The sequence below is a fragment of the Natrinema salifodinae genome, assembly GCF_900110455.1.
Lineage (GTDB): Archaea > Halobacteriota > Halobacteria > Halobacteriales > Natrialbaceae > Natrinema > Natrinema salifodinae.
The window spans coordinates 109,579-221,814 of the sequence record NZ_FOIS01000004.1 but is presented as its reverse complement, the minus strand read 5'-3'; the positions used below and the strand labels follow the sequence as shown (position 1 = coordinate 221,814).

Sequence of the window (112,236 nt, the reverse complement as noted above, 5' to 3'; positions counted from 1 at the left end):
GGTCTCCAGTTCGACTTCGCCACCCTTGCTCGCGATCGCTTGTACCCGCTCTAACTCCGACCACGGCTGGGAGAGGATCGCCGCGGACGCGCTGCCCAGGGTGTAGATCTCCCGATCCTCGCCCGGTCCCTCGACTTCCTCGAGGGCCAGGCCGGAGTGGTCGCGGATCTCGTGGAGATAGCGCGATTCGTGTCGCGGCTTCGCGACCGTCGAGTCCGCGCGCTCGTACGTACAGAAGTAGAGGTAGTCCTCGGCCGCCCGTGCGCCGACGGCCAGTTTGCGACGCGCGCGCTCGTTGTGGTAGCGCTCGAAGGGGTCGCCCACGGAGTCGGAATCGGCGTCGCCAGTCGTCGCGTAGGTCTCTCGCACGTCGGCGTCGCTCGGCCGCGTCACCGCGGGGTACGTCGCCATCCGCTCGATCCAGGCCGCCGGGAACAGCGGCGAGAGCGACTCGTCGCCGGGATACTCGCCGTCGACGACGTTCAGGAGAAAGACGGCCTTCCGCGTCTCGTCTTTCAGCAGCGCCACGTCGCCGACGGTGACGCCGCCTTCCGCGACGTCGACGGCCGCGGTGTGGGCGTAGGGCGCGTCGTAGGTGATCGCCCGCTCGAGCATGCCGAGGAACTGCGGCCACTCCCGCGCGAGGAAGTCCTGCTCGTCGACGAACTCGGCGATCGAGAGCAGCCGCGAGATGTTCCGGAACTGCTCGCGAGCGTCGATATCGCGTCCGTCGCTCGCGATTCGCTCTTTGAGGTTCGTCGTGACGATCCACCGGTTGAGGCTCTTCGCGATCGACGTCGGCTCGACGCAGGCCCGAATCAACTCGTCGTCGACGTCCGGCACTCGCGACCGCAACAGCGCGAGGGCCTCCTCCCGCCCGTCGATGTGATACTGCGCGAGCGCGTGCAGTTCACGGACGGCCAGATCCTGCTCCAACCCGTTGACGCCGGCGGACGCGGTGGGGATACCGGAGTGCTGGAGCACGCGCCGGACGCGAGGCATCGGATCGCCGACGCTCCGCAGTACGACGGTGAAATCGTCGTACTCCCAGTCGTGGCGCTGTCGCAGGTACTCGATCTCGTTGGCGACCTCCTGGACCTGCTGATCGAGCGTCTCCGCGGCGATCAGCCTGGCGGTCGACTCGCCGGTAGCGTCGTCGTTCACGGTCCCCGTAGCCAGATATTCAGCGAAGGGGGCGCCGGCCATCTCCGCGTCCGGGTCGGGGATCGAGACGTCGGCGTCGACCGTCGGACCTGATTTCGGGGCTGCCTCCGACCGCGATATCGCGCCCGCTTCCGGGTTCGCGTGATCGATCACGGTCATGTCGCCGGCGAACCGCCGGACGTCCCCGGCCTCTTTCTTCACCCGCTCGATGCTGGCGTTCGCCTCGCCGACGCAGATCAGCGGGACGTCTCGCGTCAGTCTCGCCAGGTACTCCCGCTCGACTGCGGAGTACTCCTCGAACTCGACGGCGAGGACGGCGTCGAACTCCCGTTCGATCCGCTCGCGGACGCCGCCTTCCTCGAGTGCATCGATCGCCTGGGGGATCGTATCGGCCTGTTCCGCGAGACCTCGCTCGGCCAGTTTCGCGTGGAACGCGTCGTTGACCGACGCGAGTTCGTCGATCAGGTGATCGTACTCGCCTCGTTCGCCGTCGCCGGCGTCGTCGACGTCGAACCCGCCCTGCCAGGTCGCGTCGAGGAGCAGTTGCCCGACGTCGCGGCCGAACGAGTCCTGCGCGCTCGCGCGCTCGAAGTAGTCGGACCAGTTGTAGCCGTCGAGGACGGTCGCGAGGAATTCGATCCGCTGTTCGTAGGTGAGCCGCATCAGCCCCGGCCGCGCTTCGTCGAGGACCGTCGCGGCGTGTCGCGCGATCGACTTCACGTTCGGCCTGGCCCGGAGTCCGACGGCGTCGCGGAGGGCCGCGGTGAATTCGGGGACGCCGGTGGGCAGGCGCTTCAAGACGAGAATATTCCGCGGGTCACCGTCGACGTCGTCGAGATTCAGGACGGCGTCGTAGATCGGACGGATTCGGGACGGCAGTGACCGCCCGTCGAAGGGGAGGACGTGGAGCGTGCCGTCGAGCGGTGTGTCCTGCGAGTACATATTGTGACGTTCGTGAGTGTCCTGTAAACTGGCGCGAGGCACTTTCTTATAAGTTGTGACGAGCGATCGACCCCGGCGAAAAACAGCCGCGGCGATACCACACCGTCCGCTCGCCCGTGTACTCCGGATGAAACGTGTGAATCGAAGCGAAGAGCGACACGCACCCGTCGCTCACGGATACGTTCGCCGTAGGATGCGCGGTCCGGGATTTGAACCCGGGCTAGCTGCGTGGGAGGCAGCTGTCCTACCGCTGGACCAACCGCGCTCTGCACTGGGAGTTTACGTTCTACTAATTTAAACTCTCCGCCTTCCGGAGAGACGCTATCCCATGCGGTTGAGAGCGTTTTGTCGATTTTCTACGGAGACCTGATCGTACTGCATGGTGGTCTACGTTCTTGTGTCGGAGTTGGGCTTGAGCGGCCGTTACGTCTTCTTCTCGAGTCATGTAGATTCCTACGCTGTGCCTGATTGTGCACCAACTCATTTTGCGTCCTTCTACGGAGATTCCTTCGTCATCGCATAGCTTGTGTCGGAGCTTGCGGAGAGATGACGAGTTGTATGGATTTCTGCAACGGGTTAGCCATAGCAGTGGATAGTAGCGCGATTTCTTTATTCAGAATCACACCTGAAACTGAATCGGGTAGTTCGGTCACTACACGTGCGAACTAATCGGATGCCGTATCACGACAGTAGTCTTTTTGCCAGCAGCCCGTTATCGCCAATATGGTTCATAATCTCGACGACGTTGACCGGGGTATTCTCCACGCTCTCCAGGGGAACGCACGGGAGGCGACTGCCGCAGACATGGGCGACATGGTCGGGACCTCAGCCAGCACAGTCCGAAACCGTATCGACTACCTTGAGGAGAACGTGATTCGTGGCTACCATCCTGAACTCAATTACGAGGCGGCTGGGTTCGACCTCCACCTGTTCATCGTGTGTCGAGCGCCAACTGCAAAACGAACCGAGTTGGCGAAGGAGGCGTTAGAACTGTCCGGCGTGATCAACGTCCGCGAACTGACAACCGGCTCCCACAACATCCACATCGAGGCGATGGCCGTCGATACCGACGCAGCTGATGAGACCCGCGCGGGAATCGAGAACCTCGATGATCTCGAAATCGTCTCCACACAGATCATCAATGACCTCCACGTCCAACCGTTCAACCACTTCGGTGCAGACGTGGTCGAGGATTGACCGCCCGATACAAACACCTCCACATATACTGTGGAATGAACAGATATACTCGATCAAAGTACAATACTCCGTAGCGTTAACCCGCTTCATCGACAAGGGAGGGTAGTGGAGTCAACACTGGTCGGAACCGAGATTGTCGAGCAGATCACTGCGTGTGAAGGCGTTGACCCGGTCGACCTCGACGTTCGACTGTACGACAGAATCGACCTGGATGCACTCGAAGCCCTCACGACCGGCACTAGCAATCAGCAGCTACAGGCAAACCTCCGTGTAGAGTTTACGTACCACGGGTACGTAGTCACCGTCGACGGGAGCGGGAGGATTATCATCGACGAGCAGCCACCGGAGCGAAAACGGACGAGTCATCGATGAAAGAGTTAGTAGACGACTGATCGAGCGTAACTGTGGACTGTGGATTCTCCCACTTCTCGACTGTACGCTGCTTAATCCCGAGCGCTTGAAGGTGTAGCTTCCGCAGTATCCTTCCCCATAGGGGCCCACATAGTATATATGACTGGGCATTCCCCAAAAGCGGGTGTGGCGGAGCGCGGTGACCCGGACGAGCAATCGTTCGACGTAGTTTTCGACCTCCTCGCCAATCAGCGCCGTCGATACGTTCTCCGCTGCCTGCAAAAGTTCGAAGACCGGATAGCTTTGACTGATGTGGCGGACGAAATAGCGAGATGGGAGAACGAAACCAACCACATGGACATTTCGGAGGAGGAAGTTGAGCGCGTCGCTACGTCGCTATACCACGTACACATTCCGAAACTGGCAGACGCAGACGTTGTCGAGTATGACCAAGAGCAAAATGTAGTTGCGCTGTCGAAGAACGCCGAACAACTGGAACCATTTCTGGTGTCCGTCACAGAATAATCATTTATTCGACGGAGGAGATAACTCATGAAACAAAACACCAATGAAGACAAGCGAGATGATGCAGTGCGAGGCACATACACTCCGGACCAGGATCGGACATTAACCGAGGCAGTCCTCGATGCCATCGAGAAATGCAAGGGGTCGGACTTACTACGGACTGACTTCGCCCTCTACGAGGATATTAACCCGGATGCCATCAATAATCTCTTTCGCCACGATGCAAATCCGCGGACGAGAGTGGCGTTTATGACTGACGATGTGCGGGTTGAACTCTGGGGGGACGGAGGGGTTGAGATTAGAGTGGAAAACCGGACAATCGAATAGATAGTCAGGAAGAGAGGAGGGTTTGAGTGATGGATATTTCATCTATACTGACCGCGAGTTTCACGAGCTACTCTGAATAAAGAAACCGCATTACCAACTACTGATAGCGCGTCAGTGTCATCGGACTTCTCGTATTGCTCACGCTCTTCCAACCAATCGGAGAGCGTTCGGGGAGTCTCCCCAGTGAGTCCGGCCGCCAATTTTCAGTATTATTAGAAGACACATCTTTGGCCACTGTCTAGATAAGGAGAACAGCAAGACGTGGGGACGATGAAGGCGTGACGAAATCTGTGACACTATGTCTACGTCCTAACATAACCGAGTTGCAATTCGTGCAGACGATCAGCACTTATTACGGATCGTTCGTGGTAGCGAGGCGTGCAGCGACCACGTGTCCGGGTTGGGGTAGTGGCCGATCCTTCAGCCCGTGCAGGCTGAGACGCGCAGTTCGATTCTCGCACCCGGACCTCTCCGCTCTCGTTCTCACGACTTCCACCGATGGTCACCGACCGTCGCCAGGCGTCGGATTCCCCGCGGCCGGAAACTGAACGTCCGGTCACATTTTTCCGGAGTGGGGAGCCTATTAGGCCACGCCGTCCGTACCGTCGCCCATGATCGACCTTCGCTTCTCGGAGGCGGAACTGGAACGGCGGCGCGAACACATTACCGACTTCATTCGGGACCGGGTCAACGCCGCGGGGGCCGACGGGGCCGTCCTCGGCCTGTCGGGCGGGATCGACAGCACGCTGACAGCTCACCTCTCCGTCGAGGCACTCGGGGCCGAAAACGTCCACGGCCTCGTGCTCCCGGCCCACGTCAGCAGCGAGGGGAACATGAGCGACGCCGAACGGGTCGCTCAGGATCTCGAGATCACCTACGACGTGATCGAAATCGAGCCGATCGTCGACTCGCTGCTGTCGGCCTACCCCGAGGCCGAGGGCGACCGCGAGGCGGTCGGCAACGCTCGCGCCCGCGCCCGAGCGGTTTTGAACTACCTCGTCGCAAACCACGAAAACCGCCTGGTCCTCGGGACCGGCAACCGCAGCGAGGCCGCCGTGGGCTACTTCACCAAGTACGGTGACGGCGCCGTCGACTGTCACCCGATCGGGAACCTCTACAAGGGGCAGGTCCGCCAACTCGCTCGCCACGTCGGCGTCCCCGAGGAACTGGCTGCTAAGACCGCGACGGCGGAATTATGGGCCGACCAGACCGACGAGAAGGAGATGGGCGTCAGCTACGAGACCCTCGACGCGATCCTCGCGACGCACGTCGACGGGCCGCTGTCAGTCGCCGCGACCTGCCGGTTGCTCGACGTCGAGGCGGAGGCGGTCGAGAAGGTCCGCCGGATGTACGAGCGCAGCGAGCACAAGCGCACCGCGCCGCCGGCACCGGAGCCGCTGGACTGATGCTCCGGCTCTCGTTCGCGCTCGCGCTCACCCGCTACTGTCCCGCGCTCACTGCTCGCGATCGTCGGCCCGCCACTCGTCCTCCAGAAGGCTGTACCAGTAGGTGTCCTGGTACTCGCCGTCGATGAACTCGGCGTCGCGGTGCACGCCCTCCTGCGCGAACCCGACCGTCTCGAGGAGCCGCTGTGACGGCTCGTTGCACTCGAACACGCGGGCCGCGATCCGGTGGAAGCCGAGTTGGTCGAAGCCGTACGCGACGATCCGCTCGACCGCGTCGGTCCCGTACCCCTGACGGTGCTGCTCCGGCGCGACCCAGTAGCCCAACTCCGCCTTCCGCGTCTCCCACTCGATCGTGTGGAAGCCGATCGTCCCGACGGGCGCCCCGTCGGCGGCGATCAGCAGCGTCACCGTCTCGTCGTCGCAGACCACGTTCTCGAAGAAGTCCCGTTCCTGCTCGCGGTTGGCTGGCCTGGTCCGGCCGATATGCCGCCATATCCGCGGATCGTTGATCCGCGCCTGCAGGAACTCGAGGTCCTCCTCCTCGATCGGTCGGAGCGTGATGCGATCGCCCTCCAGAAACACCGGGCCTGGCATACCCACTCGATACGTGTCACGGAGTATATTATTTCTGGAAAACGTCTCTCGGAACGCGGTTCGAACGGTGCGTGCTGCGTCACCGCTCACTCGAATACGCGTCGATGTCGTCGGCGTGAGCGGCGACCAGATCGGCGAACGCGGCGGCCTCGCGTCGCTCCTGGGTCGCGCGCTCGCGGTCGTCTCGGATGCGGCGCTTCAGAACGGCGAGCGTATCGCTCGCGTTCGCAGCGATCTCCGCGGCGACCGTGCGGGGGTCGTCCGCGATGCGGGAGAGCAGTCCCATCCGCAGCGCCTCCTCGGCATCGACCGTCCGGCCCGAGAGCGCGAATTCAAGGGCGTCGCCCTCGCCCAGCACGCGCGGCAACCGGACGGTGCCGCCCCAAGCGCCGAACAGGCCGAACCTGACGCCCGGTTCGCCGTAGGTCGAGTCCGGCGTCCCGACCCGCACGTCGCAGGCTAAGGCGAGTTCCAGCCCGCCGCCGCGTGCGGGGCCGTCGATCCCCGCGACGACGACCGCGGGCGCGTCCTCGATCGTCCGGGCGACACGCTGGCCCAGGCGCGCGAAGTCGGCCGCCTGGTCGCGCTCGCCGTCCAGCGCCGAGACCGCGTTCAGATCGGCACCGGCGCAGAACGCCTGGCCGCGTCCCTGCAGGTAGATCACCGGTTCGTCGGCGGCGTCGATCGCCGTCTCGAGGGCTTCGAGCCCGTCGGGGGTGAGCGCGTTGCGCGCTTCGGGGCGATCGATCGTGACAATTCTGACCGACCCGTCGGTCTCGACGTCGATCATGGCCGCAGTCGACCGGGCGTTTCCAAAGGTCTTTGCCTCCGCTCTCGTAACCCCCCGCTAATGGAGAAGGCCGACAGCTGTCGGCGTGCCGCCGCCGAGGCCGTCGCGGACGTCGAACCACCGCAGCTACACGACTACATCGAGTCGGTCCTCGATCGCGCGTCGATGGTCCCCGCCGCACTCACCCTCGAGAGCGCCGCGGCGATGGCGTCCGAGGGACGCGTCATCGATGACGGACAGTGGCTCGACGGCGAACCGGATGCCGACCGAGCCCTGCTGCACGACGACCACGGCGTCGAGTCCGTCGAGTCCGAACCCGACGGCGTCGTCACCCACGCGGCCGGCGTTCAGCTCATCTACGAGGGGCTGCGCCTGACGCGCGCGCTCGCACACGACGAGCCCTGGACTGTGACCGATGCTGACGCCGATGCCGATACCGATCCCGACGCGGGCGACGGTGACCTCGCGATCTTGGCTGCCGACATTCTGGTCGCCCGCGGGTTCTACCTGCTGGCGCGGACCGACGCCGCCGGCAAGGCGGTTCGAACCGTCCGGTCGTTCGGTCGAAATCAGACCAGCCGAACCGATCTCGCCGCGGGTGAGGGTGCAGACGCCGACGTGAGCACCGCCGATCCCGAACCGGTCGACGCCACCCTCGAGCGCGACGTGCTCGAACTCGCGGTCCTCACCGGCGCCGTCGCCGTCGGCGAGACCCCCTCGCCGCGACTGCTCTCGATCGCCGAACAGCTCGCCGACGACGCCGGTCCCTCGTTCCCGCCGGCAGAGGAGTGTCTCGCCGACCTCGAACGGTCGTTGCCGGACCACTCGCTCGAGGACCACACGACCGATCGGGCGACGTCGGCGACGGACCCCTGACCGACGGTCGACACTGCAAGACGGCACCGCGATACACCGACGCACGGGCCGTTCGAATCGAAACCCATAAAGTCGATACCCGACAACGAAAGGATGCACGCGCCTGGGTAGCTTAGCGGTAAAGCGCGTCCTTGGTAAGGACGAGAGCCCGGGTTCAAATCCCGGCCTAGGCTTGCGCCTGCGGCGCAGACTGTAATTCGTAGATAGCGCCTCTTACATTTAGTATTTATCCCGATTAGCAACGGGAATCCTACCCGTCTCACAGAGGATTTTGCCGGTGGATTGACGCCGTCAAGGACACCCGCACCCGCGGTCACCGTACGTCGTGCGTCGGTTTTGGAGAATTACGGTTCCAAACAGGTTATCATCGAGAACGGCGGCCACCGGTTAGAACACTAAACTTTCGACCGGCGCGGGCACAATCGTTACTTCGCCAGAAAATTTCTCGGGAATATCGCCTCGCGCATCATTGTCAATAAGTGAACAAAAATTATTTGCGACTGGATTGCGTTTACTCTTGTGAGCAGGTTCTTCGCTGGCGTCTCTTTCCGAGCGGCGCGTATGCGGTAAAGTCCGTTTTGAAAAGGGTTTTGCGCGAGATCCCTATCCAGTTGGAGAACTAAAAAATTAATAATGAGTGCTACAGCAACCCAGAGCGGCGGCTATGACCCGAAAGGCCAGAGCGGTAACTATGCCCCAGACGGAATGGACTTTGTTGACTGTTCTAACTTCAAAAAGAACCGCTGGAAATACGTCGGAGAGACTCAGCCAGAACCGGAGTCCGATATTACAGATGTAGATACACAGAATGCGACGATAATTAGGTATGATGACATTGTAGACCTTGACGAGCGAAAAAAGTTCAAACTGTTGTCGGAATATAATACTGGACTCCGGAACAGAAAATGGACTAATCAAGGCTACACAACAGATCTACTGAATAGACACCTAATTTGGGCCCTTATAGGACAATTGGGTTTGAATCCACGTTATCAACAGGAAGCGGTAGGCCTGTTTCTCAGTCTTAACCTAGGGAAGTTCGGTGTGAATGCTGGTATTGTCGCATACTGTACGTGCGCAGTTGTCATTCACAGGGCAAAGGAAAGCGAAAGAAAGTGCCACCCATCAGTCAAGGATATGGATCCTGAATTTGAGAGAATTGCTGAGTGCGAAGGATACCGCGAGAAAGACCTCATCAGCATCTACAACAAGATATCTCAAGCAACGGAGAAGTATCAAGGGTGATATCCTCCCCCTCCCCACCCCTATATAAACCCCATATCATTCTACTCTAATGAGAGAACAGAGAGAGTGTGAATACGCTCACGTTCCCAGTATGCGGGTAACAGCACGGTTCACAACGGGAAGAACAGTACCGGATGAGGTCGCCACAGTTACCAGTAACGGTCAACCGACTTTCCCCGCAGCGGGCAACCGTAGCGAGTCAGGGCCGGAAGCGGGGGTTCCCGATGTTCACAGTACGCTTTTAACGTGCTGTATCAGACTAGGCGGGACACGGGTATCCAATTTGTATGGTCCATCATCGGTTTTACGCTTGACTCCAGATTTCATGATTCTCGATAGCATCAATATAACAAACAGAAAGCATGGATGGTGGTAACCGGTTGAAATAGCCTCAGCGTTAACAATGGCTAGTTTCATTTCATCCGCACTCGTTGACGTCTTTAAGAATGAGCCAACGCGAAGGACAGTTGCGGGCAATCGTGTTAATCACAATCGTCGCTGCGTCAGCGAGTATCGTGGGGAGTGTACTGTTCCTTGCAAGTACAAGTCTCGGGGTAATCGGAGTACTTGCGACTCTCGCTTTCGGACTGTTCGGTGTTTATACTCATTATTTCGAGCTCCCCGAAGAAATATCCGAGACAGTACATGAGGTAGAGCTTGATGAATCACAAACTGCTGGGACACGACCAGCGTCCGGCGAAAAGGGCTTCGACCTCGACGTAGACGATGGCGTGCTTTCCCAACTCCCGCCGAAACGTGTGGTACAGGTGATTTACAATTCTCCGAACTGGCATCCAGATGGGCACGGTGGGTACTCGATTTTTTGGAGATCCCGACTCCGGCGACTCTTTCACTCTGAAGTATTCTCGAGCAAAACATTCGAACTATCCCTCCTCGGGTTAACGATGGGTAGTCTCGTACTCTTGTACTTCGTCTTCCTCTCGTTCTTCCCCGATAATATGACGATGGCATTCATTGAGCCGCTAACTGAAGTCTACCCCTCCAATCAACCCATTGAGCAGACACAGTTAGTGGTAGGCGTGAGTATCGCCATCGCGACCATCGGAATCGCGTATTTTGAAATTAAATCGGATTCGACGTGCCCCGTGTGTCGAAGCCCGTTTGCTCTAGAATCGAAGAAGCAGTTCTTCAAACCCGAGAACCGCGATGTCGTCACCGTCACCCAAAATGGGGATTCGGAGAGAAAAGAAGTCACCTACGGTGTTCATATTCTCCACTGCAAGAGTTGCGGTTCGTGGCACGTCCCCACCAAACGCTGGGAGCGGAGCCTTGAGTCACAAGGATTGTAGCCACCCTGATCGGTAGCGCAGTCCTTCTCATGCAAAGGATGGCGGTTTGTCCTTATTGGGTCAGATATTCTTCAGCCATCGATTTGTGCTTCTCTATATCTTCCTCGGGATATTCAAGATAGTTCGAATTAGACTTGCACCATTTATAATATTCGCTGAGTTCATCATAAAGTTCACTGCCAAGAGCATCAGCATCTTCATCGATATAACGAAACCACCTATGCCATGGAGTTTCTATCGGGTCGTCATCTCCCGGCGCAAATGCACGAGCAGATTTATCTACGTATATCCCGAAAGGTGGTGCATTAGGTTCATTTTCTACGGCTTGAATCATCGGAAGTCCAAGCAGAATAGATTCAATGTAATCTGAATTTCCGACAAATTCTCTGTTCAATTCTTCCGGTATATTCTTTCCGTGTAGGATCGGGCCGAATGATAATGATGCACGAGGTATGTACATATATTCCGTATTCGCATTTTCGATGTTATCTTTTGCAATTTTTGAAAATATATCTCCAAGAGTATTCAACATATCCCATTTATTTTCGGACGTCAGGTAGACTCCATCCATTATCGGATAATGTGTCATTGTCTCCCTATCCAGAGCGTCATCAATTGCAACGTGCAAATTCAGTATCGTAATAGCCGATGTTTCAAGAGAACGAGACATTGTTCCTCGAACCGCCATCAAATCTAACCAGCAAACATATTCCTCTGTAATCCCAGAAAGTTGCTCAGAATCAGTATACACTCTTGGAACGTCCACATCATCTAACATACGAAAATATGATAACCACAGTGAATTAAACCTTGTCAAATATCTCGAATGAATCCTCGTCTTCTCTCGGCTTTTTCCGCCGTGGAACCTTTGTCATAGTGTTTATCGAGCACCTTTCCGCTCATATTCACACGCTCGCCGGTCACATCCTTCGGTTGGCCCGCGTTCCGGGCGGCGGTCACATACCCACGACGTAGAGCATGCGGACTAACGCTACCCGGACACTTACACGAGGCATTCCACGACATTGCCTCGCAGGTATCCGGCTCACGATCAAACGGGCACTCGCCGCCGTTGTAGTAGCAGGGACGAGTCGCAGTGTAGACGTAGCGTTGAATCGTTGTTTCTACTACACGACCGCTCTTAGACGTGAGAAGCGGTTTTCGTCCCTGCTTGTCGGTCACGGTTTCTCTATTTCTTTCCACGTAGTCACGGATGACCTCTGCCGTCTCGGACGTAATCAGCACGTCTCGCGCGCTCTTCTCTTTGTTCTTCAGCGGCGTTCCTGACGTTGGCCGGTGACGGAGTTCGAGGGCGGGCCGTCCCTCATCAAAGTCTTCTAAATCGAGTGCTCGAAGCCCGCTCATCCGCATACCCGTCTTCCAGAGGATTAGCAGAGTGACGTGGCGGTTGCTCGCGTACTCGAACTTACCGAGGAAACCCAGCACGTCCGATGCCTCTTCCCGGGTCAGGAGGTCGTCACAAATCTCGTCGTCTTCGCTCACAGAGGGAATCCGAACCATATCGGCCATGCCCCGAGGGACAGCTTGGATGTGTTCGCAGAACTCGATGAACTGCTTGAGTGTCATCATGTCCTGCCGGGCCGTGATGACCTTCACGTTCGACAGACGGTGTTCCTTGTACCGCTGGATAACCTCGCTGTCGAGGTTGTTGAGGTCCGTGATACCCTGCTCGTCCAGCCAGTCACAGAACTGCCGAGTCGTCGTCCGGTAGTTCTTGAGCGTCTTCTTGGTGACGCCGGGCTTCTTGTCGTTGAGGTAGCGGTTCTTCGCGTCGTGCGGCGGTGTCGGTTTCAGGCTCATAGTCGCTCGGGTACAGCCCGCTAAACCGACAGGCGGTACAGCCGGTTCCGGAGGGTGCGGGGCCTTGTGCCCCGAATCGCCCGACGGAGAGAGCCCGGGTTCAAATCCCGGCCTAGGCTTCTCCCGTTTCGTTCTTTCTGTGATTCCCGATTCAAGTCGCTAGTTCTGTAGAGATATTCGTCACGCTGACCAGGCCGGCCTATCGCTCGACCCGGACAAGCGAATAGTCGTGACTCTCGGTCTCGTCGCCGCTGTCCCGTCAGAAAGTAGTCCTCAAGTGCGGCTGCAACTGCAGGCTGGTCGTTCTTCCACGTCGCGGCGGTGCGTTGCTGTGGTGACTCGATGCCGATCTGTACTTCCTGCAACGACCCCGTTTCGTACGATTTCGCGCACGCACACGGAGACGGCGACACCGTCGACTGGTGTCCGCGGTGTCGGAATCGCTGAGCGGTTCGATGGCGCGGAGACTGAGAAATCGGATCCGAACGGCGAGCGGCGGTTGCGGTGGCGTTACTTATCAGTCAGCAGCCGCCGCAGGATGTCACCGTAGGCGGGCCTGGTGATCAACACGCCGATGAAGACGCCCAGGATGGTGATGATGGCGAAGCCCTGGAGGTCGCCCAGGCTCAACACCGCGAGCGGCGAGAGCGCGACGACGGTCGTCGCCGCCGCGGCGCCGATGACCCAGAACGCCTTGCGGAACCGCGACTGGAAGACCCGCTCAGAGCTGACGTCGCCCTCGTCCATCACCTCGTCGGCGATGATCACCAGGTCGTCGACCCCGGTCCCCACGACGGCGATGAACCCGGCGACGTGGGAGAGATCCAGCGGCATGCGTATCAGCGCGGCGAAGCCGAGGAGGATGACGACCTCAGAGAGCGCCGTGACGATCATCGGCAGGGCGACGCGGGTGTCCGTGTACCGCGAGTAGACGACGCCGCTAACGGTGACCACCGAGAGCAGTCCGATCAGCAGCGAGTACTCCTTGAACTGCGTCGCGTGGGCCGGCTCGATCGAGTAGACCTGCTCGTTGTCGAAGTCAAGCGGCGCGCGTAGGCTGCCGGCGCGGAGGTTGACCGAGAGCGACTGAGCGTCCTGTTGATTCTGTGCGCCCATCTGGAAGGTCGGGTTAGTCTCCCAGCTGCCGTCTCGCATGGAGGAGGCCAGGCTCTCGCCCATGCTGTGGGCGGCGACGGGCTCGTCGTCGACGACGGTTACCAGGCAGTACTGATTGGCATCGTGGTCGAAGTTGACGGTTTCACCGTCGCCGCCGAGGGAACACCGGCCGACGCCCTCGTTGGGATCGGTAAAGCCGAGCTCGTTCATCTGCTGTTGGAACTCGGATGCGTGATCCTCGCGCACCTGCACGGGGACGACGTAGCCGCCGTTGCGGTCGTCCTGCTGGGCCGGATCGACGTTGGCGATGTTCTCGTTCTCCAGTACCGTATCGTTCGTGTGGTTACCGCTCTCGTTCGGGTAGTAGGCCTGGACCTCGACCTGACCGCGCTCGGAGAGGAGGGTGCGCAGTTCGCCGGGGCCCATGTTGGGCACTTCGACGACGATGTAATAGTCGTCGTCCAGCGTCGCGGACTGGTAGGCCGTCCCGCCGGAGAGGCCCGCTTCGTTGATCTTCGTCTGGATCGTCGTGAGCATCTCATCGCGGGTCTCCTGAGTGACGCCCTCGCGAATGTCGTCCTCGGAGGCGTCGACGTCGGCTGACTGTAACGCGGCGGCGAACTCTTCCTCTGTCACGTCCTCGGTGAACACTTCGGCCGTGACGGTCCCGTCGTCGTGGACGTCGACGCTGGCGTCGGCCGGATCGAGGTCGAGTTCCGCTTGCAGCGTCGACTCGATCTCGCTGAGTCGGTCCTGATCGACTTGCCCGTTGTCGCTGACCGCGTCGGAGGCGATGTCTTCGGCGGTCATGCCGACGACGGGGGCCCTGATCCGCGTTCCGCCTTCGAGCCCGAGGCCGAACTCGAGGTTGGTGGGGCCGGTATCGACGGTCTCGTCGCTCGCCAGGCTGTCGTCGGCCATGATGCCGCCGGGGATGAACAGCGCGACGACCGCGAAGGCGACGAACGCGACGAGCAGGAGCACTCGCCAATTCGATTTGATCGCAGCGATCGGATTCATGAGCGGATCCCCTCGAACTTGTACCAGCGAAGCAAGCTCAGATTCAGCATGTAGGTGTTCAACAGGTCGGTTGCCAGGCCGACGAACAGGATGATCCCGATCGAGGCCAGCAGGTCGATGCCCAACAGGAACGCGGCGACGCCCATCACGAGCATCGCAGCCATCGACGTCACCGTCATCGTGATGCCGGTGCGCATCGCGCGGTGCGTGCTCTCGTAGAAGTCACCGCTGCGACGCAGGATGTGGTTGTTCAACAGGATGTCGGAGTCGACCGAGTACCCGATGAGCATCAGCAGGCCGGCGACCGTCCCCAGCGACAGGGGAATTCCGGCCAGGCGCATGAACGCCAGCGGGATCATCAGGTCGGAAAACGCCGAGATGACGATCGCGATCGACGGGACGAACGTCCGAAAGAGCAGGAAGGCGATCGCGCTCATGCCGATGAACGCCACGACGAGTCCCATCAGGGCCGTCTGCTGGCTCTGTTGGCCGAAACTCGCCGACGTCGACGAGACCGATTGGACGATCTCGGCGTCGCCGTCCTGGTCTAAGTTCGCTTCGGCCTGGTCGCTCAGCGCTTGCGAGTCGGTCGAGGAGAACTGGACGATGTACTGGTTGCTACCGCCAGTGCCGGTCACCGACTCGGGCTGTTCGTCGAACGCCGCCGAAATCTGGCCCTCCGACGTCGTCGTCTGGACGGTCAGTTCCGTCCCTCCGGCGAAATCCATTCCCAACGGGACCGGCGTCCCGTATGCGAGAAACGAACCGCTGAGGACGAGCAGTGCCACCGCAAGAACCACGAGCGGAACCGCCGCGAGTTGGCGGTTACTGTACCGGGTATAATCGATCTCCGGTACCTCGAAATACGCCATATACTCGACCACTCGTAGGCGCCCGAAGTAAGCCTTCTCACTTCGGGACGTGTGTCCGCGCCGGCGCGCGACTAGCGATCGGGTTCGCGGCCGTTCGCGATCGCGATTCGGGCGTCTCGCAGTTGCCCGCTCAGTCCGGCAGGTATCGAACGCTCAGCACGCCGCTGTCGGCCGATCGGCGGACCTCCACGCGGACCGCTTCGAGCCTGGCCGCCCGCGCGATCGTCTCTTCGTCCTCGAGGACGTCCTCGGCGGCTGCTTCGACCTCGTCGTCCGGCACGCGGAACACGTGGATCTCGCCGGTGCCCGCTCGCTCCTCCTGCACCAGGTCGCCGACCTCGGCGTCGGCCGCCAGGTCCGTCGCGTGCTGGGTCGGCTCGAGGTCGCTGTCGACGAGGTCGATCGAGCGCCGCTCCGCGACGTCGATCACCTGCCAGGCGACCTCCAGGGGCGGTTCGGGGGCGACGGTCGCCTCGAGGACGTCGTGGACCTCGAGGCCGGGGTTCGAGGCGAGGGTGTGAATCTGTGCGGTCTCGACGTCGCGGACGACCGCCGACTCCGATTCGGCGTGCGTGACGACGAAGGTGCCCGTCTTTTCGGTCATGGGCGGTCGTAGACGGCGAGCGAATTTCGGGGTTTCGGCTTCCGTTCGTCTCCGCCGACACCGTCGATTTCGACGGACCGGATACGGGCCCCGTTCGATGCCGTAAAATGGATCCGTCGAGGCACGTGGTGGCCGGCTTCCCATCTGTTCCCGACGCTAACTGGATGACGGAACGCCTTTACCGCAGGCGGTTGCGGCCTCCCGTATGCACGTCGACATCGGGAACGCGCTCGCGTCCGTCGCCTCGCCAGGCGTCTCGCGGGAGTCCCTCGAACGGCTGGACGACCAGGTCGCGGACGCCCACGAGCGCATCGAGCGCGGCATGGCGAACGCGGACCACGGCTACGAGTCGCTGAACCTGCCACAGCGGACGGATCCCGACGAAATCCGCGCCGCGGTTGAACCGGTCGCCGACGCCGAGGCCCTGCTCACCGTCGGTATCGGCGGGAGTTCGCTGGGCGCGGCAACGATCGCGAACGCGCTCGATTCGGACACCGAGACGGTCTTCCTCGACAACGTCGACCCCGAGTGGGTCACGGCCCACCTCGATCGACTGCCGCTCGAGAACACGGCGATCAACGTGGTCTCGCGGTCGGGAACGACGGCGGAGACGCTGGCGAACTTCCTGATCGTCCGCGAGGCCTTCGAGTCGGCCGGCGTCGACTGGACCGAGCGGACGATCGTCACGACCGGCGAGTCCGGTCCGCTGCGCGACCTCGCGACCCGCCACGACCTGCCGTCGCTGAAGGTCCCCGACGGCGTCCCCGGTCGCTTCTCGGCGCTGTCGGCAGTCGGCCTGGTTGCCGCGGCCGTCTGCGGGCACGACCTCGAGGCGCTGCTCGAGGGTGCCGCCGCTGAGGCCGAGACGCTGACGGGCTCGCTGTTCGAGTGTCCGGCCTACGCCTACGGCGCGACGACCTACGCGTTGGATCAGCGCGGCGCGGGCACGAACGCCGTGATGCCCTACGCGGAGTCGCTCGAGACCTCCGCGGAGTGGTTCGCCCAGCTGTGGGCCGAGAGCCTGGGGAAAGACGACCTCGGACAGACGCCGGCCCGGGCGCTCGGCGTCACGGACCAGCACTCCCAACTCCAGCTGTACCGCGCCGGGCCGCGGGATAAGCTCGTCACCTTCGTCACGCCGCGGGAGGGGCCCGACCGGCCGATTCCGGAAACCGACGTCGAGGACCTGGCGTACTTGGGCGACGCGACGCTGGGCGAACTGCTCGACGCGGAGTTCGAGGCGACCGAGGCCAGCTTGGCCGCCGCCAGGCGACCGAACGTCCGCGTCGAAATCGAGCGCGTCGACGAGTACGAACTCGGCGGGCTGCTGTACGGCATGGAGGCCGCCTGCGTGCTCGCGGGCGAACTCTACGGCGTGAACACGTTCGAGCAGCCGGCCGTCGAGTGGGCCAAGAAGGCGACCCGCGGCCTGCTCGGCGGCGGCGAGTTCGAGGAGGCCGAGGCCGTCGCCGAGAAGACGGAGCTTCGGGTCGAACGGTAACGGTCTCACTGACTGGCAAGAGTGCAGTTCATCTCCCCCGTCGACTCCGTTCTCCCCCGACACGTCGTCTGATTGCGGTGCGCCTATGGGTCCTCGCACGAACGTCTACGTATGACCGAGACTGCACGGGCCGACGATACCGGCCCGGTCGCGTCCGACGCGGTCCCCGGGATCGGGACCGCCCTCTCGGCGGTCACGATGGCCGCTATGCTCGTCCCCGTCCGCCGCGGCGTCGACGATCCCGTCGTCTGGGCGGGTGTCGCTTTCGCCGTCGTCGCCGTCGCCGCCTTCCTGGGCCGTCGTCACGGCGGCCTCGGACGCCGCGTCGCCGCACCGATCGCCGCCGGCTCGAGCGTCGCGGTCCTGTTGCTCGCCGGCTACGCGCTGAACCAGGGCGTCACGGCGGCCGCCGCGCTTCCGGCGGTCACCCGCTCGGTCCCGCTCGTCTTCGTCGCGTTCGTCACGGCGGGGATCACCGCCGGTATCGGTGTCGCTGACTTCTTCGCCATCGGCCCGTCCGGACTCAAACGGCGCACGTCTCAGACGTTGATCCTCTCGCTCGTCGGCACGGTCGGGCTCGTCGCCGCCCAAATCGCGACGCTCGTGCTCGCGATCCCGGTCTTCGCCGTGGTCGGCGAGGGGTCGCTGTCGCTGGTCCAGAGCGTCGTCCTCAGTCAGACGGGCATGGCGCTGGGGACGATCGTCGTCGCGGGCGGCTATCTCGCCGTCACCGACCGCGGACTCTCCTTCATCGATCTCCGACGGCCGTCCCTGCGAGATCTCGGCTGGACCGTCGGCGGTTTGGTCGTTCTCTTCGGGGCGCTGTTTGCGATCTCGACGATCATGCAGTCGACCGGCGTCGAGAGCGCGGATCACTCGACGACCCAGCAAGCTCAGGAGAACCCCGAGATGCTGCTGGCGCTGATCCCGCTCGCGATCCTGATCATCGGGCCGTTCGAGGAACTGCTCTACCGGAACGTGATCCAGAAGTCCCTCTACGAAACGTTCTCGCGGCCCGGTGCCGTCGCCGTGGCGAGCGTCATCTTCGCGGCCGTCCACACCCTCGCGTACGGCACGGCCGGCATCGGCGCCGTGATCGCCAGCCTCGGGACGATCTACGGGCTGTCGATCGTGCTCGGAACGATCTACGAGCGGACCGATAACCTTCTGGTGCCGGCGCTGATCCACGGCACGTACAACGCGCTCCTCTTTACGAGCCTCTATTTCACCTACGGATAACGATCGAGTCGCGTCGACGATTCGTCGCCGGCGCGGGGCGGGTTACGACGGGTTCTTCCGGGCCAGATTCGAGCCGCAGATCGGGCACCGATCCTTCTCTTCGTCGAACTCGCGGCCACAGCCCTGACACTGGAACAGCCAGTGACGCTGTTCGTCGATCCCCTCCCGTGCGATCACTTCGACGCCGACGTTGAGCTTCTCGGCGACGTTTTGCATGGCGTAGTCGTCGGTCACGAGGGCGGCGTCGAGTTCGAAACTCGCCGCGATGAGCCGAACGTCGGTCTCCGAGAGCACCTCGAGATCGCCGGATTCCCGGGCCGCGCGCTGGACCTTCTCGGTGGTGTCGTCGTTGGGAATGTGGATGTGCATCCCGGAGCCTTCCATCGCGTCGTAGCGATAGGCGCTCTCGTCCTCGAGTTCCTCGCGGACGAGCGGGATGGTCGCCGTCTGTTCGGTCGTATGGAAGTCGTGGATAAAAGCCGAAGAGTCGAGAACGTACATACCGTTAGCGCTGGACGACGATGTAGTCTTTCACCGCTTGAACGCGGTTGACGGGAACGAGAAAGCGGCCGGCGTCGTCGACGGAGAGGTCGACTGCGCGACGCGACACTTCCTCGTCGGGCTCGATAACCAGATCGTGGAGTTTGCCGGATTTGAGATCCATGGTAATGTTGTAGAGCAGTCCAAGCTCGGTTCCGTCCGACCCCATGACGGACTTCCCCGAGAGGTTTTCAGCGAGTATATCGCTCATGCATACCCGTACTTACTAATCGGTATTAAAAACCACGGGGAACGCGCACGCGTGCGTCAACGAGCCGCCCAAAACCGGCGAGGCGGCGCTCGATCGGGAGTGATACGATCACAATACGTGGCGGTTAAATAATGGCGGTCGCGTCGGGAACCGACGCACCAGGCGGCCGTCCGCGACCGGGCGCCGCCGCTGCGATCGCCGCGGTCGCCGGAACGTCGATGACGATGGGTTTAACTACGGCGCTACGGACGATTTAGGTAAGACCTTCTCGGGTGGTTCATCATGTCGGACACGGACACGCGCGACCCCACATCTCTCAGAACGCCGATCGTCGCCGTCCTCGGACACGTCGATCACGGCAAGACAAGTCTCCTCGATAAGATCCGCGGCTCCGCGGTCATCGAGGGCGAAGCAGGCGCGATCACCCAGCACATCGGCGCCACCGCCGTGCCGCTGGACATCATCTCGTCGATCGCGGGCGACCTCGTCGATCCCGAGGACTTCGACCTCCCCGGACTCCTCTTCATCGACACGCCAGGCCACCACTCCTTTACCACGCTGCGATCCCGTGGGGGCGCACTGGCCGACATCGCCATCCTCGTCGTCGACGTCAACGACGGGTTCCAGCCCCAGACGCTGGAGGCGCTCGACATCCTCAAGCGCTCCCAGACGCCGTTCATCGTCGCGGCGAACAAGATCGACACCGTGCCGGGCTGGAACGCCAACGAGGACGAGCCGATCAACGACACCTACGAGTCCCAGTCCGAGCGGGTGCGCCAGCGACTCGACGAGGAACTCTACGAGATCATCGGCAACCTTTCGGACGAGGGCTTTTCTGCGGACCTCTACTGGCGGGTCCAGAACTTCCAGCGCAACATCGGCGTCGTCCCCGTTTCGGCGATGACCGGCGAGGGGGTTCCGGACCTCCTGACGGTCATGATGGGGCTCTCTCAGCGGTACATGAAAGAGGAGATGGAGATCGACGTCGCCGGACCAGGCGTCGGGACCGTCCTCGAAGTCAAAGAGGAGAAAGGCTTCGGGACGACGGTCGACACGGTCCTCTACGACGGGACGATCCGCGCGGACGATAAAATCGTCGTCGGCGGCCAGAACGAACCCATCGTCACCGACGTGCGCGCCCTGCTCCAGCCCCGTCCGCTCGCGGAAATCAGGACGGAGAGCCGGTTCGAAAAGGTCGACGAGGTCGGCGCGGCGGCCGGGATCAAGATCGCCGCGCCCGACTTAGCGGACGCGATGGCCGGCGCGCCGGTCCGGGTCGTCCGCGACCGCGACCTCGACGAGGTCATCGAGGAAGTCCAGGCCGAACTCGCCGATATCGCAGTCGACACCGCCGAGGAAGGCGTCGTCGTCAAGGCCGACACGCTGGGCAGCCTCGAGGCGATGGCCGACGCCTTGGGCGAGGCGGAGGTACCGATCGTCCGCGCGGAGGTCGGCGACGTCGCGCCGCGGGACGTCTCGGTCGCCTCGACGGCCGACGACCCGAAGCAGAAGGCCATCCTCGGGTTCAACGTCGACACCTTGGACGACGCCGAGCAGCGCGCGGAGATCGAGGACGTGACGATCTTCACCGACGAGGTCATCTACCAGCTCATTGAGGGGTACGAGGAGTACGTCGAGGAGATCGAGCAGGCCCAGCAGGACACTATCCTCGAGAACATCTCCCGGCCCGCCCGCTTTCGTATCCTGCCGGACCACACGTTCCGCCAGAACGACCCCGCGGTCGTCGGCGTCGAGGTCAACTCGGGCACCCTGCGGAACAACACGAACGTCGTGAAGTTCGAGGGCAACGAGCCCGAACGCGTCGGTCAGGTCAAGGGTATCCAGGAGCAAGGCGAGGACATCGACGAGGCACGATCGGGCAACCGCGTCTCGGTCGCGATCGACGGCCCGACCGTCGGCCGTCAGATCGAGGAGGACGACGAGCTCTGGGCAGAGATCCCCGAGAAACACGCGAAGATCCTCGAGCAGGAACTGGCCAGCGAGATCCCCGGCGACGAACTCGAGGCGCTAAACATGTACCTCGACAAGCAGCGCAGCCGGGACCCGTTCTGGGGCAAGTAGTCGCCGATCGACGATCGGTCGCGATTCTCGGACGTCAGTTTCTGCCGCCGCGCGACGCCGTCAGCCGGCGGCTTCTCGATTCGCACTCACACCCCGCCGTCGAGGTCGGCGAACGCGTTCGATCCCCGCGAGAACCGCCTCGGGATCGTCGATCGCCGCCCGATCACAGCGGATATCGAACCACCGACACCGGCAACCGAACCGCCGGCGTCCGAGGACGAGTTCGTCGTCGGTCAGCCGGACGTCTTCGATCGCGCCCCAGGGAACGATCGTCGTCCGGACCAGGCGGTCGACGACCAGGCCGGCCTCGTGGGCGCGGAGTTCGGGCGGGTTCCACCGGTCGCTCGGATCGAACTCGCCCCAGCGGCCCCACTCGAACCGAGCCGAGAGGAGCATGAACAGGCCGTAGAGCGCCCAGACCAGGCCCCGCGCGTTCCCGGACCAGGCGACGAGGACCCCGGCAGCGATCGTGACGACCATGAACGCCGTAAAGAGCCGGCCGCCGGCCCCGAAGTCGGGGCGGTGATACGGCCAGGACGCGGCGGGGTCGTCGGCGGTGAGCGCCGCGACGTACCGAGTGCGGGTCATGCGCTCGAGCCCGAACGCCGCGACGCCGGTCAGGACGACCAGAACGAGCGTCCCGACGACGAACCGGGTAGTGGCCGTGGTCGGGGTGACCGCGGGGACGAGCAGCAACGCCGCGAAGGCCGCCGGCGGAACGTAGCAGGCCAGGCGAGTCCGGCGCCGGCGGCCGATCCGTTCGGGAAGCCCGCGGGTCCGCTTCGCGAGAACGTGGCCGACGATCGCCACGATCGTCACCGTGCTCGGGAGGACGCCGAGCAGCGTCGCGGTACTCGCCCCGGTCAGGAGACCGGCGGCCGCCGCGATTCCGGTGGCAACGAGCCCGAGGTAGAACCCGAAACCGGCCTGGAAGCCGATGTCGGTTTCGCCGACGTCGAGGGGGACGCGTCGATCGTGCGATGCCACGATGGTCGATACTTCGTTCTCGAGATATAAAATAAATCGGGTGGTGTTGCTCCGGAAACACTCGGCTCCGTCGAGATGCGGAAACCGCTCGTTACCCGTGTAAGCATTAACACGATGGTCGTGGTGACTCCGGGTATGCTTGTACAACTCCGCCAGTACAAACACGAGGAAGTTCAGTTCGACGACAACAGGACGACGGGAGAGTCCCAGACCGAAGACACGGTCAACCCGGACGCGGAGGATTACTTCGGCGAGGACATGGAGGACCTCGACGCCGAGACGTGGGATACCGTCGAACACGAGGGCGACCCGATCCAGCGGCGCTCGGTCACGATCGACGGCGTCACCGCCGTCTCAGTCCCGAAGGAACCGACCGACGAGGACGACCCCGACCTCCCCGGGCGGACGATCCAGTTGCGGATGGGCGGCGGCATCGAGTATCTCCCGCAGGCCGAGATTGTCGAAGTCCAGGATCTGGAAGTCGAAGAGGACGCCGAAGGGAAGGTATCCAAGGAGGACGAGCCCCAGGGGAAGGCGACGATGGACGAAGAGCCCTAGGCCGTATATATCCGTCCGCCGGCCGCGGTTCACGGGACAGCACGGCCACCGTCGGCGACGACGAGCGGCGCCGCACCCGCGAATGACAACGCCTGTCGGAGGCGATACGGTCCCGAAATCGTTTTCAATCGGTCGCGCGCACACTCGGTATGCCGACGGAATCGGACACTCATTATGACCCCTCGCTGGGGAACAAGTTCATCTTCGTCACCGGCGGCGTCATGTCGGGACTCGGCAAGGGGATCACGGCCGCGAGCACCGGCCGGCTCCTGAAAAACGCCGGGTTCGACGTCACCGCGGTAAAGATCGACCCGTATCTGAACGTCGACGCGGGGACGATGAATCCCTACCAGCACGGGGAGGTCTACGTCCTCCAAGACGGCGGCGAGGTCGACCTCGACCTGGGGAACTACGAGCGGTTCCTCGACGTGGACATGACCTCGGACCACAACATCACGACGGGCAAGACCTACCAGCACGTCATCGAGAAGGAACGGGCCGGCGACTACCTCGGGAAGACGGTTCAGATCATCCCCCACATTACCGACGACATCAAGCGGCGGATCCGCGAGGCCGCCGAGGGGACCGACGTCTGTATCGTCGAAGTCGGCGGCACCGTCGGCGACATCGAGGGGATGCCCTACCTCGAGGCCCTGCGGCAGTTCGCCCACGAGGAACCCGAGGAGAACGTCCTGTTCACTCACGTCACCCTCGTCCCCTACTCGAAGAACGGCGAGCAGAAGACGAAGCCGACCCAACACTCCGTCAAGGAGGTCCGCTCGATCGGCCTCCAGCCCGACATCATCGTCGGCCGCTGCGAGGACCGCCTCGACCCCGAGACCAAGGAGAAGATCGCGCTGTTCTGTGACATTCCCACCGAGGCGGTGTTCTCCAACCCCGACGTCGAGGACGTCTACCACGTCCCGTTGATGGTCGAGGAGGAAGGTCTCGATCAGTACGTCTTAGAGCACTTCGGCTTGGCCGACCAGGCGCTGCCGGAGGGCGAGCGCGCCAACGAGTGGCGCGAAATCGTCACCACCGAAAAGGACGGCGAGATCGACATCGCGCTGGTCGGCAAGTACGACCTGGAGGACGCCTACATGTCGATCCACGAGTCGCTGAAACACGCTGGCTTCGAGTTGGGGGTCGACGTCAACGCCCACTGGGTGGCCGCCGACGACCTCAGCGACGGCCACGACGGGGAACTGGCGGACGTCGACGGGGTCATCGTTCCGGGCGGCTTCGGGATGCGCGGCTCCGAGGGCAAGATCCGCGCGGTCCAGTACGCCCGCGAGAACGACGTCCCCTTCCTCGGACTCTGTCTCGGCTTCCAGATGGCCGTCGTCGAGTACGCCCGGAACGTGCTCGGGTTCGAGGGCGCTCACTCGGCGGAGATGGACGAGGAGACGCCCCATCCCGTCATCGACATCCTGCCCGAGCAGTACGAGGTCGAGGACATGGGCGGCACGATGCGTCTGGGCGAGCACACGACCGTCATCGAGCCCGAGACGCTGGCCTACGATCTCTACGGCGACACGTCCTGCTCCGAACGGCACCGCCACCGCTACGAGGTCAATCCCGAGTACTTCGACCACTTCGAGGACGAGCCGCTGGTCTTCTCCGGCACCGCGGGCAACCGAATGGAGATCCTCGAACTCGAGAACCACCCGTTCTTCTTCGGGACGCAGTTCCACCCCGAGTACACGTCCCGACCGGGCCAGCCGAGCCCGCCGTTCCTCGGCCTGGTCGAGTCCGTCGTCGAGCAGACTGGTATCGGAGCCGACAGCGAGTCCGCCGAGACGGACGCGGACACCGACACCGACGCGGAAACAGAGGTAACCCACTAATGGTAGACACCGAGACGTTCGTTCCGGACGCGATTGCAGAGATCGACGAGGAGATCGGCGACGAAAACGCCGTCATCGCCCTCTCGGGCGGTGTTGACTCTTCCGTCGCGGCCGCCTTAGCCTACGAGGCCATCGGCGACCGGCTCACCCCGGTCTACGTCGACACCGGCCTGATGCGCAAGGGCGAGACCGACCAGATCCGCGAGACCTTCGACTACATGGAGTCGCTGCGGATCGTCGACGCGAAAGACCGCTTCCTCGAGGCGCTCGAAGGCGTCACCGACCCCGAAGAGAAACGCGAGATCATCGGCGAGCAGTTCATCCGCGAGTTCGAGCGCGAAGCGACGGACGCGGACGCCGACTACCTCGTCCAGGGGACGATCTACCCCGACCGCATCGAGAGCGAGGGCGGGATCAAGTCCCACCACAACGTCGGCGGGCTCCCCGATGTCGTCGACTTCGAGGGGATCGTCGAACCCGTCCGCGACCTCTACAAGGACGAGGTCCGCGAGGTCGCCCGGCACCTCGGTCTCGAGGAGATCGTCGCCGAGCGGATGCCGTTCCCCGGACCCGGGCTCGCGGTGCGGGTGATCGGCGAGGTTACGGCGGAGAAACTCGAGGTCGCCCGCGAGGCCAACCACGTCGTCGAGGAGGAACTCGAGGAGTACGAGCCCTGGCAAGCGCTCGCAGCCGTGATCGGCAAGGCCACGGGCGTCAAAGGCGACAACCGGGTCCACGGCTGGGTCGTCTCCGTGCGCTCAGTCGAGTCCCGCGACGGGATGACCGCCCGGGCCCAGGAGATCGACTGGGAGACCCTCCAGCGCATCCAGTCGCGCATCACGGGCACCAACGAGAACGTCGCTCGCGTCGTCTACGACGTGACCCACAAGCCGCCCGCGACCATCGAATACGAATGAGCACGAGTACGACCACGACTGCGATCGTCGCCGGTCCCGACGAGGACGGCATCGGCGAGGCGCTCGAGAACGAGGGCGTCGACGTCGCGCGAGTCAACGGCGTCGTCTCCCGTCCGCAACTCGAGGAGGCCGGCATCGTCGCGGCCGACCTGTACGTGCTGACCGACGTCGGCCAGGCGACGACGATTCCGATCGTCTGTGACCTAAACGACGACGTCCGGTCCGTCATCTACGCCCGGGACTCCGTCCCCGAGTTCGTCAAGGGCCAACTCGACCTCGCGATCGACCCCGAACTGATGGACGCGAGCCTCGTCGCCGACGAACTGGTCGACTAACCCGCGACGCGATCGCTTTTCCGACCGCGGGCCGACTTGACGAGTGATTACTCGGATTGGATACCGATCGATCGAAACCGGTTCCGGGACCGTCTGTATTACTATATGTGATAGCTAATAGCCACACGTCCTAATTGAACTTTCTCGCATCCGATTTACCCGGAATAAATTCGTGTTGAATTCGTCGGAATTCGGCGTAAGGCTGGTATACCATCACACCCGTTCAAGTGGCATCAGCCGATAGTAGCAAGTGGAGGTCGACGGGCAGATCCCACCGATGGCACCCACCACCTGTTCCCGCGACTTCCAGCAACCCCACCACAGCACCCTTCCCCCACCATTGCCAACCGAGCCTCGCTGACGCGGGCCCGCCCCACCCGGCTCGCGTCACGCACCCTGCGATTCTGGCACCGGAACGCGGCACTGTCGCCGCGTTCCGGGATGGACCCCTACCCCTTACCCCTACCCATTCACGTTCCATACTACGGCAGCCGCGGCGACGAGCCGTGCTCGCCGTCAGCGCCCAGTACCTAGTACTCAGCCGATAGTTACTTCTCCCGCAAGCGCTTCAACACCGGAATCTCCTCGAGTCGCTCGTCCGTGAGCAGTTCCCAGTCGATCCCCTCGGGCTGCGCGCTCTCCTCGGGCCGCAGTACGCGTTCGGGGGTGACGACCAGGTCCATCGCGACGTCGTGGGGTCCGATCGCGACCGGTTCGTCGCCGCCGATCACCTGCCGCTCGTGGACCGTCGTCGCGACCGGCGTCGACCCGTCGACCAGGCCGAGCTCTCTGAGCACGGCGTACTCGAGGTCGCTGTAGCCCTCACCCTTTCCGATCCGCCCGCCGTCGTCCGTGACGGCGACGCTGCCGGAGACGATGAGATCGACCGACTCGACCTGGTCCGGGCCGACTTGCTCGCCGTGTTTCGACGACCCGGAGACGGTCGTCGCCGCGTCGTAGTCGTCGAGTTCGTCGGGGTCGAGCTTCAGGAAACACTTCTCGTCGCGGAGCCGCGGAACGGCCATGTAAACCGTCTTTCCCTCGCGTAACGCCGCCCGCCGAACGGGCAACTGCGGCGCGTCGGGGTTGGCCTTGATCGCCGTCGCCGCCTCCCACTCTGGCTGGTCGGCCAGGCGGTCGGCGGCCGCGTCGGCCCCGGCGAAGTTCGGGATGCGGCCGTGGGGCGGAAACGGGAACCTGGCCGCGCCGCTCTCCTCGAGGTCGTCCCAGATCCGCTCGCGGATCGATTCCTTGGCGACCGGATCGCTGCCGTCGCTCTGGCTGGATTCGACGGCCTCGTTGCTCGCGCCGTCTTCGTCGGCTGGCACGTCACTCGCCTCCGTTCGCCGCGTCGGCGTCGGCTCGGTCGCCGTCCTCGTCGGTCTCGTCGGCGGGCTCCGGTTCGACGTCACGCGCACGCTCGACGAGTTCGGGCGCTTCCGGCAGGATGATCTCCTCGAGCGCGAGTTCGGCCGCGTCGGCGTCCCCGGGAAGACAGAAGACCGTCGTGCCGTCGGCGACGCCGGCGAGCGTCCGCGCGCCGACGACTCGCGTGCCGACCGCTTCGTAACCCAGATGGGTGAACAGTTCGCTGAACGCGGTCAGCTCCTTTCCGAGCAGCGGCTCGACGGCTTCGATCGTGATGTCGTCGGGTTCGACGCCCGTCGCCCCCGCGGTGATCACGACGTCGACGTCGGCGCGGTCGACCAGACGCGAAACGATCGACTGGACCTTGTCGTGGTCCGGGCCGACGTGCTCCCGGACCGTGATCTCGCCGTCGGTCTCCTCGAAGGCCGCGGTGATGGCCTCGCCGGCCGCGTCGGTATCGAGGGACCGATCCGTGGCGATCGTGACGACGCCCGTACAGAGCGTCCCGCTGCGGGAGGCGGGCGCCTCGGTTGCGTTTGCGTTCGCGTCCGCATCCGTGGTTGCGTCCGCATCCGTCTCGTTCATACCTCGTCTTGGGGACCGGCGGATAAAAGCCGCCGGAGATGTGGCGCGGGACCGCGGGTTACCTAACCATTATCACTGACGTTTCCGTTTGCTCTCCGTACATGCAGGCAGTCCAAATCACCGAGCACGGCGACACGGACGTCATCGAGTACGGCGAGTACCCCGACCCCGAGGTCGGCCGGGACGAGGTCCTCGTCGACGTGAAGGCGGCCGCGCTCAACCACCTGGACATCTGGACCCGCCGCGGGATGCCGGGGCTGGATCTCGAGATGCCCCACATTCCGGGTAGCGACGGGGCCGGCATCGTCGAGGAAGTCGGCGCGGGCGTCACCCGATTCGAGGCGGGCGACCGCGTCGCGCTCTCGGCCGGCGTCGGCGACCTGCGGATGGACGACCCGACGCTCGATCCCCGATTCCACATCATCGGCGAGCACGTCCCGGGCATCCACGCCGAGTACGCCGCGATCTCCGAAGACCACCTGATTCCCGTCCCCGAGGACGTCGACTGGACGGTCGCCGGCTCGAGCTGTCTCGTCTTCCAGACCGCCTGGCGGATGCTGATCGAGCGCGCCGAACTCGAGGCCGGCGAGAAAGTGCTCGTGCTCGGGGCCAGCGGCGGCGTCGGCCACGCTGCGCTCCAGATCGCAGATCACGCGGGCGCGGAGGTGTACGCGACCGGCAGCACGGAGGAGAAGCTCCGGTACGCCGAGGACCGCGGCGCCGACTACGTCTGCAACTACGAGGAGCAGGACTTCGCGGACTGGGTTCGCGACGAGACCGGCGGCCGCGGCGTCGACGTCGTCGTCGAGCACGTCGGCGCGCCTACCTGGCAGGACTCGCTGAAGAGCCTCACCAAGGGTGGCCGCCTGGTCACCTGCGGCGGGACCGGCGGGGGCAACCCCGAGACGGATATCCCGCGGATTTTCTGGAACCAACTCGAGATCATCGGCTCGACGATGGCGACGCCCGACCAGGTCGACGACGTGATGGAACTCGTCTGGGACGGCACCTTCGAGCCGGCGATCCGCGAGGAGTTGCCGATGAGCGAGACCCCGCGGGCGCACGAGATCATCGAGAACCGGGAAGGGTTCGGGAAGGTCGTCGTGCGGCCCGACAGCGAACTCTAACCGGCGGGTGGGAGCGCCGTTCTCGCACTCCGATCGGCTCTGATGACCTCGCGGGCGCCGCGGTCGCGAGAACCGTGAGGGCTTTCACCACGCGCTCGCAACGGTCGCACGTGACCTCGAGCGACGACGGCGGCTACGTCCACGACCCAGCGGCGTTCGACGCCGATGCCGACGCGGACGACGAACAGCGGGCCGACTCGGCGGCCGCGTCCGCGGGCCGGGGCGACGGCGACCTGAACGCGCCCCATCCCGCGACCGTCGACCGCGAGTTCGACTGGCGCGGTTGGTCCCTCGTCGGCGTCATCGTCTTCGCCTTCCTCGTCGCGCCGGCGACGATCATCCTGTTCCCGCCAGGCGCGGAGGGCTATCGCTTCGCGCTCCTCATTTTACCGCTGGCGCCCGCCGCCCTGCTCGCGATTACGGCCGTCTGGGCGACGACGCGGCCCTGACGCGCCGACCGATTAGCTGCCGCGGTTTGCACTGTCGGGGACGGCGACGGGCGAAAAATCGAAATTCGAACGCTGAACGCCGCTCCGCTTAGACCTCGCGCACGTCTTCGAGTCGACCGAGCACGGTCGCGCCGGGGTCGACGTCCCGGTCCGGCGTCTCCTCACGGTCGACGTACGTCGCCAGCGCATCGTAGAGTCGGTCGGCCTGGCGGTCGGTGAGTCGTTCCGTGTCCCCGTCGGCCTCGACGGTCTCGAGTACCTCGACCGTCCACTCGGGCGGGGCCTCGTCGGCGTCGAGGGCCTCGTCGAGGCGGTTCGCGAGGACGTAGTGGACGACCCATTGCTCGTCTCGGGAGAGCGTGACTTCGTACGTCTCGGTTTTCGGTGGTGAGGAGGTCATTTCGTCACACGGGACCGGTTTCGTTGGTCCTCGAACAACGTTACGAACACCTCGGTAATAAGCCTTGTTACCGAATGGCATAGTTGCCGGCGACAACGGGTTTGCGAATGGTTCGATCGCTGATCAAAAGCTACTAACAGAATCGCATCCTGTCAGTAGACAGGAGTCGACGCCGATGGACTTTACGACGGTCTCCGAACGGCTCGCGACCGGGCAGCTCGGGCGGTCCGTCTCGCGGCTCGTTCCCGCGACGCCGATCTGGGAGCGCGAGTGGGACGTCTGCTGCGTGCTCGACGGCTGCCGGCTCGATCTCATGCGCGAGACGGCCGCGGCCGGCCACCGGACGCTGCCCGACCCCGAAGCCGTGGGCTCGCTGTGGTCCGTCGGCTCGCAGTCGGCCGAGTGGATGGATCGGACTTTCGCGCCCCGCTATCGAGAGGAAATGGCCCGGACCGCCTACGTGACCGGCAACCCCTTCTCCTCGCAGTCTTGCGAGCACATCCTCGTGACCTCCGACGAGGTCCTTCCGCTTTCGGCCGACGACTTCGGTGTCTTTCACGAGGCCTGGCGCGACGAGTGGGTCGACGACGACATCTCGACGATCCCGCCGGATTCCCTGACCGACGCCGCGATTGCGATCTGGCGGCGCCGCGAGGAGCTGGGCGTCGACCGCGTCCTAATCCACTACATGCAACCCCACGCGCCCTTCCGGTCGCGCGCGGAGTGGTTCTTCGGCTCGGCCGACATCGAACACTGGGGCCAGTTCAATCCCGATGACGGCGACGGGGACGAGGCGACCGCGGTCGATGGGGAAACGGAGGACGACGCCCTCGACCTCGCGGACCTCACGCCCGAGGAACGCGAGGCCCTCGAAGCGTTCGCCGACGCCGACGACGACGGCGCGGACTCGATGAACGACCCCTGGCTGCGGGTCCGCGACGGTAACCTCTCCTTTGACGCGGTCTGGGCGGCCTACCGGGACAACCTCGAGTGGGCCCTCGACGATCTCACGCGCCTGCTCGCGAACTGCGACGGTCGAGTCGCGCTGACCAGCGACCACGGCAACGGGCTCGGCGAGTTCGGCGTCTGGTCGCACCCGCCCGGAACCCCGGTCCCCGCCGTGCGACGGGTGCCGTGGGTCGTCCGCGAGGGAACCGATCGGGGAACCTGCGAGCCCGGACTCCCCGATGCGATTCGCCGGCGCGACGCCGACCGTGACGGCGACGGCGACGATATCGAATCGCGCCTCGAAGCGCTGGGGTACCGGTGACGGGACCCGGAACGGAACCGGGGCCGGTACCGGAGACCCTCCGAGACGCGATCTACGCCGTCCGGACGGCGCGGCTGCGGCTCGAGCGCCGCCGCCTCGACTACGGCCGGGAAACCCGCGAGCGGGCCGCCCGCCTGGCGAACGTCCTCCCGGCTTCGGTGGACGAACTCCGCGCGTACGAACGCGAGTACGACGACCTCGCCTGGTTCCACGAGTCCTACGCCGACCGCGTCGCCGAGATCCACGAGGCCGGCGTCGCCGCTGACACGACCCACTGGCGCGACGGCGTCACGCTCTACGTCGTCTGTCGCGCGCTCGACGTCGACACCGTCGTCGAGACCGGCGTGCTGTTCGGCTCGTTCGACGCGCACGTTCTGGCGGCGATGGAGCAAAACGGCGGCGGAACGCTGCACGCGGTGGACCTGCCCGGCGGGCCGCCGGGGCCGTTCGAGTACGGCCACCTGATTCCGGATCGCTGTCGCGACCGCTGGCGGCTTCATCGAGGGGACGCACGGGAGGTGCTGCCGGCCCTGCTCGAGCGCGTCGGTTCGCTCGAGTTGTTCTTACACGACTCGGACCACCGGCTGCCCCACATGCGCTTCGAGTACGAGACGGCGCGTTCGAACCTCGAGCCCGGCGGGGTCCTCGCGAGTCACGACGTGCGGCTCTCGAGGCTGTTCGATCGATTTACCGACGCGAACGGACTCCGGTCGTGCGTGGTCTGCGATACGGGGATCGCGCGGCGGCCGCGACACTGACCGTCTCGAATCCATCGAGGGCAGCGGAGAACCGATCGCGACGCTCGCGGCTGCCGGGGCGCACCTCACGACTGGCTCTGCAAGCCGAAAGAGAGTGTGAGGGCGGTGTCGGTTAGGAAGTGGTCGGGGTATCGTTCCAGCCGGGGTCGTGACCGGTGCGGTCGATACGGTCGAACCGACACGCTGGGCAGAAGTCAGGGGTGATCGATTCGCCTCGAGGGACGTACACCGCGCCGTCGCACTCCACGCACGCGTCCGCAACGACGGTTACGCAGTCCGCGCAGACGTTGAAGTCGTCAACCGTGAGGTCGCGCAGCGGTTCGAGTTGTTTATCCAGTTCGTACTCGTCGATGACCGACTGACAGCTGTGGCACGGTTTCATGGCGATGCGTATGTACCATGTGAACTCATCACTAAATATCTGTCTCCGGTAACTGTCAGGACCGCGGCAACTAGCGCTCGACGCTCCGCCGTGAATCGGCTGCCCTACCTCGACGGCTCACTTCCGGCAGGGGGTCGTGGTACTGCAACTCTCGGAAGGGTTATTCGGGTCCGGCGACTCCGTTCGTTCGTAATGGCAAACGGTAAGGTTGACTTCTTCAACGACACGGGCGGCTACGGTTTTATTTCGACTGACGCGGACGAGGTAGACGACGACGAGGACGTGTTCTTCCACATGGAAGACGTCGGCGGCCCCGATCTCGAGGAAGGGCAGGAAGTCGAGTTCGACATCGAATCATCCCCGAAGGGACCCCGCGCGACGAACGTCGTTCGTCAGTAATCGCGTCTTCTACCGTCGTTCACAGCGATAGGTGACAAGTCCGTTCTTTTGGAGTTACGCGCCGTAGCCGGGGCTCTCCGTCGGCCGAGACTGATAGCGGTCGCTTCGAACCGGGAGTCCCCGGATCGAGTATCCGTCAGCCGCTCCGGCGATCCTCTCGAGCGGCCGGCTCCGGTCCCTCATCGACCGCGCTGCCCTGGAGGTCACAGAGGGCTGCAAGGCGTTCGGCGCGCTGGATGAGCAGCGCGCGCCCGGCACCCGTGAGGCGGTAGGTCGTGGTTCGGCCGGGGTGTCCACCGCGCGTCGCAACGAGGCCGCGGGCGACGAGCGCGCGCAGGGCTGGCTCGAGCCGGGCGCGGCTGACCGTCGGATACCGGCGCTCGAGCGTCGCGATGAGCCCCGCGGGAGACCGCGGGCGGTCGTCGCGCTCGCACCGGGCGACGGCCTCGAGACAGCCCCGTTGGAACCCGGTGAGGTCGACCCACGCGCGCCGGCCGTCGGTTATCGGGTCGTCCGGGGGCGATGCGTCTGCTCGAGCGGGAGGTTCAAGGTCCCGCGAATCGTCGTCGTGCATGGCTTGTGTACCTGCTTACGCGAGCCACAGCGGCCTCGGTGTCACATCACCGAACCGCATTTTCGATCTCGTCTTCACAGACAGTCGAATCTCCGTGACGCTCGCGCTACTAGACCACTACTTAGTCCATCGACATAAATTCTCTCACTAGACGTTGAGCTATCTCTCAATTAAAATTGAGCGAGCTCTGGTGCATCGACAGGCGTATTCCTCCGTTTTCAGACTGCACGAGCATGCGCCGACCCGGCGACTGGATGCAGATGCCAACCGACGAGCGAATTCTCGAGGCACTGCAATCGTCGGGGATGATCCTGTCGCCGGCCGTGATCGCGAAAAACATCGATCGTAGCCGTGAGGAAGTCACTCGACGGCTCACTGTACTCGTTGAGTATGAATTTGTCACTCGAGTCGAACGGGGATATTACGAGATCAACGAGGCTGGCGAACAGTATCTCGCCGGGGAGTTGGATGCCGACGATCTCGAGCCAAACGAGAATTGATCACTGAATGCGCCGCTGGTATCGTGGATGACGAAATTCGATCCCGCGCTGCTCGAGTTTTTCGAGGAGCAGGGAATAGCGATGCCGCCAGCGGTGGTCCCGTACAATACCGGGGGGATTTCTCATCCGAAACTGATCAGAAGATACTTAATTATATCCAATCACAATATATCATGAATAGGCGACGGTATCTCGCTACAAGCGGATTGATGACTATACCCTTAGCTGGGTGTACCACGGTGGGAGGTGAGACACCACTCACCGCCGATGACGTGATCGAAGACGATGGGAGTGTCATACTGCCGTTTAGCGAGAACGGCGAGAATGTATTGCGAGTTCAGTTCCAAAAACAGTTCACTGATGACGGGAAACGCGAGTACTATCCATTCTTTATCGCTTCGTGGCAGCCAGATGGCATTCGACTCGACTCACTTCGACTCAAATTCCGCTCTCCGCCATACACTGCTGGCTTCTCCCCAGCCGGGATCTCTCTTCGGGAAGAGGCCCACGCATACAAAGCGACGCTCTCTCAGGACGGTGACGACCCATCGACGACCATCTTGGACATGGCCGACACTACTGACATCGGCCGCGGAAGCGTGAGGATGGATCTTCTTCTTGCTGTAGATCACGAACAGGATCCTCAAGAACTGTGGATTGGAACCGAGGCCACCCTTTCGGATGACGGTTTTTGGGGAACTGATTATAGTGCGACTGGAAACTTTACTGTCGAGTTTCCCTGAGGAGCTACAGAGATGGATCTCACCTTCTGACCGGATGGCACATACACACCCTGTACTTATCGTTCGGTCATAGTCTGCTCTCTTCTCTCCTAAGCAGACTCGACAACACTCGTTATCGAGGTCCCATCCTCTCCTACTGTTGGGATAGCGCCGTTGTACCGTCTCGAATCGCCCAGTCTGACTTTTCGCTAGCACGGCGCGCAGAGCGCGCGCCGCGCAATTGCCCTGCCCCCTTAGGGGCACAAGCGTGAATTTGACCGCACTCAGTCTTCTAACCCTCGTTACCCTCTATTCGTATCCTTTCTAGCGAACCTGAACGCTCGCCCCGATCAAGTCATTCGCCTAGCGGATCAGTAAACAGATCCGCGGCCCCCGACATCCCCGACAACGCATCAGCAGCAAGCACCGCGGCCCCGCCGGTCCACGTCGGCCGCTTGCCCGGCCAGAACGCCTCGTCCTCGAACTGGTAGCCCGTCCAGAAGACGCCGTCATCGTCGGTCCACTGGAACAGCCACTCGTAGATCTCACGCGCACGCGCTTGCCGCCCCACCGCGGCCAGCGAAACCACGAGTTCGCAGGACTCGGCGACGGTCACCCACGGCTCGTCCGCGACGCAGCGACAGCCCAGCCCGTCCTCGAGGAAGCGATCCATCCCGTCCTCGAGCCGGTCCCGCGCCGGGTCGCCGGTCACCACGCCACAGAGGACGGGATAGAACCAGTCCATCGCGTACCGCGATTTGCTCTCCCAGGTGCGATCGAACCGGTCCGGTCGCGAGCGAAGCGCCTCGCCCAGGCGGGTGCGAGCCTCGAGCCACCGGTCGCGGGCGTCCTCGCGGCCGAGTTCGCCGGCGATCGCCGCGCCGCAGGCCAGGCTCTTGTACAGCGAGGAACAGCCGGCGACGAGCGCGTCCTCGTAGACCGACCCGTCCGCGCCGACGCTCCAGTAGATCTCGCCGGTCGGCGCCTGGTGGCGGCGGGCGAACGCGAGGGCGTCGCGGACGGTCGGCCACAGCTCCGCGAGGAAGTCGCGGTCGCCGGTACAGCGGTAGTGGTGATACGCGCCGACGGCGACGTAGGCGCTGCGGTGGGTTTCCTTCCGCGGTTCGTCGCCGTCGTGGGCGCCCTCATCGCCTTCGGGATCGCCGTAGGTGGCCCACAGCGCCCCGTCGTCGTGCTGTGCGTCGGCGACCCAGCGGTACGCGCGGCGGGCGGCCTCGTCGCGGCCGGCGACCGACAGGGCCATCGCGCTTTCGACGTGGTCCCAGGGGTCGGCCGGGCCGTCGGGGTACCAGGGGATCAACCCGTCGGCGCGCTGGACGCGCTCGACGTACTCGACCGCCGGTCCGAGCCCCCAGTCGGCGAGCGACGGCGACGCCGGCGATCGGTCGCGGCCGTCGCTCACGCCCGCCCCTCCAGTCGGAAGTAGTAGACGACGCTCTTGCCGACGAGGGGATCGAGTGCCCGTTCGAGCAGCCGCACCGGCCGCGGCGACTCCATGACGTCCCACTCGAGGAACCGGTCGTAGGCCCGCAGCGGCAGCGGCGCCTCGTCCCGCTGGTCGCGGTCCCACCAGAGACACTTCAGCCACCAGTAGGGCACGTGCAGGGCATGGGCGAAGTGGCCGTCGACCCGCCGGAAGCCCCGCCGCTCGATAGCGGCTCGCAGTTCCTCGCGGTCGAAGATGCGGACGTGGCCGCCCTCCACCTCGTGGTACTCGTCGGACAGCGCCCAGCAGATCCGTTCGGGGCCCGCTCTCGGGACGCTCACCGCGAGCGTTCCGCCAGGCGCGCAGACTCGCCGGAGTTCGTCCAGCGCCGACTCGTAGTCGGGCAGGTGCTCCAGCACCTCGGTACAGCAGACGACGTCGAAGGCGCCGTCCGCGAAGGGGAGCCGGAGCGCGTCCCCCGCACAGAAGGTGACCGGCACGTCGGACTCGCCGGCAACGTACTCGTCGTAGTCCGCCCGCGCAGCGGCCAGGTTCGCCGGGTCGAGGTCGACGCCGACGACCTCCGCGACGGTCTCGAGGGCGGCGGCGTGGACGTGCCGGCCCTCGCCGCAGCCGACGTCGAGCACGCGCGTCTCCGGGGACGGCGCGATGCGGTCGAAGTCGATCGTCTCCATCCTCAGGCCTCCCGCTGCTGGCGCTGCGCCCGGCCCCGCCGCTCGATGGCGGTCCGATACGCTTGGACCGTCTCGCGGGCGGCCCGTTCCCAGTCGAACTCCGCGACGATCCGCTCCCGTCCCCGTTCGCCGAGCCGGCGCCGGCGCTCGTCGTCGCCGAGCAGGTCGCGGACGGCTTCGGCCATCGCGTCGGCGTCGCCTGGCTCGACGAGGACGCCGGCGTCGCCGACCACTTCGGGGAGGGCCCCGCCGGTGGTCGCGACGACCGGGACGCCACAAGCCAGGGCCTCGCCCGCGGGGAGCCCGAAGCCTTCGTAGAGCGACGGGACGACGGCGACGTCGGCGGTCCCGTAGAGTTCGACCATCCGCTCGTCGCTGATCCCGCTGTGAGTTTCGATCGCGTCTCCGATGCCCAACTCCGAGATCAGTCGGTCGCAGTCGCCGCCCTCGTCGAACTCGCCGACGACGACCAGTTCGGCGTCGACGGACTCGCGGACCGCGGCGAAGGCCTCGAGCAGATAGCGCGCCCCCTTCAGCGGGACGTCGGCGCTGACGGTCGTCATCACGCGCGGGCGGTCGCGATCGGGGCCTCGGTCGCGGTCGACGGGCGCGAACAGGTCCGTGTCGATGCCGTTGTGGACGACCCGGATCGCGTCGGGGTCGGCTCCGAAGTCGGTCACGGTCCGTCGTTTGGCCGATTCGGAGACGGTGAGGACGTCCGGGAGATCCCGGACCACCCTCCGTTGCATCCGGAGGAATCGATACCACCGGCGGATCAGCAGTCGCTCGCCCCGACTATCGGCCGCGTCGAGGGCCGCGTCGCGGTCGACGGTGATCGGATGGTGGACTGTCGCCACGACCGGGTGTCCCCGTTCGCGGAGCGTCTGCAGCCCGTAACACAGCGACTGGTTGTCGTGGATCACGTCGTAGTCGGACTCGTGCTCCTCGAAGTAGTCGACCACGCGGCGACCGAAGGCGTACGGATCCGGAAAGCCGCCGGTGAGGGCGCTCAGCCACTCGTAGAGAGCGAGCGGATCGCGCAGATACGACGGCTCGAACTGCCCCAGCCGATCGAGTTCGTCCACGATGTTCTCGCCGGGCAACTTCACCAGGCGGACGTCGTCGTCGAGGTCGGGATAGGGCTTGCCCGAGATGACGTCGACGGAGTGACCGAGGTCGGTCAGCGCCCGACTGAGGTGCGTTACGTAGACGCCCTGTCCGCCGGAGTAGGGGTTCGATCGGTAGCTCAGCAGACAGATATCGAGCGACCCGTCGGCGTCCCGCGCCGCGTCGGGCGACGGCTCCGACGCCGTCGTCCCCGCGGCGGTCGACCCCGCTGCCGACGCGGACGACGTGAGAATACTCCCCCGAAGAAGCCGTCTAAGCGTGCCAGTGACCATCGCAGTCTATCCGCCATGTGTCGACACTGGCTAATAAACCCCCCGTTCGTGTAGTGTTTCCGGACAGTGTTCGGTTCCGAGGGGCGGACACCGTCGCCGCTGTTCGCGGGTCGATACCAGCCGGTTCCCTCCGCACCGATCGGTCACGGGCGGGTGTGACGTCGGTCCAAAATCAGTTTCCGCGCCGAGTAGTCGTACCGGGTGTTCGGCGTCCGATACGTTTGCGGCCCGCCGGACGTTCGGCGTGGATCGGCGGCCGCTAGCGGACGTCTCGGCGCATGGCGATCTCGAACCACGGGCAGAGCCGGAGCTGCCGGTACCACTCCGGGTTCGAGTGGAGCCGCTCGTAGGGGACCCACATCAAGCCGGCGACCTCCTCTTCGTTGGGATCGAGACTGCGGTCCGACAGCGTCAGCTTGAGGACGGCACAGACCTCGTGCTCGACGCCCGCGTTCTCGAAGTAACGTTTGTACTCGAAGCGGTCGGTCAGCTGCAGGTCATCGTACTGGTCGGGCGTGATGCCCAGTTCTTCCTCGAGCCGTTCGCGGGTCGCCTCCTCTTGACTCTGGCCTTCGACGGGGTGGGAGGCGACGGTGCCGTCCCAGTGGGTTCCCCACAGGCGCTTGTCGGGCGCTCGCTGGGCGAGCAGGATGTTGCCGTCGCCATCGAAGACGAGTGAGGTGAATGCGCGGTGGCGAATTCCGTCGCCGGTGTGGGCGTCGAGTCGGTTGACCAACTCGAGTTCGTTGTCGTCGGCGTCGACGGCGATCACGTCCTGTCGGGCGTTCTCGTGTTGCTGGTCCTCTTGCGGCGTGCTCATACAAGCCCAATTACGGTGGCTCTTGAAACCAGTATCGTCTCATCGCGGTCGTTTCGAATCGTCCTCGGGACTATCGGGATCACGCGAACGGCCACACGTCCCCGCCGTCGCCGTCCGGATCCGGCCGATAGGCGTCGCCGACGACGAGCCTGAGCGCACTCGGCTTCGTCTCGAGTTCGATGGTCTCGGTCTCGAGCATTTCGCCGTCGAGGCTGTACTCCACGGAGTCCCGGCGGCTCTCGATCGCGAGCGACGGCGCCCGCCGGCGGACGATGTGATCGCTCTCGCGGCCGAACAGACCCTCAAGCGCCGCGTCGCTGAGTAAGTTCCTCGTCGGCGCGTCCTCGACGATCGTGACCTCGAACAGGCCGTCCTCGACCGCGGCCTGGGCCGTCCGCGCGCCGGTGAACCGCCGGCAGTTCCCGACGAGGACGAACAGCGCCTGGCCCTCCCAGGCCCTGGCCCGCTCTCCGTTCGGCCCCGCGGCCGTCTCCACCCGCAGCGGGAGCGCGTCGAACTCGCCGAGCGCGTCGACGGTCTCCTTGACGTACGCGAGCACGCCCAACTCTTCCTTGCTCGCCGAGGACGTCTCGCTGCTCGCTTCGGCTGTGACGCCGCCGACGCAAGAGTTGACGAAGACCCGGTCGTTCGCGAGCCCGAGATCGATCTCCCGTCGCCGACCCTCCTCGACGACCGCGAACGCGTGTTCGATCCCCTCGATCCCGATGTTCGTCGCGAAGTTGTTCCCCGTTCCGGCGGGGACGACGGCGACGGTCGTCGTCTCGAGCGCGTCCGCGGCCGCGACCCCGTTGACGACCTCGTTGAGCGTGCCGTCGCCCCCGGCCGCCGCGACCAGGTCGGCTTCGGGCGCGGCCTGGCGGGCCAGGCGCATCGCGTCGCCGGCGTCCTCGGTCCGGCGAATCTCGAACCCGTGCTCGCCGGCGAGTTCGACGACGTCGTCGACGTGATCTTGGCTGCCGCTGACGGGATTGAGGACGAGCACGCGGTTACCGTCGGCCGTCCGCTCCTCGTTCGGACCGTCCGATTCCATACGCGCAGTAGATGCCGGCCGCAGGCAAAAGGACCTGCCCGGCGTCTGCCCCACTATGAGAACGTACGCCGTCGACCTCCATACGCACACGCGATTCTTCCACGGGCGGCGATCGCTGGGAGACCGGTTCGACCCACTCGGTGTCCGGCTGCTCGTCGCGGCGGCCAGGCGGCGCGGACTCGATGGCATCGCGACGACCAACCACGACTACTACACTCCCTTCGATCCGGCCGTCCACGTCGAGACGCTACCCGGAATCGAGATCACGACCGATCGAGGCCACGTCCTCGTCGTCGGTCCCGATCCGCCCGCGGAGACAGAGCCCGAAGCGCTCTCGCCCGGCGAAGCCGTCGAATTGGCTCACGACCACGATTGCGCCGCGATCGTCGCCCATCCGTTTCGCAACAGCACGGTGCGGGAACTCGAAGACGTCCCCTTCGACGCGATCGAAGTCAACGGCAAACACCCGCGATCGCGCCCGCTCGTCACCAAGTTAGCCGATAAGCGCGACCTCCCGATGGTCGGGGGCAGCGACGCTCACTACCCGTTCGAGGTGGGGCGAGCGTACACGGTCGTCGAGGCCGAGCGGCTCACGCCCGAAGCGCTGGTCGACGCGATTCGCGACGATCGCGTCAGCGCCCGCGTCTCCGGATCGTCGTTCGACCGGCTCCTCCGTCGCGGGTATCGCTCGGTCCACCGCCGCAAGCGCGTGATCGACGCCATCGAACGGCCGACGCCTGGCGTCGGAACGCCGCCTGGCGAGGACGAGACGACGGACGCCGGCGGCGAGGTCGAGGTCGGCGAGCGAATGAAGGCGGAGGATGAGGATGGGACCGATGCCGAGGCCGGAACCGAACTGCCCTCGGACACCGATTAGCCCAGTTCTTCGTCGAGGATCAGCCGCGTCTTCGTGCTCACGACCTCCTCCTGATCGCGGGCCTTCGTGATGAGGTCGTTGACCCCGCGCGTGTCCGCGGCGTCGACGACGAGTACGACGTCCTGCTCGCCGGAAACCATCCAGACGAAATCGACCTCGTCCCACTCGGCGATCCGCTCGGAGACGGCCTTGGTGTCGACCTCGACCGCGACGCTGAGCTCGATCATCGCCTGGACGTTGCCGGTCCGGGTCGAGATCGTAAAGCGTTCGATGACGTCGTCGTCCATCATCCGCTCGACGCGGTTTCGTACGGTCCCCTCGCTCGTCCCTACCTCGTCGGCGATCTCGGTGTACGGCGTCCGGGCGTCTCGTCGGAGAATATCGAGTATCTGTCGGTCCAGGTCGTCCATTGAGATGCGTGACTACGGGTGACCGGCACTTACCGATTACGAAATTCGTAACTGAGCTTCGAAGGCAACACTTATGACGGGCCATCCGATACGTAGATCGTAATGACGGAAGCCTACGTCGCACTGGAGGACGGCCGCGTACTCGAGGGACGCGGTCGCGCTCCGGGAACGGCTCGCGGTGAACTCGTCTTCACAACAGCGTATACGGGCTACGAGGAGAGCCTGACCGACCCCTCCTACGAAGAGCAGGTGCTGACCTTCTCGTACCCGCTGATCGGAAACTACGGCGTCCGCGAGGAGCGGTTCGAGGACGACCGAGTTCACCCGCGGGCCGCGATCGCCAAGGAATTCACCGCTGACGTCGCCGAGTGGCTCGAATCGGAGGGCGTCCCGGCGATCGACCACCTCGACACGCGCGAGGTCGTCACCGAGATCCGCGACGGCGGCGCTATGAAGTGCGGCATCGCCGTCGGCGAGGACGTCACCGAGGAAGACGCGATTGCCGAACTCGAGCAGTGCGAGGCGATGAGCGAGCACACCGAGATCGGCGCCCAGGTCAGCGTCGACGAACACGAGGTCTACGGCGCCGACAACGAGGGGGTCGACGTCGCCCTCGTCGACTGCGGCGCGAAGGGGTCGATCGTCGACTCGCTACTCGCCCGCGACGCGACGGTCCACGTGCTGCCCCACGACGCTGCCGTCGCGGACGTCGAGTCCCTCGACCCGGACGTCCTGTTCATCTCGAACGGCCCCGGCGACCCGGTCAACTACGAGGAAGCGATCGCGCTCGTCGAGGCGTTCGTCGAGGACACGCCCGTCGCCGGCATCTGTCTCGGCCAACAGATCGTCGCCGAGGCACTTGGCGGCACCACCGAGAAGATGGACTTCGGCCACCGCGGCGTCAACCAGCCCGTCCTCGACCTCGAGACCGGCCAGGTCGTCATGACGACCCAGAACCACGGCTACACGGTCGCCGATCCGGGTGAACACCTCGAGGTCACCCAGATCAACGTCAACGACGACACGCCGGAAGGGATCGACGGCATCGAATACGACGTCATCACCCGCCAGTACCACCCCGAGGCCAACCCCGGCCCGGAGGACACCCTCGACTTCTTCGACGACGTGCTCGCGATGGCTTCCGAGCGAGCCGACGCCCGAGCGGTCCCCGCCGACGACTGAAATCCAGTCGGCTCCCGACCGCTGATTCGGTTTCCGTTTGTTCCGAACCGAGACGATCGCCGGAGCGGCGCATCTCCGCGGCGATCGCGCGGCTTAGCAGTTTCCGAGTCAGACTTCTGCGACGGCGATCGCCCTTACCGATCGCCAGGCGAGTCCGATCGCTCCAGCGCCGCGGCCCGCTCGCGGATCGCGTCGTCGTCGATCGCATCGAGCAACAGTTCGTCGTCGAGGGCCGCCGCCAGGCGACGCGTTCCCGCGTCGGCGCGTCGGGCCGCGGTCTCGGGATCGAGATAGTCGGCGTCGCGCTCGGCGGCGTAGGCCTCGGCGAGCCGGCGAATCTCGGTCGCATCGCGGTCGGCGGGCGCGTCGGCCTCGAAGCGTTCGACCCACCGCTCGGGGTCGGCCCACTCGTCCCGCCGATCGGCAGCGTCGCGCCGCCAGTCGTAGCGGCTCGCGAACCGTCCCCAGTACCCCTCGTCCCGACGCCGGTCCCGGAGCAGCGCGCGAGCGACCGTGGCCCCGTGGCCGGCCGCGACGATCGCCTGGTCGCCGCAGCCGGCCAGCGGCCCGGCGACGTAGAGCCCGTCGACCGGCGTTCGGCCCTCGGCGTCGGGATAGTCGCGGTCGAACCGCTCGACCGGTTCGTCGCCGGACTCCTCGGTAACGAACAGCGCGTCGTCGGTATCGAGCCCGCGGAGGTACTCCCCGTCGTACTTCGTCGCGGCGATCACGAATCGGGCCGTGATCGGCTCGCCTTCCTGTGGTTCGACGCGGAAGCCGCTGCCGGCGCCGTCGAGCGCCGTCACCGATTCGACGAAATCGTCCCGGAGCCGACAGCCCGCCTGGTCGGCGTGGTCCCGCGCCAGTTCGAGGAAGGTCTCGACGTCGATCCCGCGGGGGAAGCCGAGGTAGTTCTCGAGGGAGACGCAGCGCCGCAGCGAGGAGGGGCCGCGGTCGAAGACGACCGTTTCGAGGCCGTCCCTGGCGGTGAAGACGCCGGCGGAACAGCCGGCCGGCCCGCCGCCGACGATGGCAACGTCGGCGTCGAATTTGCGGCCGCCAGCGGCGTCGGACTCGGCGTCGCTCCCGTCTCGCTCGTTGGCGTCGGCCGGCATACGTCACGCTCCGGTAACGATGTCCGCGACGCGCTGGCGGTCGAATAGCTGTTCGCCCTCGGGAATTTCGGGGTAGGACGCGCCGGACTCGTAGCCAGGCCACTCGCCGAACTGCTCGGGATAGAGCTGTTTGGCCGTCATCTCGAGCTGGAAGAGGTTCATGATCGGCCCCTGGTAGCGCATGCCGCTGGCGACGACCCGATCGTTCCGCACGGCCGCTAACTCGCTGCCCGCGGCGTGGTTCTCGAGTCGCTCGCGGACGCCTTCGACGTCGTAGTTCGACGTGATTCCCCAGAGATGGAGGATGACGTCGGGATCGGCGTCGAGCATCGTCTCGTAGTCGACTTCGCCCCAATCGCCGGACCACTCCACGTCGGCGAGGGCGTCGTGAGCGCCGAGCGGGCGCGTCTCCGCCTGCCAGAAGCCAGACGTGTTGAGGTGGTAGGCGTAGAACACGCCGTCGCCCAGCGTGACCCGGGCGACTGTCGGCCGCTCGTCTCCGGAGGGCAGGTTCGATTCGATGTGCGAGCGCAGGTCCTCGTAGACCGCGGCGAGGTCCTCGTACCGCTGCGCTTCCCGGAAGACGGCCGCGACCGTCTCGAAGAGCTCCCAGAGCGTGTAGTACTCATAGCTGTCGGCGTACGCCTCGGCCGGTTCGCTCTGGACGCCGCTGTGGTAGCTCCCGATCCACGGGCCGACCGTCTCGGCGATCTCCTCGACGTCCGACTGCGCCCAGTCGTCCTGGGTCGTCAGCACGTACGACGGATCGAGGAAGTGGACGTCGCTCTCGTAATTATAGAGCTCTTCTTTCGTCACGCCGTCTTCGAGGGGGTTCTCGAGCCCCGCCCAGTCGAAGGACACGCCCTCGAGTCGGTCGTAGAACTTGTTCATCGTCGATCCCGACATCTCGGGCGCGAACAGTGTGGTGACCGCGTCGCCGTGCCCGAGCGCGACCGCCATGTCCGCGTACTGCGTGAACGTGACGAAGGCGTCCTCGGGAACCCCGTCGAACTCGACCTCCCCCATCGGTGCCATCGTCACCGTGTAGGAGTCCTCGTCCCCCGATCCTCCGCTTCCGTCGCCGGTGATACACCCCGCGAGCGCCGCGCTCCCGGCCGCGATCCCCGTCGCGACGAACGCGCGTCGGCTTCGATCGAACTGCCGCGTCGTTCCCATGTAATTTAGGCTCACCTAACAATCTAAAAGTCGTTCGATTTTAGGTGGGCCGAAACCCGGTCCGACGCGGCGTCGAAAACCGATCGAGGGCGGCGGGACGGCCGGTTACCCGTCGAACGAGTAGGTCACGGTCACGTCGGCGTTCACGCTGACGGGGTCGGCCTCGATCTCCGTCGGCGGTGCCGCCGCGTCCTCCGCCGCGTCGGCACCGGTGTACGCCTCTCGAACCGGATGGACCTGCACGTCGCCGGTCGTGACGTTCGTCGTCCCCGCGAGGTCGACGCCGCGGTTGTCGGCGATGTGCGCCGCCTCGTCGTCCGCGTTCGCCAGGGCCGCGTCGATCGCGTCCTTCCGGAGGGCCGCGCGCGTCTCCTCCTGGAGCGAGAAGTTCACCCTCCCCACGTTGTCAGCGCCGGCCGCGATCGCCGCGTCGATGACCTCGCCGACGCGGTCGACGTCGCTCAGCGTCACCTCGAAGGAGTGCGATCCCTCGAATCCCTCCGCCTCTCGAGCGCGGGTCGGGTGGACCCGGTATCGGCCCTCTTCGACGTTCTCCTCGGGGACTCCCAACTCGTCGAACGTTTCGCGGAGTTCGTCGGCCCCGGTCGCCAGCTCGTCGGTCACCGCCTCGGCGCTCTCGCCGGTCGCCTCGACGCCGATATCGACGACCGCCCGATCCGGCTCCGCGTCGACCTGGCCGCCGGCGCTGACCGTAATCTCGCCGCTATCTGTGCTCTCGTTGCCGTCCGATTCCGCGCCCGGGTCGTCGCCGTCGCTACTGAGCGGGCTGCCGGTACAGCCGGCCATCGTCGCCGCGAGTCCGACCCCCGAGGCCGCGAGGAACTGTCGTCGATCCATGTCCGTGGGCATCTCCATACCGACGGACCGCACGGAACGGAAAAGAACCTCCCCCAAACTCAAACGCCGCTTTGACCTTCCATTCGCCCGCGACCGAAGACGAGCGCGTCGGCCGCCGTCCATCGCTCCCCGCCTGGCGAACTGCATCGCGGCGAACACGCCGAGACAGGGCCCAAATGCTCGACGGCGAACCCGGATTGCGGGCCGGCCGCTCGATCGGACTCGGCGGCGGCGAGTCCGCTGCCGAGGTCACGGACGCGGTGGGTTCGGTGGTGAGAGCGGTGGTTTCGAACGTCCCGACCGCCGTCGAACGGCCGGCTGTCCGCCGGGAGTCGCGCGAAGTTCGGAGTCTCGGGCGTCTTGGGAACGGGGGTGCGAGGATGGCAGGACGCCCCCGCGGGTCGAACTCGCGCGGTTAGTCGCGTTGGAGGGTCCCCGGCGGGACGGAACAGCCGCAGGGCCTGGCGGTTCCCTCGACGGGACCGGTCGCGATGAGTAGCGTGACGGGCGCGCCACAGACCGGACACGTCGGCAGCGACGGCGTCTCGAAGTCGTCGGTTTCGACGTCGTTACGCATCGCGACCTCCAGCCGCCGCTCGGGCGACTCTCTCCGACGGGGCGATCGCTGGTCGTGGCGGGCGATACGTCAGTCGTGCGGGACGTTTATATCCCGGTAGAATGTACGCAATCATGGCTTTCGAATCCCGTTGCGGGGATTGGAAGCCAGGTCTCGGGTGGTTCCAGCACCCGGGGCGTTTCGACGAGCCCCCTACTCTCGTATTCGGAGACCGGCTTCCGGTTGGGTTGTTGACCTATGGTGACTTATAACTACTGCTAACGGAGGGAACGAAAGGTCCCGCGAGAAACGCAGCGGGATGCCGCACCGTGCTACTGACGGTCGTTCGGGAAATCGCCGAGTCGCTGCGAGATGCACGGCGCGTCTCTGTCGCGGTCGGTCGTTCCGGATCAGGTGACCACTCCTTCAAGTACAGCGAGATCATAAATTCAACACGAACGCTATCTGGAATAGTTTAATTGCTCTCCTCGTCGTATACTCACCGTGAATACGAGAGCGACCGTATTGACGATCCTCGGCGTCGTCGTATCGTTTCTCGGGATCTTATGGACCGTTCAAGGTCTCGGAATCGTCCAGATAGATCCCGTTCTGTGCGCCACAGAGTGCGAACCGATCACCGGGAGATCGGCACAGTGGGCGCTCACGGGTGTGATAACGCTGTTCGCGGGGGTCGTCATCGTTCGAACGGGGTTGTACCGAATGAATCGATGATCGTTCCTCCCGGAATCCTCACTGCCGTTCACTAACGGTTTTGATAATCCATCCGCCGCCGATACCGGTCCGCTAAACGGAGCGGAGAAACGCCATCGCGGCATCCACCTTTTCTCGACCGAAAAGCCGCTCGCTCCGCTCCTGCTCACGGGCGCGTTACGCCCGTTCGCGTTCCCGCGGTTCTCGCTCACGACGTTCGCTCCGAACCGCGCATCGCTCGCGGTCCTAATCGTGTCTGAACGAGCGCTGACCCGTAAACGCCATCGCTATCCCGTGCTCGTCCGCCGCCTCGATCACGTCCTCGTCGTTGACCGAGCCGCCAGGCTGGATGACTGCCTCGATGCCGGCCTCGGCGGCCTCCTCGATGCCGTCCGGGAACGGGAAGAACGCGTCCGAGGCCATGACCGCGCCCTCGGCGTCTTTCCCCTCGGCGTGCTCGTCTGCCTTCATCGCCGCCAGGCGGACCGCGTCGACGCGGGAGACCTGTCCCATGCCGATGCCGACCGTCTCGGTGCCGTCCGCAAAGAGGATCCCGTTTGACTTGACGTGCTTGAGGGTCTGCCAGGCGAAGACCATCGTCTCGAGTTCCTCGTCGGTGGGCTCGCGCTCGGTGACGATCTCCAGGTCGTCGGCCGAGACCGCCTGGCGGTCGCGCTCTTGGACCAGGCGGCCGCCGACGAGCGGTTTCTCCGTAAACCGCTCGGTACGATCGCCGAGTTCGCCCACGTCGAGCACCCGCAGGTTCTCCTTCTCGAAGAGCACTTCGAGCGCGTCGTCGGTGTAGCCCGGCGCGACGACGACCTCCTTGAACGAGTCGATGATCTGTTCTGCGGTGGCGGCGTCGCACTCCCGATTGAGCGCGACGATGCCGCCGAAGGCGCTCATCGGGTCCGTCGAGAGGGCCTTCTCGTAGGCCTCGGCGAGCGAATCCGCCGTGGCGCAGCCCGCCGGATTGGTGTGCTTGATGACCGCCGCCGCGGGCTCGTCGAACTCCTTGATCAGGTTCAGCGCGCCGTCGGCGTCGTTGTAGTTGTTGTACGACAGCGCCTTCGCGCCCTCGTTGAGCTGGTCGGCGTGGACGACGCTGGCCTCGTCGCAGGTGTAGTCGGCGTAAACCGCCGCGTTCTGGTGGGGGTTCTCCCCGTAGCGGAGCGTATCGGCCCGATCGCTCGAGGTGAGCCGGCGCGCGGGCAGCCCCTCGGCGTCAGGGACGGTCGGCGCGTCGGCCTCGACGGTGACCTCACCGGCCTCGCGGTCCACGTCGACCGCGCCCTCGGCGAACCACTTCACGGCGCGGGGGTACGCGCGGAACTCGCCCTCGTAGAGGACGCGCTCCTTCAGGGACTCCTCGTCGTCGCCCTCGTAGACGGGGATCGGCTCCTGGGTGACGATCGGACCGGCGTCGACCTCGCTCTCGACGACCGCGCCGTCCTCGTCGGTCGCGTCCGTGACGACGTGGACCGTACAGCCCGTCACCGAGACGCCGGCGTCGAGCGCGTCGCCCCAGGCGTCCATCCCGGGGAACGACGGCAGCAGGGCGGGGTGGACGTTCAGCGTCGTCGGCGCTTCGTCGAGGAACGCGTCCGAGAGGATCCGCATGTAGCCGTCCAGGCAGACCAGGTCGAACTCGTAGTCGGCCAGCGCCTCGACGACCGCCGCCTCGTGCTCGCGGCGGCTCATGTCGTCCTCGACGGAGACGACTTCGGTCGGAATATCGCGCTCGGCCGCGCCCTCGAGCACCGGCGCGTCCGGGTCGGTCGTCAGGACGACGGCGAACTCGGCCCCGCCAGGCCGTCGGTCGGCGATGTTCAACAGGTTGCGCCCTCGGTTGCCGGCCATCCCGGCGATTCGCGTCATGATTGAACCCGCGCCCGCGAGCGGCAAAGTGGTTGCGGTCTTGATCCCCGATGTATGCACACCTGTGTATTATTACGGCCATATTCGCCACCCATCACGCGGAGGTATGCACACTCGTGGCCTCTCGCGGGTCGCGGTTTCGATACGCTTTTGCGACGGGCCGGACCAACGGCCAGTATGACGGAGACCGACGCCCTGTACGCCGTCTCGCCGCTGGACGGCCGGTACGACGGCCGGACCGCACCGCTGTCGCCGTACGCGAGCGAGGCCGCGCTCATGCGCGCCCGCGTCCGCGTCGAAGTCGAGTACCTGATCGCGCTCGCCGACCTGGCGGCGACGCCGCTGGAACTCGACCTCGAGGAGCGCAAACGGTTGCGGGCCCTCTACGAGGGCTTCGCCGCGGAGGACGCCCGCCTGATCAAGAAACTCGAGTCCGAGGGCCACGCCGGATTCGAGGCGACGAACCACGACGTCAAGGCCGTCGAGTACTTCGTCCGCCACCGGCTGCCCGAGGACAGCGACGCCTCGGCCTGGATCCACTTCGGGCTGACCAGTGAGGACGTGAACAACCTCGCCCATCGGCTGCTCGTCAGCGACGCGGTCGACGAGGTGCTCCTGCCGGAACTGTACGACGTTCGCGACACCCTCGCCGACATGGCCCGCGAGTACCGCGACCTCCCGATGCTCGCGCGCACCCACGGCCAGCCCGCCACGCCGACCACCTTCGGCAAGGAACTGGCCGTCTACGCCTCCCGGCTGGGTCGCGCTACCGGCCGCATCCGCCAGGCGACCGACGACCTGCGGGGCAAACTCGGCGGCGCGTCCGGCACCTACGCCGCCCACCGGGCGGCCTACCCCGACGTCGACTGGCAGGCCTTCGCCGAGGAGTTCGTCACGGGGCTCGGCCTCGAGTTCGAGCCGCTGACGACGCAGGTCAACCCCTGCGACGACCTCGCGGCGCTGTTCGACGCCTTCCGCGGGGCCAACGACGTCCTGCTCGACCTCGATCTGGACGTGTGGCTCTACGTCTCCGACCGCTACCTCGGCCAGGAAGCCGTCGAGGGCGAGACGGGCTCGTCGACGATGCCCCACAAGGTCAACCCGATCGACTTCGAGAACAGCGAGGGCAACCTCTCGAAGGCCAACTCGGACCTGACCTTCCTCGCGGACTACGTCACGACCTCCCGGCTCCAGCGGGACCTCTCGGACTCGACGGTCAAGCGCAACATTGGCACCGCCCTCGCCCACTGCCTGATCGGCTACACGAAGACCGCCGCGGGGCTTTCGAAGGTCGTCCCCAACGAGCAGGTCATGCGCGACGACCTCGAGTCGACCCCCGAGATCATCGGCGAGGCCGTCCAGACCATCCTCCGACGCGAGGGCCAGGCGGACGCCTACGAGCGCGTCAAGGCGATCTCCCGCGGGAAGGACGTCGCCCTCGATGATTTCCGCGAACTGTTCGACGAGCTGGACGTCGACGAAGACGTCCGCGAGGAACTGCACGCGCTGACGCCGTCGGGGTATACCGGGATCGCGAGCGACCTGGTCGACGACCTCGAGCGGATCGAGTAGTCGAGTAGTACAGTCCCCGTCCCGCGTTCGACCGCCGATTCCGATCCCGGCGTGCGATTCCGGAATCGTGACTGTATAGGTCACCGTCTCCCGAGACCCGAGTATGGAATACCTCCTCTGGGTGCTCGTCGCGCTCGTGTCCTACGGGCTGATGGCACCGCTGACGAGCGTCGTGACGCGGGACGTGCCGCCCGCAGTCGCGCTCTTCCTCTCGACGACGATCTTCCTGGGCCTGACGACCGTCGTACTCGTCGCGACGGACACCGGCGATCCGACCGCCGTGACCACCCCCGCGGCGGGAATCGTCTACGTCGCCGGGCTGTTCCTCTCCTCGGGCATCCTCGCCTACTACCAGGCGCTCGAGCGCGGGCCGGTCAGCATCGTCGTTCCGATCTACGGGCTGTTCATCGTCGGGAGTTCGATCATCGGAATCGCCTTCCTCGGCGAGGAGCTGACCGCCACCCGCGCGGCCGGCATCGTCGTCGCGGCGGTCGCGATCTACCTCGCCGCCGGAGGTGAGGAGTGATGCGGCGCTACCTCGGCCTCTCGCTGTTCGCCTGTCTCACCTACAGCCTGGTCGCCCCGCTGCTCTCGATCGCGATGACCGACCTGCCCAGCACGCTTGCCGTCTTCCTCTCGAACTCGGTCATGTTCCTCACGGTCGGCCTGGTGATCGTCTATCGCGGCCTTCCGGTGCTGTCGTACCTCCGGCACCCGCGCACGCCTCACATCGTGGTGATGGGCCTGCTGTTGACCGTTGGGCTGTTGACCTACTACCGGGCGCTAGAGTTAGGGCCGGTGAGCATCGTCGTGCCGATCTACGGCCTCTTTATCGTCGTTAGCTCGCTGACCGGCATCGTCGCCTTCGATGAGACCGTCACGCCCCGCAAGGTCGCGGCGATCGCCCTGAGTGTGGTCGCGATCGCGCTGATGTCGATCTGATCGGTCGCTTCCGACCGCGCGAGCGCGAGGCTCTCGATCGTCTGATCCGAAAATAAATCGACCGAAGCCGACCGCTCAGTCGTCGCCCGAGACGGCCGCCCGCTGTCGCTCGACGTGGTCGACGATGTCCGCCGTTTCGTCCGCGAACTCCTCGAACTCCACTTCCGCCCCGTGGAGGATCGTCGAAAAGTACCGAACGTCGCCCGCGACGGCGACCGCTTCGGCCATTTCGTCGTCCGTGACTTCCTCGAGTTCCGCTTCCGCCTTGTGAAAGCGGATGCAGTACGGACACTGCATGGCCGCCGCCGCTCCGAGGCCGACGAGGGACTTCTCCCGCGTCGTCAACTCGGTCTCCGCTAACTGCAGGTCCCGTACCATCTCCCAGCCGTGCTCCGCGGCCGGCTCCGGGAGCGCCGTAATCCAGCTCGGCACTCGCCCGAGGTACTCCTCTATCTCCGCGCGTGTCTCGGTTGTTACCATCGGTCTCTCCCCTGGATCTCCCGCCGCTCGGCGATCGAACCGTCGCATCGCTACCCGACGGTGATCCGGTCGCTAGTACGCCGCGGGAGTAGATGAACCTATGCGCCCACATTTGACGGGCCTCGTGCATAGCTCGACGAACGGTCGAAAGAAGCGGAAAATACGTTCGATCGGTCGTCTCGTAGCGAGCCCGTTACGCGACCAGGCCGGCCAGCGTTGCCTCCAGCGCTCGCGCCGCCTCGCGGACGGCTTCGACCCGCACGTACTCCCGCGGCGCGTGCGCGACGGCGCCCTCGTCGTCGGCGAGCACGCCTGGCCCGAAGACGACCGTCGGCGCGTCGGCCGCGAAGTAGGAGGCCTCCGTCGCCGCGGTGAAGGGGCGGACGTCGCCGCCGGCCGCGTCCGCGAGGAGGTCGACGATCCGCGCGTCGGGATCGGTGTCCCAGGCCTCGAGGAACGGCGTCGGCCGGTCAGTAAAGCGGAATTCGAGGCCGACGTCCTCGGGGACGGCGGCTCGCAGGTGTGCGGTCAGCGCCTCGTGAAACTCGTCGGCGGTCTCCGGGGGGACGCTCCGGCGGTCGACCGTCAGCGCGCAGTCGGCGGGCACCTGGTTCGTGGCCTCGCCGCCCTCGACGACAGTAGGGGTGAGCGTCGCCGCCCCGAGTTGCGGGTGAGTCGGCGGCGCGTCGTCGCGCTCGTCGAACGTCCGGATCGCCGCGAGCGTCCCTTCGAGGGCGGCGACGGCGTCGGTTCCTGTCTCGGGCTCGGCGGCGTGGGCGTTCGCGCCGGAGAGATGGACCGTTCCCTGAAAGCGCCCCTTCGCGGCCGTGCAGACGTCGAGGTCGGTGGGTTCGCCGACGATCACCGCGTCCGCGTCTCGGGTGGGCGAGTCCTCGCCCGAGACCAGATCGTACGCGCCCGTCGAGAGCAGTTCCTCATCGGGGGTGATCGCGAGCGTGACTCGGCCGTTGGTCGGCTCGACCGCGAAGAAGGCTGCGAGCAACGCGGCGAGGGGCCCCTTCGCGTCGCAGGAGCCGCGACCGCGAATCACGTCGCCCCCGCCTCCGCCCCCGTCCCCGCCGGCTTCGGGACCGTCCGCGTCGCGCTCGAACGGTACGTGCGGCGAGACGGTGTCGATGTGGGTGTTCAGCACGACGTGCGTGTCGGCGTCGACCGGCCCGCGGGTCGCGAGCACGTTTCCGCCGGCGTCGACCCGGGGCGCGACGCCGCGGTCTTCGAGGGTCTCGCAGAGGATCTCCCGCATCGGGTCGACGTCCTCGTGGGAGGGCTGCCGGACGGCTTCCGCGAGGAAGTCGATGGGATCGAACGCGCTCACTGCTCGGCCGGCGACTCGACGGTCACTTCGCCGTCGAACTCGTGTTCGACGGGCCCGGCCAGCGTCGCGTTCCCGCGCTCGTTGAAGCTCACTCGCAGGTCGCCGCCTGGCGGCGAGACGGCGACGGGGTCGGCGTCGGTGCGGCCGAGTCGGCGCGCGACGACGGCGATCGCGACCGCGCCGGTGCCACAGGAGTCCGTTTCGCCCTCGACGCCGCGCTCGTAGGTCCGCTGGCGGAAGCCGCCGGAGCCGTCGGGGCTGGCGATCGTGACGTTCGTCCCCTTCGGGAATGCGTCACCGTAGCGGACGGGCGGGGCGATCGTCTCGAGATCGACGTCGTCGATCGCGTCGGACGAGGACCGACTGACTTCCGATTCGAAGAACTCGTCGGGAACGTCGTCGACGAACGCGACGGCGTGGGGGACGCCGGTGTTGACCATCGTCACGTCGAGGCCCTCGATCTCTTCCCCGAAGACCGGTTCGTCGGCCCGGACCGGGACCTCGGCGGGGTCGAACGTGGGCGTTCCCATTTCGATGATGATGTCGTCCGCGTCGGTCCGGTCGGCGCGCAGGGTGCCGGCCTGGGTATCGATCATCACGCTGTCGGCGCCGGTCCGCCGCATGGCCCACTCGGCGGCACAGCGCGCGCCGTTGCCGCACATCGGGGCCGTCGCGCCGTCGGGCTGGACCAGCGTCATGACGACGCGCGGCGGGCTGAACCGCTCTTCGAGGGCGAGATAGAGGATGCCGTCGGCACCGACGCCGTCGTCACGGTCGCACTCGCGTTCGGCGAGCGCGCCTCGGTCGGGGACGTATTCGTCCGCGTGGATAATTAGAAAGTCGTTGCCGGTGCCGTGGTACTTCTGGAATGGAACGCTCATCGTGCGATCAGTGGTGTGTGCACTCGCGGTCGCCGTCGGGGATGTCCGCGACCGGCGACCACGGGTCGTCGTGTCACTCTCCTCGGGGCGGTGTCGTCTTCAATCCGTCGCTCGCCGCCCGCTCCGGACGTATCACGTCTTCGACATCCTCCCGCTGTCGCGAGACCCAAACCGCGTTGCCGTCGACGACGACCGACGCGGGCCGGGGCCGGGAGTTGTACTGGTTCGCCATCTCGTAGCCGTAGGCGCCCGCGTTGCCGATCGCGAGGACGTCTCCCCGCTCGCTTTTCGGGAGTTCGCGGTCCGAACAGAAGACGTCGCCGCTCTCGCAGATGGGACCGGCGACGGTCTGCGGGAGCCGCTCTCGTTCGCTACCGTCGTCGCCGTTCGCGGCCGCCGCGTCGACGGTCACGTTCCGGATCGGGTGATACGCGTCGTACATCGCGGGCCGGAGCAGCGTCGTCATCCCCGCGTCGACGCCCACGACGGTCGTCTCGCGGGCTGCCTTGACGGTGTTGACCGCAGTCAGGAGCACGCCCGCGTCCGCCACGAAGTACCGGCCTGGTTCGATCGTCAGTCGCGCGTCCAGCTCGCCGAGCGCCTCGCGGGTCGCGTCGGCGACGCTCCCCAGCTCCAGCGGCTCCTCGTCTTCCCGGTAGGGCACGCCGAAGCCGCCGCCGACGTCGACGAACTCGAGGCCACTTCCGCCGAGTGCCTCGCTTACGTCTCGCGCCAGATCGCCCATCCGCGCGACGAACTCCCGGTGGGCGTCGAGCTGGTCGCTCGAGACCCCGGAGCCGACGTGGGCGTGGATCCCGACGACGTCGAAGCCGCGGTCGGCGGCGTTCGCGAGCACCTCGACCGCCCGCTCGGCCGGCACGCCGAACTTCGCGGCCGCACCCGTCCGCACCTTCTCGTGGTGGCCCGCGCCGATCCCCGGATTGACCCGGAGACAGAGCCGCCCGTTGTAGCCACGGTCGGCCAGGCGATCGATCGTGTCCTCGGAGCCGGCGGTGACCGTCAGGTCCGGATGATCCCGCCAGGCGTCGACGAGCCAGTCGAGGTCGCGGGCGGGCGGGTTGACCGCGGTGTAGTGGACCTCGTCGCCCGAGGCCCCGGCGTCGAGCGCCCGTTTCACTTCGCCGGCGGAGGCGCATTCGAGGCCGGCGCCTGCTTCGCGTAGCGTCGTAAGAACGTCACCCAGCGCGTTCGCTTTCACCGCATAGAGGATCTCCGCATCGGGAAAGGCGGCCTCGAGCCGTCGATAGTTCTGTCGGACGCGCTCGAGATCGAGGACGTACAGCGGCGAGCCGTACTCGCCGACGAGCGACTGGAGGTCGGCCGGATCCCAGTCCGCGAGCCGGCGAACGGCCGGCGACTCCGCGAGGTCAGTCATTGTCTCTCTAAAGCGACCGCGAGAATTCAAGCGTTTGGGTTCCGCCGCATTCCTGCCGTTCGATCCGCCGGTTCGTCCGCCGCCCGCCTCGCGGTCAGTCGCTCGGACGCCTCTCGAAGTAAATCGAGGTGACCGACGGCGAGGACGATCCCCGCGGATAGCGAAAATACGAACGCGAAAACCGAGCCGCTTACTCCCGTAGCGCGTCCTCGCGCTCGGTCGCCTCGAGGGTCTCCGTCTCGAGGTCGGTCGCGACGACGGCGGGCTTGTAGGCGCCGCCCTCGAAGAGGTCGTGGTCGCTGACCGAGGACTCGACGAAGCGGGTAAATGCGCGGCGGTTCGCTGGCAGTTCGCCGTACAGTACTTCTTCCTCGACGAGGTCGTAGACCGGAATTCGGGGCGTCAGGAGCGTGTTTTCGCCGACGACGCTGTTCTCGCCGACGACGAAGCCGCTGGTGACCCGACAGCCGGCGCCCAGCGAGACGTTGTCTTCGACGATGACCGGCGCGTTCTCGACGGGTTCGAGCACGCCGCCGATGAGGGTGTTCGCGCCGAGCTTGACGTTCTCGCCGATCTGGGCGCAGGAGCCGACCGTGTCACAGGAGTCGACGAGCGTGCCGTCGCCGACGTGAGCGCCGATGTTGACGAAGCTCGGGCTCATCATGATGCAGTCCGAGCCGAGGTAGGCCCCGCGGCGGATCGTCGTCCCGTCGGGCGTGTTCCGGGTTCCGCGGGCGCCGAGATCCTCGGTCTCGCGCAGCGGCAGCACGTCGTAGTGGTCGACGCCGCCGTAGTCGTACGCCTGGTTCTCCCGCAGGCCGAAGTTCAGCAGGATGCCCTGCTTGACCCACTCGTTGACCACCCACTCGTCGTTCCCGGACGACGTCCGGGAGCCAGCCGAGCTCTGCTCGGCGCTGCCGCGCTTCTCGGCGGCGCGGATCTCGCCGTCCTCGAGGGCCTCGAGGAAGGCTTCGAGGGTGGCGAACTCGTCTTCGCCCGCCGTCGCCGCGCTGACGTCACCGTTCTGCTTGCGCTCCCACAGCTCGCCGATTTCGCTCTCGAGTGCGCTCATTCGCTGATCACGTCCGCGAAGTCGTACCAACCCGCCTTTTGTCCAGCGATCCACGTCGCGGCGTCGACCGCGCCGGCGGCGAAGACGCCGCGGTCCTCCGCGCGGTGGGTGAGCCGGACCTCCTCGTGGTTGCCCGCGAGGACGATCTCGTGTTCACCCGTGATGTCGCCCGCGCGCAGCGCGTGGACGCCGATCTCACTTTCCTCGCGGGGGGCCTCGCCCTCGCGGCCGTGCGTGCGCTCGCCGAAGTCGCCGTTCGCTTCGATCTCCTCGAGCAGCCGGTTGGCGGTGCCGCTGGGGGCGTCGCGCTTGGCGTTGTGGTGGGTCTCGACCAGTTCGACGTCGTACCCCGGAAGATTCTGCACCGCCTCGCCGACGACGTTCACGAGCGCCTGGACGCCGCGGGCGAAGTTTGGCGCGTGGAGCACGGGAATCTCCTCGCTGGCGGCCTCGAGCGCCCCGCGCTGGTCGTCGTCAAATCCGGTCGTGCCGGTGACGAACGGAACGTCGGCGTCGGCGCAGGCTTCGACGTAGTCGACGGCGGACTCCGGCCCGGTGAAGTCGATCACCGCACTCGGTTCGCGGTCGACGACCAGCGCGTCGAACTCAGCTGCGGGCTCGATCTCGACGTCTGCGACGGTCTCGCCGTCCGGCTCGCGGTTGACCGCGAAAACGACCTCGCAGTCCGCCCGATCGGTCGCGGCGGCGAGCACTTCCCAGCCCATGCGGCCGGTCGCGCCGGTGACGCCCAGCCGGACCGTCATCGATCGCCCTCCGTCGCGTCGGCGACTTCCGTCCGCTCGCGCTCGAGGTCGTCGAGGACGGCCTCGAGGTCGTCGCGGTATTCCTCGGCGAGTCTGGTCAGCGGCGAGCGCAGCCTGGCGGGTCCGTAGCCGCGGATTGCCATCGCTTCCTTGACCGGGATCGGGTTGGTCTCGACGAACAGTTCGCGGAACAGCGGGCCGAGTTCGTGGTGGATCCCGCGGGCGCGCTCGTAGTCGCCGTCCAGCGCCGCGCCGACCATCGCGCAGGTCCGCTCGGGTTCGATGTTCGCCGCGACGCTGATCGTCCCGGAGCCGCCGACCGAGAGGATCGGCAGCGTGAGCGCATCGTCGCCCGAGAGGACCGCGAAGTCCTCGTCGGCCGTGCGCTCGACGATCTCGCCGATCTGGCCCAGATCGCCGCTGGCGGCCTTGAAGCCCGTGATGTTCTCGTGGCGCGCCAGTTCGGCGGCGGTGTCGGGCTCGATGTTCCGGCCCGTCCGCGAGGGGACGTTGTAGACGATCTGCGGGAGGTCAACGGCGTCGGCGATCGTCCGGTAGTGCTCGATCAGCCCCCGCTGTTCGGGCTTGTTGTAGTACGGCGAGATGAGCAACAGGCCGTCGGCGCCGGCGTCGGCGGCCCGCTCCGAGAGTTCGAGCGCCTCGCGGGTGTTGTTCGAGCCGGTGCCCGCGATGACGGGGACGTCGTCGACGGCCTCGATGACCGCCTCGACGACGCGGACGTGCTCGTCGTGGGTCAGCGTCGCCGATTCGCCGGTCGAGCCGACGGGGACGAGCCCGTCGACGCCCGCGGTCTCGAGCCGCTGGGCATCTCGCTGGAGTGTTTCGAAGTCGATCCGTTCGTCCTCGTCGAAGGGCGTACACATCGCCGGGAAGACGCCCGAAAGGTCGATGTCTGTCATGGTCGATTGGTGGGTTCTATGGGTCGTGTGTCAGGCTCCGATCGGTAGGGTGTGTCGGTTCCGATCGGCCGCAGGTGGTCGGTAATCGGTGACGGCCGTGCGCGGTCGAACCGTGCCCGGGACGGGGGTGCCACGCCCGCCGCGAGCACTCTCACGCACGTTTGCGTTTAGTAAAACGAGGGCAGACGCCGCTCGCGACGGAACCAGCGGTCGGACGAGCGACGCGACGCATGTCCGTGCAACGGTACCGAACCGACTTATCCGTTGTGTCTTCTATCGAACCGGTCGGCCAAGTTGTGCTAGTCGATCGCATGAAATTCCGCGAAATTTATCCCGGACGACGACTTACCGGTTACCATGACAGATTTCGGACTAAAAGTGCGGATGGCGATCGTCGGCTCGATCCTATTCGCCTTCTACATGTTCGTCGGCGCCTTCGGCCTGGCGATGTTCGGGACCGGCGCCTGGCCGCTGGTCCTGCTCGGGCTGATCGCGCTGCCGTTCATCCAGTACAAGATCGGCACCTGGTCCGCGACCAGGGGTGCGGAGGAGATGCCCGAGGAGGGCCAGTACCGGGACGTTCATCAGATGACCGAGTCGCTCTGCCGGGACATGGGCATCGACAAGCCCAAACTGATGGTCATGGACATGGGCGTGCCGAACGCCTTCGCGACCGGCCGGAAGGGCAACGGCATCGTCGTCGTCTCGACAGAGCTCATCCGGCTGCTTCAGCGGGACGAACTCGAGGGCGTCATCGCCCACGAGTTGGCCCACATCAAGAACCGCGACGTCGTCACGATGGTGCTGGGCCAGTCCATCGGGATGATGGTCGGCTGGGTCGCCTACATGATCTACATGATGGGCGACGACCGCAACATCGGCAGCATCTTCGTCGGCATGATGATCTCGAACATCGCCCAGATGCTCGTGATGGTCTTCGTGCTCGCCATCTCGCGGTACCGCGAGTACGTCGCCGACGACGATGCCCGCCAGTACATCGGCAGCGGCGACCCGCTCGCCCGCGCGCTGGAGAAGATTTCCCAGGGCGCTCAGGGCCGCGAATCGAAAGTCGACGACAGCGTCAGCGCGCTGTGTATCTTCAACGCCGACCGCTCCCTGCTTCAGAAGCTGTTCGCGACGCACCCGCCGACCGAAAAGCGGATTCAGAAGCTCCGGAGCTAAGCCGCGGGCTTCGATTGCAGACCGTTGACCGCTTCCGGAGACCGCTGGCCGCTCCCGGAGGCGCCGACCGGTCGACCGACGCGATTTTTTACGTTCGCCCGTGACGCTTCGAGACGTGACCGAAATTCATCCCGGCCAGCGCGTCGCCGTCCTCGTCGACGCCCAGAACCTCTATCACACCGCACAGAGCCTCCACAGCCGCAACATCGACTACTCCGCGCTGCTCGATAAGGCCGTCCAGGATCGCCAGCTTACCCGCGCGATCGCCTACGTCATTCGCGCGGACGCACCGGAAGAAGAGAGCTTCTTCGAGGCGTTGGTCGATATCGGCTTCGAGCCGAAGATCAAGGACATCAAGACCTTCTCCGACGGGACCAAGAAGGCCGACTGGGACGTCGGCATGAGCCTCGACGCGGTGACGCTCGCGAATCACGTCGACACGATCGTCCTCTGTACGGGCGACGGCGACTTTTCGCGGCTCTGCTCGCACCTGCGCCACGAGGGCGTCCGCGTCGAAGTGATGGCCTTCGAGTCCTCGACGGCCGAGGAACTCGTCGAAGAGGCCGACTCCTTCCTCGACCTCGGCGAGCGCCACGAGACGTTCCTGCTGTAAGACCGCGACGCCAGTAAGCATCAGTACTCGCGCAGCCGGGATCGACGACCGAAAACGGCGACGCAGGCGGACGACCGCGAGCCGACTCCACTCTTAGTTCGGGTTCTGGTTCTTCCAGAGTCCGAGCAACAGCGCGTATCCCGTCACGAGTAGCGTCGCCCCCGACAAGAGGTACGTAAACGGCCCCGAAACGATCGTGGCAGGCCCGGCCAGGGTCAAGGTACCGAGGACGAGCAGGCCAGCCCCGAGACCGATTTGCGTGACGTCCATACGGTGCCGATAGTATTGCACCGACTATTATAACAGTCTCTATCTCGTTGTGGTTATTACCGCGACGTATCGTCGTGGCCGCGTGATAGTCCGTACGGGCCGCGCGTTGTTCTCGCCGCCGACCGTCGGCGCCCGATGGCAGGTCGAAGGGCTTTCGACTCGGCGCGTCAAACCCCGACCGATGAGTGACCCGACTAACGGGAGCGCGGGCCTGCCGGAGCTCCGGACCATCGCGGACTACCAGTTCGGCGCGGGTGCTGGCGCGGCGCTGTTCCCGCCCGACGAATCGCTGACGATCAAACGGACCACCTCGGGCCGTCCCCAGCAGATCCTCGCCGAGCGGGGCCGGATCGTCTCCTTCGGGACCGACGGCCGCTTTACGCTCGGCCTCGAGGGCGGGCGTCGGCTCGACGCCGCGCTCGACCACCCCGCCTATCGCGTCGTCGTCGATGACGAAAGCGAACCGTTCGTCCGCGACGAGAAGAACGTCTTCGCGAAGTTTGTCCTCGAGGCCGGCGCGGAGATCCGGCCAGGCGACGAGGTCCTGATCGTCCACGAGCGCGGCGAGTTGCTCGCGGTCGGGACGGCCCAACTCGCCGCGGGCGCGATTGCGGACTTCGACACCGGAATGGCCGTGAACGTGCGGGAGGGTGCGCCCGCTGACGGCTGAGAACCGAACCCTGAACGCCGGCTACAACTACAACTGGCAGTCCCTGCCGATCGCCCGCTCGTATCGCGCTTTGATCGCCGCAAACAGGTCCTCGCCGACCGTCGTCCGAACGCGGGGTGCGGCCGTGGCGAAGAACTCATCGAGGTTCTCGTACTGCGTGAAGGCGTCGTTCGCGTCGGTCTCGTCGTACCGATCGCCGCGTTCGTACGCGAGCGCCTGAAGGCAGTTGTCGATCAGGTCCATGTCCTTGACGAACCGCGCGGTGGGCGTCTCGCGGGCTTCGTACTCCTCCCACAGCGCCAGATAGTCGCTGCGGTCGCCGTCGCGATCCGCAAACGGTTTCAGGAGGTCTGTAATTGCGCTTCGTTCCAACGCCTCCTTTTCCTCGCCGGAGACGCGCTGTTTTCCGTCTTCCGCCCGAGTCGCGATGTCCCCCGTGCGCGCCTCCGCGAGGTCGTGGACCAGCGCCATCGCCACCGCCCGGTCGCGATCGACGTCCTCGCCGGCCCGGTCGGCGTAGAACAGACACAGCGTCGCCACGCCCCAGGTGTGGGCCGCGACCGACTCCGGCTCCTCAATCCCGCGGAGGTCCCACCCCGTCCGCCGCTCGTCTTTCAGTGCGAGCAGTTCCACCAGGCGTTCGAGTTCGAGTCCGAGTTCGGATTCGGATTCGGATTCGGGTTCGGGTTCGGATTCGCGGTCGTCGGCCATCACGTCGCACGTGGCGGCGAATGCGATTGAAAACGTCGGTCGGAGCGCGGGCGCTCGACCCGCCTGGGCCGAACGACAAAGTAAAAGGGCGCCCGAGGCGACGTGGCGAGTATGTTCGGAGGAGGCGGTGGACTCAATCCGCGCAAGATGGAACAGATGATGAAGCAGATGGGCATCGACGTCGAGGACGTCGACGCCGAGGAGGTCATCATTCGGACCGACGAGTACGACCTCGTGTTCGACGACGCCGAGGTCACCAAGATGGACGCTCGCGGCCAGGAGACCTACCAGATCATCGGCTCGCCGGAACAGGTCGAGTCCGGTGCGGCCGGCGGCGACGCCGGTACCGATGCCGATGCCGGCGCCGAGGCCGAACCCGAGATCCCCGACGGGGACGTCGAACTCGTCGCCACGCGGGCTGGCGTCAGCGAAGACGAGGCCCGCGCGGCCCTCGAGGAGAACGACGGCGACCTCGCCGCCGCGGTCGAAACCCTCGAGTGACGCCGTGAGCGGAGCCGACAACGCTGACGACGAATCCGGGGCCGAGAGCGACGGTAACGGCGACGACCGCGTCCCCGTCCTGCTCGTCCGCGGCGACCGCGAGTACCTGGTCGAACCGGGCGAGGAGATGGGCACCGACCTCGGCGTACTCGACGTTCCCGAAGACGTCCAGCCAGGCGACACCCTCGAGACGCATCTGGGCGACGAATTCCACGTCCGCCGACTGCGCGGCCCGGACCTCTTCCATCACTTCGAGCGCACCGGTGCGCCGATGGTCCCCCGCGACATCGGTCTGGTGATCGGCGAGACGGGAATCGCGCGGGGCGACCGCGTGCTCGACGCCGGCACCGGGACGGGCGTGCTCGCGGCCTCGATGGCGCGGGCCGGCGCCTCGGTCGTGACCTACGAGCGCGACGCGGAATTCGCAGACGTTGCCCGCGAGAACATGGCCTTAGGCGGTGTCGGCGACGCGGTCGACGTCCGGACCGGCGACGTTCTCGAGGAACTCGATGGCCTCGAACCCTCGTCGTTCGACGTGCTCACCCTCGATACTGGCGACGCGCCCGACGTCGTCGAGCACGCGCCCGAACTGCTCGTCGACGGCGGCTTCGTCGCCGTCTACAGCCCGTTCGTCGAGTCGACCCGCGAGGTCGCGGAGACCGCTCGCGAGGTCGGCCTGGCGAACGTCCGCACCCGCGAGACGATCCAACGCGAGATGCAGTTCGACGACCGCGGTTCGCGGCCGTCGACCGCGCCCGTGGGTCACACGGGGTATCTGACGATCGCGCGCAACGAGTAACGAGACGCGTTTTACTGTTCACTCATCGGTCGAGAGCGGGCTCCGAGCACCGCGAGGTGTCCGTGACCCGGGGAAGGGCAGGCCGTCACGTCACATCGTCATCGACCGCGAGCAGCCAGTGGCTGCGAGCGGGCCGACGACCGACGTGGAGAGCGCACTGTGCTCGGAACGGAGGGAGGAGCGCTTTTCAGCAACGCTTTGCCGAGGGTGCGCCTTCGGCGCACCCGCAGCGCAAAAGTTTGTTAGTTGTCGTCCTCGCGCCACTTGTGCTCGCACTCGGTACAGATGAAAAAGCGGGTCTCGGACTCGTCGGCCGCGCGGATCTGTTGCATGTACCAGTGGGCGCGGTCGTTGCCACACTCGGGGCAGCGAGCGTCGGTCTCGGGCAGCGAGGTCTCGCCGGAGGACTCGATGATCTCGCCGGCTTCCTGATCGTCGGTGACGATGTACTGGTCGGCGTCGCCTTTCGGCTTCGTAAAGCCGCAACTGCCGCACTCCCAGAGCCCGTCGTCGGCCTTCATCATCGAACCGCATTCGTCGCAGAATTCCATCGTTGTCCGGGCTACGGGGGTCGAGCGACTTAAGGGACCCGTTTACCGCCGTCCCCGAATCCGGCAGATGGAAGGATGCGGACCGAGCCTCGGTCGCCAGGCGGCGATGCTCGTCCCTATCCCTCGCCTTCCGACTGGTATGGCTCGCCGACGGCCTCCCGCGGGAGGACGTTGTGCAACGCCGACTTGAGGTCGTCGACCGACTCGAAGCGATCGCTGTCGATCCGCTCGACGAGGTCGCCCAGGTTTCGTTCGCCGTCGGCGAGCAGGAGCGTGACGTCCTCGAATTCGGCGGCCGCCTGATCGTTCGAGGCGGGATAGTCGAGGTCGTCGAGGACGGTTTCGACGCGGCTGAGTTTGACGTCGGTCATGAGTGAACGGACGCTAGCGGGTGGCTTGTAGCTCTCCCCGGGTCGGACGGACTGTCCCGTCGATTGATACCGGTCAACGTTTCGGTTCGAAACTATAATCGGGCACGCTACCGCACGTAGAGTCGATGCGACGACTCGCGGAGCGGCTGATCGCGCCGTTCGCCGTCGACCGGCGGGTGCTCGCCCTGGCCGGCGCCCGGATGGCCGACGGAATCGGCAACTCGTTTCTGATCATCGTCATCCCGCTGTACGTGACCAGCGACGTCGTCGGCGGGACGGCGTTCGGCCTCGGAGAGTCGATGATCATCGGCGTCATCCTCTCGCTGTTCGGCTTTCTCAACAGCAGCGTCCAACCGTTCACGGGTCGGTTCTCGGACCGACTCGGCCGCCGGAAGCCGTTTATCCTGATCGGGCTCGCCGGCCTGGCGATGACGAACCTGGCCTACGTCTTCGCGGAGACGTACCTCTCGCTGCTGGCCATCCGCGGGCTGCAGGGCGTCAGCGTCGCCTTCATCGTCCCGTCGTCGGTCGCGCTCGTGAACGAACTCGCGACCCGCGGGGACCGCGGCGGGAACATGGGCGTCTACAACACCTTTCGCCTGGTCGGCTTCGGAGCCGGACCCGCCGTGGCCGGCGCCGTCGTGAGCCGCGGCCCCTACGCGCTCCCCGGCGGGGTGACGGTCGGCGGATTCGAGGCCGCCTTCTACATCGCGACGATCGCAGCGACGACGAGCTACCTGCTGGTGACGGTCCTCGTCTCCGATCCGGAGTCGACGGCGGCCAACGCCGGCGCGGACCTCTCGATCCCGATCCGCGACCGCTCGGGACCGAACCTGCTCGATCCGATCTTCACCCTCGGCGTCGCGTCGCTGTTCATGGCGACCGCGATCGCGCTGTTCGCGACCATCCAGCCGCAGGTGAACGCGCGCTTAGAGCAGGGCGCGACCTGGTTCGGCCTCCAGTTCGCGGCGTTTATCATCTCGCAGGTCGCCCTCCAGACCCCGATCGGACGGGCTTGCGACCGCTACGGCCGGCGGCCGTTCATCGTCGCCGGCATGGTGTTGCTGATCCCGACGACGCTCGCGCAGGGCTATCTCCTCTCCTCCGCGCTGATGTTCGTCGCCAGGCTGTTCCAGGGCGTCGCCGCCGCGATGGTGTTCGCGCCGTCGCTGGCCCTGGCGGGCGACCTGGCCGGCGAGGGCGAGTCGGGGTCGAAGCTTTCGATCCTCACGATGGCGTTCGGCTACGGGATCGCGCTCGGTCCGCTGTCGTCGGGCGCGCTCGTCGGGTACGGCTTCGAAGTGCCGTTCGTCTTCGGCACCGGCCTGGCCGTCCTCGGGGCGATCCTCGTCTACACGCAGGTCGAAGAGACCCTCGAGACGACGGCGTCGGTGCCGGTCGTCGGAGACGATTGACCGGGCCGGAACGAACCGGTATCGCGCGAAAGAGCGCCGACGGAGACCGATCGCCGATCGACTCGTCCCCGTCCGACCGTTTTTGCCGAGCGAGACTGAACGCGGTGTTCGGGGCTTTCAACGCCGTCGTACGACCGAGTCAAGTGACTGCCGCGCTGAATCGGGCGTGACGCAACGCAAAAGTAGCGGATCCGCATACGATGCCACGATGACCCTCTCGGAGGAGGCCAAAGAACGGTTGGCGGACGTGGTGGAGCTACAGCCGACGAAGAATTCCGAGCTCCAGGAGCGGTGGGAGTTAGACAGCGGCAGCGAGGTCCACCAGTACTTGGAGAACGAACTCGGCGACTACTACTTCCGGGACGACAACAGCCTGATCCGGGCGACCGCCGAGGCGGCCGACCTGGTCGACGTCGAGCCCGGGATTGAGAGCGATCCGGAGGACGAGGGGGTCCCCTCCCGGATCCGCGTGCCCGAACTCCAGGCGCAGATCGTCGCGGTGTTGGCCGGACCCGAGGCGGAGTCCGAGAGCGTCGTCTCGGTGTTGCACGCGCTCCGGGACGAGTACGACGTCGACCCCGAGGCCGAGGACGTCCGCTCGGGCCTCCAGAGCCTGCGCCGCAAGGGCGTCGTCGAAGTCGAGTACCGCACCGTTCCTACGTTCCGCCTGGCCGTCGAGCGCGAGGACCTCGAGGTCGACGTGTCGGACTGAAGCAGTTGGGATCTTGGGGTCGCGACGGTCGGGTCTGGCAGCTGCTACAGCCCGGACCGCCGTCGCCGCCGGCGTCGGTCGAGAATCTCTTTGTATCGGGTTCCCGGTCCGCCCTCGATCGGCCAGCCGCGGGTTCGCCAGGCCGGCGGCTCCGGCTCGAAGTCGGGACAGGTGCCGGCGCACTCGGCGGCCGTCTGGGCACACCCCTTGGCGGCGCAGTAGGGCAGCGCCTGGCCGGCCGTCCCCGAGCCGGCCGCCTCGGCGTCTCCGACTCCGTCGGCCCGTAACTGAAAGTGCCGGCAGTCGGGACGCATCGTATCGACAAACGATCGCCAGCCGCGCTCGTAGGCCCGCTCGGCGATTGCGAGCCGCTTTTCGGCCTTCGCCTCGGGCTCGACGTACTCGAACCGGGCCGCCGAGTCGTCCCGAGCGCCGCCGTCGGGCCGCTCGAGGATCCGGGTCCCCGGCTCGTCGACCGCGAGCGAGCGCGGGTACCAGGCCACCTCGGCGGTCGGGGCCGCGGGATCGAACGCCAGGATCCCCGCCTCGACCGGCAGATCCTCGAAGAGGACGGGTTCGACGCGCTCGCCCGTCGGCCGGGTCGCGACCCAGACCTCGTCGGCCAGGCCGACGGCGACGTCGTACTCGAGTTGCGAGCCGAGCGCGCGGGCGGCGCTGGCGTCCAAGTCGGGTTTGTTCTCGATGGCGACGATCCGATCGACCCAATCGGGATAGGGCCACTTCCGGCGGATCTCGATCCGGTTCCCCGACTTGCGGGTCTCGAGAATGCCGCGGTCGTCGGCGCGGTGGATCGCCTCGCGGACGTACCGCCAGGGGTAGCCGGGATGTGGAAGGGCGTCGCGGTAGTAGGTCCACTCCGCGGGCGCGTTCCGGACGACGTGGCGAAGGTCGCCGTCCAGCCGATCGGGGCCGAAGTTCGCTCGCCGGCGAAGCCCCTCGGGATCGCACTCGAGGACGATCGTGTCCCAGCGGCGCCCCTTCGTTCCGAGCTGGCGGGCGACGATGATTTCGCTGTCGTCGCCGGCCGGTTCGCCGGGCGGCCAGGCCATCTCGGCCCACCGGCAGACGCGTAGTTCGAACCCGAACTCGGCAGTGTGTGGGTCCACGGTGGCCCTTAGAAACGCGAGCGCAAAAGCGCTGTTCGATCGGTCGACGAGCGAGAACGAGGGCGGGCCAACGGCGGGTGACGCCGGCGGAGTTGGTGGCGGTGAGAAAACCGCAGCACCGTCGCTGACCGGTTTATCTCCACTCAGAACGGGCCGACGAATCGTCGCAGATCGGGAATCGACGGGCGGCGTGTCACGGGAGTGATGACGGTGCCGGTGCCGTGATCCGTGAGACGGCCGGAGGGCCGTCCGGATGCGACTACTCTTCGTCCTCGTGTTCGTCGAGGAACTCGTGGGCCTGTTCGAGGATCTCGCGGGGGCCGTCCTGCGTGACGGTGTTTACCGCCTGTTCGTAATCGCGCCACTGCAGGTCACGGTGTTCGTTCGAGAGTTCCGCGCTTGCCTCGAACGACTTCGCAATGAAGAGGTGAACGGTCTTGTGGATGGTCTTGCCGTTCGCCTCGAAGACGTAATCGTAGTCCTTGCGAAAGCCGTCGAGTAGCCGGAACTGTTCGATACCTGCCTCTTCCTTTACTTCGCGGATAGCCGTCTGTTGTAGTTCTTCATCTCCTTCGACACCGCCCTTCGGGAACTCCCAGTCCCCTGGGCGGCTCTTGAGTAGAAGATACTCGCGCCGGCCCCGCGTATCGCGGAAGAGGATCGCGCCTGCGCTCGTAGCTTCGACTGCCATTAACTGGGCTAACAGGTGCGACGTTAAGAGAATATCGGACTGTTCGTCCAGCGTACACTGATTGCGGGAGTCGATTCGCAGGCGATCGGCCGCCGATCGTCCGCAGTCGTTCAGCCGCTCGGCCGCGTAGTGACGGCAACGGCGGCCGGACCCGGGACTTGAGATCGGGCTCAGGACCAGGGCCGGAACCACCGCGTCTCAGCAAGTTTTTACGCGCCCACCGTGGACGTATTCGACAGCACCAGCCATGACCTTCGTCACCCGTCTCACCCTCCAGAGCGGCGATCGAGCCGCACTCGATGGTATCGTCGAGGACATCAAAGCCACCGCAGAGCGAAAGGGAGCGGCGCTGAAAGGCCCGCACTCCCATCCGCCGGAGAAGCTCTCGGTCCCCCAGCACTGCCGACTCCACGCCGACGACGATCGGCAGTTCTCCTCGTGGGACTACACGGTTTTCACCCGCGAACTCGAGATTCACGGCCACGACAACCTCGCGCGAAACATCGCCTCGCAGGACTTCCCGGACTCGGTCCACATCGAGGCCGAGGTCGAGCAGATCCACGGCGCGGGTCGCGGAAACTGACCTCTCACTAGTATTTTTCACCGTTCCCGTCGAGGTCGAGGTATGACCGCGGACGATCTCGTCTCGCTGCGCCGCGACCTGCACCGCACTCCCGAACCCGCCTGGCGCGAGTTCTACACCACCGCCCGGATCGTCGACGAACTCGAGTCGCGACTCGGCGACGAACTCGCCGAACTGCACGTCGGACCGGACGCCCTCGCGGGCGAGCACCGGATGGCCCTGCCCGGTGACGCGGAACTCACCCACTGGTACGAGCAGGCCCGTACCGCGGGCGTCGACGACGACCTCCTCGAGCGACTCGAGGGCGGCTACACGGGTGCGGTCGCCGTCCTCGAGCGCGGCGAGGGACCGACCGTCGGCCTGCGCGTCGACATCGACGCTCTCCCCCGAACGGAGTCCGACGACCCGGACCACCGGCCCGCCGCGGCGGGGTTTCGCTCCGAACGCGAGGGCGCGATGCACGCCTGCGGCCACGACGCCCACGCTACCATCGGCGTCAGCGTGCTCGAGCGGATCGCCGAGAGCGACTTCTCGGGCACGTTGAAGGTGTTCTTCCAGCCCGCCGAGGAGGTCGTCGGCGGCGCCAAGTCGATGGCCGAGAGCGAGCACATTCGGGACGTCGACTCCCTGCTTGCGGTCCACATCGGCCTCGACCACCCGACCGGCGAGATCGTCGCCGGCATCGACGGCTTCCTCGCGGTCTCGCACCTCGAAGCCGAGTTCGCGGGCGAGTCCGCCCACGCGGGCGGCCACCCCGAACAGGGTCGCAACGCCGTCCAGGCGATGGCGACGGCCGTCCAGAACCTCTACGGCATCCCCCGGCACAACGACGGCGCGACCCGGGTCAACGCGGGCGTCGTGGAAGGCGGCAGCGCCGCCAACGTCATTCCGGACGAGGCCAGGCTCGTCGCCGAAGTCCGCGGCAAAACGACCGACCTCATGGAGTATATGAAACGCCGGACCCGGCGGGTCCTCCGGAGCGCCGCCGAGATGCACGACTGCGAGGTCGACGTCGAGCCCGGCGCCGAAGCGCCGAGCGCGACGAGCGACGAAGCACTCGTCTCGATCGTCGCCGACGTCGCGGGCGAGACGCCTGGCGTCGAGCGTGTCCTCGAACGGGACGAACTCGGCGGCAGCGAGGACGCGACCTTCCTGATGCGAGCGGTTCAGGAAAACGGCGGGAACGCCTGCTACGTCGGCGTCGGCACCGACCACCCCGGCGGCCACCACACGGCGACCTTCGACATCGACGAGGCGAGCATCGGCCACGGGATCGACGTGCTGGCGGGTGCGATCGAGCGGATCGGTCGCGAGCGCCCCTGAGTCGGATGCCTCGTCTCCAGTGTCCGACCGATCCGAACGTCTCGATCGATTATCGGCCGGAAGCGGGCACCGAGCGCTCTGAGGAGTCCGCGACCCACCGGAAGAGCAAGCTCTTCCGTGCATCGCGGACGCAAGCGTCCGCTCAGCGGGGGAGGGCAGGCCGTCACCGGTACTGACCGCGAGCGAACGTAGTGAGCGAGCGGGCCGACGATTGACCTGAAGACGTCGCTTCGCGACGCCGAACGGGAAGGAGGAGGCTTTTGATCGAAACTTCACCGAAGGATAGTTCGCTCGTGACGGCATTCCCGTCGCGAGCGAACCGGACCGCAGCGTGAAATTCCGCTGTTAGTACTTGGGGTCGGCCCCGGTCGTCTCGTAGACCGCGTCCATCAGCTCGTCGCGCCGATCCTGCCAGCCCGAGAGTCCCTCGGGGCTCGTCGGATACTTCTCGTAGTGGGCGAGCAGCTCGTCTGCCCGGCGCTTGGTCTTGTAGAGGTTCCAGATCGTGCCCCAGTGGCCGCGGCTCTTGAGCAGCGCCTCGAGTTTGAGCTTGAGCCCGATATCCGTGCTGCCCGAGTAGAGGGCCTCGGCGAGTTTCTCGCCAGGCATCGCCGCGAGCAGTCCCATCAGGTCGTCGACGTCGACGGCCGTCGAGAGGATGTTGTAGACGTCTAAGGCGGCGTAGCGCGCGCCGAAGTGGTCCATTACGCGCTCGTTGTACTTCCAGAGCATGTCCTCGCCGTAGTCGTCGGTCTCGAGCGCCTCGATGGCCTGGTCGGCGGCGTACTTACCGGCGTAGGCAGCGCCGGCGATGCCCCCGCCCGTCGTGGGGTTGACGTGACCGGCGGCGTCGCCGACGGCCATGTAGCCGGGGTGGACGGCGGAGTCGTAGGGCCGTCGCGTCGGGAGGGCGGCGCCGAGCTTGTCCTCGACCTCCGCGTTCCGGAATTCGGTGCGGTTCTCGAGGTCGCGCTTGAGGTCGTCGACGAGCTTCATCGGCTCCTCGGTCATCTGGAAGCCCAGCCCGGCGTTGATCTCCGTTTCCGTGCGCGGGAAGTACCAGAGGTAGCCCGCGGCCCGCTCGGTCGGCTTGAAGACCAGCGCGTCGTCCCACTCGACGGGCTCTTCGACGTGGACGATCTCGCGGTAGGCCGAACAAAAGTGGCTGTAGTTGACGTTCGTGTCGAAGGTCGACTCCGAGAAGTCGACGTTGTCCTGCAACACGGACAGCGAGCCCGCGGCGTCGATGACGATGTCGGCTTCGTACTCGAGGGATTCGCCCTCGCGAATCGCTTCGACCCCCGTGACGCGGCCGTCGTCGGCCTGGACGACGTTCTGGACGACGGTATTGTAGTGGAGGTCAACCCCCGCTTCGTCGGCCCCTTCGATGATCCGGCGGCCGTACTCCCAGCGGTCGATGACGGCCAGTTCGCCGGGGACGGGGATCTCGAGGACGGTGTCCTCCTGGGGGATCTCGAAGCGCCCGTGGTCGACGGCCGTGTTCGTGAAGGCGGGCTCGATCTGCGATTTGGGAATCGATTCGGGGAACGCGCTCGCGCCCTTCAGTGCGTCGCCGCAGGCGATGTGGCCCGCTTCCTCCTCGGACTTGCGTTCGAGGATGACGACGTCGTACCCCTCCCGCGCGATGGTCGCTGCGGCGTAGCACCCTGCAGTTCCGGCGCCGACGACGACGGCGTCCGGCGACTGGGTCCGTGTCGTCGTGGCGGCGGCCGACTGCTCCTGCGTACTCATACCCAAGTTGTGGACACCGCGGTAAGAAAACGTTTTATGGTCGCTGTGTCGGACTATCGGGAACAGAATCAGCTCTCGGTCCCATCCGACGCGTCGGGACTCGAGTCCCGACGCCGGCCCCGAAAACCGCGCGCTTGGGTTTCCGCGTTGAGATAAAGAGTTTTAGTGAGGTCTTTCGTACCGGGCCGTATGACTGAGTACACTATCGAGTTCGTCGGAACGGGTGAGACGATCACCTGCACCGACAAGGAGACGATCCTCAGCCGATGTCTCGAGGAGGGGATCGCTCAGGAGTACTCCTGCCGAGTCGGGATGTGCCTGGCCTGCTCCGCCGAGATCGTCGAGGGCGAGGTTACCCAACCCGCCGCGCGGGGACTCACCGAGGAAGAGGCCGAGAACTACGCGCTGACCTGTATGGCGCGTCCGCAGTCCGACCTCACGCTCGACCGCGGGAAGTACCCGCCAAGCATCGAGGGCGACCTCGAACGCGCCAGCGACGGCGGGTCGGGCGCGGCGACCGCCGACGACTGATCGACGTCGATCGCGACCGCTCGATCACCGCGAGCGAACCGGATCGGTTTCTGCAGTGGCGCGCGGCCTACGCGTCACACGGGACGCGATACGCGACCCGCGAGAGCGACGTCGCAACGAGACGAGCGGTGGCTGCGCCTGGTTCGGAGTGGCTCCAGTTACGATTCTAACTCCGATTCCGGTCGGCCACAAGAGTGAACTGCGCCGATCGATGGAAAATGGACTCCTGAGGCTTGAAGTCGGTATCGACGAGTAACGCGTCGATCGCCGTCGCGGCGTTCGATCGCGGCAATCAGTCGACGAAGTCGATGTCGTCGCCCCCCGCCTGGCCGGGCATCTCCGGCTGGACGGTCTCCTCGTCGGGGCGGCCGTAGATCTGCGGCGATTCGACGCCGGTGACGACGATCATCGTCCGCATGCTGCCCTCGAGGCTCTCGTCGATCGAGGTCCCCCAGATGATGCGGGCGTCGGGGTCGATTCGGTCGTAGATCTCCTCGACGACGCCCTCGGCCTCCTCGATGGCCATGTCGTTGCCGCCGGTGACGTTGACGAGCGCGGAGCTCGCGCCCGAAATGTCGACGTCCAGTAGCGGCGACCGCAGCGCGGTCTTGACCGAGTCTTCGGCCTTGGCCTCGGAGTCGGCTTCGCCGAGGCCGATCATGGCGACGCCGCCCCGTTCCATGACGGTGCGGACGTCGGCGAAGTCCAGGTTGACGAGGCCCGGCTTCGTGATGAGTTCCGTGATACCCTTGACCGAGCGCATCAGCACCTCGTCGGAGACCTTGAACGCCTGGCGGACGGGCAGTTTGCCGACGGAGTCGAGCAGGCGGTCGTTGGGAACGACGATGACGGTGTCGGAAACGTCGCGCAGGCGCTCGAGGCCGGCCTCGGCGTTGGTCCGGCGGACCTCGCCCTCGGCGGTGAACGGCGTCGTGACGATCGAAATCGTCAGCGCGCCGGCCTCGCGAGCGGCCTTGGCGACGACCGGTGCGGAGCCGGTGCCGGTGCCGCCGCCGAGTCCGGCCGTGACGAAGACCATGTCGGAGCCGTCGATGGCGTCGTAGATATCCTGCTGGCTCTCGAGGGCGGCCTCCTCGCCGACCTGCGGCAGGGAGCCGGCGCCGCGGCCGCCGGTCTTCTCTTCGCCCATCAGGATCTTGGTGTCGGCCTCGATCTCCACGAGGTGTTGCACGTCGGTGTTGGCGGCAACCAGTTTCGCGCCGTGGATTCCCTCCTCGTGCATTCGGTTGATGGTGTTGCCGCCGGCACCGCCGCAGCCGACGACCGTGATGTCGGTCTGGAGGTCCTGGAGAACGTCTTCGAGTTCCTCGTCGGTCATCGTACCCGTCTGTCGGCCGCTCGACCCGTCGCCGGCGGACTGTCCGTCCTGAGGCGCGGCGTCGGCGGGGGCCTCCGCGGGCTCCCCGTCTTCGGCCTCGTCGATTGCATCGTCGATGATGGAGTCCATTCTTGGCCCTGTCTAAAAGATGGAGCATAATTACCTTTCCCCTACACGTCAGCCACCTGTCTGACACGTTAATAAATTCTTACGTGTCGGTCGGCCGTAGGGACGAATTCGCCTGAAAGGACCGAGTATAAGGTTATTACTGTCGGTTAGCGGTCCGATCGGAACGGAAATCGGCGCGTTCGTTCGGACCGAACTCTCTCGGGACTGACCGTTTCCCCGTCGACGGTGACGGGCTCGCCGTCGGCGAGCGCGCCGAACTTCGGCCCTTCCGGGACGCCGGCCTCGCGAGCCAGGCTCGGATCGAAGGCCGTCTCCTCGGCGACGACCGCGTCGTCTTCGACCCGAACCGCGTCGAACTTCTCCGCGAGAACGTCGGCCAGGCGCTCGATAATCTCCCGACGGGGACGGGGAGCCGTCGAGTCGTCCGCGGGAGCGTCGACGTCGGCATCGGAGTCGGTGTCAGTACCGGCATCGGGGACCGCCAGGCGCGCGCCGACGCGGCTCCCGCCGTTTTCGGTCTCGAAGGCGACGGCGTGGGCCTCGACGATCGCCCGAACGCGGTCGGGATCGATCCCCTCCGCGGTGTCGACGAGGTCCGCCGGCAGGTCGACGACGGTAAACGAGTCCGGGTCCGCGACTCGGTCGCCGAAGCGGATCCCGTCCGCGACGGCCCCGAGGTCGGCCTCGACCGCGTCGACTAGATCGAGCGGGCGGTCGTCGACCTCGCGCAGCCAGGTCTCGCCCACGATCCGGCAGTCGACGTCGAGGTCGTCGAGCGTCTCCTCGAGCACCGGCCACTCGCCGTCGAGCAGCGCGATCTCGGCGTCGCTGGCCTCGAAGGCCCGTTCGAGGACCTCGCGGTGGGCCGTCGGATGGTCCATGGCTTCGAGCGCCCAGTCGGCCGCCATGTGGCCGACCGCCCACTCGGTCTCGCGGACGACCCGCTCGAACCGCGGGGCGTAGTGGTTGCCGCCGAAGCCGACGAGCTGTCGCTCGCGGTGGGGGTCGACATCCCGCAGGTCCAGAATCGCGCGGGCGACTGCCCCGGCCCCGGCGGGGTCGTCCCACTGCTCGTCGTCGCTGCCGAGTTCGGCGAACAGCGACGGACAGCCCACGTCGGTCGGGCCGTGGTGGGTACACTCCATCCCGACGTCGTATTTCTCGGGTGCGTACTCCTCGAAGGCCGCGAACAGCCGAACCAGGGCGTTCGGCGCGGCCTCGGCCAGCGCGTCGGGCTCGCCGCCGAACTCGGCGGGCCCGAAGTTCCCCGTGAAGTGGCCCGTCAGCAGCGGGCCGGTGTCGCCCGAGTGCCGCGAGGCGAAGACGAGCAGGTCGGGGTCGCAGTCGAAGGCCGCGGCCGGCCGCTCGAGGTCGATGTGGAGGTCGTCGAACGAGCGGAGTTCGGCGTCCTCGATTCGGTAGTAGGTGCCGCCGCCCTCGGCCGCCGGCCTGGTGTCGTCGGTCCGTTCGTCCCAGTCGGCGCGCTCGCGGAGGCGGTCGCAGACGTGCTCAGAGGCGCGGTCGGCCCGGCTCTCGACGATGGCGATCACGGGCGAGCGTCGGTGCCGGGGAGACGAATAGTCTGCGCTTTCGGCTTGATCCGGACGTAAGTCGGTCTCTTGACTCGCAGTTCTCGTACTAAGTAGTTGTATGAGCGGGCTACCGTCCAGACATTCTACCCCTATATTCAAATATAGTATATAGTTACACAGTAATGGCAGAAAAACTCTTTATCTTGGCAACCCCACGGACATAGCTGTTTTAATTAGTGTTGATATCGTACAAATCAGCATTCATAGAGTTCCTATACTCACGCCGATACTATGGAAGACCAAATCATATTGGAGAGAAAATATAGAGAATAGTATCATAGATATCCCATACAACAGTATGTTATCAATCGCTTCCATCTGGAGTTATTTTTACTTGTTGCACTAAAATATTGTCGAATAGGTAGAATATTTCAACCACCTCATATTTCTGAGACTGGGGGTGCCTATTTCGGTGTAGTTTCGCTCGTCGTAGTCGAACAGGTCACTCGAACCCAATCAAGAGAGGGCCGTCAGATACCGTAGCCATTACGCAACACCAATCGCTGTTGACTTCGATAACAGTATCGTGTACGGCAACTCGGCGACGGTGTAGCCATCACAGGTCGAAACGTTATCTGCCGGCCGATGAACTCCGTGCCAGATCGAAAGTACTCGCTGCCGATCAAGTGACGAATCACTCGCGTCTCTCAAGGCGAATGATCGGTCGTGCAACGCGGACGGCAGATGCCCTGACGGTGACCACTGTCCGCCCCCTCCTCACCGTATCAAATTTCGCCACGTAGCACTTGCCGTCTGCGAGTAGTCTGGGTACTCGGTCTCCGACCTGGTCACTTCTCCAGTCATCCTCTCGACCGGTCCTTTGTCAACTATTTACCAGACTTTGCTATTTATACCAATATCGTTCCCTATTCACAGATATTGGATTACAACCTTTGATATTTGGACACTATTGTTGATTTCGGCCTTCGGTCAAAAACCCGTGGCGAGAGCCACCAGTGGTTTTTCTGATGTTGCGTGCTAACATTCCATCAACCTTACTGGCTGATCAATGAACGATCATCCGTCGAACTGTACGAACGGCTCGGACGAAACGGGTCGCGCGACTGATACAGGGGATCAGTCGGTCGACTTCAACCTCGGAGTCCGCGATCTGAGCGACCTCGTCAGCGACCACGCCGTCGCCCTGTTCGACGACGAGGGCCGCGTTGCCATCTGGAACGAGGGGGCTCGACACCTCACGGGCTACGACACGGACGAGATCGTCGGAACGCACTACCGGACACTCTTCCCGGCGGACGATCGCGACGCCGATCGTCCGGAACGCATCCTCGAGCGAGCGCGATCCGTCGGGAAGGCGGAGACCGAGGGGTGGCGCCTCCAGAGCGACGGCGAGCGGTTCTGGGCCCGCGAAGTCCTCGCCCCGATCCACGAAGACGACGAAGTAGTCGGGTACGCCTGGTTCGTCAACGATCGCACCGAGGCCTACGAGCGCGAACGGGAGTTGCGGACGGAGAAGGCGCTCACCGAGAGCATCCTCGCGGCGCAACCGGACATCCTCTACGCGTACGACGCCGAGGGAAATCTGATCGAGTGGAACGCCCAGTTCCAGCAGGTGACCGGCTACGACCCGGACGAACTCGCCGGCATGCACCCGCTCACGTTCATCGCGCCGGAGGACCGGGACCACATCCGCGACGCGATCGAGCGGATCCTCGAGGAAGGCGAGCGTGTGACGGCTGAGGGACGCATTCTCACCAACGACGGGGCCCGAATCCCCTACGAGTTCAACAGCGCCAGGATCACCGACGGCGACGGCGAGGTGTTGGGGTTTACCGGCGTCGGCCGCAACATCACCGACCGCAAAGCCCGCGAGCGGGAACTCGAGCGCCTCGAGCGCCTCAACGCGATCGTCCGGACGATCGACGAGACGATGGTCGCGGCCGAAACCAGAGACGAGATCGAGACGGCGGTCGTCGAGGAGTTCGCGGCCGCCGACGCGTACCGATTCGCGGCCATCGGGCGAGCCGATGCCCCCGCGACGAGTCCCGGCTACTCGTGGGAGCCGGAGACGTGGGCGGGAATCGACGCGGCGGACGAGCACACCGAAGAACTCCTCTCGACGTTCATCGATCCGCCCCCAGTCGCGGATGGTGCCTCGCCGTTCGACACGCGGGCCGTCCAGCGATACCGCCACCTCGACGAGCAGTCGGTCGAAGCGTGGCGGACCCACGCCCGCGAGCACGACTACGGCGCGGTCGCCGTCGTGCCAATCGTCGCGAGCGACCGCCCCCTCGGCGCGCTCGTCATCGCCGCCGACGAGCCATCGGCCTTCGCCGATCGGGAGCGGGAGGTGTTACGGGAGTTCGGCGGCACGATCGGGCACGCGATCAACGCGATGACGGTCCGGCGGCTCCTCTACAGGGATACCGCCGTCGAACTCGAGTTCGAGTCGAGCGACCGGGGCGACGCCTGTATCCGGCTCTCGGACGACCTCTCGTGTGAGCTGTCGATCGACCACGTGCTGCCGCTGACCGACCGGGCGTTCGTCTACTACCTCACGACGGCGAACGCCGACACCGAACGCGTCCGCGAGATCGCACGCGACGACGACGCGATCACGGACCTACGGTGTATCGACGCCGGCGACGACGAGTGTTACTGGGAGCTCGTCGTCCGCGGCTCGACGATCCCCGACCTGCTCGCGGAGTACGGCGCACGGCTCCAGTCGAAAACCGTTCGCGACGGCGTCGCAGACCTGACGGTGCAGGTGAGCCCCGACGCGAACCTCCGGGAACTCGTCGACGTGATCACGTCGGCCTATCCCGATACCAGGCTCGTCTCGAAACAGACCGTCGAGCGACCGGTCGAGACCCGCGGGGACTTCCGGCGGACGGTCGAGTCGATGCTGACCGAGAAACAGCGCCTGGCGCTGGAGGCGGCCTATCACGGCGGCTACTTCGAGTGGCCGACTCGGAACAGCGACGCCGCCGAGATCGCCGAACGGCTCGGAATCGCCCGCCAGACGTTCCACCAGCACCTTCGGGTCGCGCAGGCGAAACTGCTCTCGGCGTACTTCGGGTCGGCCGACTGACCGTACCACCAAGCGATACCGCACAGCGATACCAGAGCATGCTGGTACACTTCTTTCCCCCGCAGGCTGTCTCTATCGGGCAATGAGTTCACCCCCGGACAGCGAACGGACGACAACTGCGTTAGACGTCCTCGCGGCCCCGCAGCGACGGTACCTGCTCGCCGCGCTGCTCGACCGCGGGGACGCGCTATCGACCGAGACCGAGACCGAAACCGAGACCGATCTCCCCGCTCTCCCCGAGACGTCTGCGACATCGACGTCGATATCGTCCTCGATGCCGGTCCCCGAACTCGCGACCGAAGTCGCGGCCACGGAACGCGGCTGTCCGATCGTTCCCGACAACCACTGCGAGCGGATCCACGTCTCGCTCGTCCACGCCCACGTCCCGCGCCTGGTCGACGTCGGCGTGCTGACCCAGCACACCGACGGGAGCGAGACGACCGTCGCGCTCGCCGCGCACCCGATGCTGTCGACCGACTGGGTCCGGACGCTGCTTTCGGATCCGACCGGCGAGGCGTTCCCGGCGGACGAGACGACGCTGGATCGCACGCTCGAGACGCTTCGCGAGCCGCGGCGCCGGACGATCTGTGCCGCCCTCGCGTCCCGTCGTGAGGCCGTCCCCATCGACGATCTCGCCGCCGCGATCGTCTCGCGGGAAGACGGCGACGAGCCGGCGCGAGAGACCGTCGTCACGTCGCTCGTCCACAAGCACCTCCCCGCGCTCGCGGACGTCGGACTCGTCGACTACGACGCCGGTGCGGATCGCGTCGAACTCGCGACCGACGCGCCGCAGTGGGAGGCCGATTGGCTGGTCGACGGGCCGCTGGCCGAGGCCGCCGATCTCGGCTCGGACTCCCGGGATCCCCGACGCGACCCGGACGCACCCGAACCGCAGCTGCACGCGGCCACCAACGGCGGCAGCGCCGACGCCCGCGTCGATACCTGCTGGACGATCACGGAACGAGACGAGATCGTCGCCAGGGAACGCGAGATCGTCGACGGCGCCGCGGAGGAGCTGTTCGTCACCGTCCCCCACGCGGGGACGGTCCGCCAGGCGTGTCTCGAGCGGTGGCGCGACGCGGCCGACCGGGGAGTCGACGTGTACGTCGGCTCGTGCTCGCCGCGCGTTCGGGACACCGTCCGATCGGCGGTTCCGGGCGCGACCGTCTGCGAGCCCCAGTTCGACTGGCTCAACGCGCCGATCGAGGGCGACCACCACGGTCGCGTCGTCTTCGCCGACCGCGAGTCGGCGATGGTCGTGACGATCGACGAGTCGGACGCGGACGAGGATCCGCGAGTGGGCGCGATCACCGGCGACGGCCGGGAAAACGCCCTGGTCTCGCTGGTCCGCGAACACCTCGGGCGGCGGCTGGACCGAATCACGACCTCGGGCGACGCCCGCGACGGGACCCCGCTTCAACTCTAACGGAGGAGCGCCGGGGTCCGTGTGAACTCATCGGATTCCATTGCTGAGAGGCGGTTGGCGGCGGCGTCAGGGAACGAGCAGGTAGATGAACCCGGCGTAGCCCGCGAGCAAGAGCACCCCGTCGACTCGGGTGATCCGTCGTCTGTACCGCATTATTCCGACCAAGACGACGGTGAAGGCGATCATGATCGGGAGTTCGAACCGGAGCGTCGACGGTTCGATCTCGATCGGCGTGATCAGGGCCACGACGCCGAGCACCGCGAGGATGTTGTAGATGTTCGAGCCGACGACGTTGCCGACGGCGAACGCCGACTCGTCGCGGATCGCACCCACGACCGAGGCGGCCAGTTCCGGCAGCGACGTCCCGAGCGCGAGCACCGTCAGGCCGATGACCAGATCCGAGACGCCCAGCGCCGACAGCAGTCCCGTTCCACCGGCGACGAGCCACCGCGAGCCGACCACGAGCGCGACCAGGCCGCCGAGGACGAGCGCGACGTCGCGGATCGAGACGCTCGATCCGGCGTCGGCGTCGTCGGCGTCGAGTTCGTCGCCGACGGGCGCGGGATCGGCGTTGACGTAGTACATGAGAAACGCCGTGAACCCCGCGAGCACCAGGAGAAACACCGCTCCTTCGAGCCGGCCGATCCGGCCGTTCGCCCCGAGTCCGACCAGCAGGATCGCCGCGAGCACCATCACGGGGACGTGCCGGCGCATCACCCGCTCGCCGATCGGCAGCGGTTTGATGACCGCGGCGGCCCCGAGCACCAGGCCGATGTTCGCGATGTTCGAGCCGACGACCGCGCCGAGGCCGATGTCGGTCGAGACGTTCAGCGCGCCGATCGTCGAGACGAACAGTTCGGGTGCGGTCGTCGCGAACGCGATCACCGTCACCCCGACGGTCGCGGCCCGGAGTCCGATCCCCAGCGCCAGGCGGCCGGCTCCGGCGACGAGGAGTTCGGCGCCGGCGTACAGCGCGGCGATTCCGGCCGCCAACAGGAGGAAAGACAGCGCCGTTCCCGAGAGCATAGACGCGGTTACTCACGAGCGGATCATAAAACGACCAGAAACGGTCGTCGATCGCTCGCTCCGGCGAAGCCGGACCCATTATGTCTCCGGCGCGTCGAGTCTCGGGCGAGATGGCCATGGACGTGTTCGGGCTCCTCGGCAACCCGGTGGGACACTCGCTGTCGCCGCCGATGCACGAGGCCGCCTACGACGAACGCGGGCTCGACGCCCGCTACGTGACGTTCGAACCCGAGCGGGACGATCTGGCGAACGCGATCGAGGGCGCCGACGCGCTCGGGATCGCGGGACTGAACGTGACCATCCCGTTCAAGCAAGAGGCGCTGGAGATCGTCACCCCAGAGGACCTGGCCGCCCGCATCGGCGCGGTCAATACGATCGATTTCTCCGGGTCGGGTCCACCGACGGGGTACAACACCGACGCGATCGGTGCGTTGCGCGCGCTGCGCGACCACGACGTGACCGTCGACGGCGCACAGGCGGTCGTCGTCGGCGCCGGCGGTGCCGGTCGGGCGATCGCGTTCGGACTCGCCGACGCCGGCGCGACGGTCGCGATCGCCAACCGGACCGAATCGACGGCCCACGACCTCGCCGACGAGGTCCCGGGCGCGAGCGGACACGGGCTCGCAGCGCTCGATCGCCTGGTCGCCGAGGCGGACGTGCTGGTCAACGCTACGAGCGTCGGGATGGAGGAGGACGAGACGCCGGTGCCCGGCGACGCGCTTCACGGCGATCTGGCCGTGCTCGATGCGGTCTACCGGCCGCTGGAGACGCGGCTGTTGCGCGACGCGGCCGACGCCGGCGCGACGACCGTCGACGGCGCGTGGATGCTGCTCTACCAGGGTGTCGAGGCCTTCGAGATCTGGACGGGCGAGGAGGCGCCGGTCGATGCGATGAACCGGGCGCTGCGCGAGCGGCTGTAAGCGAAAACCAACGGCCGTGACCCCGTTCGTGCTGACAGTATCAGGCGAATTTAAGTGTCGGAGCCGACTACATCGAGATAATGGCAATCTTCCAAAAGCTGAAGTCCCTGTTGGGGTTCGACGAGTCGGACTCGGAGCGCGGGCACTCCCGAGAGGTGGGGGTAACGGTCGAGCGGGAACGATCGGCGGACGACGGAAACGGGAACGAGGCCGTCGACGCCGAGCGCGACACCGCCGAGGGAACGACCGCCGAACCGCCGCAGTCGGCCGCGAGCGGGTCGACCGCGTCGAGTTCGACCGAGTCGATGACGGAGCCGACCGACGCCCCGGAGGAGGCTGCCGAACCGGCCGAAGCGACCAGTCCGGAGACCGAGGACGCGGCGCCGACGACCGAAAAGACGGCCGAGAAGTCGCCCGTCGAGGAAGCCGAACCCGACGACGTCGATGTCGACGCGGTGGAAACCGAATCGGAGACGGCGACTGAGACCACCGAATCCGAAGCCGAAACCGCCGAAGCTGAACCCGAGGCCGACACGGACGAAGTCGAGGCCGAACCCGAGCCCGAAGCTGAATCCGAAGCGCCCGAGGACGCGGCCGCCGAGGCCGAGGCTGAGCCTGAAACCGACGCCGAACCGGAACCCGAGGAGACCAACCAAGAACCGGTCGACTCGATCAAGGGCATCGGCCCGGCCTACGCCGACCGGCTTGCCGGAGCGGGTGTCGAAACCATCGGCGAACTCGCCGCCGCGGACGCCGCCGACCTGGCCGACCAGACCGATATCTCGGAGAAGCGCATTCAGGGCTGGATCGACCGCGCGGAAGTCCGGTAACGACACCCGAGACCGAATCCGACCCGACCCCGTCTCTCGCGTCGCACAGATTGCCGTCTCGTTTTCATCGCCCCGATCGCAGCCGGTCCGATATTTTCGCCACCCGATCAGTCTCGATCGCCTGGTCGGTTGCGTCGCGTCCCCGCCCCCGTAATCGCAAGAGGATTATCCGCCGGCCTCCTTTCGACGGCCATGAGCGATCCGCGCGTCGTCACGACGCTCGACTCGTTTCGTGCCGCCGCTCGCGGGCGTGCGGGCGACGAAGCGAGCGGTCGTGACGCCACGGCGACGCGCCCGGGGCTCCGAGTTCCGGTCGAAGTCCGCGTGTCCGTCGCCGATCCGTTCCTTGTCTACCGGCGCGCTCGGGACGGCGACGGCAACGCCTTCCTCGAGACGACCGGCGGCCAGGCCGGCTGGGGCTACTTCGGCGTCGATCCGGTCGACCGGCTCACCGTCGGCCCCGACGCGGTCCCACGGTGGAGAGCGGGACCCGACGAGGAGGGAGACGGCCAGGCACCGAGCCTGGCCGCGCTCGAAGGACTGCTCGCCGGCGACCGGCTCGCCCGCGGCGACTGCGACGTGCCCTTCCCCTGCGGCGCCGTCGGCTGGCTCTCGTACGATATCGCCCGCGAACTCGAGGCCCTGCCCGACTCGGCCGTCGACGACCGGGGACTGCCCCGGCTCGAGGTCGCGGTCTACGATCGGCTCGCCGCCTGGGAGGCCCCGACCGATGGGGACGGCGACGTGACGCTGCGGATCACAGCGTGTCCGCGCGTCGACGACCCCGCCGACGGCGGCGAGCCGACAGACGCCGACCTCGAGGCGGCCTACGAGCGCGGCCGGACCCGCGCGCTCGACCTCGCCCGGGCCGTCCGCGAGGGCGATCCGACGATCGGCGAGCCGCCCGTCTCGGCCCCGGAAGCAACCTTCGAGAGCGACTGCGGCCGCGAGGCCTTCGCCGACCGCGTCCATCGGGTCAAGGAGTACATCCGCGACGGCGACACCTTCCAGGCGAATATTTCTCAGCGCCTGGTCGCCCCCGCCGCGGTCCACCCGGTCGCGGCCTACGACGCCCTGCGGCGGGTGAACCCGGCGCCCTACTCGGGGCTGCTCGAGTTCCGGGCGGCCGACCTGGTGAGCGCGAGCCCCGAACTCCTGCTCGAGCGCGAGGTGCACGGCACCTCGGAATCCGCGAGCGGGCAGCGTCCGCGAGAGGGAGAGGGCGAACGCATCGGTGATCTCGTCCGAACGGAGCCGATCGCCGGCACGCGCCCGCGCGGCGAGACGCCCGCGGAAGACGACGAACTCGAGGCGGACCTGCTGACCGACGAGAAGGAACGCGCCGAACACGCGATGCTGGTCGACCTCGAACGCAACGACCTCGGGAAGGTCTGTGAGTACGGTTCCGTCGACGTCGCGGAGTACCGGCGGATCGACCGCTACTCCGAGGTGATGCACCTGGTCTCGAACGTCACCGGCCGCCTGCGCCCCGACGAGACGCTCGCCGACGCCGTCGCGGCCGTCTTCCCCGGCGGCACGATCACCGGCGCGCCGAAACCCCGCACGATGGAGCTCATCGACGAACTCGAGGCGACTAGGCGCGGCCCCTACACGGGCAGCGTCGGCATCTTCGGCTTCGACGGTCGGGCGACGCTGAACATTGTCATCCGGACGCTGGTCCGCCAGGCCGACGAGTACCACCTCCGGGTGGGCGCGGGCATCGTCCACGATTCGGATCCCGACAGCGAGTACGACGAGACGCTCGCCAAGGCCCGCGCGCTGCTGGCCGCCGTCGACGAGGCGCTGGGCGAGCGGGCCGAAATGGGCCTCGAGTCGGCGGAGGACGGCGTCGACGCCGACGAGACGGGACCGAACGCGGGAGGTGAGTCGAATGACTGACGCCCCGACCGCCGACGCCCGAATTCTCGTCGTCGACAACTACGACTCGTTCGCGTACAACCTCGTCCAGTACGTCGGCGAAGTCGCGGACGAGGTGATCGTCCGGCGCAACGACGAGATCGACCTCACAGGCGTTCGCGACCTCGATCCCACGGGAATCGTCGTCTCGCCTGGTCCAGGAACCCCGCAGGAGGCCGGGATCTCGATCCCGCTGTTCGCGGAAACCGACTACCCGATTCTGGGCGTCTGTCTGGGCCACCAGGCGCTGTGTGCAGCAAACGGCGCACCGGTCGTCCACGCCTCCGAAGTCGTCCACGGGAAACCCTCGACGGTGAGCCACGACGGCGAGGGGATCTTCGCCGGGCTCCCGTCGGACTTCCAGGTCGGGCGCTACCACTCGCTGGCGGTCGACCGCGCGGACCTGCCGTCCCCGTTGGAAGAGACCGCTCGGACGACCGACGAGCGCGGCGTCCTGATGGCGGTTCGCCACCGGGAGAAGCCCCACGTCGGCGTGCAGTTCCACCCCGAGAGCATCCTCACGCGGGCTCACTCGGACGCGGCGACGGGTGCGGCCGAGGACGGCCGCGGCGACGAGATCTCACTCGCGCTCGGTAAGGAGATGATCGCGAACTTCCGTCGGTTCGCCGCTCGAGTCGACGAGTGACCGACCGGTCGGCCGGGAGGACCGATCGGTGAGCCGCTACCGATCCGCGTCGATCACCTTCACGTCGTGCGGGTTGGGAGCGATCACGACGCGGTAGTCCTCGTACTCGAACCGGACTGTAACGTCCGGGTTCAACTCGAGCAGCGCGCCCAGCACCTCGGGATCGACGGCCTCGTACAGCGGGGGCAAGGCCGTCCGGTCGCGGCCCTCACGGGCCGCGATACGATCGAGTGCCGTGGCGATAGCTGGGTGCATCGTGATCGTCGAGGTGTTCGACGAGCGACAGCGCGAATGCTGTCCCGCAGTCCGGACACCGTGCCGGATCGTCGGTCGTCGCGATACGGACGTCGGTACCACAATCGCAGTGGAGTGCAACGCTCGAGACCATGGATAGCTTCGGTATCGGCCCCGATGCAGCGGAATACAATCCGGCGAGCGAATCAACGACAGCGACGACTGGACGGCGGGACGTCGGCACTTCTTTATTTCGCCAACGTCAATGGTGGATTGCTCCCGCTACGCGGGGGCTGTGGGAGCCGGAGTGCGTGGTTGGTCCTGGGCACTCCGGCTCGGCGCACTTTCGTGCTCGTCTGTGAGACACGCAATTTATACTAAAGAACGTTAGGATACTGACCGGTTAGTTCGAGAGATGTTGCTTCGAGAGAGGGGACGAAGGTCGTGGTTGCTTCGTTTTGTGTACATTGTGTACAGAAAACGCGGTACCCCTATGGGGGCGGGCAACGCGCGGCAGGCAGAGCGCGCGCCGCTTCCCGCAAGTCGAGATCAATCGGCCGAAACGAGCGTCACAGCGACGCCACCCGACTGGTAAGGAAAGAGAGAAGACCTCGATAACTGATATTGTTACGTTCGCTTAGGAGGGGGAGGAGTAGACCACTCGAGCGGTTAGTATAGGTCGAGTCAGTACCGGAGCAACAATCGATTTCACCGATAGCTGTCAAGAACAGTATACTGAATGCAGAGGTTGTAGTCAGCATGAGGTTTCTAATAGCGTCTGAGGATTTCAACAGAGCCGGGATTTCGAATGTTAAGCGGCGTAACGCTACTATCCAGGTCCGAAGGTCGCGATATCGGTTCCTACTGTCGCCAGTGCGTCGGCGGGGTTCGGGTCGCTGTCGGCCAGATGCGTGTACCGCTGTTCCGGGATGCTCGACAGTGCCGCCGTGACGGCCTCGCTGTACGTCTCGACGCCCGGTTCCGTCGGGTCATCGCCACCCCAGACGTCTCGGATGACCGTCATCGAATCGATGCGCACCTCCAGCCTGCGTGGCTCGTAGCGAGCCAGCAGTTCGGAGAGCCCGAGCTGGAGGGCGACGTATTCGGCGGTGTTGTTCCCCGTCCGGGAGCCGACGGGCCGGCCGAGACGGGCGAGTTGGTCCTCTGCAGCGTCCATGATGACAGCGCCCGCACCTGCGGGGCCGGGGTTGCCGCGTGAACTGCCGTCGACGTAGAGGACGAATGTGTCGCTCGTCGGCTCGGGGACGGATGGCCGGGTGAGTCCCGACGCGAGCAGGCTTTCGAGCGCGCGACGCAACTCGGCCGGGGTGGTCGCGGGGTCGAATAGACCGCCGTAGCCGGGGACAGCATCGTCAATGGCGTCGGTGGCAGCCGCCACCTCGTAGCCGACGCTCGCGAGTACCTCGTCGACGAGCGTGGCGAGCGGCGAGAGGTGTTCGGCTGGGAGGGGGTCGTCGGTCACGCTATTCTCCCCTTCGAGCTTCGGTTCCAGGCCCTCACACCCACGCTCCCGGACGATCTCGTTGGCTGGTCGCACCGCTGCATATAGGTCCTCGGTGGTCAAGCGGGATAATCTCTTCAGGTAGCACCGGTGGTAGACCGGTTTGAATCAGTCGGTCCTTTGAGAACCTCGGTGGCTGATACAAACGGCCTGCTGAATATAGAGTGTCCATCGGTCATTCCAATGGATTAGGGGCGACGAATCGTTTCGGGCTATATTTTCGATGTTAGAGGCTGCAATGGGGTTGGGGAATTTCCCAAAGGCATTCAACAGCGCCTGTGTTGATCTCCTCGCGGAGGACGGTATTGGAACTGTGGCGGGACGCGAGCAATCGACGCCCGTTCAGAGAGTGACTAACCTCAGTACCTCACGAAGCGTCCACATCCAACCGTGTCTGAGGTTTGAGTTCTGCGTCGGATCTTAGCGTTGTGATTCGCGGAGGATCAGCGGCTCGATGGCAAGTGTCCGTTTTGCTATGGTGACGATGCGAAGGACGTACGAGACGAACAGCATGAATGGAACGAGCGTCACCGCAAACGCACCGCCCACGACGAGGATGATGTGATCGAGACCGAGTGTGCTTCCTGGGAACGTCCCCGCATCGACGATTCCGACCATGATACCCGCAACGGCCAATGCCGGGACTGCAGCATAGAGAATCATCTGAGACAAGTCGATGAGTGCCCACTGGAAGTACAGCGTCTTGATGTGTTCGCGCGCCGGACCAAACAGAGACAGCGCTGTTTTGAGGTCGTCAAGCAAGCCGCGTTCTTCCTCATTGAGGCTCTCTTCGTATTCGTTCGCGAGACGTTCAACTTGGAAGATTTTCCAGCTATAATTGAAATTTAGTGCAGCGAATAACACATTGAACGAGCCGAACTGCGCATCCTCAAGTTGGTCACGCACCGTGTCAGCGTTCCCAGTGACGCTTTCAGCGAATTCATCGACCTCTTCTCGGAGGTTCTCGTTATCATTCTTGTCAATAGACTCTCGAAGAGCCGTCGTCCGTTGTGCCGTGATTCCGATGATCTGCCGGAGGAATTCGGATGGATCGGCAGGACTCGGAGATCCGATTAATTCTTCAGTAAAGTCCCGGACATCCATCGAACTGGCCATCCGCTCGCGTTGATCACCGAGCGGGCCGTTCTCTTGGGAGAGGACGAGCTGACCGATCGTGACGACGAGTGTCGTCCCAGTCACGATGACCGTGATCATCGTCGAGAACATCGTGTCGGTCATGTCGCCGGACTCGATTTGCTGTGAAAACGGTGGATCGAGGACAGCGACGGCGATGACGAATGCGACGAACACGGCACTGGTCAGGACGATGGAGACGAGAAAGCGGTTCGCGCGCAGCAGCAACCAGAGTTTAATCCGACTCTCGCCTGAGCGCTCACGCATCGTGTTGGCCGTACTGATGTCGGTCTTGTCAGTCATACTGGCTCACCCGATTGGGCAGGTCGCTTGAAAACGAGGTACTTGGTGCCGCCTCCCTCGTAGTCGATCGTCTCCACAAACTCCCAGCCTTCTGCACCGAGTTGATTCAACTCTGCTTTCGGATCCTCTGCTTCTTTTTGGGTCTCATCGCGCGGTGGGCGAAGCGTCTCGTACTCCCAGCGGGTCACTTCTGATTCGGACATCACTACTAGTAGGTACTGTAGCCCTCTATACCCCGCTCCACCACCGAGATAGTGGGAACATTCCTGATACGGAATATGGTCTGCTTGGACGCCCAGCAGTACAACGCGCAAGCACTCGGACATCGAAGCGGACAATGGATGGCGAGCACTCCCTCACGCCGCCGGGCCGTTGCGACGATAGTCTTGGATTCGATACGAAGCAGTCCCGCTCGGCAAACTCATCGGTGCATTCGCGCTCGTCAGTCTCGTCCCGGTCACTCTCGTATTCTTGCTCGGTGCTCAGGGTCCAGCTGCGATACTGGCAGTGATCGGGCAATTTATCCTCGCCGTCGGTGCGGGGATCATACTTATGTATGTCATCGCTCGTGGGAACCACCTGTCCGGCGACTGAATCGTATCGTGTCCACCCACCGTTTGGAGTATTCCTACAAGAGGTAATCACGAAAACTTGGTGACCGATACGCACCATGTATTCAGCACCGCTCTCTCAACATTCCTATCAACTACCCCTCATTAGAACACGTGGCTTCGGAGTCCCCCTGCACGGGCACTGCGTGACCGAGACGCTCCCGGGTAGCGGCGTGCGTTCACGACGGGCGGACAGTGGGTTCATAGTGCTCCGGGCGCGACGAAGGGATGAACGCGACGGCGATCGCACGCTATGACCGACGACCACCTCTATCACGTCGACGGCGAACTCGTCCCCGCCGACGAGGCGACCGTCAGCGTCGACGACCGCGGCTTCCGCTACGGCGACGCCGCCTTCGAGACCCTGCGGGCCTACGGCGGAACGCTCTTCGCCTGGGACGCTCACGTCGACCGGCTCGAACGAACCTGCGACCTCCTCTCGCTCGACCACGGCCTGGCGCCCGACGACCTGCGCGCGCGGATCGACGAGACGCTCGCGGCGAACGGCCTGGCGGACGCCTACGTCCGGCTCTCGATCACCCGCGGCGTCCAGCCGGGCAAGCTTACCCCGCAGCCGGCGGTCGATCCGACCGTCGTCGTCTACGTCAAACCCCTCCCTCGCGGCGGGCTCGAGGGCGAGTCCGTCTGGGACGGCCCGGCGACCGTCGCGACGGTCGAGACGCGCCGGATTCCCGACCAGGCGATCCTGGCCGCGGCCAAGACCCACAACTACCTCAATGGGATCCTCGCGCGTGCGGAACTCGACGCCGGGACCGACGAGGCGCTCATGTGCGACCGCGAGGGCCGACTGACAGAGGGCGCGACGAGCAACCTGTTTTTCGTCCGCGACGGCGCGTTGTACACGCCGACGACCGACGGCCCCGTCCTGCCGGGGATCACCCGCGAGATCGTGCTCGAGCTGGCTCGTCGGGCCGATATCGAGGTCCGCGAGGGCCGCTACGAGCCCGCCGACGTCTCCGACGCCGACGAGGCGTTCCTGACGAATCGGACCTGGGAACTGCGACCGATCGCGACGCTCGACGGTCGCGATATCGGTGGCGGTCCGGTAACGGAGCGGCTCTCGCGGCTGTACGACGAGCGCGTCGAGCAGTCGTGTTACTCGGACTGAGCCGGCGATGCAAATTCGCTCGCGGAGAATAGCTACCCGCGTCAGTCGTCGGACTCGACGACTCGACGGGTCGACTCGCCCGAGTCGGCGGGCATCTCGACCGGTTCCCGCTCCGTCCCCGAGAGTTCGAGCGCGAAGTCGGGTCCGAAGGCGCTCGCGGGCGTCTGGAATCCCGACGGAATCCGATCCCGTCCGTCGTCCCCGATCCCGAGGACGCGCTCGGCGGCCGAGACCGCCGACTCGGCAGTCAGCGCATAGGGGTTCGGCGTGCGGAGCCGAGCGCGGGCCCGTCTGTCGGTTTCCTCGTCGATGACTTCGCCCCAGACGACGGCGCTGCCGGTCGCCAACTCCCGTTCGGCCGGGCCGTCGAAACGGGCGTCGATCAGCCGCTTCAGTGCGCCCGCGACGGGACGGCGGTCGAGCAGCCAGGCGAGCGAGTCGACGGCCGACAGTCCCGTCGCCGCCCACCGCGGCGCGGCGGCGTAGACTTCGATCGACTCGATACCGGTGCTGTGAGCCGCGGTGACGACGTCGCCCCACGGGATCGTGATCGCGTGTTCGGGGCCGTCGCCGAAGTCGATCTCGCGCGTGCGGAAGGCCGCCGGCACCTGAATGAGCCGCCCGTTCCGGCGCACGACGCCCCCGTCGCCGAGGTGTTCGACGAGCGTCCAGGCGGTCCCCCGCGAGAGCCCGCCGCCGCCCGTGATCCCGAGGCGCAACCGGTCGGCCGCGGGCAGTTGCTCGGCGAGGAAGGCCGCCAGGCAGTCCGACGGGACGACGTCGAAGCCGACGCCAGGCAGGATCGTGATCCCCGCCTGACGGGCCGCCCGGTCGCGCTGGCGGAGGAATTCGAAGACCGCGAACTCGCCGGTGATGTCCAGATAGTCCGTCTCCGTCTCGAGGCAGGCCTCGACCAGCGGCTCGGCCGTCTCGACGAACGGACCCGCACAGTTGAGAACGGCGTCGAAGGACGCGAGTTGAGCGTCGAGGGTCCCGCTCCCCGCTTCGAGATCGAACGTCCGACCCTCGACGCCGAGGTCGTCGGCCTGGTCGGCGACGGCGCGCCCGTCGCGGCCGGCGACGACGGGCGACCCGCCCCGGGCGACAGCCTCGCGGGCGATCAGCCGCCCGGTGTAGCCGTAGGAACCGTAGATGAGAAGGGAGTCCATGGACCGCGTTGGTCGGACAGTGGTTTAAAGCTCCGTCAGACAATCGCGTGTGCGGTGTCGTAACGTTCAGGGCCAGTGACCGGTAAGAACGGCCCAATGGATGCAGCCGACGCAGGACGGATCGCAGCGCTGCCGGACGTACCCACCGACTCGACGTTTCTCTTTCGCGTGACCGACGAGTCGGACGAAGAACGGGAAGCGATTCTCGTCAGAACCGCGCCGGCCGACGGCGGCGAACCGACGACCGGAGACGGGGATGGATTCGACGGAGACGGGGAGAGCGATGGAGACGAAGCCGGTCCCGCCGAGATCGCGTGCTGGCTCAACTACTGCCAGCACCTCACGCACATCAAATTAGACAAGGGCTCGGGTGCGCCGATGCGAAACGGCGAACTCGTCTGTGCGAACCACGGCGCGTACTTTGAGGCCGAGTCCGGGCGCTGCACCTTCGGTCCCTGCGAGGGTGCCTATCTCACCGACCTCGAGGTCACCGTCTCGGACGGCGACGTTTACCTGGTGGATGACGAGTTCGAGTTCGTCGGTCCCGGCCCGATCGAGCGCGACGACCTCGATCGCGCCTCATCCTCGAACGTGGAGTTCTGACCGTTAGACCGCATCGGGAGCGACCAGGTCCCGTTCCTGATCGTACTCGAGGAGCCCGGCGTCGACCAGGCGCGGCAGGTGATCGTGGTACAGCGAGAGGTACACCTCGGTGACGTGTTCGGGCGAGATGTTCGTCACGTTGTGGCCGGTCTCGCGGATGGCGACTTCCTCGGCCGCGTCCGGGAGCGTCAGTTCCTCGTCGTAGGTCCGCATGACCTCCAGCAGGAGCCGGCGGCGCTGGTTGGCCAGCAGGGCGAACGCGTCGTCGAGCGTCTCTGCCGACGCGTCGCGGTCGTCGAGCCAGTCGAGTACTGTCTGGACGAACTCGACCGCATCGAGTTCCGAGTGGGATCTGGACGTCATAGGTGCTCGAGCCTCGAGCCAAACGACGACGGGTCGGAACGGGTTCGGGTCTGTCCGTGGTCGGACCCGACCGACCGCTGCCGATGGGACTATCGTCACCGTTCGATCGAGGGCACGTATCAGGTTCTCGCGTGCCCCCTAAATATGAGTGTCGAACTATGATGAGGATCAGTCGGCATTGATGACTGTAACGATGGAACGACTGTCACCTGCGGTTATTCGATAGTGAACGTCGGTTCGTCGACCGACTCGCTCTTGCAGTCGGGACAGCGCGAGGGGAGGTTCAACAAATCGTCGTAGTCGTCGAACCCGCAGTCTCGACACGTCGGCGGCGCGACGAGCAGCCGTTCGTCGGTTCCCTCGACCGACCGGGAGACGTGTTCGACGTGGCGGACGACCGCGTGGGGAGTCAGATCGAACTGGGTTGCCAGTTCGCTCGGCGTCGCCGGTTCGGCTCGCAGGGCGTCGGCGAGTCGCTGCCGCGTCGTTTCGTCGGCCTGGCGCATACGTCGATGCACGGCGTTCGCGCTTTTACCGTTTGCTCCGTCGACGCTCGATCAGCCCCCGACGGATGGGGGACCGGATCTTATGAAAGGGCAAACGACTTAGACCCCGCAGGAGAAATTCGGGCCATGAAGGCCGTCGTCCTTGCAGGCGGGTACGCGACCCGAATGTGGCCGATCACCAAACATCGGCCCAAAATGTTCCTCCCGATTGGCGAATCGACCGTCGTCGATCGCATCTTCGCCGAGCTCGAGGAAGACGAGCGAATCGAGGAGGTCTACGTCAGCACCAACGAACGGTTCGCACCCGACTTCGAGGCCCACCTCGCCGACAGCGAGTTCGACAAGCCCACGCTCTCGATCGAGGACACGACCGAGGAAGACGACAAGTTCGGCGTCGTCGGCGCCCTCTCCCAGCTGATCGACCGCGAGAACGTCGACGACGACCTGCTGATCATCGCCGGTGACAACCTGATCAGCTTCGACGTCGCCGACTTCCTCGACTACTTTCAGGAGCGGGACGCGCCCACGCTCGCCGCCTACGATGTCGGCTCCCGCGAGAAGGCCAAGTCCTACGGCCTGGTCGACCTCGACGGCGACCGCGTCGTCGACTTCCAGGAGAAACCGGACGATCCCAAGAGCACGCTCGTCTCGATCGCCTGCTACGCCTTTCCGCAGGAATCGCTTGATCTCCTCCCGACCTACCTCGAAGACGGAAACAACCCCGACGAACCCGGCTGGTTCGTCCAGTGGCTCCAGAATCGCGAGCCGACTTGCGCCTACACCTTCGAGGGCGCCTGGTTCGACATCGGCACCCCCGAGAGCTACCTCGACGCCGTCGCCTGGCACTTAGACGGCGACTCGCTGGTCGCCGACTCCGCGACGTTAGAGGACGCCACGATCGGGGAGAACGTCCACGTCATGGGCGACGTAACCCTCGAGGACACCAACCTCGAACACACGATCATCTTCCCCGACGCGACGGTCCAGAACGGCGACATCAGGCGGTCGATCATCGACCAGGGGACCCGTCTGGAGGATTTGGACCTCGCGGGAGCGCTCATCGGCGCCCACACGACGATTACGAACGGCACGGACTGATACGGTCTGCTGTAACGATTTACCGGCGCAACCGCAGTCCGGACTGCGGTTGCGCCAGAAATGACTTACAGCGGTCCGTATAGGGGCCAGCGTCTCCGCCGCCGTCGAACCGTTCGCCGCCGATCCGTTTTCGATTCCGCGCCGCTGCCGACAGCGCTCGCTCTCGAGTCGGTCGCTCGCGCTGGCCGGTCTCACGTCTCGCGCCTGTTCCGCTACGAGGGCGGTGAAAAGGGAGTTTCGCGCCGACCGTCTCGTCCGGTGGGCCTTAGATCGCCGTCAGTTCCTTCGCTTCTTCGAGCCCGTTCTCGGCCTCCTGCTTGGTCCGTTCGAGGCGATCCGTGATCTCGTTCGGGTGACCGATCCGATCGGAAAGTTCGAGCAGCGTCTCGAGTTTCGTGATCTCGAGGCGCTCGATCCCCCGGGCCAGTTCCGTCTCGACGAGATCGCCGAGCACCGGATCGTTCAGATCGCCGACGATGTCCTCGCGGTCGGTCCGCAGCCCCTCCAGCGCCGGATTATCGATCGGCCCCGGTTCGGCCTCGATCGCGTCGAAGATCGGTTCGAGCCGGCCGATCTGTTCCGTCGTCGTCTCGCTGTGAGCCATGAAAAACTCCTCGAGTTCCTCGTCGGTCGCGGCCTCGGCCAGGCCCGACTGGACCTCTTCCAGTTCGCGTTCGATGTGGTAGAGTTCCCGCAGTTCTCGAACGAACAGGTCACGATCGCTTTCGATCATATCACCACCGTCGACGCAAAGCCGCAAAGCGGTTCGGCCGTCACTCGAAACGTCGCCTTTCGCGCCGATGGCACCGAAACCGGGGCGGCCGCGCCGCGGCGTGAGGGAGCCAGCGAAATCGCGGTCAGTCCCGGTGCGACTCGCGAAACGCCGCCTGGCCCGCCATCACCGCGTCCAGTCGCTCGCGGCAGCGCGATATTCAACGCGTCCGTGCTCCCGTTTTACTCGAGTCGCGCGTCGGTGATCCGCAGGCTTCCGCGGGTTCCGTCCCACTCGGTCTCGTACTCGAGGTCGATCCGCCGGTCCATGTGCGGTCCGTCCACGACCAGCGTCTCGAACTCGCCGCCCTCGCCTAGAATGTGGACGCCGTACTCCTCGTGGAGGTCCTCGAGATCGGCGATCGCCTCGCGGTCGAGGGTCCGACCCAGCCACGACTCGTCCAAGCCGTGGGCCGCGACCTGGATGATTTCGATCTCGAAGCCCGCCTCGAGCATCGCGTCGGCCAACTCTCGGGGGTCTTCCTGCCACAGCGGGGCGAAGAGTTCGCAGCCCAGACGGTCGCACATCCCCTGAATCCGGCTGGTCTGGTACTCGCTTTCGACGGCGCCGGCCGTGACGCCGGCGATGCCGCCCGGGAGGTCGCCATCGAGAGCTTCGAGGGCGGCTTCGAGCGGTTCGAGCTCGTCGTCACCCTGGGCGCTCGAGTCCGCGGCCGCCTCGGCCGCGAAGTCGTCGGGTTCGACGTCGACCAGTTCGATGCCGATGCTCTCGGCCGCCAGGCCGGCCAGGTCGGTCGCGGGGACGTGGTACATGTACGAGTCGCCCGCGGGGTGGACGGTGACGAGCCGCTGTACGTCGAGACCCTCCGCGAGGGCCCGGTACAGCGCCCACGAGGAGTCCTTGCCGCCGGAGAAGAGGCTCACCCACGCGCCGTCTGCGTCGCTCATAGTCGATGGTTGCCGGGTGCGGGTAAATGGGTACCGAGTTGGGACGGAGTCACCGCTCGCGGTTTTCGCTCGGGTCGGGTCCCGCGTTCGAATCGGCCCCGCCGTCGGTGAGTTCGGGATCAGTCCGATCGGGCGCCGGATCAGGGTCGGCGTCGGAGTTGACGGCCGCCTCGGCTCCCCCGTTCGGTTCGCGTTCGACGTCGGGTGCCGAGGGCGGCCCGCCGTCCGCGAGTCCCGCGTCCGAACCGCCGTCGGGACGATCCAGTTCGCCCCGCGTCCCGCTGACGGAGGCGGCGATTCGGGCCCCGATGAGGCTCACGACGATCGCGGTGACGACGAACAGCGCGAGCCGTTCGCTGGCCCCCATGATGATCCGCTCGTTCTGAAGGACGCCGAGTTCGGCCGCCGGGACGACGAACGGGTCGATCACGTTCTGTTGCTCGAGGAAGTACGCGGAGAAGCCGCGGACGACCAGGCTCACCGCGAGGACGATAAACGGCAGGTTGAAAAACGACTGCCGGATCGGGTCCTCGCCGATCGCCTCGTCGAGCAGCCGGCCGGCGCTGGCGGTCAGCGCGGCCATCGCCAGCCAGGGGATGCTGTCGAAGACGAACCGCATCGCGGGAACCACCACGCCGGACGTGTGCTCGAGACTCGAGACCCCGAGCGCGCCCACGAACAGGCCGACGAGGGTCAGCCCGGCCGCGACGACGTAGGTGACGACCGACACCTGGCCGGAGTACAGCGACTCCCGGGTCTGGCGGGTGAGCCTGGTCAGGCGCTCGTCGATGTTGAAGCCCTTGTAGAGCAGGAACAGGCCGATGACGGTGGTGATCGCGGCTGCGCCCTCCGCGGGGCCGACGGTGGTCGCCAGCAGCGGGAAGACCAGCAGCGTCAGCCCGATCGGCACGAGGACGGTCTGGCGCAGTTCCTCGTCGGCGAGGAACTGCTTGAGCAGGTAGTAGGTCGACTCGATGTCGCGGGCCTGGCGGACGACGACGCGGTCGACGGAGTCGACGCGGACGCGGCTCTCGACGATGGGGATCAGCCGCTCGTCCTCGGCGCTGTCGGTCACGACGACCGCGGAGTCGGGGTCGTGGTCGTCGATAAGGACGTCGAGTTGCTCGGCGACCGCTCGATCGGCCGACACCATCGACTCTCGGTCTCCGGAGACGACGGCGACGACGACGTCCTCGTTCTCGTCGCGGAGGTTCTGGGCGACTCGAAGTGACTCGAGCAAGGTGTTGACGCCCGAGTCCTCGGGATCCGCGAGACCGACGTCGGTCACGAGCGCGCGAACTGCCTCCCAACCGACGACTGGCGAGCGGAGGCCGGTCTTGCGGCCAACGTCGTCGGTCCGATCGAGGCAGACGACCAGCGTTGTCACGGATAGGCGTTGGGTTCCCGGCGACGATAAAACCACTTACTCGTTCGAGACGTTCCCGTTCCGCCACGGTCCGCGAACGCGACCTGAGCGGCCGCGGCCGACGAACTCAGCTCCGCAGGCGGAACCCGCGACCGTCGCCGAGGCCGGCGATCCCGGCTCCGAAGGCGTAGGCTACCCGCTGGGCCCCGGCACCGACGCGAGCCATCAGCGGCCGCTTGGGCTCGAACTCCTCGACGGTCACGTCGTCCGCACCGAGCCGATCCGCCAGTTCGTCCTCGATCTCCCGGCGGGTGCCGAGGTGATCGACCAGGCCAAGCTCGTCGGCTTGCTCGCCCAGGTAGATCCGCGCCTCGGTGTCGCGGACGAACTCCGATTCGAGGTCGCGGCCGTCGCTGACCCGCTCGACGAAGGTGTCGTAGTAGTCGTCGATCAGCCCCTGCAGGTACGCGCGCTCGTCGTCGTCCATCTCCTTCAGCGGCGTCCCGGCGTCCTTGTAGTCGCCGGCGGCAAAGCGCTCGTAGGAGAGGCCGACCTTCTTGGCGAGGTCGCTGGCGTTGACCCGGGAGCCGATGACGCCGATCGAGCCGACGATCGACCCCTCGCGGGCCCACAGTTCGTCACAGCCGCTGGCGATCCAGTAGCCGCCGCTGGCGCAGACGTCGGTCGCGTAGGCGATCGTCGGCCCGTCGAACCGCTCGGTCGCGAGCCGGATGTCGTCGCTGGGCACGACCTCGCCGCCTGGCGTGTTCAGTTTCACTAGCAGCGCGTCGACGTTGTCGTCCTCGTCCGCGCGGTCGATCTGCTCGACGACGTCGTCGGCCGGCGTCGCACCGGGACTCGTCGGCAGCGGCCCGCCGCCGCCGTCGCGACTGATCGGTCCCTCGACGGCGACCTCGGCGACGTCGTAGTCGGGGAACAGCGATCCGGCGATGTTGCTCGCGAACCGAAGGCCGAGGAGGGCGGCTGCGATCGCGACCAACACGCCGAACAGCTCCGTCAGCGTGTCCGGATAGACGACGAACAGGGCGACGGCGACGAGAGCGGACGCGAGTCCGCCGAGGGCGACGGTCAGAAGACGATCGAGATTCCTGCTAGCGGCCACGGATGGCACCTCGAATCATATGGGGTAGGTGGGAGCGAGTCCCGTTAAGCGTTGACGGTTATCGGTCGTCGCCGATTCGAGACGCGAGTCCGATTCGGGATCGAGTGCCGGTCACTGCGACTCGGATTGCGGTCCGCCGTCTGTCTGAGCCGACCGCGTCGGCTCGCCCTCTGCGGTCGAACTCGTCTCGGTCGGCTCCGCGCCGGCGTCTTCCGGATGCTCGGTCTCGTCCTCGGTCGGGATCTCGGTTCCCGGCTCACCCGCGGCCGTTTGGGCCGCCTCGGAGCGGCTGTCCAGCCACGCCCGGACCAGGTTCACGCCGTCCTGAAAGAACGGCACCGGATCGTCCGTGACCGCGTAGTCGAATCGGGGCTGACGAACGAGCGACGTGGCGACCTCGCGTGCGGCACTACTCAGAGACGGGCGCTCGACGAGGGGGTACTCCTCGGTAGCCACGCTGTGCAGGTAACTGAGTTCGCCCCGGAGAAGGTGTCCGCCCATGCCGACCTCGTAAGTCGGTTCCGAGGAGATCGGCTCATCGGTCGCCAGCTGCCAGTAGTAGTAGGGGAAGTCGGCGCCCGTGCGAACCGAGAACGGCAGGGACGACCAGAAGCGGGGATTGATCTCCATCAGCTTGAACTCGTCGTCGGCGGGGTCGCGCAGGAACTCGACCATCGCTAAGCCGTGCCACTCGAGTTCGTCGAGCAGGGCACGGCCGGCGGTCTCGAGTTCCGGGATGTGAACCGACTCGCGGTAGGCGCTGGGACCGCCGCAGTACTTCCAGCCGCGGCGCTGGCAGTGCTGGAAGGTCGCGACCGGGTCACCGTGGTCGTAAAGCGCGAAGAAGCCGAATTCCCGCGAGTCGGGGATCCGCTCCTGAACGAGCGGGACGTGACCGCGCTTTGCGATCTCCGCTTGGGGATCCGGCCGCGTACCGGGTCGCTGGTACTCGGTCGAGCCGATCTCCGCGTCATCGGCTCTGCGGCCGAGATAGGCGGATGCCGCAACGGTGTAGCGCGGTTTCACGATGGCCTCGCGATCCCACTCGTCCCACTCGTTGAGGAGGGTCGTCTCGGGGGCCGCGACCCCGGCGGCGTCGGCAGCCTCGAAGAGTTCGACGCGGTCCTGGACGCGCCGGAGGGTGTCGAAGTTCGGCCACGGCGTCGCGATTTCGTCGGCGAATGCGTCCTTGCGGTCCGAGAGGACGTAGATGTCCTCTTCGCGGACCGGGATGATCGTCTCGACGTCCGATCGTTCGGCGAGCGAGAGTAAGGCGTCCCCGTAGGCAGACAGATCAGTCGTCGGATCCGGCAGTGAGACGAACTCGTCGCGGTAGGTCGAGCTGGCCGCCGGCGTCGATCGTGACTCGGAGCCGACGATGGTTCGGACGCCGCGCGGTCGGAGCGAGCGGAGACAGGCGACGGTGCTCGGCGCGTCGATCCCGGGCACGACCACGCTCACGTCGTCCCTGTAGCGTTGCATGGCCGATAACAGTCGATCTGGTTCCATTGTTATAGATCGGATAACACGCCCCGGCGGACGCCGGTCCGGGGTATGCCCGAATGGACGGCGTTAGGAATCGAATACCCGCCGTTTGACGGTGATATCGGTGTCGATCGTGCACTGCCGTCTCCGGCCGTCTATCGGGTCGAACGCGTGATCCAACGCGATATCGAACCCCTTCTTGTCGACTAATCCAATGTAGGCATCCGTTACGACCGCGGTGTCGGCGGCGGTGACGAACCGCGCCGGGACGCGCGGACGCGGTCGGTTCTCGGTCGAGCGCCGCAAGCGCCCTCGCGGATAGTGTCCCGCCCCGTATGGGATCGTCCCGAACTGCTCTCGCTCCCGGTCGCGGTCCCGGCCCGGGGACGCCAGCCATCACTGGCGATGCCGACTCGCCCGTCCCACCGCGGGCTTGATCAGGGCGGGGTGGGCCGTGACGGGGTGGTTGAACGCGGCGTGGAATTCGGTGACGCTCTCGGATCGTCGTACTGGCGGCGCGCTCCGTTCGATTGAAGCCGTACCGTTGCTACTTGCGTCCAAAGACACCGCCGGTCAAAATAAATCCCCTACGTTCACAATCAGTGAAACTACCGCGCGACGGCACTACGGAGACGCGATCGGATTCGCGACGTGACTGCCGCGATGACGTCCGAAACGCCGTCGACGGCGCGGCGACCCGTAGGGTAGGTGTCGCATGCGCCATCGGTGGCGACGCTGCTACGCGACCGCTTGCGAATCCCGAAAACCGGGAGAAAAACCGCGCGGTAGACGAGATCGACTTAGAGTAGCCCCGTCTTCTGGAGCTTCATCAGGTCCTCGGTGTCGAGGGTTTCGCCCTCCTTGAACTTCTGATAGATTTCTTCGGCCTCTTCTTTGGCCTCTTCCTTCTTCTTGTCCCGCTCGGACTTGCGCTCCTGCTCTTCTTTCTTGTCCAGTTCGCGCAGGCGCTTCTGGACGCGGACGAAGTCCTCGTGGTGGCGGTCGGCCGCCTCCTGAGCATCGACGAACTTCTCGTGCATCTCGTCGGCCTCGTCACGGATGTCGTCGGCCTCGCGGTAGGCCTCGATCATCTTGTTGTGGTGTTCCTGGGCCTTGTCCGCGAGCTCCGTGACCTTCTGGTGGTGCTTAGAAGCTTCCGAGCGAACTTCCTCGGCTTCCTCGACGAGTTCCTCTAGGTCCTCGTTCTGGTCGAGCTTCTCCTTTCGCTCCTCGTACTCCTCGCGTTTCGACTCGATCTTCTCGATGAGCTCCTTCTCCTCTTCGCTGGAGAGGACCTCGGTCTGCTGCTTGAACTCGAGCTGTTCGATCTCCTCCTCGAGTTCTTCGAGATCCTTGCCCTCGTCGAGCTCCATGTCCGACTTGAGCTGCTCGACCTTGTCGAACAGCTCGTTGGCCTCGGCGTTGAGCTCGTTGCGCTTTTCCTTGTGTTCCTGGACCTGCTCGTTGAGCTCGTCGCGCTTTTCGCGGTGCTCCTGGGCCTCGTCGACCTTCTCGCGCGTCTTCGCGTTCAGGTCGTCGCGTTTGGAAGCCCGCTCGGAGGCCATCTGGTTGAGCTCGTTTCGCCGGTCTCGGAGCTGCCCGGCCATCTTGATGAGCTCGCCTTTCGATTTGTTCTCGAGGTCGTCCTCTGTCAGTTCGATGTTCTTCGATTCGTCTACCATGTTAGTCAAACCTCTGTGCCATACCCGCGCCGGGGAACGGCTCGGCGGCGATCGGCGCCGACGGTCGGTCGCTGCGCGAACGACTGTCGTATCCGAGCTGTCGAGCCGTAGAAAGCGATCGCTCACGATCTGCGAAACCTCGGTGAATAAGATTTCCTGTCATCGATCGTCGAGCGATACGCGCCCCGGCGGCGTTCTGGTAAGCGCAACTACTGTCGCCTGTAATTTAAATGTTCTGGTCGCCCGGGGTCTGAAAACGGTTCACAGGCCTCTCGTCCCTCCTTGTCGGACAGTGACAGGGGTAACGGGAGGTATTTATAAATAGTACCGGTTACGGACCGTCCGATCGCCGAGGCTAACCTCGATATCGACTCGTTCGGCGTCCGACGGAATCGCGACCGTGCCGGCGGGCACCCGGTCGAGCGAGTCGACGTCGACCGTCGTCTCCCCGGACTCGTCGCCGGCGCGCCAGGCGACCCGCGCCCTTCGCGCTCGGTGGGTATCGTTACAGAGCGTTATCCCGACGATCCCCGACCCTGACGCCGGCGGTTCGTCGAGGATGGCCTGTACCGGCTCGAAGGCGTCGGCGAGCGCGCGGTACGCGGGCTTTTCGCTGCCGTCGCTCGAAATGACGCCCGTGCCGCCGCCCGCTCCCGGGTCCCGGAGCGGTGCCGCCGCGAGTATGCCGCAATCGCGCCGCCGGAGCGCCTCCACGGTCGCCTTCAGCGTCCTCGCCTGGCGGGTTTGAGAGGACCCGACGTCGTCGGCTCCATCGGCCCATCGCTCCGCGAGCGCCGGCTCGAGTCCGGGGACCGACGCGGGATCGACGGTCGCGTCGGTCAGTGAGCCGACCTCGACCTCGCCGACGAACGCGCCCAGCGAGGTGTCGATCTCGAGCAGCCAGTCGACGTTCGCGGCGTCGAGGTACCGCCAGCCCGGCGCGAGGCGGGTCGCGTCGGCGTCGGTGCCCGGCGCGCCGGCGGTCGCGACGACGGGGAGGGCTTCGGGGAGCGAATCGGCGATTTCGGAAGCGAGCTCCCGCGCCGGCTCGTCGTCGACCGACGTCCGCCAGGCGCGATAGCGGAACGCGAGCTTCGCGAGGAGGCCGCTCCCGAGCGGGTCCGCGAACGGATCGATCGGCACCTCCCGGACGCCGACCATCGCGAGGCTCGGATGCCGGCCGTACGTCTCGGCGATCGCGTTCGCGAGGTCGAGTCCTCGATCGAGCGCGGGCTCACCGCCGTCCTCGGTCGCGGGCAGGTCCTGCCAGACGAGAATTCCCGCCGCGTCGCAGGCGTCGTACAGCTCCGTCGGCGGGACGTGCCCGCGGACGCGAAGCAGCGTCGCGTTCGCCTCGGCGGCCCGCCGGACGTCCGCGCGGGGATCGCCGCCGGGCAGTCGCGTGAACCCGCGAGCCCGGATGCGCCGACCGTTGACGAGCAGTTCCTCGCCGTCGCGTTCGACCCGGCGGAACGCGACGGTCCGCTCGACGGCGTCGTCGCCGAGTTTCGCCCGCACCGCGTACCGACTCTGCGGGCCGTACCCCTGGGGCCACCACAGCGACGGCTCGCGGATCGGGACCCGCGTCGAGACGGTCGTCCGCTCGCCCGCGGGCGCCTCGACCGCCAGGCGCTCCATGCTGGCGGCGCCGCGGAACCCTTCGGGTCGGAGCGAGAGCGTGAGGTCGTCGTCGACCCCGACGGTGGTGTCGATCTCGGCGGTGACGTCGATCGCGGCGCCCGCGCCGTCCGCGCGCGTGTCAACACGTCGTTGCTCCGTCTCCGCGTCCCCGGTCCCGCTTGCGTCCGGCTCCGGTGCGCCGCCCGCGGCCAGGCGCGGCCGCGCTTCGAGTCGCCGGACGAACGTCGCCGGCCGCGATTCGACGGTGACGTCCCACCAGATGCCCGGCGTCGCGAGGTCGTCCGGAACCTCGTCGGTCGCGTGGATCCCCGGGAACGAGTCGGGTCGCTCGCAGACGACGAGCAGTTCGTTCTCCAGCAGGGGCTCGAACTCGAATCGGGCCGGCACGAAGTGGGGGTCGTGGTCCCCCAGGTGGCGGCCGTTCATCCAAATCTCAGCGCGGCCGTAGGCGCCCCGGACCTCGAGCAGCGCGCGATCGGTCTCCGCGTCCCGCGGGTCCGGAACCGTCGTTCGATAGGCGATCCGGTCCGCGTCGGCAAACGCCGCGTTGCGACCGGGCACCGACACCGGCCGCCACTCCGCGACGGTCGGCACGCCGTCCCCATCCCGGTCCGTGACGATCCCACCCGTCCACTCTCGGCCCCTCTCAGCAGTCATTGTTGCTGCCAGTGAACTGGAAGGAAAAAGCAGTTCCGACGTTTCAGAGGAGGTCCTCGAGCCGGTCGTCGGTCAGCGCCGCGGCGGGATCCGTCGATTCCGTCTCCTGTGCCTCCTTCGCTTCCTTCGCGCGCTCCATGAACGCCCGGATCCGGTCGGACCGCTCCGCGCCGCCGAGCAACACCAGCGCACCGAGGCGGTCGCTGTCCAGCGGGAAGTCTCCGCCGCGGACCTGCATGCTCCCGGTCTCGTCCTCGAGCCAGCTACGGGCCTTCTCGACGCCCTTGCGCGGGATCGCCTCCGGGTTCCCGGCGACGACCAGCAGCGCCGCCTCGGCCGTCGTCGCGTCGGGCAGGCTCGTCCCCGTCAGCAGCGCCTGGCGGGAGACGGTCATCGCCGTCCGGATGTTCTCGCCGCTGTCCTCGCTCGCGATCTCGGTGGCGTAGCCCAGCGCCGCGACCCCGCCCGCGCGGAGGGTGTTGATGACCTCGCTCGAGTCCACTACGCTAGCGGCGGCTGCGCCGCCTCTCGTTCGTGACGTCTTCGACGTCACGCTACTTTCGCCGACCCCGTCGACGGCCTCGCCGGCCGCGAACAGCAGGCCCACGCGCTTGGCGATCCGCTCGTTGATCCGCTCGAAGGCGCCCTCGATGCTCTCGCCCTGTTCGTGCCAGGCGTCGTTGTCGATCAGTAGCGTCGCGTCGGCCTCCCGGAGGAGCGTCTTCAGCGACCGACCGGCGTTGGCCTGGTAGAGCGCCCCCTCATTGCGCCCGGGCAGCACGCCGAGAGCGTAGACGGGGACATCGTAGACCTGCTGGAGGTGGTGGACGAGCACGGGCGCGCCGCCCGAGCCAGTCCCCCCGCCGAGCCCGGCGACGACGAAGATCGCCTCGGCGCGGGAGGTGACGCGGCCGTCGAACGCGTCCAGCACCTGCTCGACGTCGGCCTGCATCACTTCCGTGCCGAGTTCGTTGTCGCCGCCGACGCCGTGACCGTTGACGCGGTCGGCGCCGATCAGTTGCGTGTCGACGAACTCGAGCGATTGGAGGTCGGGCTCCGCGGAGTTGACCGCCAGCGCACCTTGGACGGCACCGAAGTCCATTTCCGCGTCGAACCTGGCGAGCCGTTCGGTGATCTTGCCGCCGGCCTGGCCGACGCCGATCAGGGCGACTTTCATGTCACGGTCATGGTATGGCCGCGTGTTGAACGTTCCGGAGCGAGTCGTCCCGGCGGACGAGGTCGCGGCCCGTAGAAGTTAGATACAAGTCCTCCGGGGAACGGAGCTATGGACGGTAATCCATCACGTATGCGTGTAACACTTGAACGGAAATCGATGCAACGCGGCCGGTTCGGTCCGCGGCGGGGGACGGCTGCCGCCGACGAAGCCGCCGTCCAACGCGATCCGCAGCGGCCGACCACCGAATTCGGGGTGGGTCGATGGTAGCGTTCGAGCCCCGATTGTTCGAGGAGCTCGACCCCGACGAGCGGCCGTCGCTCGGGACGGCGCTCGTTCCCATCGCGGCGATGTTGCTCTTCCTGTGCGTCGGGATCGTCGCGTTCGAACTGGACCCGCAGTTCCCGCTCGTCTGGGGGATCGGGTTCACCGGGCTGTTCGCTCGATACCATCTCGGGCTTTCCTGGGACGAACTCTACGACGGCATGACGGACAGCCTCCTGATGGGGATGCGGGTGCTGCTCATCATGTTCGTCGTCTACGCGCTCATCGCGACGTGGGTCTCGGCCGGGACGATTCCGAGTCTAATGTACTACGGGCTGGAACTCCTCTCGCCGTCGGTGTTCCTGCCGGCGACTGCGATCCTCGCCGCGGTCGTCAGCTTCGCCGTCGGCTCGTCGTGGACCACGGCGGGAACGCTCGGCGTCGCCTTCATCGGCATCGGGTCCGGGCTCGGCGTCCCCGCGCCGATGACGGCCGGGGCGGTCCTGACCGGCGCCTACGCGGGCGACAAGCAGTCGCCGCTGTCGGACACGACGAACCTCGCCGCCGCCGTGAGCAACACCGACCTCTACGATCACATCAACGCGATGCGCGCCGGGACGGCCGTCGCGTTCGGCCTCTCGGTCGTCCTGTACGCCGTCCTCGGCCTGCGGGCCGGCGGCGCCGTCCCCGCCGGACGGATCGCGGAGATCCAGGGCGCCATCGAGGGCACCTACGCCGTGAGCCCGCTGGTCTTCCTTCCGCTCGTGCTCACGTTCGGCCTCGCGATCTACGGCGTTTCGCCGCTTCCCGCTCTCGGCGCGGGCGTGTTCGCGGGCGTGCTGACGTCGATGCTCGTCCAGGGGACTGGGTTCGCCGCGGCCTGGTCCATCGCGCAGTCGGGAACCAGTCCCGAGACCGGGATGGAACTGGTCGACGAACTGCTCGCGAGCGACGGGCTCCTCGGCGGGGCGTGGATCGTGACGATCGCGATGGCTGCGCTCTCGCTCGGCGGCCTGCTCGAGCGCGCGGGTGTACTCGCCGTCCTCGCGCACCACCTCGGCCGGCTGAGCCGCGGTGTAGCGAGTCTCACCGGCGTGACGGTGCTCTCGTCGGTCTCGATGAACGTGCTCGCCGCCGAGCAGTACATCAGCATCGTCGTTCCCGGGATGTCCCTCCGGAACCTCTACCACGAGCAGGGGCTGAAGAGCGAGAACCTCTCGCGCGCCGTCGAAGCCTCCGGGACGACGACCTCCGCGCTCGTCCCCTGGTCGAGCGGCGGCCTGTTCATGGCCGGGACGCTCAACGTCGCTACGCTGTCGTACGCGCCGTACTACTTCTTCGGCCTTCTGTCGCCAGTTATCCTCCTCCTCATGGGCGTGACCGGGTGGCAGATCGCGTTCGCGGATCGAGCCCCCGCGGACGCCGCCGGGTCGACGACCCGATCGGCAGCCGAGCCCGATCCCGAGCCGATCGCGCCTGGCGAGGACTGACCGCAACCGGCGGCTCCGCATCGTTTTCGACCGCTGCGAGGAAAACCGCGGGCGGGACGAGTATGGCACGAGTCACAATACCTTTCTTCCCGATTCTCGTCCCTTCCCGTATGTTCTACGAACAACGGATGACCGTCCCCGACTCGCCCGCCGACCTCCGGGCCGAGTACGAGGACGACCTCGCGACGATCGTCGAGGACCGCGGCCCGTCCGCGGTCGCGACCGAGATTGACGTTGACCGGGCCAGGCTCGACACGCTGGTCGACGGCGACTCGCCGGAACTGAGCCTCGAGGAGGCCGCCGCGATCCAGTCGCTCGGAGACGGCGAGCCCGACCCCGAGACGATCGAGACGATGGCGCTCGAACACCTACTGCTGGGCATGTCGACGGCGGTGCTCGATGTCGACGCAGTCGAGAGCGAACTCGACCTCGAGTTGGACGCCAAGGAGATCCAGCAGAAACTCGAGAGCCGCGCGCCGATGTCCTTCGAGGAGTTCGTCCACGTGCAGTACGTGATCGCCGACGGCGCGCCGTAGGCGCGAGGCGCAGCCCCGAACTTTATCGCTCGCGGCGGTGTCCGTTCGCCATGTCAGATTCGGAGCGCAGCGAGAACCGAGAACGGGAACTGGCGGCGATTCTGGAGCGCAAACCCGGCACCGAGGCCATCCCCGATTTCGAGGACCGGTACCGGGTCGTCGGCGCCGCCGACCGGAGCACGTACGCGAACTGGCTCACGCCGGTCGAGGACCACTACGTCTGCCACCGCAACGAGACGCTGGACCCCGAGATCGACGACTGGACGGTCGAACTCACCGGTGCGGTCGACCGAGACGCCGACCTCGACATGAAGACCATCCGGGAGGACTATCCCGCGGTCGCGGTGGCGCACACGATGGAGTGTGCGGGCAACGGTCGGGGCTACTTCGAGCCCGAAACCGGGAACGTCCAGTGGGAGTACGGGGCCGTCAGCACGGCGTTCTGGACCGGAGCACCGCTCTCGTCGGTCCTCGCCGATCACGGCGCGGCGACCGACGACGGAACGTGGCTCACCGCGGTCGGCGGCGACCACCCCGAAGTCGACGCGGAGAACGACCGATTCGCCCGCTCGGTCCCGATGTCGAAGGTACTCGACGACTGCATCCTCGCCTACGAGGTCAACGGCGAGCCGCTGCCGCCGGAACACGGGCGCCCAGTTCGACTGCTCGTTCCCGGCTGGTACGGGGTCAACAGCGTCAAGTGGCTCTCCGAACTCCACGTGACGGAGAAGATGGTCCACGGGCCGGAGTGGGAGGACCGCGATGGCGCCGACTACACCAAATGGCAGCAGTCCTCCTACCGGATCCATCCCGAGGGCGTCGAGCCCGAGTCCCGCGAAACGGTCTCGACCTACGACACCTGGGAACAGCAAGCGTCCGACGAGGTCGACCACCCGTACACCTTCGACGAGAACGTCAAGTCGACGATCGGCTACCCCGACGACGGCGCGACCGTATCACCGCGGGGCGACGGCACAATCGAAGTCGTCGGCGTCGCCTGGGCCGGCGACGACCAGGTGACGGAAATCGAGGTCTCGACCGACGGCGGGGACGGCTGGGACGAGGGCTCGTTCTTCGGGCCGAACTACGACTGCGCCTGGCGGCTGTTCCGATACGTCTGGGAGCCGTCGCCAGGCTCGTACACCCTCGTCTCCCGGGCGACCGACGAGCACGGGCGTCGGCAGCCCGCGCGCATCTCGCGGCCGGACGCGGACGAGGCCGAAACCGAGGACGGCGAGGGTGGTGCTGACGATAGCGACGACGAATACCCGTGGAACGAGGGCGGCTACGCCGAGAACGCGTACGCGCCCCACGCGGTCGAGGTCACGGTCGACCGCGAGTAGGCGGCTCCGACGGACCCTCGTCGATCGAGTCGACCATCGCCGGAAATCGCGACCGACCCGTCCCGAGGTCCCGATTCGAGCGGTGCAATTATGTCCGATCGGCCGCGAGATCGGGTATGCGAGTCGCAATTCTGGGGTGTGGCTACGTCGGCCTGGAACTGGGCCGCCAGCTCGTAGCCCGCGGCCACGAGCCGATCGGCGTCCGCCGCTCGGACGACGGGGTCGCGCGGATCGAGGACGCCGGATTCGACGCCGTTCGGGCGGACGTCACCGATCGCGGCGACCTCGACGCAGTGCCGCCCGTCGACGCCATCGTCTTCGCCGCCAGTAGCGGCGGCCGAGGCGCCGACGCCGCCCGCGAGGTGTACGTCGAGGGGCTGCGGACGGCGATTGAGGCCTTCGGCGAACGCGAGGGTGCGGGCGCGCCCGATCGCCTGGTCTACGCGTCCTCGACGGGGGTCCACGGCGACCACGGCGGCGACTGGGTCGACGAGGAGACGCCGATCGAGCCGACGACGGAGAAGACCGAGGTGCTCGCCGAGGCCGAGCGGATCGCGCTCGAGTACCCCGACGAGTACGGCTACGAGGGGACCGTCGCCCGCTTTGCCGGATTGTTCGGTCCCGACCGGTACCGACTCCAACGGTACCTCGAGGGCCCCGTCACGGAGGGGTACCTGAACATGGTCCACCGGGACGATGCCGCCGGTGCGGTCCGCTTCCTGCTCGAAGAGGACATAGCGCGCGGCGAGGTCGTCCAGGTGGTCGACGACGAGCCGGCGCCGAAGTGGGACTTCGCGGACTGGCTGGCCGACGAGTGCGGCGTCGAGCGGCCGCCCAAGCGGACGAAGGACGAACGGCTCGAGGACGACGAGCTGTCTGCGGCGGCCAGGCGACGGATCCTGACGAGCAAGCGGTGTTCGAACGAGAAACTGCGCGAGCTGGGCTACGAGTTCGCGTATCCGACCTTCCGGGAAGGGTATCGGGACGCGATCGAGGCCTATCGCGCCGAGACCGCGGACTGACGCCCGGCGACACCCCGAAATCGGGGGAAAATTCATGGTGATTCGATTTGACGTGCTGATATGAGCTATCGGAGCGTCCCGACGGCCGCGACGACCGTCGGGGCGGACCCGCTGGCGTCGATGCCCGAGTCGGTGGGCGACTCGATCCGCGCGCTCGACCCGTTGGTCCTCTCCCTGCTGGTTCTCGCCGTCGTCGCGCTCGTCCTCGGCGGGTGGTGGGTGATCCGCTGGTTCCGGCGGCCTCCGGGGGTCCGGCTCCAGCGCGTGTTGGCCGATCACGACGAGGTGACGGTGCTGATGCATCCCAATCCCGATCCGGACGCCATGTCGTGTGCGATGGGGATCGCGGCGATCGCGGAGTCGGTCGACGCCGACGCGACCCTGCAGTACCCCGGCGAGATCCGACACCAGGAGAACCGCGCGTTCCGGACCGTTCTGAACCTGGACCTCGACCCCCTCGAGGCGAGCTCGCAGCTCGATTCGGAGGCGGTGGTGCTGGTCGATCACAACACGCCGCGCGGATTCACGGGCGCCCAGACCGTCGAGCCGATCGCGGTCGTCGACCACCATCCCGGCAACGGCGCCGGGACGAAGTTCACCGACGTCCGAACCGGCTACGGCGCGGCGTCGACGATCGTCGTCGAGTACTTAGACGACATCGGCGCGACGATGGCCGCGGCGGACGGCGGCGGGTTCGAGGTATCGCCGGAACTCGCGACGGGGCTGCTCTACGGCATCCAGTCGGACACGAACCACCTGACCAACGGCTGCTCGCGGGCCGAGTTCGACGCCTGCGCCGCTCTTTTTTCCGGGATCGACGAGGACCTTCTCGACCGGATCGCCAACCCGCAGATCAGCGACGACGTGTTGCAGGTCAAGGCGACGGCGATCACCGAAAAGCGGGTCGAGGGCCCCTTCGCCGTCTGCGACGTCGGCGAGATCGGCAACGTGGACGCGATCCCCCAGGCCGCGGACGAACTCATGCACCTCGAGGGCGTCACGGCGGTGGTCGTCTACGGGGAACACGACGGGACGATCCACCTCTCGGGTCGCTCGCGCGACGACCGGGTGCACATGGGCGAGACCCTGCGCCACGCCATCAGCGACATTCCGATGGCCAGCGCCGGCGGCCACGCCCGGATGGGCGGCGGCCAGCTCTCGGTCGATCACATGGCGGGGATCGGCCCCTCCGACGGCATCAGCCGAACGGAGTTCGAAGAGCGGCTCTTCGCCGCGATGTCGGGCGAGCGGTGACCGGTCGTCGTTAATCGTCGTCAGTCGCCGTTCTCGAGGAGCGATCGTATCCCCGACGGATCGGCCGTCTCGCCGATCCCGACGAAGTGCGCCGCACACGCGTTCCCGAGCGCGAGCGCCGTCTCGAGCGACCAGGCGCGTGCGAGTCCGCAGGCCAGGCCGGCCGAGAACCGGTCGCCCGCGCCGGTCGTCCGCTGGGGCTTGCCGATGTCGAGCATTTCGACGATAGCGGTGTCGTCGCGCGTCGCCCCGACGGCGGCGTCGGAGCCGTGGGAGACGACGCCGGTGACGCCGAGCGCCGAGCGGAGCGCGCTCGCCCGATCCCGAACCCGGCCGGCGTCCGCATCCGTGTCCGTATCCGTTCCCGCGTCTCCGCTCGAATCCGCGCCGTCTCCCGCGACGTCGCCGCCTTCCGCGGCCCGCGCGGCGGCGTCGAGTTCCGTCGGATTCACGCTCAAGAACACGGCCGCCGCGCCCGGCGAATCGGCGCGTGCGAGCGCGTCGAACAGATCCGCGAGGGCCGCCGGCTCGACCGCGTCGATCGGACCGGGGTCGACCACCACCGGAAGCGGCTCGTCCGGCGGGGCCGCCGCCAGGCGGTCGAAGACGCCCGCGAGCCCACGGACCGAGACCCAGTTCCCACAGCAGAGCGCGTCCGCGCCGACGACGCGCTCCCAGTCGACGACCGACAGCAACTCGTCGATCCCCCAGTCTTCGGCCGGCCCCGGCTCGGAGAACATGACCTCGTCTCCATCGAACGCCACGACGCGGATCGTCGCCGGGCACCCCATCGAGTGCGTCTCGAACGGAAACTCGGACAACACCGGGTGGTCGAGGTGGCCGACGAGCGTCGCCGACTCGCCGAGTTCGTGGACCTGGATCGCCGCGTTGACCGCCTGGCCGCCAGGCCGATCGTCGACGGGCTCGAGTGCGAACGAGCGGCCGCCCGCGGTGAGTTGATCGGCGAACGCGGCGGCTGCCTCGAGTCGATCGCCGCCGGCTCCCGAGAGTGCGTACCACCGGTCGACGCTGCCGTCGGGCAGCGAGAGGACGGTTCGGGGATCGTCCGACTCGAACGCGGCGAGCCGATCGCGGAGCGCGTCGTAGCTCACGCTCGAGACTGCACCGGTCGGCGGCAAAAAGCAACGGCTGGCACCGCGACCGAGCGGCGAACCGATGATCGAGGGCGTCGATCGCACGGTCGCCGCGCGGATCGCGACGAGGCAGTGGGCAGCGGCGACTGCCGACGGTGTGTCAGTGTCGATCCGAGTTCACCGCCTCGGATCGACCGACGCCGCCGGCTGCCGATTACCGGCGGTCGGCGGCCGGTTTCAGCGGATTTCCTTCCACTCCGAAGCGCAGTCCGGGCAGATCCGTACCGTCTTGATGTCGTTCGGGTCGTTTTCGGTCTTCAGCGGCTTCTCGCAGTCGCCGCAGACGAGCCGATCGTAGGTGTCCTTGTCGAGTTCCCCGTCACGCAGTGCCTTCCGGACTGATTTCATGTTCGCCCTGTAAGAAGGAGGGGAAGAAAAAGACCGGTGCTTTTTCGAGTTCCGACTCGCCCGCGCCGATCCGTAACCGTTGACCCCGTCGGCGAGACAACGAAGGTATGAGCGAGACGACGACCGAGTCGCCGAGCGAGACGGCGGCCGGACGGCGCCACGCCGGTCGAACCGGCGTGTTCGGGTCGCTGTGCGTGATGGTCTTTCTGGTCAATA

General features: G+C 66.0%; 113 protein-coding genes, 2 tRNA genes and 1 pseudogene (2 of these 116 cut by a window edge). 53 read left to right on the top strand and 63 right to left on the bottom strand.

All coding sequences use genetic code 11. From position 1 onward, the window contains the following. The 3 genes and pseudogenes from BMY29_RS15485 to BMY29_RS21745 form a co-directional block, all read right to left on the bottom strand. Positions 1–2,106: the 5' portion of a PD-(D/E)XK nuclease family protein gene (locus BMY29_RS15485; protein WP_049991740.1), read on the bottom strand. The gene continues 216 nt to the left of window position 1, outside the view; 2,106 of the gene's 2,322 nt are visible here — the first part of the coding sequence; its start codon is at positions 2,104–2,106; the stop codon falls past the left edge of the window. Positions 2,107–2,300: 194 nt separating this feature from the next. Continuing rightward, a tRNA-Gly gene (locus tag BMY29_RS15480) sits at positions 2,301–2,371 on the bottom strand. A gap of 56 nt (positions 2,372–2,427) precedes the next feature. Next, positions 2,428–2,692, bottom strand: a pseudogene (locus BMY29_RS21745) (tyrosine-type recombinase/integrase); the annotation flags it as partial. Between the two features lie 137 nt (positions 2,693–2,829). Here BMY29_RS21745 and BMY29_RS15475 point away from each other — a divergent pair. The 5 genes from BMY29_RS15475 (at position 2,830) to BMY29_RS15455 (ending at position 5,912) form a co-directional block, all read left to right on the top strand. Continuing rightward, positions 2,830–3,303, top strand: coding sequence for an Lrp/AsnC family transcriptional regulator (locus BMY29_RS15475; RefSeq protein WP_049991741.1), 474 nt, complete (start codon positions 2,830–2,832; stop codon positions 3,301–3,303). 105 nt (positions 3,304–3,408) lie between these two features. Then, the gene (locus tag BMY29_RS15470; RefSeq protein ID WP_049991742.1) at positions 3,409–3,675 is read left to right on the top strand and encodes a HalOD1 output domain-containing protein; all 267 of its coding nucleotides are present in this window, start codon (positions 3,409–3,411) and stop codon (positions 3,673–3,675) included. 165 nt (positions 3,676–3,840) lie between these two features. Continuing rightward, positions 3,841–4,179, top strand: coding sequence for a DUF7344 domain-containing protein (locus tag BMY29_RS15465; protein ID WP_143067723.1), 339 nt, complete (start codon positions 3,841–3,843; stop codon positions 4,177–4,179). A gap of 27 nt (positions 4,180–4,206) precedes the next feature. Beyond that, complete coding sequence (locus BMY29_RS15460) at positions 4,207–4,506, top strand: HalOD1 output domain-containing protein (RefSeq protein WP_049991744.1); 300 nt, start codon at positions 4,207–4,209, stop codon at positions 4,504–4,506. 611 nt (positions 4,507–5,117) lie between these two features. Then, complete coding sequence (locus BMY29_RS15455) at positions 5,118–5,912, top strand: NAD+ synthase (protein ID WP_049991745.1); 795 nt, start codon at positions 5,118–5,120, stop codon at positions 5,910–5,912. A 48-nt stretch (positions 5,913–5,960) separates the two neighbouring features. Here the strand turns inward: BMY29_RS15455 and BMY29_RS15450 are convergent, their stop codons facing one another. Together BMY29_RS15450 and BMY29_RS15445 are read right to left on the bottom strand one after the other, a co-directional pair. Next, positions 5,961–6,506 (bottom strand): GNAT family N-acetyltransferase, encoded by a 546-nt coding sequence (locus BMY29_RS15450; RefSeq protein WP_049991746.1) that lies wholly within the window; start codon positions 6,504–6,506, stop codon positions 5,961–5,963. 79 nt (positions 6,507–6,585) lie between these two features. After that, positions 6,586–7,296 (bottom strand): enoyl-CoA hydratase/isomerase family protein, encoded by a 711-nt coding sequence (locus tag BMY29_RS15445; RefSeq protein ID WP_049991747.1) that lies wholly within the window; start codon positions 7,294–7,296, stop codon positions 6,586–6,588. A gap of 60 nt (positions 7,297–7,356) precedes the next feature. Here BMY29_RS15445 and BMY29_RS15440 point away from each other — a divergent pair, with 60 nt between their 5' ends. From BMY29_RS15440 to BMY29_RS20690, 4 genes are all read left to right on the top strand, one after another. Then, positions 7,357–8,172 (top strand): DUF7114 family protein, encoded by an 816-nt coding sequence (locus BMY29_RS15440; RefSeq protein WP_049991748.1) that lies wholly within the window; start codon positions 7,357–7,359, stop codon positions 8,170–8,172. A gap of 101 nt (positions 8,173–8,273) precedes the next feature. Further along, positions 8,274–8,345 (top strand) — tRNA-Thr (locus BMY29_RS15435). Between the two features lie 460 nt (positions 8,346–8,805). Next, on the top strand, positions 8,806–9,417 hold the full coding sequence (locus BMY29_RS20695) for a hypothetical protein (RefSeq protein WP_143067722.1): 612 nt from the start codon (positions 8,806–8,808) through the stop codon (positions 9,415–9,417). A gap of 446 nt (positions 9,418–9,863) precedes the next feature. Further along, positions 9,864–10,727, top strand: a complete 864-nt coding sequence (locus tag BMY29_RS20690) for a hypothetical protein (protein ID WP_143067721.1) — start codon at positions 9,864–9,866, stop codon at positions 10,725–10,727. Positions 10,728–10,779: 52 nt separating this feature from the next. Here the strand turns inward: BMY29_RS20690 and BMY29_RS20685 are convergent, their stop codons facing one another. From BMY29_RS20685 to BMY29_RS15405, 5 genes are all read right to left on the bottom strand, one after another. Further along, positions 10,780–11,505 carry a hypothetical protein gene (locus tag BMY29_RS20685; protein WP_143067720.1) on the bottom strand — a complete coding sequence of 242 codons (726 nt, stop codon included), beginning with the start codon at positions 11,503–11,505 and terminating at the stop codon, positions 10,780–10,782. Positions 11,506–11,540: 35 nt separating this feature from the next. Beyond that, positions 11,541–12,548 (bottom strand): tyrosine-type recombinase/integrase, encoded by a 1,008-nt coding sequence (locus BMY29_RS15420; RefSeq protein ID WP_049991751.1) that lies wholly within the window; start codon positions 12,546–12,548, stop codon positions 11,541–11,543. Between the two features lie 510 nt (positions 12,549–13,058). Continuing rightward, complete coding sequence (locus BMY29_RS15415; RefSeq protein ID WP_049991752.1) at positions 13,059–14,684, bottom strand: preprotein translocase subunit SecD; 1,626 nt, start codon at positions 14,682–14,684, stop codon at positions 13,059–13,061. Continuing rightward, complete coding sequence (secF, locus tag BMY29_RS15410; protein WP_049991777.1) at positions 14,681–15,556, bottom strand: protein translocase subunit SecF; 876 nt, start codon at positions 15,554–15,556, stop codon at positions 14,681–14,683. Before secF ends, BMY29_RS15415 begins: the two co-directional genes overlap by 4 nt. Before the next feature lie 130 nt (positions 15,557–15,686). Continuing rightward, on the bottom strand, positions 15,687–16,160 hold the full coding sequence (locus BMY29_RS15405; RefSeq protein WP_049991753.1) for a DUF5812 family protein: 474 nt from the start codon (positions 16,158–16,160) through the stop codon (positions 15,687–15,689). A gap of 205 nt (positions 16,161–16,365) precedes the next feature. Here BMY29_RS15405 and BMY29_RS15400 point away from each other — a divergent pair, with 205 nt between their 5' ends. After that, a complete protein-coding gene (locus tag BMY29_RS15400; RefSeq protein ID WP_049991754.1) occupies positions 16,366–17,661 on the top strand; it encodes a hypothetical protein in 1,296 nt (431 codons plus the stop codon). A 111-nt stretch (positions 17,662–17,772) separates the two neighbouring features. Next, positions 17,773–18,900 carry a CPBP family intramembrane glutamic endopeptidase gene (locus BMY29_RS15395; RefSeq protein WP_049991755.1) on the top strand — a complete coding sequence of 376 codons (1,128 nt, stop codon included), beginning with the start codon at positions 17,773–17,775 and terminating at the stop codon, positions 18,898–18,900. Between the two features lie 42 nt (positions 18,901–18,942). On the opposite strand, the gene BMY29_RS15390 is transcribed toward BMY29_RS15395, so the two are convergent. Then, the gene (locus BMY29_RS15390) at positions 18,943–19,401 is read right to left on the bottom strand and encodes an NOB1 family endonuclease (protein ID WP_049991756.1); all 459 of its coding nucleotides are present in this window, start codon (positions 19,399–19,401) and stop codon (positions 18,943–18,945) included. A 4-nt stretch (positions 19,402–19,405) separates the two neighbouring features. Next, entirely contained in the window at positions 19,406–19,651 is a 246-nt protein-coding gene (locus BMY29_RS15385) for a PRC-barrel domain-containing protein (protein WP_049991757.1), read from the bottom strand. A gap of 282 nt (positions 19,652–19,933) precedes the next feature. On the opposite strand from BMY29_RS15385, the gene infB reads away from it, so the two are divergent. Continuing rightward, positions 19,934–21,733, top strand: coding sequence for a translation initiation factor IF-2 (infB, locus tag BMY29_RS15380; RefSeq protein WP_049991758.1), 1,800 nt, complete (start codon positions 19,934–19,936; stop codon positions 21,731–21,733). Positions 21,734–21,793: 60 nt separating this feature from the next. On the opposite strand, the gene BMY29_RS15375 is transcribed toward infB, so the two are convergent. After that, a complete protein-coding gene (locus BMY29_RS15375; RefSeq protein ID WP_049991759.1) occupies positions 21,794–22,720 on the bottom strand; it encodes a PH domain-containing protein in 927 nt (308 codons plus the stop codon). A gap of 135 nt (positions 22,721–22,855) precedes the next feature. Between BMY29_RS15375 and BMY29_RS15370 the strand changes: the two genes are divergently transcribed. From BMY29_RS15370 to BMY29_RS15355, 4 genes are all read left to right on the top strand, one after another. Further along, positions 22,856–23,278, top strand: a complete 423-nt coding sequence (locus BMY29_RS15370; protein WP_049991760.1) for a hypothetical protein — start codon at positions 22,856–22,858, stop codon at positions 23,276–23,278. A gap of 149 nt (positions 23,279–23,427) precedes the next feature. After that, positions 23,428–25,125, top strand: a complete 1,698-nt coding sequence (pyrG, locus tag BMY29_RS15365) for a glutamine hydrolyzing CTP synthase (protein WP_049991761.1) — start codon at positions 23,428–23,430, stop codon at positions 25,123–25,125. Then, the gene (gene guaA, locus BMY29_RS15360; protein ID WP_049991762.1) at positions 25,125–26,042 is read left to right on the top strand and encodes a glutamine-hydrolyzing GMP synthase; all 918 of its coding nucleotides are present in this window, start codon (positions 25,125–25,127) and stop codon (positions 26,040–26,042) included. Before pyrG ends, guaA begins: the two co-directional genes overlap by 1 nt. Continuing rightward, a complete protein-coding gene (locus BMY29_RS15355; protein ID WP_049991763.1) occupies positions 26,039–26,377 on the top strand; it encodes a DUF7126 family protein in 339 nt (112 codons plus the stop codon). Before guaA ends, BMY29_RS15355 begins: the two co-directional genes overlap by 4 nt. Before the next feature lie 548 nt (positions 26,378–26,925). Here the strand turns inward: BMY29_RS15355 and BMY29_RS15350 are convergent. After that, on the bottom strand, positions 26,926–27,705 hold the full coding sequence (locus BMY29_RS15350; protein WP_081985509.1) for a 5-formyltetrahydrofolate cyclo-ligase: 780 nt from the start codon (positions 27,703–27,705) through the stop codon (positions 26,926–26,928). A 1-nt stretch (position 27,706) separates the two neighbouring features. Beyond that, positions 27,707–28,330, bottom strand: a complete 624-nt coding sequence (locus BMY29_RS15345) for a MogA/MoaB family molybdenum cofactor biosynthesis protein (RefSeq protein ID WP_049991764.1) — start codon at positions 28,328–28,330, stop codon at positions 27,707–27,709. Between the two features lie 101 nt (positions 28,331–28,431). Here BMY29_RS15345 and BMY29_RS15340 point away from each other — a divergent pair, with 101 nt between their 5' ends. Together BMY29_RS15340 and BMY29_RS15335 are read left to right on the top strand one after the other, a co-directional pair. Continuing rightward, entirely contained in the window at positions 28,432–29,457 is a 1,026-nt protein-coding gene (locus BMY29_RS15340; RefSeq protein ID WP_049991765.1) for a zinc-binding dehydrogenase, read from the top strand. Positions 29,458–29,567: 110 nt separating this feature from the next. Next, a complete protein-coding gene (locus tag BMY29_RS15335; protein WP_049991766.1) occupies positions 29,568–29,906 on the top strand; it encodes a DUF7977 family protein in 339 nt (112 codons plus the stop codon). Between the two features lie 88 nt (positions 29,907–29,994). On the opposite strand, the gene BMY29_RS15330 is transcribed toward BMY29_RS15335, so the two are convergent. Continuing rightward, positions 29,995–30,306: a DUF7853 family protein gene (locus BMY29_RS15330; RefSeq protein ID WP_049991767.1), complete on the bottom strand. Its 312-nt coding sequence runs from the start codon at positions 30,304–30,306 to the stop codon at positions 29,995–29,997. 175 nt (positions 30,307–30,481) lie between these two features. Between BMY29_RS15330 and BMY29_RS15325 the strand changes: the two genes are divergently transcribed. Both BMY29_RS15325 and BMY29_RS15320 read left to right on the top strand, forming a co-directional pair. After that, a complete protein-coding gene (locus BMY29_RS15325; RefSeq protein WP_049991768.1) occupies positions 30,482–31,576 on the top strand; it encodes a hypothetical protein in 1,095 nt (364 codons plus the stop codon). Further along, positions 31,573–32,334, top strand: coding sequence for a class I SAM-dependent methyltransferase (locus tag BMY29_RS15320; RefSeq protein WP_049991769.1), 762 nt, complete (start codon positions 31,573–31,575; stop codon positions 32,332–32,334). The genes BMY29_RS15325 and BMY29_RS15320 overlap by 4 nt, the downstream gene beginning before the upstream one ends. Positions 32,335–32,446: 112 nt before the next feature. Here BMY29_RS15320 and BMY29_RS15315 read toward each other — a convergent pair whose 3' ends face one another. Then, on the bottom strand, positions 32,447–32,716 hold the full coding sequence (locus tag BMY29_RS15315; protein WP_049991770.1) for a DUF7571 family protein: 270 nt from the start codon (positions 32,714–32,716) through the stop codon (positions 32,447–32,449). Positions 32,717–32,908: 192 nt separating this feature from the next. On the opposite strand from BMY29_RS15315, the gene BMY29_RS15310 reads away from it, so the two are divergent. After that, positions 32,909–33,115, top strand: coding sequence for a cold-shock protein (locus BMY29_RS15310; protein ID WP_049991771.1), 207 nt, complete (start codon positions 32,909–32,911; stop codon positions 33,113–33,115). Positions 33,116–33,251: 136 nt separating this feature from the next. Here BMY29_RS15310 and BMY29_RS15305 read toward each other — a convergent pair whose 3' ends face one another. Beyond that, the gene (locus BMY29_RS15305) at positions 33,252–33,689 is read right to left on the bottom strand and encodes a PadR family transcriptional regulator (protein WP_049991772.1); all 438 of its coding nucleotides are present in this window, start codon (positions 33,687–33,689) and stop codon (positions 33,252–33,254) included. Between the two features lie 233 nt (positions 33,690–33,922). Between BMY29_RS15305 and BMY29_RS15300 the strand changes: the two genes are divergently transcribed. Beyond that, entirely contained in the window at positions 33,923–34,189 is a 267-nt protein-coding gene (locus BMY29_RS15300; RefSeq protein ID WP_049991773.1) for a helix-turn-helix domain-containing protein, read from the top strand. A 239-nt stretch (positions 34,190–34,428) separates the two neighbouring features. Further along, the gene (locus BMY29_RS15295; RefSeq protein ID WP_143067719.1) at positions 34,429–34,932 is read left to right on the top strand and encodes a DUF8121 family protein; all 504 of its coding nucleotides are present in this window, start codon (positions 34,429–34,431) and stop codon (positions 34,930–34,932) included. Positions 34,933–35,266: 334 nt separating this feature from the next. On the opposite strand, the gene BMY29_RS15290 is transcribed toward BMY29_RS15295, so the two are convergent. From BMY29_RS15290 to BMY29_RS15270, 5 genes are all read right to left on the bottom strand, one after another. Further along, positions 35,267–36,334, bottom strand: a complete 1,068-nt coding sequence (locus BMY29_RS15290) for a prenyltransferase/squalene oxidase repeat-containing protein (RefSeq protein ID WP_049991775.1) — start codon at positions 36,332–36,334, stop codon at positions 35,267–35,269. Beyond that, entirely contained in the window at positions 36,331–37,053 is a 723-nt protein-coding gene (locus BMY29_RS15285; protein ID WP_074854807.1) for a class I SAM-dependent methyltransferase, read from the bottom strand. The genes BMY29_RS15290 and BMY29_RS15285 overlap by 4 nt, the downstream gene beginning before the upstream one ends. A 2-nt stretch (positions 37,054–37,055) precedes the next feature. Continuing rightward, the gene (locus tag BMY29_RS15280; protein WP_049989762.1) at positions 37,056–38,453 is read right to left on the bottom strand and encodes a glycosyltransferase family 4 protein; all 1,398 of its coding nucleotides are present in this window, start codon (positions 38,451–38,453) and stop codon (positions 37,056–37,058) included. 259 nt (positions 38,454–38,712) lie between these two features. Next, positions 38,713–39,273: an NUDIX hydrolase gene (locus BMY29_RS15275; protein ID WP_049989761.1), complete on the bottom strand. Its 561-nt coding sequence runs from the start codon at positions 39,271–39,273 to the stop codon at positions 38,713–38,715. A gap of 79 nt (positions 39,274–39,352) precedes the next feature. Further along, a complete protein-coding gene (locus BMY29_RS15270) occupies positions 39,353–40,324 on the bottom strand; it encodes a diacylglycerol/lipid kinase family protein (RefSeq protein WP_049989760.1) in 972 nt (323 codons plus the stop codon). Between the two features lie 55 nt (positions 40,325–40,379). Between BMY29_RS15270 and BMY29_RS15265 the strand changes: the two genes are divergently transcribed. Beyond that, positions 40,380–41,201: a PHP domain-containing protein gene (locus BMY29_RS15265; RefSeq protein WP_081985443.1), complete on the top strand. Its 822-nt coding sequence runs from the start codon at positions 40,380–40,382 to the stop codon at positions 41,199–41,201. Here BMY29_RS15265 and BMY29_RS15260 read toward each other — a convergent pair. Beyond that, entirely contained in the window at positions 41,198–41,611 is a 414-nt protein-coding gene (locus tag BMY29_RS15260) for an Lrp/AsnC family transcriptional regulator (RefSeq protein WP_049989759.1), read from the bottom strand. The two genes, BMY29_RS15265 and BMY29_RS15260, sit on opposite strands and share 4 nt — an antisense overlap. 102 nt (positions 41,612–41,713) lie before the next feature. Here BMY29_RS15260 and carA point away from each other — a divergent pair, with 102 nt between their 5' ends. Further along, complete coding sequence (gene carA / locus BMY29_RS15255) at positions 41,714–42,793, top strand: glutamine-hydrolyzing carbamoyl-phosphate synthase small subunit (RefSeq protein ID WP_049989758.1); 1,080 nt, start codon at positions 41,714–41,716, stop codon at positions 42,791–42,793. Between the two features lie 134 nt (positions 42,794–42,927). Here carA and BMY29_RS15250 read toward each other — a convergent pair whose 3' ends face one another. The 5 genes from BMY29_RS15250 to purH all read right to left on the bottom strand — a co-directional run bounded on the left by BMY29_RS15250 (position 42,928) and on the right by purH (position 49,087). Continuing rightward, positions 42,928–43,908: an NAD(P)/FAD-dependent oxidoreductase gene (locus BMY29_RS15250; RefSeq protein WP_049989757.1), complete on the bottom strand. Its 981-nt coding sequence runs from the start codon at positions 43,906–43,908 to the stop codon at positions 42,928–42,930. Positions 43,909–43,911: 3 nt separating this feature from the next. Further along, positions 43,912–45,084 (bottom strand): ABC transporter substrate-binding protein, encoded by a 1,173-nt coding sequence (locus BMY29_RS15245; RefSeq protein WP_049989756.1) that lies wholly within the window; start codon positions 45,082–45,084, stop codon positions 43,912–43,914. A 105-nt stretch (positions 45,085–45,189) separates the two neighbouring features. Next, entirely contained in the window at positions 45,190–45,942 is a 753-nt protein-coding gene (locus tag BMY29_RS15240) for an SIMPL domain-containing protein (protein WP_049989774.1), read from the bottom strand. A 415-nt stretch (positions 45,943–46,357) separates the two neighbouring features. Then, complete coding sequence (locus BMY29_RS21195; protein ID WP_173424893.1) at positions 46,358–46,519, bottom strand: hypothetical protein; 162 nt, start codon at positions 46,517–46,519, stop codon at positions 46,358–46,360. Positions 46,520–47,455: 936 nt separating this feature from the next. Continuing rightward, positions 47,456–49,087, bottom strand: coding sequence for a bifunctional phosphoribosylaminoimidazolecarboxamide formyltransferase/IMP cyclohydrolase (gene purH, locus BMY29_RS15225; protein ID WP_049989753.1), 1,632 nt, complete (start codon positions 49,085–49,087; stop codon positions 47,456–47,458). Positions 49,088–49,264: 177 nt separating this feature from the next. Here purH and purB point away from each other — a divergent pair, with 177 nt between their 5' ends. From purB to BMY29_RS15210, 3 genes are all read left to right on the top strand, one after another. Then, the gene (gene purB / locus BMY29_RS15220) at positions 49,265–50,659 is read left to right on the top strand and encodes an adenylosuccinate lyase (protein ID WP_049989752.1); all 1,395 of its coding nucleotides are present in this window, start codon (positions 49,265–49,267) and stop codon (positions 50,657–50,659) included. A 103-nt stretch (positions 50,660–50,762) separates the two neighbouring features. Next, positions 50,763–51,185 (top strand): EamA family transporter, encoded by a 423-nt coding sequence (locus tag BMY29_RS15215; RefSeq protein WP_049989751.1) that lies wholly within the window; start codon positions 50,763–50,765, stop codon positions 51,183–51,185. Continuing rightward, entirely contained in the window at positions 51,185–51,601 is a 417-nt protein-coding gene (locus tag BMY29_RS15210; RefSeq protein WP_049989750.1) for an EamA family transporter, read from the top strand. The genes BMY29_RS15215 and BMY29_RS15210 overlap by 1 nt, the downstream gene beginning before the upstream one ends. 75 nt (positions 51,602–51,676) lie before the next feature. Here the strand turns inward: BMY29_RS15210 and BMY29_RS15205 are convergent, their stop codons facing one another. The 7 genes from BMY29_RS15205 to dapA all read right to left on the bottom strand — a co-directional run bounded on the left by BMY29_RS15205 (position 51,677) and on the right by dapA (position 58,450). Then, positions 51,677–52,081 carry a carboxymuconolactone decarboxylase family protein gene (locus BMY29_RS15205; RefSeq protein WP_049989749.1) on the bottom strand — a complete coding sequence of 135 codons (405 nt, stop codon included), beginning with the start codon at positions 52,079–52,081 and terminating at the stop codon, positions 51,677–51,679. Between the two features lie 193 nt (positions 52,082–52,274). Next, the gene (locus BMY29_RS15200) at positions 52,275–53,417 is read right to left on the bottom strand and encodes a M20 family metallopeptidase (RefSeq protein ID WP_049989748.1); all 1,143 of its coding nucleotides are present in this window, start codon (positions 53,415–53,417) and stop codon (positions 52,275–52,277) included. Further along, positions 53,414–54,298, bottom strand: coding sequence for a diaminopimelate epimerase (gene dapF, locus BMY29_RS15195; RefSeq protein WP_049989747.1), 885 nt, complete (start codon positions 54,296–54,298; stop codon positions 53,414–53,416). Before dapF ends, BMY29_RS15200 begins: the two co-directional genes overlap by 4 nt. Before the next feature lie 73 nt (positions 54,299–54,371). Continuing rightward, positions 54,372–55,694: a diaminopimelate decarboxylase gene (lysA, locus tag BMY29_RS15190; protein ID WP_049989746.1), complete on the bottom strand. Its 1,323-nt coding sequence runs from the start codon at positions 55,692–55,694 to the stop codon at positions 54,372–54,374. 190 nt (positions 55,695–55,884) lie between these two features. Beyond that, the gene (locus tag BMY29_RS15185) at positions 55,885–56,766 is read right to left on the bottom strand and encodes a 2,3,4,5-tetrahydropyridine-2,6-dicarboxylate N-succinyltransferase (RefSeq protein ID WP_049989745.1); all 882 of its coding nucleotides are present in this window, start codon (positions 56,764–56,766) and stop codon (positions 55,885–55,887) included. Continuing rightward, positions 56,763–57,530, bottom strand: a complete 768-nt coding sequence (dapB, locus tag BMY29_RS15180; RefSeq protein WP_049989744.1) for a 4-hydroxy-tetrahydrodipicolinate reductase — start codon at positions 57,528–57,530, stop codon at positions 56,763–56,765. The genes BMY29_RS15185 and dapB overlap by 4 nt, the downstream gene beginning before the upstream one ends. After that, positions 57,527–58,450, bottom strand: coding sequence for a 4-hydroxy-tetrahydrodipicolinate synthase (dapA, locus tag BMY29_RS15175; RefSeq protein ID WP_049989743.1), 924 nt, complete (start codon positions 58,448–58,450; stop codon positions 57,527–57,529). The genes dapB and dapA overlap by 4 nt, the downstream gene beginning before the upstream one ends. 357 nt (positions 58,451–58,807) lie before the next feature. Here dapA and BMY29_RS15170 point away from each other — a divergent pair, with 357 nt between their 5' ends. Both BMY29_RS15170 and BMY29_RS15165 read left to right on the top strand, forming a co-directional pair. Next, on the top strand, positions 58,808–59,632 hold the full coding sequence (locus tag BMY29_RS15170) for a M48 family metallopeptidase (RefSeq protein ID WP_049989742.1): 825 nt from the start codon (positions 58,808–58,810) through the stop codon (positions 59,630–59,632). A 115-nt stretch (positions 59,633–59,747) separates the two neighbouring features. Further along, positions 59,748–60,245, top strand: a complete 498-nt coding sequence (locus tag BMY29_RS15165) for a LabA-like NYN domain-containing protein (RefSeq protein ID WP_049989773.1) — start codon at positions 59,748–59,750, stop codon at positions 60,243–60,245. Between the two features lie 93 nt (positions 60,246–60,338). Here BMY29_RS15165 and BMY29_RS21190 read toward each other — a convergent pair whose 3' ends face one another. After that, complete coding sequence (locus BMY29_RS21190) at positions 60,339–60,515, bottom strand: hypothetical protein (protein ID WP_173424892.1); 177 nt, start codon at positions 60,513–60,515, stop codon at positions 60,339–60,341. A 181-nt stretch (positions 60,516–60,696) separates the two neighbouring features. On the opposite strand from BMY29_RS21190, the gene BMY29_RS15160 reads away from it, so the two are divergent. After that, the gene (locus BMY29_RS15160) at positions 60,697–61,185 is read left to right on the top strand and encodes a PUA domain-containing protein (protein WP_049989741.1); all 489 of its coding nucleotides are present in this window, start codon (positions 60,697–60,699) and stop codon (positions 61,183–61,185) included. Positions 61,186–61,212: 27 nt separating this feature from the next. On the opposite strand, the gene BMY29_RS15155 is transcribed toward BMY29_RS15160, so the two are convergent. Further along, entirely contained in the window at positions 61,213–61,896 is a 684-nt protein-coding gene (locus BMY29_RS15155) for an HD domain-containing protein (RefSeq protein ID WP_081985442.1), read from the bottom strand. 111 nt (positions 61,897–62,007) lie between these two features. Between BMY29_RS15155 and BMY29_RS21470 the strand changes: the two genes are divergently transcribed. Both BMY29_RS21470 and BMY29_RS15145 read left to right on the top strand, forming a co-directional pair. Then, positions 62,008–62,397, top strand: coding sequence for a nascent polypeptide-associated complex protein (locus BMY29_RS21470; protein ID WP_049989740.1), 390 nt, complete (start codon positions 62,008–62,010; stop codon positions 62,395–62,397). 4 nt (positions 62,398–62,401) lie between these two features. Further along, the gene (locus BMY29_RS15145; RefSeq protein ID WP_049989739.1) at positions 62,402–63,196 is read left to right on the top strand and encodes a tRNA (adenine-N1)-methyltransferase; all 795 of its coding nucleotides are present in this window, start codon (positions 62,402–62,404) and stop codon (positions 63,194–63,196) included. Between the two features lie 242 nt (positions 63,197–63,438). On the opposite strand, the gene BMY29_RS15140 is transcribed toward BMY29_RS15145, so the two are convergent. Together BMY29_RS15140 and BMY29_RS15135 are read right to left on the bottom strand one after the other, a co-directional pair. Next, positions 63,439–63,747 (bottom strand): transcription factor S, encoded by a 309-nt coding sequence (locus tag BMY29_RS15140; RefSeq protein WP_049989738.1) that lies wholly within the window; start codon positions 63,745–63,747, stop codon positions 63,439–63,441. A gap of 116 nt (positions 63,748–63,863) precedes the next feature. Next, positions 63,864–64,118 carry a DUF5789 family protein gene (locus BMY29_RS15135; RefSeq protein ID WP_049989737.1) on the bottom strand — a complete coding sequence of 85 codons (255 nt, stop codon included), beginning with the start codon at positions 64,116–64,118 and terminating at the stop codon, positions 63,864–63,866. A 125-nt stretch (positions 64,119–64,243) separates the two neighbouring features. On the opposite strand from BMY29_RS15135, the gene BMY29_RS15130 reads away from it, so the two are divergent. Beyond that, positions 64,244–65,533 carry an MFS transporter gene (locus tag BMY29_RS15130; protein WP_049989736.1) on the top strand — a complete coding sequence of 430 codons (1,290 nt, stop codon included), beginning with the start codon at positions 64,244–64,246 and terminating at the stop codon, positions 65,531–65,533. Between the two features lie 208 nt (positions 65,534–65,741). Then, the gene (locus BMY29_RS15125) at positions 65,742–66,245 is read left to right on the top strand and encodes a DUF5797 family protein (protein WP_049989735.1); all 504 of its coding nucleotides are present in this window, start codon (positions 65,742–65,744) and stop codon (positions 66,243–66,245) included. Between the two features lie 44 nt (positions 66,246–66,289). Here the strand turns inward: BMY29_RS15125 and BMY29_RS15120 are convergent, their stop codons facing one another. Beyond that, positions 66,290–67,372: a DUF5787 family protein gene (locus BMY29_RS15120; RefSeq protein WP_049989734.1), complete on the bottom strand. Its 1,083-nt coding sequence runs from the start codon at positions 67,370–67,372 to the stop codon at positions 66,290–66,292. A 259-nt stretch (positions 67,373–67,631) separates the two neighbouring features. Further along, positions 67,632–68,063 carry a bis(5'-nucleosyl)-tetraphosphatase gene (locus BMY29_RS15115; RefSeq protein ID WP_049989771.1) on the bottom strand — a complete coding sequence of 144 codons (432 nt, stop codon included), beginning with the start codon at positions 68,061–68,063 and terminating at the stop codon, positions 67,632–67,634. A gap of 247 nt (positions 68,064–68,310) precedes the next feature. On the opposite strand from BMY29_RS15115, the gene BMY29_RS15110 reads away from it, so the two are divergent. Beyond that, positions 68,311–68,646, top strand: coding sequence for an uS10/mL48 family ribosomal protein (locus BMY29_RS15110; RefSeq protein WP_049989733.1), 336 nt, complete (start codon positions 68,311–68,313; stop codon positions 68,644–68,646). 42 nt (positions 68,647–68,688) lie between these two features. Further along, a complete protein-coding gene (locus BMY29_RS15105; RefSeq protein WP_049989732.1) occupies positions 68,689–69,969 on the top strand; it encodes an amidohydrolase in 1,281 nt (426 codons plus the stop codon). Positions 69,970–70,314: 345 nt separating this feature from the next. On the opposite strand, the gene BMY29_RS15100 is transcribed toward BMY29_RS15105, so the two are convergent. Next, complete coding sequence (locus BMY29_RS15100) at positions 70,315–71,721, bottom strand: geranylgeranyl reductase family protein (protein ID WP_049989731.1); 1,407 nt, start codon at positions 71,719–71,721, stop codon at positions 70,315–70,317. Positions 71,722–71,910: 189 nt separating this feature from the next. Here BMY29_RS15100 and BMY29_RS15095 point away from each other — a divergent pair, with 189 nt between their 5' ends. Beyond that, the gene (locus BMY29_RS15095) at positions 71,911–72,252 is read left to right on the top strand and encodes a 2Fe-2S iron-sulfur cluster-binding protein (RefSeq protein ID WP_049989730.1); all 342 of its coding nucleotides are present in this window, start codon (positions 71,911–71,913) and stop codon (positions 72,250–72,252) included. Between the two features lie 292 nt (positions 72,253–72,544). Here the strand turns inward: BMY29_RS15095 and ftsZ are convergent, their stop codons facing one another. Together ftsZ and BMY29_RS15085 are read right to left on the bottom strand one after the other, a co-directional pair. Next, entirely contained in the window at positions 72,545–73,720 is a 1,176-nt protein-coding gene (gene ftsZ, locus BMY29_RS15090; protein ID WP_049989729.1) for a cell division protein FtsZ, read from the bottom strand. Between the two features lie 146 nt (positions 73,721–73,866). Then, entirely contained in the window at positions 73,867–75,270 is a 1,404-nt protein-coding gene (locus BMY29_RS15085; RefSeq protein WP_049989728.1) for a D-aminoacyl-tRNA deacylase, read from the bottom strand. Between the two features lie 1,051 nt (positions 75,271–76,321). Between BMY29_RS15085 and BMY29_RS15080 the strand changes: the two genes are divergently transcribed. Together BMY29_RS15080 and BMY29_RS15075 are read left to right on the top strand one after the other, a co-directional pair. Continuing rightward, positions 76,322–78,364: a bacterio-opsin activator domain-containing protein gene (locus tag BMY29_RS15080; RefSeq protein ID WP_049989727.1), complete on the top strand. Its 2,043-nt coding sequence runs from the start codon at positions 76,322–76,324 to the stop codon at positions 78,362–78,364. 82 nt (positions 78,365–78,446) lie between these two features. Beyond that, positions 78,447–79,790 carry a DUF7344 domain-containing protein gene (locus tag BMY29_RS15075; protein WP_049989726.1) on the top strand — a complete coding sequence of 448 codons (1,344 nt, stop codon included), beginning with the start codon at positions 78,447–78,449 and terminating at the stop codon, positions 79,788–79,790. A gap of 66 nt (positions 79,791–79,856) precedes the next feature. Here BMY29_RS15075 and BMY29_RS15070 read toward each other — a convergent pair whose 3' ends face one another. After that, a complete protein-coding gene (locus BMY29_RS15070) occupies positions 79,857–80,816 on the bottom strand; it encodes a calcium/sodium antiporter (protein ID WP_049989725.1) in 960 nt (319 codons plus the stop codon). Between the two features lie 116 nt (positions 80,817–80,932). Between BMY29_RS15070 and BMY29_RS15065 the strand changes: the two genes are divergently transcribed. The 4 genes from BMY29_RS15065 to BMY29_RS15050 all read left to right on the top strand — a co-directional run bounded on the left by BMY29_RS15065 (position 80,933) and on the right by BMY29_RS15050 (position 85,129). Next, a complete protein-coding gene (locus BMY29_RS15065; RefSeq protein WP_049989770.1) occupies positions 80,933–81,736 on the top strand; it encodes a shikimate dehydrogenase in 804 nt (267 codons plus the stop codon). Positions 81,737–81,816: 80 nt separating this feature from the next. Continuing rightward, positions 81,817–82,566, top strand: a complete 750-nt coding sequence (locus BMY29_RS15060) for a helix-hairpin-helix domain-containing protein (RefSeq protein ID WP_049989724.1) — start codon at positions 81,817–81,819, stop codon at positions 82,564–82,566. A 192-nt stretch (positions 82,567–82,758) separates the two neighbouring features. Then, on the top strand, positions 82,759–84,465 hold the full coding sequence (locus BMY29_RS15055) for an anthranilate synthase component I family protein (protein WP_049989723.1): 1,707 nt from the start codon (positions 82,759–82,761) through the stop codon (positions 84,463–84,465). Beyond that, positions 84,458–85,129 (top strand): anthranilate synthase component II, encoded by a 672-nt coding sequence (locus BMY29_RS15050; RefSeq protein WP_049989722.1) that lies wholly within the window; start codon positions 84,458–84,460, stop codon positions 85,127–85,129. Before BMY29_RS15055 ends, BMY29_RS15050 begins: the two co-directional genes overlap by 8 nt. Positions 85,130–85,165: 36 nt before the next feature. Here the strand turns inward: BMY29_RS15050 and BMY29_RS15045 are convergent, their stop codons facing one another. The 4 genes from BMY29_RS15045 to BMY29_RS15025 form a co-directional block, all read right to left on the bottom strand. Beyond that, positions 85,166–85,384 (bottom strand): HalOD1 output domain-containing protein, encoded by a 219-nt coding sequence (locus BMY29_RS15045; protein WP_049989721.1) that lies wholly within the window; start codon positions 85,382–85,384, stop codon positions 85,166–85,168. Between the two features lie 808 nt (positions 85,385–86,192). Beyond that, positions 86,193–86,846: a ribonuclease HI family protein gene (locus BMY29_RS15035; RefSeq protein WP_049989769.1), complete on the bottom strand. Its 654-nt coding sequence runs from the start codon at positions 86,844–86,846 to the stop codon at positions 86,193–86,195. A 459-nt stretch (positions 86,847–87,305) separates the two neighbouring features. Then, entirely contained in the window at positions 87,306–88,322 is a 1,017-nt protein-coding gene (locus BMY29_RS15030) for a DUF7972 family membrane protein (protein ID WP_049989719.1), read from the bottom strand. Beyond that, positions 88,319–88,525 carry a Sp36 family protein gene (locus BMY29_RS15025; RefSeq protein WP_012945603.1) on the bottom strand — a complete coding sequence of 69 codons (207 nt, stop codon included), beginning with the start codon at positions 88,523–88,525 and terminating at the stop codon, positions 88,319–88,321. The genes BMY29_RS15030 and BMY29_RS15025 overlap by 4 nt, the downstream gene beginning before the upstream one ends. Before the next feature lie 661 nt (positions 88,526–89,186). On the opposite strand from BMY29_RS15025, the gene BMY29_RS15015 reads away from it, so the two are divergent. Then, positions 89,187–90,062 carry an aminotransferase class IV gene (locus BMY29_RS15015; protein ID WP_049989718.1) on the top strand — a complete coding sequence of 292 codons (876 nt, stop codon included), beginning with the start codon at positions 89,187–89,189 and terminating at the stop codon, positions 90,060–90,062. 41 nt (positions 90,063–90,103) lie between these two features. Here BMY29_RS15015 and BMY29_RS15010 read toward each other — a convergent pair whose 3' ends face one another. Next, on the bottom strand, positions 90,104–91,231 hold the full coding sequence (locus BMY29_RS15010; RefSeq protein ID WP_049989717.1) for a saccharopine dehydrogenase family protein: 1,128 nt from the start codon (positions 91,229–91,231) through the stop codon (positions 90,104–90,106). A gap of 96 nt (positions 91,232–91,327) precedes the next feature. On the opposite strand from BMY29_RS15010, the gene BMY29_RS15005 reads away from it, so the two are divergent. Continuing rightward, positions 91,328–91,834 (top strand): Rieske (2Fe-2S) protein, encoded by a 507-nt coding sequence (locus BMY29_RS15005; protein WP_049989716.1) that lies wholly within the window; start codon positions 91,328–91,330, stop codon positions 91,832–91,834. Between the two features lie 3 nt (positions 91,835–91,837). On the opposite strand, the gene BMY29_RS15000 is transcribed toward BMY29_RS15005, so the two are convergent. Both BMY29_RS15000 and BMY29_RS14995 read right to left on the bottom strand, forming a co-directional pair. After that, complete coding sequence (locus BMY29_RS15000; RefSeq protein ID WP_049989715.1) at positions 91,838–92,197, bottom strand: DUF7344 domain-containing protein; 360 nt, start codon at positions 92,195–92,197, stop codon at positions 91,838–91,840. A gap of 215 nt (positions 92,198–92,412) precedes the next feature. Further along, entirely contained in the window at positions 92,413–92,703 is a 291-nt protein-coding gene (locus tag BMY29_RS14995) for a transcriptional regulator (protein WP_049989714.1), read from the bottom strand. Between the two features lie 126 nt (positions 92,704–92,829). Here BMY29_RS14995 and BMY29_RS14990 point away from each other — a divergent pair, with 126 nt between their 5' ends. Further along, positions 92,830–93,801, top strand: a complete 972-nt coding sequence (locus BMY29_RS14990) for a nucleotidyltransferase family protein (RefSeq protein WP_049989713.1) — start codon at positions 92,830–92,832, stop codon at positions 93,799–93,801. 265 nt (positions 93,802–94,066) lie between these two features. Here the strand turns inward: BMY29_RS14990 and BMY29_RS14985 are convergent, their stop codons facing one another. The 8 genes from BMY29_RS14985 to BMY29_RS14945 all read right to left on the bottom strand — a co-directional run bounded on the left by BMY29_RS14985 (position 94,067) and on the right by BMY29_RS14945 (position 104,612). Beyond that, positions 94,067–94,534, bottom strand: a complete 468-nt coding sequence (locus BMY29_RS14985; RefSeq protein WP_049989712.1) for a YciE/YciF ferroxidase family protein — start codon at positions 94,532–94,534, stop codon at positions 94,067–94,069. A 221-nt stretch (positions 94,535–94,755) separates the two neighbouring features. Beyond that, positions 94,756–95,481, bottom strand: a complete 726-nt coding sequence (locus tag BMY29_RS14980; protein WP_049989711.1) for a diphthine--ammonia ligase — start codon at positions 95,479–95,481, stop codon at positions 94,756–94,758. Between the two features lie 49 nt (positions 95,482–95,530). Next, on the bottom strand, positions 95,531–96,868 hold the full coding sequence (locus BMY29_RS14975) for a DUF373 family protein (protein ID WP_049989710.1): 1,338 nt from the start codon (positions 96,866–96,868) through the stop codon (positions 95,531–95,533). 106 nt (positions 96,869–96,974) lie between these two features. After that, positions 96,975–97,970, bottom strand: a complete 996-nt coding sequence (gene sppA / locus BMY29_RS14970; protein ID WP_049989709.1) for a signal peptide peptidase SppA — start codon at positions 97,968–97,970, stop codon at positions 96,975–96,977. A 111-nt stretch (positions 97,971–98,081) separates the two neighbouring features. Further along, positions 98,082–99,452, bottom strand: a complete 1,371-nt coding sequence (locus BMY29_RS14965) for a carboxylate--amine ligase (protein WP_049989708.1) — start codon at positions 99,450–99,452, stop codon at positions 98,082–98,084. 803 nt (positions 99,453–100,255) lie between these two features. After that, complete coding sequence (locus BMY29_RS14955; protein WP_049989706.1) at positions 100,256–101,137, bottom strand: coiled-coil protein; 882 nt, start codon at positions 101,135–101,137, stop codon at positions 100,256–100,258. A gap of 315 nt (positions 101,138–101,452) precedes the next feature. After that, positions 101,453–103,435: a glycoside hydrolase family 2 protein gene (locus BMY29_RS14950; RefSeq protein ID WP_049989705.1), complete on the bottom strand. Its 1,983-nt coding sequence runs from the start codon at positions 103,433–103,435 to the stop codon at positions 101,453–101,455. A 43-nt stretch (positions 103,436–103,478) separates the two neighbouring features. Then, positions 103,479–104,612 carry a tubulin/FtsZ family protein gene (locus tag BMY29_RS14945; RefSeq protein WP_049989704.1) on the bottom strand — a complete coding sequence of 378 codons (1,134 nt, stop codon included), beginning with the start codon at positions 104,610–104,612 and terminating at the stop codon, positions 103,479–103,481. 260 nt (positions 104,613–104,872) lie between these two features. On the opposite strand from BMY29_RS14945, the gene arcD reads away from it, so the two are divergent. The 5 genes from arcD to BMY29_RS14920 all read left to right on the top strand — a co-directional run bounded on the left by arcD (position 104,873) and on the right by BMY29_RS14920 (position 110,518). Then, complete coding sequence (gene arcD / locus BMY29_RS14940; protein ID WP_049989703.1) at positions 104,873–106,363, top strand: arginine/ornithine antiporter ArcD; 1,491 nt, start codon at positions 104,873–104,875, stop codon at positions 106,361–106,363. Positions 106,364–106,473: 110 nt separating this feature from the next. Then, positions 106,474–106,899: a DUF5791 family protein gene (locus BMY29_RS14935; RefSeq protein WP_049989702.1), complete on the top strand. Its 426-nt coding sequence runs from the start codon at positions 106,474–106,476 to the stop codon at positions 106,897–106,899. A 50-nt stretch (positions 106,900–106,949) separates the two neighbouring features. After that, complete coding sequence (locus tag BMY29_RS14930; RefSeq protein ID WP_049989701.1) at positions 106,950–108,242, top strand: sulfite oxidase; 1,293 nt, start codon at positions 106,950–106,952, stop codon at positions 108,240–108,242. 116 nt (positions 108,243–108,358) lie between these two features. Then, positions 108,359–109,264: an SDR family oxidoreductase gene (locus tag BMY29_RS14925; RefSeq protein ID WP_049989700.1), complete on the top strand. Its 906-nt coding sequence runs from the start codon at positions 108,359–108,361 to the stop codon at positions 109,262–109,264. A 60-nt stretch (positions 109,265–109,324) separates the two neighbouring features. Further along, positions 109,325–110,518 carry a DHH family phosphoesterase gene (locus tag BMY29_RS14920; RefSeq protein ID WP_049989699.1) on the top strand — a complete coding sequence of 398 codons (1,194 nt, stop codon included), beginning with the start codon at positions 109,325–109,327 and terminating at the stop codon, positions 110,516–110,518. Between the two features lie 20 nt (positions 110,519–110,538). Here BMY29_RS14920 and BMY29_RS14915 read toward each other — a convergent pair whose 3' ends face one another. Further along, complete coding sequence (locus BMY29_RS14915; RefSeq protein ID WP_049989768.1) at positions 110,539–111,630, bottom strand: PfkB family carbohydrate kinase; 1,092 nt, start codon at positions 111,628–111,630, stop codon at positions 110,539–110,541. A gap of 219 nt (positions 111,631–111,849) precedes the next feature. Beyond that, a complete protein-coding gene (locus tag BMY29_RS21185; RefSeq protein ID WP_173424890.1) occupies positions 111,850–112,020 on the bottom strand; it encodes an HVO_0758 family zinc finger protein in 171 nt (56 codons plus the stop codon). Between the two features lie 107 nt (positions 112,021–112,127). On the opposite strand from BMY29_RS21185, the gene BMY29_RS14910 reads away from it, so the two are divergent. Beyond that, positions 112,128–112,236: the 5' portion of an MFS transporter gene (locus BMY29_RS14910; RefSeq protein WP_206539054.1), read on the top strand. 1,160 nt of this gene lie beyond the right edge of the window; the window shows 109 of its 1,269 coding nt (coding positions 1–109); it begins with the start codon at positions 112,128–112,130; its stop codon lies beyond the right edge, outside the window.

Coding starts and splice junctions, on each gene's coding strand:
- BMY29_RS15210 (WP_049989750.1), top strand. CDS start 51,185: ATGCGGCGCTACCTCGGCCTCTCGCTGTTCGCCTGTCTCACCTACAGC.
- BMY29_RS21195 (WP_173424893.1), bottom strand. CDS start 46,519: ATGCGTAACGACGTCGAAACCGACGACTTCGAGACGCCGTCGCTGCCG.
- BMY29_RS14925 (WP_049989700.1), top strand. CDS start 108,359: ATGCGAGTCGCAATTCTGGGGTGTGGCTACGTCGGCCTGGAACTGGGC.
- BMY29_RS15045 (WP_049989721.1), bottom strand. CDS start 85,384: ATGCACCCAGCTATCGCCACGGCACTCGATCGTATCGCGGCCCGTGAG.
- BMY29_RS15260 (WP_049989759.1), bottom strand. CDS start 41,611: ATGGACGACCTGGACCGACAGATACTCGATATTCTCCGACGAGACGCC.
- BMY29_RS15130 (WP_049989736.1), top strand. CDS start 64,244: ATGCGACGACTCGCGGAGCGGCTGATCGCGCCGTTCGCCGTCGACCGG.
- BMY29_RS15310 (WP_049991771.1), top strand. CDS start 32,909: ATGGCAAACGGTAAGGTTGACTTCTTCAACGACACGGGCGGCTACGGT.
- BMY29_RS14930 (WP_049989701.1), top strand. CDS start 106,950: ATGTCAGATTCGGAGCGCAGCGAGAACCGAGAACGGGAACTGGCGGCG.
- BMY29_RS15285 (WP_074854807.1), bottom strand. CDS start 37,053: ATGGAGACGATCGACTTCGACCGCATCGCGCCGTCCCCGGAGACGCGC.
- BMY29_RS15205 (WP_049989749.1), bottom strand. CDS start 52,081: ATGGTAACAACCGAGACACGCGCGGAGATAGAGGAGTACCTCGGGCGA.
- BMY29_RS15135 (WP_049989737.1), bottom strand. CDS start 64,118: ATGACCGACGTCAAACTCAGCCGCGTCGAAACCGTCCTCGACGACCTC.
- dapB (WP_049989744.1), bottom strand. CDS start 57,530: ATGACGGTCCGGCTGGGCGTCACCGGCGCGACCGGCCGCATGGGCTGG.
- BMY29_RS15125 (WP_049989735.1), top strand. CDS start 65,742: ATGACCCTCTCGGAGGAGGCCAAAGAACGGTTGGCGGACGTGGTGGAG.
- BMY29_RS15475 (WP_049991741.1), top strand. CDS start 2,830: ATGGTTCATAATCTCGACGACGTTGACCGGGGTATTCTCCACGCTCTC.
- secF (WP_049991777.1), bottom strand. CDS start 15,556: ATGGCGTATTTCGAGGTACCGGAGATCGATTATACCCGGTACAGTAAC.
- BMY29_RS15460 (WP_049991744.1), top strand. CDS start 4,207: ATGAAACAAAACACCAATGAAGACAAGCGAGATGATGCAGTGCGAGGC.
- BMY29_RS15060 (WP_049989724.1), top strand. CDS start 81,817: ATGGCAATCTTCCAAAAGCTGAAGTCCCTGTTGGGGTTCGACGAGTCG.
- BMY29_RS14985 (WP_049989712.1), bottom strand. CDS start 94,534: ATGATCGAAAGCGATCGTGACCTGTTCGTTCGAGAACTGCGGGAACTC.
- BMY29_RS15250 (WP_049989757.1), bottom strand. CDS start 43,908: ATGCCGGCCGACGCCAACGAGCGAGACGGGAGCGACGCCGAGTCCGAC.
- BMY29_RS15185 (WP_049989745.1), bottom strand. CDS start 56,766: ATGAGCGCACTCGAGAGCGAAATCGGCGAGCTGTGGGAGCGCAAGCAG.
- BMY29_RS21470 (WP_049989740.1), top strand. CDS start 62,008: ATGTTCGGAGGAGGCGGTGGACTCAATCCGCGCAAGATGGAACAGATG.
- BMY29_RS15010 (WP_049989717.1), bottom strand. CDS start 91,231: ATGGACTCCCTTCTCATCTACGGTTCCTACGGCTACACCGGGCGGCTG.
- BMY29_RS15440 (WP_049991748.1), top strand. CDS start 7,357: ATGGAGAAGGCCGACAGCTGTCGGCGTGCCGCCGCCGAGGCCGTCGCG.
- BMY29_RS14965 (WP_049989708.1), bottom strand. CDS start 99,452: ATGCAACGCTACAGGGACGACGTGAGCGTGGTCGTGCCCGGGATCGAC.
- BMY29_RS15005 (WP_049989716.1), top strand. CDS start 91,328: ATGGATGCAGCCGACGCAGGACGGATCGCAGCGCTGCCGGACGTACCC.
- BMY29_RS15170 (WP_049989742.1), top strand. CDS start 58,808: ATGACAGATTTCGGACTAAAAGTGCGGATGGCGATCGTCGGCTCGATC.
- BMY29_RS14955 (WP_049989706.1), bottom strand. CDS start 101,137: ATGGTAGACGAATCGAAGAACATCGAACTGACAGAGGACGACCTCGAG.
- BMY29_RS14945 (WP_049989704.1), bottom strand. CDS start 104,612: ATGAAAGTCGCCCTGATCGGCGTCGGCCAGGCCGGCGGCAAGATCACC.
- BMY29_RS15075 (WP_049989726.1), top strand. CDS start 78,447: ATGAGTTCACCCCCGGACAGCGAACGGACGACAACTGCGTTAGACGTC.
- BMY29_RS15300 (WP_049991773.1), top strand. CDS start 33,923: ATGCGCCGACCCGGCGACTGGATGCAGATGCCAACCGACGAGCGAATT.
- BMY29_RS15450 (WP_049991746.1), bottom strand. CDS start 6,506: ATGCCAGGCCCGGTGTTTCTGGAGGGCGATCGCATCACGCTCCGACCG.
- BMY29_RS15265 (WP_081985443.1), top strand. CDS start 40,380: ATGAGAACGTACGCCGTCGACCTCCATACGCACACGCGATTCTTCCAC.
- BMY29_RS15245 (WP_049989756.1), bottom strand. CDS start 45,084: ATGGGAACGACGCGGCAGTTCGATCGAAGCCGACGCGCGTTCGTCGCG.
- BMY29_RS20685 (WP_143067720.1), bottom strand. CDS start 11,505: ATGTTAGATGATGTGGACGTTCCAAGAGTGTATACTGATTCTGAGCAA.
- BMY29_RS15340 (WP_049991765.1), top strand. CDS start 28,432: ATGCAGGCAGTCCAAATCACCGAGCACGGCGACACGGACGTCATCGAG.
- BMY29_RS15270 (WP_049989760.1), bottom strand. CDS start 40,324: ATGGAATCGGACGGTCCGAACGAGGAGCGGACGGCCGACGGTAACCGC.
- pyrG (WP_049991761.1), top strand. CDS start 23,428: ATGCCGACGGAATCGGACACTCATTATGACCCCTCGCTGGGGAACAAG.
- BMY29_RS15455 (WP_049991745.1), top strand. CDS start 5,118: ATGATCGACCTTCGCTTCTCGGAGGCGGAACTGGAACGGCGGCGCGAA.
- BMY29_RS15155 (WP_081985442.1), bottom strand. CDS start 61,896: ATGGCCGACGACCGCGAATCCGAACCCGAACCCGAATCCGAATCCGAA.
- guaA (WP_049991762.1), top strand. CDS start 25,125: ATGGTAGACACCGAGACGTTCGTTCCGGACGCGATTGCAGAGATCGAC.
- BMY29_RS15100 (WP_049989731.1), bottom strand. CDS start 71,721: ATGAGTACGCAGGAGCAGTCGGCCGCCGCCACGACGACACGGACCCAG.
- BMY29_RS15015 (WP_049989718.1), top strand. CDS start 89,187: ATGACCGACGACCACCTCTATCACGTCGACGGCGAACTCGTCCCCGCC.
- BMY29_RS15070 (WP_049989725.1), bottom strand. CDS start 80,816: ATGCTCTCGGGAACGGCGCTGTCTTTCCTCCTGTTGGCGGCCGGAATC.
- BMY29_RS15110 (WP_049989733.1), top strand. CDS start 68,311: ATGACCTTCGTCACCCGTCTCACCCTCCAGAGCGGCGATCGAGCCGCA.
- BMY29_RS14990 (WP_049989713.1), top strand. CDS start 92,830: ATGAAGGCCGTCGTCCTTGCAGGCGGGTACGCGACCCGAATGTGGCCG.
- BMY29_RS15400 (WP_049991754.1), top strand. CDS start 16,366: ATGCACGTCGACATCGGGAACGCGCTCGCGTCCGTCGCCTCGCCAGGC.
- BMY29_RS15030 (WP_049989719.1), bottom strand. CDS start 88,322: ATGACTGACAAGACCGACATCAGTACGGCCAACACGATGCGTGAGCGC.
- BMY29_RS15395 (WP_049991755.1), top strand. CDS start 17,773: ATGACCGAGACTGCACGGGCCGACGATACCGGCCCGGTCGCGTCCGAC.
- BMY29_RS14950 (WP_049989705.1), bottom strand. CDS start 103,435: ATGACTGCTGAGAGGGGCCGAGAGTGGACGGGTGGGATCGTCACGGAC.
- BMY29_RS15000 (WP_049989715.1), bottom strand. CDS start 92,197: ATGACGTCCAGATCCCACTCGGAACTCGATGCGGTCGAGTTCGTCCAG.
- BMY29_RS15080 (WP_049989727.1), top strand. CDS start 76,322: ATGAACGATCATCCGTCGAACTGTACGAACGGCTCGGACGAAACGGGT.
- BMY29_RS15065 (WP_049989770.1), top strand. CDS start 80,933: ATGGACGTGTTCGGGCTCCTCGGCAACCCGGTGGGACACTCGCTGTCG.
- BMY29_RS15055 (WP_049989723.1), top strand. CDS start 82,759: ATGAGCGATCCGCGCGTCGTCACGACGCTCGACTCGTTTCGTGCCGCC.
- BMY29_RS15095 (WP_049989730.1), top strand. CDS start 71,911: ATGACTGAGTACACTATCGAGTTCGTCGGAACGGGTGAGACGATCACC.
- BMY29_RS15355 (WP_049991763.1), top strand. CDS start 26,039: ATGAGCACGAGTACGACCACGACTGCGATCGTCGCCGGTCCCGACGAG.
- BMY29_RS20695 (WP_143067722.1), top strand. CDS start 8,806: ATGAGTGCTACAGCAACCCAGAGCGGCGGCTATGACCCGAAAGGCCAG.
- BMY29_RS15050 (WP_049989722.1), top strand. CDS start 84,458: ATGACTGACGCCCCGACCGCCGACGCCCGAATTCTCGTCGTCGACAAC.
- BMY29_RS15445 (WP_049991747.1), bottom strand. CDS start 7,296: ATGATCGACGTCGAGACCGACGGGTCGGTCAGAATTGTCACGATCGAT.
- BMY29_RS15420 (WP_049991751.1), bottom strand. CDS start 12,548: ATGAGCCTGAAACCGACACCGCCGCACGACGCGAAGAACCGCTACCTC.
- BMY29_RS15315 (WP_049991770.1), bottom strand. CDS start 32,716: ATGAAACCGTGCCACAGCTGTCAGTCGGTCATCGACGAGTACGAACTG.
- BMY29_RS21185 (WP_173424890.1), bottom strand. CDS start 112,020: ATGAAATCAGTCCGGAAGGCACTGCGTGACGGGGAACTCGACAAGGAC.
- purH (WP_049989753.1), bottom strand. CDS start 49,087: ATGACGCGAATCGCCGGGATGGCCGGCAACCGAGGGCGCAACCTGTTG.
- BMY29_RS15025 (WP_012945603.1), bottom strand. CDS start 88,525: ATGTCCGAATCAGAAGTGACCCGCTGGGAGTACGAGACGCTTCGCCCA.
- lysA (WP_049989746.1), bottom strand. CDS start 55,694: ATGACTGACCTCGCGGAGTCGCCGGCCGTTCGCCGGCTCGCGGACTGG.
- BMY29_RS14935 (WP_049989702.1), top strand. CDS start 106,474: ATGTTCTACGAACAACGGATGACCGTCCCCGACTCGCCCGCCGACCTC.
- purB (WP_049989752.1), top strand. CDS start 49,265: ATGACGGAGACCGACGCCCTGTACGCCGTCTCGCCGCTGGACGGCCGG.
- BMY29_RS15280 (WP_049989762.1), bottom strand. CDS start 38,453: ATGGTCACTGGCACGCTTAGACGGCTTCTTCGGGGGAGTATTCTCACG.
- BMY29_RS15105 (WP_049989732.1), top strand. CDS start 68,689: ATGACCGCGGACGATCTCGTCTCGCTGCGCCGCGACCTGCACCGCACT.
- BMY29_RS15385 (WP_049991757.1), bottom strand. CDS start 19,651: ATGAGCGATATACTCGCTGAAAACCTCTCGGGGAAGTCCGTCATGGGG.
- ftsZ (WP_049989729.1), bottom strand. CDS start 73,720: ATGGACTCCATCATCGACGATGCAATCGACGAGGCCGAAGACGGGGAG.
- BMY29_RS14920 (WP_049989699.1), top strand. CDS start 109,325: ATGAGCTATCGGAGCGTCCCGACGGCCGCGACGACCGTCGGGGCGGAC.
- BMY29_RS15370 (WP_049991760.1), top strand. CDS start 22,856: ATGCTTGTACAACTCCGCCAGTACAAACACGAGGAAGTTCAGTTCGAC.
- BMY29_RS15305 (WP_049991772.1), bottom strand. CDS start 33,689: ATGCACGACGACGATTCGCGGGACCTTGAACCTCCCGCTCGAGCAGAC.
- BMY29_RS15390 (WP_049991756.1), bottom strand. CDS start 19,401: ATGTACGTTCTCGACTCTTCGGCTTTTATCCACGACTTCCATACGACC.
- infB (WP_049991758.1), top strand. CDS start 19,934: ATGTCGGACACGGACACGCGCGACCCCACATCTCTCAGAACGCCGATC.
- BMY29_RS15275 (WP_049989761.1), bottom strand. CDS start 39,273: ATGAGCACGCCGCAAGAGGACCAGCAACACGAGAACGCCCGACAGGAC.
- arcD (WP_049989703.1), top strand. CDS start 104,873: ATGGTAGCGTTCGAGCCCCGATTGTTCGAGGAGCTCGACCCCGACGAG.
- BMY29_RS15215 (WP_049989751.1), top strand. CDS start 50,763: ATGGAATACCTCCTCTGGGTGCTCGTCGCGCTCGTGTCCTACGGGCTG.
- BMY29_RS15160 (WP_049989741.1), top strand. CDS start 60,697: ATGAGTGACCCGACTAACGGGAGCGCGGGCCTGCCGGAGCTCCGGACC.
- dapF (WP_049989747.1), bottom strand. CDS start 54,298: ATGAGCGTTCCATTCCAGAAGTACCACGGCACCGGCAACGACTTTCTA.
- BMY29_RS15345 (WP_049991764.1), bottom strand. CDS start 28,330: ATGAACGAGACGGATGCGGACGCAACCACGGATGCGGACGCGAACGCA.
- BMY29_RS20690 (WP_143067721.1), top strand. CDS start 9,864: ATGAGCCAACGCGAAGGACAGTTGCGGGCAATCGTGTTAATCACAATC.
- dapA (WP_049989743.1), bottom strand. CDS start 58,450: ATGACAGACATCGACCTTTCGGGCGTCTTCCCGGCGATGTGTACGCCC.
- BMY29_RS21190 (WP_173424892.1), bottom strand. CDS start 60,515: ATGGACGTCACGCAAATCGGTCTCGGGGCTGGCCTGCTCGTCCTCGGT.
- BMY29_RS15140 (WP_049989738.1), bottom strand. CDS start 63,747: ATGGAATTCTGCGACGAATGCGGTTCGATGATGAAGGCCGACGACGGG.
- BMY29_RS15325 (WP_049991768.1), top strand. CDS start 30,482: ATGGACTTTACGACGGTCTCCGAACGGCTCGCGACCGGGCAGCTCGGG.
- BMY29_RS14995 (WP_049989714.1), bottom strand. CDS start 92,703: ATGCGCCAGGCCGACGAAACGACGCGGCAGCGACTCGCCGACGCCCTG.
- BMY29_RS15240 (WP_049989774.1), bottom strand. CDS start 45,942: ATGGATCGACGACAGTTCCTCGCGGCCTCGGGGGTCGGACTCGCGGCG.
- carA (WP_049989758.1), top strand. CDS start 41,714: ATGACGGAAGCCTACGTCGCACTGGAGGACGGCCGCGTACTCGAGGGA.
- BMY29_RS15115 (WP_049989771.1), bottom strand. CDS start 68,063: ATGGCAGTCGAAGCTACGAGCGCAGGCGCGATCCTCTTCCGCGATACG.
- BMY29_RS15405 (WP_049991753.1), bottom strand. CDS start 16,160: ATGACCGAAAAGACGGGCACCTTCGTCGTCACGCACGCCGAATCGGAG.
- BMY29_RS14980 (WP_049989711.1), bottom strand. CDS start 95,481: ATGAGCGACGCAGACGGCGCGTGGGTGAGCCTCTTCTCCGGCGGCAAG.
- BMY29_RS15330 (WP_049991767.1), bottom strand. CDS start 30,306: ATGACCTCCTCACCACCGAAAACCGAGACGTACGAAGTCACGCTCTCC.
- BMY29_RS15415 (WP_049991752.1), bottom strand. CDS start 14,684: ATGAATCCGATCGCTGCGATCAAATCGAATTGGCGAGTGCTCCTGCTC.